This is a genomic window from Lacinutrix sp. MEBiC02404 (assembly GCF_053601575.1).
In genome coordinates, this window is sequence record NZ_JBSHNV010000153.1 from 115344 (window position 1) to 230686 (window position 115343).

A 115343-nucleotide genomic window follows, 5' to 3' on the forward strand; every position below is an offset into this window, starting at 1 on the left:
TAAAAGACTTAAAATGCCATTAAATGACAAAATGAAGTTTGTCCAAAAAATGGTTTTCATGAGTTCTAGACCAATCGTTTTAGCACAAGATGTTACCGATTCGGCAGTACGTAGATTGGTTTTTGATGCTGGAGATTATGTCGATGATTTAATGACACTTTGCGAAGCAGACATTACCACTAAGAATCCGAATAAATTTAAGAGATATCATAATAACTTTAAGATCGTTCGTGAAAAAATTGTAGAAGTAGAAGAAAGAGATAGCGTACGTAATTTTCAACCTCCAATTTCTGGAGAAGAAATAATGAAAACCTTCAACTTAAAGCCTTCCAAAGAAATCGGGATAATTAAAGAAGCGATAAAAGAAGCTATTTTAGAAGGCGTAATTCCTAATGAATTTGATGCCGCATTTCAACTAATGCTAAAAGAAGGAGAACGTTTAGGACTAAAAAAAGTAGACAGTTAGCAGTGTTCAGTGTTCAGTGTTCAGTGTTCAGTGTTCAATAAGTAAAACGAAAAAAAATGGATTTAGTTAGAACCAATTCTGAAAATAACGATTTTGTTTACTTAGTAAAACAACTGGATGCGTATTTAAAAATAACAGACGGAGAAGAACATGCCTTTTATAACCAATTCAATAGTATTGCCGTTTTAAAAAATGTCATCATAGCGTATAATAAGGAAAAAGCTGTTGGCTGCGGGGCCTTTAAAGAGTTTAATAAAAGTACTGTAGAAATCAAACGCATGTTTACTAGTACCGAAACTAGAAGCTTAGGTATTGCCTCTAAAATTTTAGAAGATTTAGAAAATTGGGCAAAGCAATTAGGATATAAAAAATGTGTACTAGAAACTGGTATTCGACAAATGGAAGCGGTACATTTTTATAAAAAAAACAACTATAAAATAATCACAAACTATGGCCAATATGCGACTATGGAAAATAGCTTGTGTTTTGAAAAAGAATTAATTTAGCAATGAAAAAGGATAACAAAAAAGTAATCTATTGGCTATTTACTGGCTGTTTATTAATCTTCATTATGGTGGTTGTTGGTGGCATTACCAGATTAACCGATTCTGGTTTATCCATTTCAAACTACAAACTAATCACAGGAACCATTCCTCCTATTGGAGAAGCCGCATGGCAAGAAGCATTTGCCCTTTACCAACAATATCCAGAATTTCAAAAGTTACATTCTCATTTCACATTAGAAGATTTTAAAAGCATTTACTTCTGGGAATGGCTGCATAGAGTCATTGGGAGATTAATAGGTATGGTTTTTATTATTCCTTTTTTATACTTTTTAGCAACCAAACAACTCACAAAAAAAACAATAAAAAAATGCATGGTACTTCTTGTTCTTGGCGGTTTTCAAGGTTTTTTAGGTTGGTATATGGTTAAAAGTGGACTAGTAGATAAACCAGATGTGAGTCATTTTAGATTAGCTGCGCATTTAACCACGGCCTTTTTAACTTTTGCCGCAACTTTATGGGTGGCATTAGATTTAATTTTCCCAGATAGAAAAGCAATCGATAAAAAGTTTAGAAACCTTATTCTTGTTGGCTATATCGTATTAATTTTTCAAATTATTTATGGTGCTTTCGTGGCTGGTTTAAAGGCAGGATTATTACATAATCATTGGCCCTTAATGAACGAAGGAAAATTTATGCACGAAACCGTTTATATACTTAATCCATTTTATAAAAATCTTATTGAAAACCCAAGTGGTATTCAGTTTATACACAGAACAACTGCTTACTTAGTGGTTCTTTTCATATGCATTATTTGGTTTCAAGCAAAAAAGAAAATAACTACTAGATATCAAAAAATAGGGATCCATTCGTTAATAATCTTGGTCGGATTTCAATTTTTATTAGGTGTACTAACCATTATATATCAAGTCCCTTTAATATTAGGTGTTGCACATCAAATTGGTGCTTTTTTCTTATTAACAGCCATGACATTTACATTGCACCGTTTCAGCAAATAAAATAAAAACAACCTAAAATACTTGAACGACATAAATTACTTATCCTCCGAATTTAGTTTTGAGATTTTGGAATTTAGTTTTTGGTTTTTGGGCTTTGGAAATCGTACCTTTGCAAAATAATATTTTACCATGATTTACAGATTTAGAGTAGTACTTGATAATGACACAGAAGAAGATATTTTTCGTGATTTAGAAATTCGCGAAACCGATACTTTAGAAGACCTACATAACATCATCACCCAATCTTTTGGTTTTGACGGATTAGAAATGGCTTCGTTTTATATAAGTAATGATACTTGGGAACAAGGAGAGGAAATCTCTATGTTTGATGTTAGCGAAGGTGCAAATGAAGTTCGTTTAATGAACGAAACGGTTATTAATGATGTTACGCATGAAATGGCCACCAAACTAATTTATGTGTACGACTTTTTAAGCATGTGGACTTTTTACGTAGAGCTTGCTGAAATTGTAGAGGAAGCTGAAGGTCAAGATTACCCAAACCTCATGTTTGTTCATGGACAAATCCCAGATGAAGCGCCAATTAAAAACTTTGAAAGTGAAGACGAAGATGAATTTGATGAGTTTGACGATGGTTATGACGTTAATGATTATGACAACCTAGACTTTGAAGAAAACTGGAACTAAATAAGGTTCTTTATATCATTTTAAGCACTCTAATTTAAATAATTAGGGTGCTTTTTCATTTTAACCTGTAACAATTTTTCGCTTATCTCGTCTTACTTATAACTAATCAAACCTGTATACTTTGGAATCTATTCTTACGATTAATAACCTTACCAAAAAATTTGGCTATCTCACCGCTGTAAAAAACCTTTCGTTTACTATAAAAAAAGGAAATGTTTATGGTATTCTAGGACCCAACGGAAGCGGAAAATCGACAACATTAGGCATCGTTTTAAATGTGGTAAACAAAACGCAAGGAGACTTTAAATGGTTCGATGGCACAGTATCTACACATGATGCATTGAAAAAAGTTGGAGCCATAATTGAGCGCCCAAATTTTTATCCGTACATGACCGCTTCGCAAAACCTAAAACTGGTTTGTAAAATCAAAGGAGTAGCTTATAGTAAAATTGAAGAGAAATTAGCTATTGTTGGTTTAGAAGATAGAAAAGATCACAAGTTTAATACCTATTCATTAGGTATGAAACAACGTCTTGCTATTGCTTCCGCTTTATTAAATGATCCTGAAATATTAATTCTAGATGAGCCTACTAACGGATTAGATCCGCAAGGAATTCATCAAATACGTAAAATAATACAAGATATTGCCGCAAAAGGAACAACTATTCTATTAGCTTCTCACCTACTCGACGAAGTAGAAAAAGTGTGCACACATGTTGTGGTTCTTCGTAAAGGAGAAAAATTATATTCTGGTCGCGTAGACGAAATGATTTCTAGTCATGGTTTTTTTGAATTAAAAGCAGAAAAACAGGAGGATTTAATAAAACTATTAGAAAGCAATACTACTTTTAAAAATATAAAAGTGGAAAACGGTTTAATTACAGCTTTTTTAAATGCACCAATGGATGCTTCCGATTTTAACAAACTTATGTTTGAAAAAGGCATCGTATTATCTCATTTGGTACAACGTAAAGAAAGTCTTGAAGAACAATTTCTTCAGCTTACAGACAATAACTAATACATCCATATATGCTGAACTTGCTTCAGCACCAAAACCAAACCCATGTTACGACTATTAAATCTTGAATTACAAAAACTGCTACTAAACAGAGCTAGTAAAGTACTTATATTTGTTTCTTTTATATTACCATTTACGGTATTAATTCTATCTTCTATAAAAATAAACTTCTTTGGTTTTTTCACATTAGAATTGGGCGAATTAGGAATCTTTAACTTTCCTATAATTTGGCATATCACAACATTTTTTGCATCGCAGTTTAAATTCTTTTTCGCTATTGTTGTAGTTAGCATGATTGGTAATGAGTATAGCAATAAAACGATAAAGCAAAACTTAATTGATGGTTTAAGTAAAAAGGAATTTATACTTTCAAAATTCTATACCATTGTATTCTTTTCCTTAGTAGCAACTATTTTAATAGCAGTAGCTTCCTTTTGTATTGGTATGTACTACTCTAGTTATACAGAAGCTAGTATCATATTTAGAGAAACTAATTTCTTAGTCGCTTATTTTGTGAAGCTTGTCGGTTTTTTTACGTTATGCTTATTCTTTGGTATGCTTGTAAAACGCTCTGCTTTTGCTTTAGCTTTCCTATTTATTCTATACATTTTAGAATATATCGTTTTAGGTTTAATTACTTGGCAAAGCAACTATGAATTGGCCGAAAAAATTCAGAATTTCTTCCCATTAAAATCAATGTACAAGTTGATAGATCAGCCTTTTCAACGTGTTATGATGACAAAATTTCCAGACAAGATGGATCTTACGTATAACTACGCAGTCCATTGGTATGAAATTGTTATTGTACTTTGTTGGACTGGGTTATTCTTATTTTTATCCTACATAATTTTAAAAAATAGGGATTTATAAATAACACATCGCACTCATTTTAACACGTACCTCTTAATATTCAAATAAAAATATAATATCTTTGATAGCTATTGCTATAAAAGAATGAAAAACATATTATATCTACTTTTTCTTATTGTTACTGTGTCTTACTCACAAAACCAAGCATCTAATTGGTATTTTGGGGACAATGCCGGGATTACTTTTGACAGCAATACGGGAGCTGTATCTGCCTTAACAGATGGACTATTAAGTACAGACGAAGGTTGCACAAGTATTTCGGATATCGATGGTAATCTTTTGTTTTATACCGATGGTATTAAAGTATACAATCGCAACCATCAAATAATGCTAAATGGTAATAACCTATTTGGAAACCCTTCTAGTACACAATCTGCTATTATAATACCAAAACCAGAAGATCCAAATATCTATTATATTTTCACGCAAGGGACCACTTACCTAAGCCAACAGGACTTTGGTTTTAATTATTCGGAAGTGGACATGACTCTAGACGGTGGTCTTGGTGGAATAACGGTTTTAAAGAATCAGCGGTTACTACATAAGGCTTCTGAAAAACTAAGTGCGGTACTTAAAGATTGTGCATCTGGTGAAATCTGGGTGATTACCTTTGCTGATGCTGATGCAATCACAAATAGTGGAGCAGTAGATAACAACAATAATACTTTTTATGCATTCAAGGTAAGTTCTGCAGGTGTGGATACTACACCAATTACGTTTACAGATACGACTCGAAGTCTTGTAGAAAGAAGAGGTTATTTAAAGGTATCTCCAGATGGTAGTAGACTTGTATCTTCCAATATTAGCAGCGGTTTATTTATATATGATTTTGATTTAAATACAGGTTTAGTTTCCAATCCGCAACAAATAACAATAAACCCTACCAATCTTAATGGCGCAATTTACTCGTATGGAATTGAGTTTTCTTCTAATAGTAAAGTACTATATATAAGCACCTACAATGATTTAAGTCAAACCAGCAGTTCTAGACCTTCCGATCAACAAAGTGCAGTATTACAATACGATATAACAACTGGAGACATTAATGAAATTAATGCTAGTCAAATCAATATAGATATTAGCCAAGGTTATAGAAGTGCCTTACAACTAGGTCCAGATAGTAAGATTTATAAAACCGAAAGTAGCACCTATTTTGTAGGTTTACCTAATTTAAGCACCATAGAATCTCCCAACATTTTAGGTGTAGATTGTAATTACACACAAAATGCTATAAACTTAAATGGCAGATTAGCTAGACAAGGCTTACCTCCTTTTATTTCCTCTTATTTTACTGAAAAAATAGATATTATAGGGAACACGTCACAAACCATCCAATTACCTTTATGTACTGGAGACATTTATACTTTAGAAGCAGAAGATGTTGTTGGAGCAACTTATTCTTGGACTGTTGATGGGGTAGCAATAGCAACACCAGTACCTCCATATCAATTAACCATAAACGCAGATGGGAATTATGAAGTGGAAATACAAATACCAGGTAATGACTGTGAATCTAAAGAAGGACAAGCTATTGTAAAGTATTATGATATTCCTGTAGCAAACCAACCAGCAGATATTTTAGTTTGTGATGACAACAATAATGACCATTGGGCATTTAATTTTTCTTCGCAAAATGCTGCCGTAATAGACACACAAGACGCGAGTATTTATAGCGTACATTATTTCGAAAATCAATTAGATGCCGATAATAATGAAAACGAAATAATTGGGTCGTATGATAATCAAGATAACCCACAAATTATCTATACTAGAATTCATAATGATAATAATCCGAATTGCTACGATACCTCTTCTTTCAAAATACATATTTACAATACACCAATTGCAAATTTTGTAGACAACTTTACGACTTGTGATGATAATGCGGATGGCGATGACACCAACGGACAAATAGATATTTTACTTACCGATTTTAACACCGAAGTTTTAGACACTCAAAACGCAGCAGATTATACAATAACCTACCATAACTCTCAAGCAAATGCAGATGCCGGAATCCCTGTTTTACCTAACACCTATTATACACAAACTCCAAATCGAGAAACTATTTTTGTTAGAATAGAAAATAATTTAAATGCAACATGTTATGATACTACCTTTTTTGATGTTATTGTAAATCCGTTACCAAACCGTTTTGACAGTAGCTTATTTCAATGTGATGAAGATGGTGCTATAGATGGTATTACGGTATTTAATCTTACCGAAGCAGAAGATGCTTTAACGGGAAGTGCAACCAATGTTTCGGTTAAATTCTATACCGAACTAGCAGATGCTGAAGCTGGTGTAAATGAAGTCGATGGGACAAACTATCCCAATACTACTAATCCGCAAATCGTTTTTGCTCTTATTACAAATAACACTTCAGAATGTACAGCAATTGCAGAACTTTCATTAGAAGTAAGTACTACGCAAATTCAAAATTATAATGCTCCAGTAGCTTGTGATGAATTAGATTCAGAAGATGGCATAAATGCTTTTAATTTAGACGATTTCACAACAGATATTCAAGCTATAAACGGCATCACGTTTCCTATAAAATACTATGAAACATATAATGATGCACTTTTAGAAGAAAATGAATTAACTTCTCCATACGTCAATACAAATCCGTACACACAAATTATTTACGGAAGAGCAGAAGATGACAATACATGTTATGGTATTAGTGAAATAACGGTAACAGTGAACAGGCGTCCGCAACTTGTAGAAGATGAAACGGCTTTTTATTGTTTAAATTTTCACCCAGAAACAATACCCTTAGAAAGTGGAGTCATTGGTAATCCTGCCGATTATACTTATGCGTGGTCTAATGGAGAAACTACAAACGAAATTCAAATTAATGAAGTAGGAACCTATACCGTAACAGTTACTAATGTAGAGGGTTGCAAAAAAACGAGAACAATTACTGTAGAAGCCTCTAGTAATGCAACTATTGATTCTATCGATATTGTAGATGCTTCTTCTAATAATACAATAATCGTTAATGCTTCTGGTGAAGGAGTATATGAATACGCCCTTTTTAATGACGCAGGTATGCACACCTATTATCAAACAAGTCCTATTTTTACCAATGTAGCTCCCGGAGGTATTTATACGGTTTCTGTTAGAGATTTAAAAAATAGCTGTGGTATTACAGAAAAAACAATTTCTGTAATTGGTTTCCCTAAGTTCTTTACACCTAATAATGACGGTATTAATGATTTTTGGCAAGTATATGGCGTTTCTAATATTTTTCAACCAAATACAAAAATTAAAATCTTTGATCGTTATGGCAAATTGTTAAAACAAATTAGCCCAATTGGTCTAGGTTGGGACGGTACATTTAATGGCAAAATTTTACAAAACGATGATTATTGGTTTGCAGTAACCCTTCAAGATGGAAGAGAATACTTTAATCATTTCACTCTAAAAAGATAACTCACTTTTGAAAACAAATAGAAAACTACTTCTTATACTTATAGCAAATTTCTTTGTGCAATTTACTTTCGCACAACTACCAACAGATTGTATCGATGCCATTATTGTATGTGGTAACTCCAATGTGAATTTAGACGCTAACGGAATTGGTACACAAGAATTATCTGGCTCTAACACCTGCGGAAGTCAAGAAAATAATAGTTTATGGTTGCAAGTTACCGTAGTTAATAATGGCACACTTGGATTTACATTAAGACCAAACAGTGGAAATATTGTAGTGGATTATGACTTTTTTGTATTTGGCCCAAATGTCACTTGTGGTGCTATTGGTTCTGCTATTCGATGCTCTACTACAAATCCGCAAGCTGCAAATCAAGGCAATAATTTAACGGGGATGAACGGTACAGAAACAGATACAGCTGAAGGTCCTGGAGCAACTGGAAATAGTTTTGTAAAATGGTTAGATGTAATTGCTGGAGAAACGTATTTTATTGTTATCGATAGACCTGCAGGAACAAGCCCTTTTACTTTAGAATGGACCGGAACTGCAGAATTTGCAGAACCACCAACCAATGATGCTGGAAGTGCCGATGCCTTAAACATGGAAGATTGTGATTTAATTACTCCTTTTGATGATGGCTTTACAACATTTAACTTAGAAAACAATACCGCTTCTATTACAGGTACGCAAACAAATATTTTTATTACTTATCATGATTCTGAAAGTGACGCAAACCTAAATATTAACGCATTATCTAGCCCGTATACAAACACCGCAAATCCCAAAACTATTTATGCTAGACTAACCAATACAACCAATGGTTGTTTTGATATTGCTCCCTTTGAATTAACCGTAAAAATAGGCCCCGATTTTAAAACTCCTACAGATCTACTTACTTGTGATAACTATGATGATGGAAACGCCACAGATGGTTTCACCTTTTTTGATTTAGCATCTAAAACGGCAGAGATTCTTGATGGTCAAGATGCTTCACTAGTAAACATAACCTATCATGAAACGAATACACAAGCTTTAAATAACACAAATGCGTTGGCTAGTCCGTATTACACCACAGACACCACCCTTTTTGTAAGAATTGAAAGTGCTTCTGAACCAGATTGCAAAAATATTACAACTTTAGATTTAAGCACATTATCTATACCTCCTAGTATTAACAGTTCTCTTTTTCAATGTGATGAAGATGGGACTATAGATGGTTTAACGGTTTTTAATCTTTTTCAAGCAAAAGACGCCTTAACTGGTGGAGATACAAATGCTCCGGTGAAATTTTATACTTCCGCGGCAGATGCAGAAAATAGCGTGAATGAAATAGATGGTAATATTTACACTAATACTACAAATCCAGAGACTGTATATGCGCAAATTATTAATAGCACCACAACATGTTTTTCTGTGGCAACACTTACGTTGGAAGTAAGCACTACTCAAATTCTAGATTATAACGCTCCAGCTGTTTGTGATGCTTTAGATTCCGAAGACGGCATACACACTTTTAATCTCGATGATTTCACAACAGATATTCAAACTATAAATAGCATTACCCTACCAATTACCTATTATAAAACATATAATGATGCACTTTTAGAACAAAACGAACTAACATCACCCTACACAAATACAATTCCTTATACACAAACTATTTTTGCAAGAGCAGAAGACAATAATGCTTGTTATGGCATTAGCGAAGTTTCTTTAATAATACATGAGTTACCTGCTGTTTTAGAAGACGAAACCCTATTGTATTGTTTAAACTTTTATCCGCAAACCATAACCTTAAAAAGTGGCGTTATTGGCAATCCCAACAACTATACTTATGCATGGTCTAATGGAGAAACAACAAACGAGATTCAAGTAAATGAAATTGGAAGTTATACCGTAACCATTACGAATGCAGAAAGCTGTGATAAATCAAGAATACTAACTGTAGAAGCATCCAATATTGCGACTATAGATGCAGTTGAAGTTATAGACGGAAGCATCCGCAATACCATAACCGTTTTAACTTCTGGTGAAGGAATTTATGAATATGCATTATATGATGCGGATGGCGTTTTGTATCTTCCGTATCAATCGAGTAACATTTTAGAAAATGTATATCCAGGAATGTACACTATTGCTGTAATGGATATTAAAAATAATTGTGGTATTGTAGAACAACCTGTTTCTGTAATTGGCTTTCCCCAATACTTTACACCTAATAATGATGGGATTCATGATACTTGGCAAGTGCTAGGAATTTCTAACCTGATACAACCAAACACCAAAATTAAAATTTTTAATCGTTATGGTAAACTTATAAAGCAAATTAGCCCTTCAAGTACTGGTTGGGACGGCACATTTAATGGAGAATATTTACCAAGTGAAGATTATTGGTTTGCCATTACATTGCAGGACGGAAGAGAATATTTTAACCATTTTTCATTAATACGCTAAAATGAATCGCGTACATGTGCATAGCAGACTATGAAAACGTGCAACCATACTTTAATTTTACTCGTACTTCTATGGACCTTTCTTCCTCTAGCCGCGCAAGATATAACGTTATACCAGCAATACAATGGTCGTATTAATTACACCGCTATTGGTAATACTTTAAACCCTGCAGAAAACAATATAGTTAGAGAATTTTGCGAAACACTACCTAATTCTTCCGCAGTATTAAACCTACCAAATACAGAAAATATTGTAGCAGCCTATTTGTATTGGGCTGGTTCTGGAGTTGGTGATCTAGATGTTTCCTTAAACGATATACCGGTTCTAGCAGAAGAGGTTTACCGTGTTGCATATGAAGATCCTTTTAACGGAACACTCCCCTATTTTTCCTGCTTTACAGACATTACGAGTATCGTTAATAACCTAGGTAACACTACCTACACCTTAAGTGATTTAGATATTTCTGAAACACTAGCAAACAACGATGGTTATTGCAGTAACAGAACTAATTTTGCTGGCTGGAGTATGTATGTTATTTACGAAGAATCTAGCTTACCAATAAACCAAGTGAGTCTTTTTCAAGGCCTAGAAATTATTAACCGCGTAGTACAAGAAAAAACAATTGTTATAGATAATATTAATGTTTTAGATAATGATGGCGCTAAAATTGGATTTCTTGCTTGGGAAGGAGATAGCAACCTCAACTATGGAGAAACCTTGCAAATAAATGGGAATCTAATTTCTAACGCTCCGTTAAACCCTGCAGATAATGCTTTTAATGGTACCAATTCTTTTACTAATTCTAACACATTTTATAATGGCGATTTAGATGTTTATAATATTCAAGATAATATTGCTATTGGTGACACCTCTGTAGAAATAAAACTTACAACGGGAGCTACAGACGACTTTGGAATTTTTAGAGCCGATTTAATAATTTTAAACAATATAATAACCGTTTTAAATAGTCAATTACCAGACGCTACTATAACGATTAACAATTATTATATGCCTTGCTATAGCAAAACCATAGACCTAGATTATACCGTCTTTAATATAAATAGCACAGAAGTATTACCAGAAAATACACCAATTGCATTTTATGCCGACAACCAAATTATTGCACAAAGCATCACACAAAATGAAATAGCAATAGACGCTTTTGAAAACGGAAATATCTTACTTACCATACCAGACAATATTCCAGACCACTTTACCTTAACGCTTGCGGTAGATGATATTGGGGATGGTAACGGCGTTGTTATTGAGCTAAACGAAACCAATAACATAACAACAGAAAACCTACAACGTATTCCATTACCAGAAAGCATAGAATTAGCAGCTATTTTAAATTGTGATATTGGTTTTAATACCGCTATTTTTAATCTAACAAACCCATTAGACAGCATTACATATACAGATATTTCTACTATCCATTTTTATGAAAATTTGGAGGATCTTATAAATAATGATAATTATATAATGCACCCCGAAGATTACCAAAGCACTGCAAGTCCGCAAACGATTTATATAAAAGATACAACCGAGGAATGCTATACCATCTATCAATTTAATCTACAAACAGAAAACTGTCCTCCTACCATTCCGCAAGGGTTTTCTCCAAATAATGACACGGTTAATGATTGGTTTAACATTCAAGATTTATATGATATTTTTGAGCAACATGAACTTCAAATTTACAATAGATATGGTACGCTAATTTTTGTTGGAGATAATTCCACAAGATGGGAAGGCAAAGCCAATCGAGGTATTAATAATCAAGGTGAAATACTTCCTGTTGGCACCTATTTTTATGTACTAAATCTAAATGACAGTAACTATAAAATTATTACCGGTTGGGTTTATTTAAATAAATAGCGCATTCAACACCTTGTATTTCGTCGATTTTATTTGCATTTCACCTAAATTTCACTTACTTTTGGGGTCTAGAAATAAAGCCCTAATAAATTGAAAAAGAGTTCAATAAAAACAATCCATAAGCTAAAGCTACTATTCACATGCCTTTTAGTAAGCAGCTGCTTTTTGCAAAACTCGTTTTCGCAACAAATTTCAATAGACAACACACAAACACCCCAGCAACTTATAGAGAATAATCTAATTCAAGGTTGTGTAGAAGTTTCCAATATAGTTTCTAATGTAAACGGAAGCATCAATGGACTAACTAGTTATGGTTATTTTGAAAAAGGAACTTCCAATTTCCCTTTTGAAAACGGGATTCTATTATCTACAGGGAATTCGGTTTCCGCTGGTAATTCCACCAATGCCAATAACATGCATGATGGAGATGAAAATTGGGGAGCAGATCCAGATATAGAAACGGCTCTTGGTATTTCAAACACCGTAAATGCAACATCTATTGAATTCGATTTTGTGTCGGTTACCAACCAAATTCAGTTCAATTATATTTTAGCTTCCGAAGAATATTATGCAACATATCCTTGTGAATACTCGGATGGCTTTGCATTCCTTTTAAGAGAAGTTGGCACAACTACATATACCAATATTGCAGTGGTACCAGGAACTAACATACCGGTAAACACAAGTACCATACACGACGAAATTGTTGGTCATTGTGCTGCCGAAAACGAAATGTATTTTGACGGCTATAACGTTGGCGACACGAATTTTAATGGACGAACTACGGTGCTTTCTGCTACAGCAACTATTCTACCAAATGTACAATATCATATAAAGTTAGTAATTGCAGATCAAGACGATCAAAATTATGATTCTGCTGTTTTTATTGAAGGAAATAGTTTTAATGCTACGGTAGATTTAGGCCCAGATATTACAACATGTGCCGATTCCGTTTCCCTAAATGCCGACACAGAAAACCCTTTAGCGACCTATGAATGGTTTTTAAATAGCACTTTAATCCCTAACGAAACACCACCGCATATAAAAAACGTAACACAGTCTGGTTTATATCAAGTTGTAGTAACGATGCCAATTGGTAGTACCATTTGTGAGATCACAGATGAAATCCTTGTCACATTAAGTTCAGAACAATCTGCTGGAAATATTGAAGATTACGAAATCTGTGACGATATTAGTAATGATGAAGAAGAGACCTTCGATCTTTCTACAATGGATGCCGAAGTTTTAGCATCTGTTCCAATGTCTAATTACAATATAAGTTACCACTATACAAATTCTAACGCACAAGCCGGAAACAATGCAATTACTGCTCCTATTATAAACGGAACGAATCCACAACTAATTCATGTAAGAATTGAAGATACAGATAATGGTTGTTTAGCATTTTCTACTTTTAATTTAATAGTAAATCCTTTACCAACAATTATAGATCCAACACAACTAGATGTTTGCGATGATGCTACTTCAGATGGTTTTACAACGATAGATTTATCGGTGAAAAACGATGAAATTACTGGCGGAAACACGGGATATATTGTAAACTATCATTACTCGCAAATAGACGCGGATACTGCAGCAAATCCAATTGCGATGCCGTATCCAAATACCAGCACAACAGAGCAACTTTTTGTAAGTGTTGTCGATACTTCTACTGGTTGTGTGAGCACAACAACACTAGTTATTAATGTTTTAGAAAATCCAGATATTAACACAGACACGCAGCAAATTAACGCTTGTGAACCAGATGATGATGGTTTAGCTTCTTTTGATTTATCTACCATAATCCCTGATGTATTAGAAGGCTTAACAGATGTTACCATAACATTTCATGTAACGTATGCAGATGCACAAACGGGAGATAACCCAATTATAGATTATCAAAATTTTAATAATACAATACCAAATACACAAATTGTATTTATTAGAGTGGTAAGCAACAATACCGGTTGTGCTTCTATATCTACAGTAGAGTTACATGCAAACTTATTACAATCTGGAACTGCTATTAGAGATTTTAGTAAATGTGACGATGCTTCTAATGATGGTATTGTTGAATTTAATTTAGATACTGTTGGCAATATAATTGCAAATAATATAGAAGACGCTACTGTTACTTTTTATGAAACAGAAAACGACCAAACCAATGATCAAAACGAAATTGACAAGTCGGTACTTTACACAATAACAGAGAGTCCGCATACTTTATATGTTACCATTGAAACACCTGAATGTATTTACTTTTCAAACATTAATTTAATTATTGATCCAGCAACCATTATTCAACCATTAGACACGGTGGATTATTGCGATACAGATGATGATGGATATACCGCTATTTCTTTAGAAGATTTTAACGATTATGTAAGTGATGGCATCGCAAATGCTGCTGTAAAATATTTTTTAACAGAAGAAAATGCAGATAATAATGAAAACGCATTACCTCCTTTTTACACAAACACAACAAATCCGCAAATAGTATATACACGAGTTAGAAATACTGCCACAGGCTGTTATGATGTTGCCGAGTTAGAAATACAAGTGATTCCTGCTCCTACAGTTATGCAACCCAACGATATTGTTATTTGTGATGATGATTATGATGCTTTGTACCTAGTAAATCTAGAGGATAAAATAGCGGAAATAATAACCAGCACTTCTAATTTAACGATCACTTTTCACACTTCAATAAATGATGCAAATACAAATAACAATGCAATAACCAACACAACTGCATACAACGCAAATACGCAAACCATTTATACACGGGTAGAAAGTGATATCACCACTTGTTTCGCTCTTGTTATTTTTGAAATAACGGTAAACACACAACCTGTCTTTACTACAATTACTAATTTTAGACATTGTGAAACAGATGGCGATCAAACAGGAGATTTTATTTTTAATGAAAAAGATGCGGAAATCTTAAATGGACAACCTGGGAAACAGGTTTTATATTTTGAAACCGCACAAGACGCAATAGACAGAACAAACATAATAGATAAAAACGCAGTGTATCAAAACACCGAAAATCCACAAGAAATATTTATTCGTGTAGAAAATTACTCAGACCACGATTGTTTTGACACCACTTCTTTTGAAATTGAAGTAGGATTGATTCCTGAATTCACGGCTCCAGTGGATTTTATAGTTTGTGATGATATTGCCAATGATGGAATAGAAACCTTTGATTTTTCTGAAAAGGTAGCTGAAATGTCTGCTTCTAGCACCGAAAATTTAACCATTACATTTTACCTTTCTTTTGATGATGCAGAAAATGAAGAGAATAGCCTTCCGCTGATCTATCAAAACACAGATAATCCGCAACAAATTTATACAAGAATAGAAAACGGAACCTATTGTCATGGTATTTCACAATTCGGATTAAATATTATACAAGTACCAAATGTAAACCCTACAGGTCCATTAAGAAAATGCGATACGGATACCGACGGACTTACAAATTTTGATTTAACAGCTGTAGAAATTGATGTTTTAGGAGTAAGACAAAATGATATTGCAATAACATACCATCCCTCTTTTAACGATGTAGAAGCACATACCAATATAATAAACAACCCAAGCAACTATACTAATACTACCAATCCGCAAACCGCATATATTAAAATTACAAGCACCATTTCATTATGTTATGTCGCTGTACCAATAGAGCTAATTGTAGACGTGCCGCCAACAATAAATACAATTTCAAATGTAGAAACTTGTGATAATGAAGACAACACCTTTAATCTTTCCGAAACAACAGAAAGCTTAATAGATGATACTACTAACGTTGCTGTCACTTTTTATAGTACTCTTAATGATGCTGAAAATGCACAAAATCCGTTAAACACAAATTACACCTATCTTTCTAATAATGATACGATTTATGTAAGAGCAGAAAACACGAATTCAAACTGCCACGCTACCTCTTCTTTTGTTCTACAAGTAAATAGTAGTCCGATAGCTAATACGTTAACCGATTTAGAAGCCTGTGATGATGACTATGACGAAATACAACAGTTTAATTTAGAAGAACAAACTGCCATCGTTTTAGGCAGTCAAAATCCAAATGATTTTACAGTTACTTATTTTGAATTAGAAGACGAAGCAAATACTAACGAAAATGCTATTTCAGATTTAAACTTTGCTGCCTTTGATGGACAAACCTTTTACATACGTTTAGAAAACAAGACTACCTTATGTTATACGGTAACAAACTTTAATACTATTGTACACAGAAAACCTATTCTAGAAATTGAAGACCAAACCATCTGTTTAGAAAGTCTTCCACTAATAGTTAGCGCAAACACTGGATTTACTAATGATACATATGCTTGGTCTACAAACGCTACAACTTCAGAAATTGAAATAACAGCAATAGGAAGTTATTCGGTAACGGTTACTACAGCTTTTGGTTGTACCACTTTTGCAACTTTTAATGTAATAGAATCCGAACAAGCAACTATTGAGTTTACCGAGCAAGTAGATTTTTCAGATCCTAATAATATTACGGTTACCATTAGTGGTATTGGAGATTACTTCTACATTCTAGATAATGGTCCTGCACAAGAATCTAACTTTTTTAATAATGTAACACTTGGACCACATGTTATTACCGTTTTAGATGCCAATGGTTGTGCGTCTACTACTAAAGAAATTATAATTATAGATACGCCACTATTCATGACACCAAATAACGATGGCTATAATGATACTTGGCACATTACTGGTGTTAATCAACTTACAGGAACCATTGTCTATGTTTTTGATAGATACGGAAAACTATTGAAAACACTTTCTCATACTTCTCCAGGTTGGGACGGAACCTACAGAGGACAAAACATGCCAACAAGTGATTATTGGTTTCTTGCAGAAGTAATACAAGACGGTAAAAAGTTTGAACTTAAAGGAAACTTTACGCTAAAGCGATAAATACAAATCCCAATTTCTTTAACATATCATTTTCCTTATAAAACGTAACACTTCTTTATATTTGCAATCCAATTATATGTAATGAAGAATTGCTTTACGGTTTTGTTATCTCTTTTTACTTGTTTGCTATTCTCGCAAAACATACAAGTAGATCATACTACCTACACGCCACAACAACTTATTGAAGACATTTTAATTAATAGTGAATGTATTAGTAATGTTGTTGTTACTAATGTAGAAGGTGGTAATTTTAATGGAACAGACCAAAGTTATGGTTATTTTGATGCTTCCGGAACCACCTTTCCTATAGCAAATGGTTTGGTTTTAAGCACCGGAAGATTATCTAATGTTCCGGGTCCTAATAGTAGTTTAAGCGATGATGATGCCCCAGGTTGGTCTGGAGATAATGATCTAGAAACTGCTTTAAACGAAAACAATACTATAAACGCAACCATTTTAGAATTTGATTTTCAATCGCTTAGTAACCAAATAAGCTTTCGTTATTTATTTGCTTCCGAAGAATACCAAGAAGGAAATAATAATACCTGTCAGTACTCCGATTTGTTTGGCTTTTTAATTCGTCCAACAACTTCTACAAACTACACCAATATAGCATTAGTTCCAGGAACCAACACGCCTGTAAAAGTAACCACAGTGCATTCTGGTATTCCAGGTGCTTGCAACCCAATTAATGAAACTTTCTTTGGTGGTTGGAACAACGCTTCTGCTCCAATAAATTTCAACGGACAAACCACTGTACTAACCGCTACAGCAACCATTACTCCTAATGTTACCTATCATGTAAAACTAGTAATTGCAGATGAGCAAAATTATAGATATGACTCTGCTGTTTTTTTAGAAGCTGGAAGTTTTACTTCGGATATTGATCTTGGTATAGATAGACTTTTTGCTACTAGAAACTCTTTATGTGAAAACGAAACTTTAGATCTAGATGCTACCCAAACTGGAGCTACAGGCTATACTTGGTTTAAAAATAGTTTACCAATTGCAGGGGCAACTAGTCCAACCTATACCATTCTAGATGCTGGTACATATAGCATTACTATTACCTATCCTACTACCTGCGTAACGTCTGGAGAAATCACTGTAGAATATGGAACAAAACCAATTGTAAACGACGCCACATTAATAGCTTGTGATTTAAATCAAGACGGAATTACAACCTACAACCTATTCGATGCGCAACAAGATATCGTCACCGTTGGTGGAGATTTTGTCACTAATTACTATCTATATGCTGTAGATGCAGAAGATGAAATAGATGAAATACTAAGTGCAACAGTTTTCGAAAACACGATGGTGTTACAAACCGTTTTTGCGCGTGTACAAAATCAGTTTGGTTGTTTCGCTGTCGCAGAATTGCTTTTAGATATTTCAAATAACGTCGTTACTATTGCTCCTTTTGAAGCATGTGATAATTTTCCTGTAGATGGTTTTACGGAATTTGATTTAAACCTACTGCGTTCCCAAATAGAGACACAAGTTCCTGCCGGATCTACCATTACATTTTTTCCTTCGGAAGCAGACTTACTAGCAGCAACAAATAGCATCAACGGCAACTATACCAATACGATTCAAAATACAGAAACCATTTATGTGCTTATCACCAACGGAAGCAGTTGTTTTGCAGTTAGTACAGTAATGCTATCGATGAAATACACACCGATTCTTTTAGCAGACGAAACTACAAACTACTGTTTAAATACGTACCCAAACACTATTCCATTAGAAGCTGGTTTACTCCTTGGTGCTCCTGGAGATTTCACCTATCAATGGCTATTCAATACTGTACCTACACCTTTTACAAGCGAGACCATAAACATTAATGAAGTTGGTACCTATACTGTAATAGTAACGCATCCAGATGGCTGTTCCGCTACTAGAGATATCGTTGTAGAACCTAAAGATACAGCCTTTGTAGAATCCGTTTCTGTTTCTGGTGTTGCGCCAAACAATACGATTACTATTACCGTTTCAGGAATTGGAGATTACGAATTCACATTAGATGATGATAATGGCAACTACCAAGACAGTCCTATTTTTACTAATATTTCCGCAGGAGAACACATAGCGTACATACGAGATAAAAATGGTTGCGGTACCGTCGAAGAAATTATTTACGTTTTAGGTTTCCCTTCGTATTTCACACCAAATGGGGACTATTATAACGAAACTTGGATGCCATTAGGTGTCGATTTAGATTTTAAAGCAACCATGATTATTCAAATTTTTGATAGGTATGGCAAACTTTTAAAACAAATAAAGCCGCAAAGTCAAGGTTTTAATGGTACATTTAACGGCGAAAATTTACCGTCGTCAGATTATTGGTTTGTCGTTCGTTTTTCTAACGGAAAAACCTACCGAGGACATTTCGCTTTAGTGCGTTAATTATTGTTTACAATAGCATCACATTGTCTATTATATTTTTTATTATTTTTACCATCCTTAAAATTATTTAATGAAAAAAACTATTACTCTATTCTGTTCTATTGCGCTTTTATTATTTACTACCACTAGTACATCTAGCAATACCAATCTTGTTAAAAACAGTAATACAACAGTAGAATGTCCTGCTGCTATTATCACTTCTTTCTCGCCTTCTTCAGGACCAGAAAACACCTTAATTACCATTACTGGAAGTAACTTTAACACAGCTAATGCTGTAACCTTTGGAGGAGTAAATACTACTTTTAATATTATTAGTGATACCGAAATAACCACTTTTATTCCTGCAGGAACTAGCGATTCTTCTACTATTTCCATTATAAGTACCGGAGGCTGCACAGGAACATCTGCGTCAAACTTCACGTTGTTAGCTTCAGAATGTACTACGGCAGAAATTTATATTTCCGAAATTTATGATGCAGTTTCTGGAGAATACGCCGTTATAGAATTGTATAACCCAACCAATGCTTCCGTAGTAATAGATGGTATCTATGAGATTTTGAGATATGGTGAAATTGGAAATACGGCGCCAAACAATATCTTTAATAATATCACAGGAACGATACCTCCTTTGAGTACTTTTATAATTCAAATGGGAAGTGGTACAGATTGTCCTTCATTAAGTGTAGATTTTAATATTCCCTCAGGAATTAATGACAATGATGAATTTGAACTTTTAAAAAATGGTGTCATCATAGATAATGTGCATGCTCCAGACGAAAGAGGATATAGTATTATTAGAAATGCAGATGCTACCATTCCCCAAACCACATATAATGCTAGTGATTGGTCTATCAGTTCTCAAGAAAATTGTTCCGATTTAGGTGTACATACTGCAGATGCAATTCCAGATAACACACCAAACATTACGCATCCTACTTCACAATCGATTTGTGAAAATGGGACAACTACTTTTACAGCTTCCGAAGATTCTGGAACATTTTCATACCAATGGAAAACACTTAACGCTTCCGGAAACTGGGTAAACGTAAACAATAACGCGAATTATTCAGGTGCTACAACGGGTACATTAACCCTTAATAGTGTTCCTGTAAGTTTTAATGATAACCAATATTATTGCGAAATCACTTCGCCTTCGTGTACACTGATAACCAATGCAGCGCAATTAGAAATTGGTATTATTGCTGTAGATACTTTAACCAATCAAACGGTTTGCGAAAGTTATACTTTACCTACCTTAACTAATGGTAATTATTTTACTGGAACTAACGGAACAGGAACTGCACTTACTACTGGCGATATTATTTCGACTTCACAAACTATTTACATTTATAATGTAACAGGTGCTTGTACCAACCAAAGTAGTTTTATAGTTACAATAACTCCTGCTCCAAGCGTGGATACTTTATCTAGTGTTTCTGTATGTACTTCATATACGCTTCCAACACTTACTAACGGAAACTATTTTACGGCAACCAATGGTTCTGGAACTGCTTTAAATGCAGGTGCTGTAATTTCAACGACACAAACCATTTATATTTATAATACTGTAGGAACATGTACTAACGAAAGCAGTTTTACCGTTACCATAAATGGCACACCAACAGTAGATACTCTAGCAAATCAAACGGCATGTGATAGCTATGCCTTACCAACTTTAACCAATGGTAATTACTTTACAGGAACCAACGGAACAGGAACCGCATTATCCGCTGGCGACGCTATTACTTCGTCACAAACAGTATATATTTATATAGAATTAGGTACTGCACCTAACAATTGTTCTAACGAATCTAGCTTTACCGTTACCATAAACCAAATGCCTTTAGTAGACACACTTAATAATGCCGAAGCATGTTCCCAATATGTGTTACCAACAATAACGAATGGTAATTATTTCACAGCAACTAATGGAACGGGAACAACACTTATTGCTGGTGATGTGATTACCACTTCACAAACGGTTTATATATACAATTCCGTAGCTACATGTACTAACGAAACTAGTTTTGATATTACCATTTTACCTGCTACAGATTTTACGCTTGAAGCAAATAACCTTACTGTAAATGAAGATGTATTAACAGTAACAATGAATGATACGACAATTAATTATATGTATGCAGTCGATAGTGGAGATTTTCAACTAGACGAAACTTTTACCAACCTCTCTAACGGAACACATACGCTTTATGTGGAAGATGCAAATGGTTGTGTTTCTAAATCTATTTCTTTTGAGGTTCTTGTTAATCTGGATGCCATAGTAATTCCTAACGGATTTTCTCCAAATGGAGACGGAATTAACGAATGGTTTAATATTCAAGGACTTTATGACACGTACACAAATCATAGCCTAGAAATTTATAACCGTTACGGATCACTTATTTTCAAAGGAAACAACGATAATAAATGGCACGGAAAAGCGAATAAAGGTCTTTTAAGTACAGATAAAACACTCCCTGTAGGAACCTACTTTTATGTATTACACCTTAACGATGCCAATGCTACAAAACAAAGATATATAGGTTGGGTATACCTTAATAAATAACGTATAGTTTAAGTATTCTTTATTAATCTAATATTTTATTATATATTTAGGAGCCTTATTTTTCAAATAAGGTTCCTTTTTTTTATAAGGTAACAATCACATAACGTAAGAAATTAAATATTAATTATTTTTGCGCCCTAATTATAGCTAATGAAACCTATTAAACTTTTACTTGTTTTTATTTGTACTTTTTTTATTTACAATGCAAGCAACGCCTTTAAAACAAGAAAACCCACAAAATTCAGGTTTTGATGATACATTTGATGGTAATAACTGACCAACTTCAGATTATTGGTTTGTTGCTACTTTTTCTAATGGAAAAATACACCAAGGACATTTTGCTTTAAAACATTAAAAAACAGTCACCTAACTTTAAATTAAGGTTCATAATTACTTAAAATAAAATTGATAGAATGAAAAAAGTTACATTACTTTTCTTATTAGCAGCATTGCATACTTTTGCACAAGTTCCAAACATAGCATGGAGTAAAAATTACGGTGGAACGCAGGCCGATTTAGGTAAAAAAATAATACAAACAACAGATTTAGGATATTTAGTTGCAGGAGATACCTATTCCAATGACGGAGATGTTACTTCAAATAATGGAGGTTATGATGTTTTTCTATTAAAATTAAATCCAGATGGAGATATCATATGGAAAAAAACGTATGGAGGTTCTCTTAATGATAATGTTAGTTGGGTAGATCAAACTTCAGATGGAGGCTATATTATATCTGCTACCTCGTACTCTAATGATTTTGATGTATCCGTTAATAAAGGTAGTGCAGATTATTGGATTTTTAAAATTGATAGTTTAGGTAATTTACAATGGGAAAAAACATTTGGAGGAACAGGTTATGATTTTTGTAGAAAAGTGGAAGAAACTTTTGATGGAAACTTTATAGTTACTGGTTATTCAAACTCTAATGATGGAGATGTAACAGGAGCTCATGGTAATTATGATTTTTGGGTATTAAAGTTAAACGCTTCAGGAAATATAATGTGGAAAAATGCTATTGGTGGCTCCGATATAGATATTTCTACTTCTATTGTTGAAACCACAGATAATGGTTATTTAGTTTCTGGAAAATCCGATTCTTCAGATGGAGATAGATTACCATTACAAGGTATTTCTAATGGTAGTTGGGTTGTTAAACTAGATATTAATGGAGTTATTACTTGGAAACAATCTTGGAATAACAACATATTTTCTACCGTTGAAGGAGTAAACGTAATTAACACAAATGATAATGGCTTTCTAGTAAGCTCCAGCCAATCTTCTACTAATGGTATCGTTAATGGAACTCTTACATCTTATTATCCAGATTCTTATATCACAAAATTAGATGTTAATGGTTCCATAGAGTGGCAAAAACCTTTTGGAGGCTTACATGACGAATTACTATTTTCTATGTCACAAGATGCAGATAATGGTTATACGTTAATACACTTTTCGAATTCTAATGACCAATATGTATCTAATCATAATGGAAATGCAGGTTTATCAGGTGATTCAAGTGATGCTTGGATAGTTAAAACAGATAGTTTGGGTAATATTATTTGGGAATCTTCCTTTGGAGGAACAAATAAAGATGGAGGATATAACATTGTTCAAACAAATGATGGAGGGCATGTTTTTACTGGCTTAAGTGAATCTACTAATGGAGACATTGCAAACCCTAAAGGTGACCAAGATTTATGGGTTTTAAAATTAGAAGCAATATGTCCTGCTCCAGTTGTAACTTCTTTTTTCCCTTCTAGTGGACCAGAAGACACATTAGTTTACATTAGCGGAAGTGATTTCACTACTGCAGCAACAGTAGCATTCGACGGAATAAGTACTACCTTCACTATCATTAACGATAATGAAATTGAAGCTTTTATTCCTGCTGGAATTTCAGCATCTTCTAATATAACTATTACTAGTACTGGTGGCTGTGTAGGAAACTCGGCAACAGACTTTACGTTATTAGCTTCCGAATGTACTACTGCAGATGTTTATATTTCTGAAATTTATGATGCGTTTTCGGGAAGTTATGCGGTTATTGAATTATATAATCCAACAAATACTCCTATTGTTTTAGATGGCGTTTATATTATTGAGCGTTTTGGTGATATTGGAAATGCTGCACCAAGCCAAACCTATAACGTACTAGGAACCATACCTCCTTTAGACACTTTTATTATTATATTAGGAAGTGGTTCTGATTGCCCTTCATTAACTGCTGATTTTAATGTTGGCACAGGAATTAACGAAAATGATGAATTTAAACTTTTTAAAAACGGTACCTTAATCGATATTGTTAATGCTCCTGCAGATAAAGGATATACCATTATTAGAAACCCCGATGCTGCCGTAACCCAAACTACTTATACTGCTAGTGATTGGTCTATAAATTCTAATGAAGATTGCTCCGATCTAGGTTCGCATACTGCAGATCCAATTCCGAATAATACGCCAACGATTACAAATCCAACTTCACAAACCATTTGTGAAAATGGCACTGCTACTTTTACAATTTCTATCTCTGGTACCGAAACATACACCTACCAATGGAAAGTTTTAAACAGTGCAGGAAACTGGGTAAACGTAGTCAATGATGCAAATTATTCTGGAGCTACAACAGATACATTAACTATTACCAATGCGCCTTTAACTTTTGATGCGAATCAATATTATTGCGAAGTCAATTCGACTAGTTGTGATTTAGTTACGAATGCGGCGCAATTACATGTTGGTAATGTGGAAGTCGATACACTGTCAAGCGAAACGGTTTGTACAAGTTATACCTTACCTACATTAACAAACGGAAACTATTATACTGCAACCAATGGTGGCGGAACGCAATTAAATGTTGGCGATATGATCACTACATCGCAAACTATTTTTATTTATAATATTTCTGGAACACCTCCTAATACCTGTGATAACGAAACGAGTTTCACCATTACAGTAAGCGGAACGCCTCCTGTAGATACCGTTTCTAGCGAAACCGTTTGTGCTAGTTACACTTTACCTTCTATTACTAACGGAAATTATTACACAGCAACCAATGGTGGCGGAACACAACTGAACATTGGAGATAACATTACAGCCACACAAACTATTTTTATTTACAACCAAGTTGGGACTGCTCCTAACACCTGTTCTAACGAATCCAATTTTACCATTACGGTAACCGGGAATCCTGCTGTAGATACCATATCTAGTGAAGCGGTTTGTACAAGTTATACCTTACCTACATTAACAAACGGAAACTATTATACCGCAACCAATGGTGGAGGAACGCAATTAAATGTTGGCGATATGATCACTACATCGCAAACTATTTATATTTATAATATATCTGGAACGCCTCCTAATACCTGTGATAACGAAACGAACTTCACCATTACAGTAAGTGGAACGCCTCCTGTAGATACCGTTTCTAACGAAACTGTTTGTGCAAGTTACACACTACCTTCTATTACCAACGGAAACTATTACACAGCAACCAATGGTGGCGGAACACAACTGAACATTGGCGATAACATTACAGCTACACAAACTATTTTTATTTACAACCAAGTTGGCACTGCTCCTGACACTTGTTCTAACGAATCTAATTTCACCATTACGGTAACCGGGAATCCTCCTGTAGATACTTTATCTGATCAAGCAGTTTGTACAAGTTACACCTTACCAATACTTACTAACGGAAACTATTTTACTGCAAGCAATGGTAGCGGAACACCACTTAATGCTGGTGATATGATCACTACATCGCAAACTATTTTTATTTATAATATATCCGGGACTGCTCCTAATACTTGTGATAATGAAACCACTTTTGATGTAACCATCTATCCAGCTACAGATTTCACACTGGATGCTTCTAATATTACCATTATTGAAAATACTTTAACGGTTAGTATGACAGACACGTCCATAAACTATATCTACGCAGTAGACACTGGAGCTACGCAAACAAATCCAACGTTTACAGATCTTGCAAATGGCATACACACCTTAGTGGTTCAAGATGAAAATGGTTGTGTAGTAAAATCTATTCCGTTTACAATCGATAGTATTCAAGAAATAAATATTCCTTTATTTTTCACACCCAATGGGGATACCTTTAATGATACCTGGTTAATAACAGATACTCAAAATACCATTAAAGAAATCCTAATTTTTAATAGATACGGTAAACTTCTAAAGCAAGTTTCGCCGAGTTCTAAATTTTGGGATGGAACATACCGAGGTTATAATTTAGAAACCAATGATTATTGGTACTTAATCACACTACATAGCGGAGAAGAACTTAAAGGGCATTTTACACTTAAAAGATAATCTATAAAGTTTTCGGAGTCTTACATTTTATATTAAAGTAACTTTAAGTAATTTAGCTGAATTACAGATGGAAACATTTGTCATTCCGTAAGCTTAAACTATGCTTTTCGACACAGGTAATACGGAATAATAACCTTTTTTTTGTTGCTGCGTTGTAGCTTAGCATGCCAATAACTTATGAAATTTAAAATAGAATCGGAATTCAAACCAACTGGAGATCAACCAAATGCCATAAAACAATTAGTGCATGGTTTAGACACCCATGAAAAATACCAAACCTTACTTGGTGTTACAGGTTCTGGTAAAACATTTACAGTTGCTAATGTTATTGAAGAAACACAAAGACCAACCTTAGTTCTTGCACATAACAAAACTTTAGCGGCACAATTATACAGTGAATTCAAACAGTTTTTTCCAGAAAATGCTGTAGAATATTTTGTGTCTTATTATGATTATTACCAACCCGAAGCCTACATACCAACTTCTGGTGTTTATATAGAAAAAGATTTATCTATTAACGAAGAAATAGAGAAAATGCGATTAAGTACCACTTCTTCCCTCCTTTCTGGTCGTCGTGATGTCATTGTTATTGCTTCCGTTTCGTGTTTATATGGTATTGGGAATCCGGTAGAGTTTCAAAAAAATGTCATTACATTAAAACGAGATCAGGTCATTTCTCGTACCAAATTATTACACCAATTAGTACAAAGTTTGTATTCGCGTACCGAAGCAGATTTTAATCATGGAAACTTCCGAATAAAAGGAGATACGGTAGATATATTTCCAAGTTATGCTGATGATGCTTTTCGCGTTCACTTCTTTGGCGATGAAATTGAGGAAATCGAATCTTTCGACATTCAAACCAATAAGGTTATTGAAAAATATGACGTACTGACTATCTATCCTGCAAATATGTTTGTTACTTCTCCAGACATTTTACAAGGAGCCATTAGAGGTATTCAAGACGATTTAGTAAAACAATACGATTATTTTAAAGAAATAGGAAAACACTTAGAAGCAAAACGACTTAAAGAACGTACCGAATTTGATCTAGAAATGATTCGGGAACTTGGTTATTGTTCTGGTATTGAAAACTATTCGCGTTACCTTGACGGAAGAGAGCCGGGAACGCGACCTTTCTGTTTGTTAGATTATTTTCCAGAAGATTATTTAATGGTTGTAGACGAAAGTCACGTAACTATTTCACAAGTTCATGCTATGTACGGAGGAGATAGAAGCAGAAAAGAGAACTTGGTAGAATATGGATTTAGACTTCCTGCTGCCATGGACAATAGACCTCTAAAATTTGAAGAGTTTGAAGCACTTCAAAATCAAGTCATTTATGTGAGTGCTACTCCTGCAGATTATGAGCTTGAAAAAACGGATGGTGTTTATGTAGAGCAAGTCATTAGACCTACTGGTTTATTAGATCCGATTATTGAAGTGCGACCAAGTTTAAATCAGATTGATGACTTAATTGAAGAAATACAGCAACGTATAGAAAAAGACGAACGTACTTTAGTAACGACGCTTACCAAACGTATGGCGGAAGAATTGACCAAATATTTAAGCAGAATTTCTATCCGAGTAAACTACATCCATAGTGATGTAGATACTTTAGAGCGAGTTCAAATCATGCAAGATTTACGTCGCGGTATTTATGATGTTTTGGTGGGTGTGAATTTATTACGTGAAGGTTTAGACTTACCAGAAGTTTCTTTAGTTGCGATCTTAGATGCAGATAAAGAAGGTTTTTTACGTTCGGCAAGGTCTTTAACCCAAACGGTTGGTCGTGCAGCACGTAACCTTAATGGAAAAGCAATAATGTATGCCGATAAAATTACCAAAAGCATGCAAAAAACGATTGATGAAACCGAATACAGACGTGCAAAACAAATCGCATATAACACCCAGCATAACTTAGTACCAAAAGCATTAAATAAGAGCTTGGATAGTGCATTATCGAAAAACTCGGTAAGTACCTATAGTTACGAACTAGAAGCTGCAAGAGCTGCAGAACCAGAAAGCGAATATCTAAGTAAAGGAGAACTGGAAAAGAAAATTCGTGAAAAACGAAAAGTGATGGAGCAAGCTGCCAAAGCATTAGACTTTTTAGTTGCTGCAAAACTACGTGATGAAATTAAAAGCTACCAAGGTAAACTGGAAGCACTGAAGGCCTAATTTATAACTAATGACCGACGACTGCAATAGTTTACTACACAGAGACTCACAAAGATCCACAAAGTTGCACGGAGAAATTACGAACAAAGACGAAAATGTTGCCTTACCTATTGATGACTGATGACTGATGACTGATGACTGAAACCTATGTCATTTCGAGCTTGTCGAGAAAACTTTTTTTACGGATATTCTTTTCAAAGAAATTTTTAGCTTAATTCAGAAGATTCCGCATTTTAGCGGAATAAGTCCCACTAACCAAATGGAATGCACCAAAAGGCTTTTCCATTTAGAACCTACCTTAATTATACTGTACCTTAAAAATATCGATCAATACATCTGGTGGCACCATCTTATTTGGAAAGCTCTCCATCAAGTACAATACCTTATTAATAGACTCATGGTTTAAACCCATTCGCAAACCAAAATTATGGAGTTTAATAATTTCTTTATCATTAATATCTCCATCAATACTCATTAGTAAAACCAACCTATGAAACTGTACAATGCGCTCGCTATGTGATTTTAAATGGGTATAATCGATAGGGTTTGCTATAAGATAATCAAAATCTTCACGAGAAATATGTAACTGCTTCGCTACACCTAATAAAAATTTATGTTCTATACTTTTTATCATCTTGTCGCATTTTGCAAATGCAATCATTTCCGACAAAAGGCATAGTTTTTCTACCCTATTTACCATTACTATGAGGAATTAATTAATTATTATAAAGTTAGATATAATCCCTCTTTTATAATCGTTGATATATTGTATCTTGTCGAAAAAAAAAGAGCAATTCATCGCTTTTATACTAGTTTCATAGAAACAAAATCTTATAGAACAACATACAACACCTTTGTTTTACATGTTTCAGACGATTTTCACTTCTAAAACTAACCAAAAAAATTAAAATTCTACTATGACTAATAATGACATATTTAAAAAACTAAGAGTAGCACATAAACTTCGTGATGAGGATATTATAAAAATTCTAGAATTAGTAGATTTTAGAATCGGAAAAAGTGAACTTAATGCTTTTTTCAGAAAAGAAGACCATCCAAAATATATGGAATGTGGCGATCAGATTTTACGAAATTTCCTTAACGGTTTAGTGATTCATTTACGTGGACCAATGCCAAAAAAAGGAGAGAAAAAAATAAGCGATACGCCAACAAAGAATAAGATACAAAAAAAGAGCAACGATTAGTTGCTCTTTTTTTTGGTCTATACTTACCAAAATTTAAAGAAAACGTATCTGTCATTTCCCATTTTAAGACAAAAAAAAGAGCAACCAAATGGTTGCTCTTTTCTATATATTTATGAAATACAGAAACTAGTTCTGCATCACATTGAAATTTATTTAGATAATACTTCTTGTACTTTATCTGCAGCTTCTTGAAACTCTGTAGCACTCATTACAGCTAATCCTGAATTATCAATTAATTTTTTCGCAATATCGGCATTAGTACCTTGTAAACGAACAATAATTGGCACTTCAATATTCCCCATGTTTTTGTACGCATCAATAACACCTTGAGCAACACGATCACAACGAACAATACCACCAAAAATATTAATTAAGATTGCTTTTACAGCTGGATCTCTTAAAATAAGTTCGAATGCAATTTCTACTCTTGCAGCATCTGCAGTACCACCAACATCTAAAAAGTTAGCCGGCTCACCACCTGCTTGCTTAATTAAATCCATTGTTGCCATTGCAAGTCCTGCACCATTTACCATACAACCAACGTTACCGTCAAGATCTACATAGTTAAGTCCATGTTCACCTGCTTCTACTTCAATTGCATTTTCTTCACGTAAATCACGTAAAGCAGCTAAATCTTTATGTCTATATAATGCGTTGTCATCTAAAGATACTTTAGCATCCACAGCCATTATTTTAGAATCACTTGTTTTTAAAACTGGGTTAATTTCAAATAAAGAAGAATCAGACGCTACGTAAGCTGTATATAATGCAGTTACAAATTTTGTCATTTCTTTAAAAGCAACACCAGATAAACCTAAGTTAAAAGCTATTTTTCTAGCTTGAAAACCCATTATTCCTAAAGCAGGATCTATTTCTTCATGAAATATTAAATGTGGTGTTTCTTCTGCAACCGTTTCAATATCCATTCCACCTTCTGTAGAATACATAATCATATTTTTACCTGTAGCTCTATTTAAAAGTACAGACATATAATACTCTTCTGTCTCAGAATCTCCAGGATAATAAACATCTTCACAAACTAAAACTTGGTGTACACGTTTACCTTCCGCAGAAGTTTGAGGTGTTACCAAATCCATTCCAATAATTTGTCCAGCAATTTCTTCTACTTCTTGTAAGCTCTTAGCAAGCTTAACTCCTCCACCTTTACCACGTCCACCAGCATGAACTTGTGCTTTAATCACGTGCCAACCAGTTCCTGTGTCTTCCGTCATTTTTTTTGCTGCAGCAACTGCTTCTTGAGCGGTTTGTGCAACGATTCCTCTTTGAATACGTACGCCAAAACTGCTTAATAATTCTTTTCCTTGATATTCGTGTAAATTCATCTTGTTTAAAGTAAAATTGTTAGTTCTCTTTCGCCAAAAGCTTCAAAGAATTTATAATGAAACAAAAGTAAATAATCACAAGAACTTACCCTAATATTTAATTATTAAAAAACGAACAAACTATAGAAATCTCATATTGTTAAATATTTAACAATATGTTTAAAATGTGTAATATTATGTTATTTTCATTTTTATAAGCCTAAAAAAAAATATATTTGAAAAAAAATCACACATGGAAAACAGCGAATTATTAAAGATAACAAAAGATTTCGGGAGTCCGATTTATGTTTATGACGCAGATAAAATAGCTTTTCAATATAAACGTTTAACTTCTGCTTTTAAAAAGGTGAAGCAGGTAAAACTGAACTATGCTGTTAAAGCGCTATCTAATATTTCCATTTTAAAATTAATGAAATCCTTAGGAGCCGGATTAGATACGGTTTCTATTCAAGAAGTAAAACTAGGACTTACCGCTGGTTTTACTCCAGATCAAATTATTTTTACTCCCAATGGTGTTTCCTTAGAAGAGATTGAAACAGCTGCAAAATTGGGTGTTCAAATTAATATAGACAACCTTTCTATTTTAGAACAATTTGGTACAAAGCATCCAAAAACACCGGTTTGCATTCGTATCAATCCGCATGTAATGGCTGGAGGAAACACGAATATTTCTGTAGGACATATAGATAGTAAATTCGGAATTTCCATCCATCAAATACCACATATCCTTCGTATTGTAGAAAACACAGGAATGCATATTAACGGGATTCACATGCATACCGGAAGTGATATTTTAGATATTGATGTGTTTTTATATGCAAGTGAGATTTTATTTGAAACCGCTAAACACTTTAAAACGTTAGACTTTATTGATTTTGGATCTGGTTTTAAAGTACCTTATAAAGCAGGAGACATTGAAACAAATATTGAAGAATTTGGAGAAAAACTTACCAAACGTTTTAATGATTTCTGCAAAGAATACGGAAAAGAATTAACGCTTGCTTTTGAGCCAGGGAAATTTTTGGTGAGTGAAGCTGGTCAGTTTTTAGCGAAAGTAAATGTGGTAAAACAAACAACCTCAACGGTTTTTGCGCAAATCGATTCTGGATTTAATCATTTAATACGACCAATGCTTTATGGGTCGCAACATGAAATTGAAAACATTTCAAACCCAAAAGGTAGAGAACGTTTTTATAGTGTTGTAGGTTATATTTGTGAAACAGATACTTTTGCGAATAACAGACGTATTTCTGAAATTAACGAAGGAGATATTATAGCTTTTAAAAACGCAGGAGCGTATTGCTATTCGATGGCTAGCAATTATAATTCGCGTTATCGTCCAGCAGAAGTACTTTGGCTAAATAACAAAGCGCACTTAATTAGAAAAAGAGAAACTTTTGATGATATACTGAAAAATCAGATTGAAATAGAAATAGGTACTTCTAGCAAAAAGAAGGAAAATATTTTAGTAAAATAAGACACTTCAATTATACAATATAAATCCGTTTTAAGACAGCACATTCTTAAAACGGATTTTTTTTTCGTAAGAAAAACCATTTATCTGCGTTTTTCCAGCAAAATCAAGGTATTTTTGAAATTAAAAATAAAATTTAATGGATTTCACTAACCCTTTAGTTTACGGCGTACCTTGTTTTTTAGGACTCATTTTATTAGAGTTAAGCTATAGCAAACACCGTAAAGAACCTCGTAATCAAGAATTATACGGATGGAAAGATTTAGGGGCAAGTGTAACTATGGGTGTTGGTTCTGCTATTATAGCGCCACTTACTAAAACCATTGCAGCCATTGTATTATTTAACTTTATTTACAACCTTTTTAACCCAATAGTAGCTGGTGTACACACCAATATTATGGGATACGAGTCTTTTGGATACGCTTGGTATATTTGGTTTATATGCCAGCTTTGCGACGATTTTAGTTATTATTGGTTTCACCGACAAAACCATAACGTACGCTTTCTTTGGGCCGCCCATATTGTGCATCATTCTTCTAATAATTTTAATTTAGGGACAGCTGTGAGAAACGGATGGTTTACTCTTTTTTACAAACCTTTATTTTACATGTGGATGCCCGCTATTGGCTTTCCGCCTGAAATGGTAGTCGTTTGTTTAGGTATAGAATCGCTTTGGCAATTTCAATTACATACCGTTTACGTTCCTAAATTAGGTATTATTGAAAAAGTATTTAACACGCATACTATGCATCAAGTACACCATGCACAAAACATAGAATATATGGATAAAAACCATGGTGGTTTTTTAAATATTTTTGATAAAATTTTTGGTACTTGGAAAGAGCTAGATGAGAATATTGAAATTAAATACGGCGTTACTCATGCGCCAAACTCCTATAATCCACTTGTTATTTTAACACATGAATACAAAGATATTTGGAACGATATGAAAAAATCTAAAAACTGGTCCCATAAATTCATGTATGCTTTTGCGGCTCCTGGTTGGAGTCATGATGGCAGTACACTTACCATAAAACAACTACGAAAACAAATGAAAATGCAAAACCTGAAAAGTTAACTTTTCAGGTTTTATGCCTTTTCTATAAAACGAAGTATTACTTTTTAATAAACTTTTTAGTAAGCACCGCGCTATCTGTTTCTACTTTTACAACATACATTCCTGCTTGCAAAACACTAACATCGATAGCTGTTGTATTATTTGTTGTACTTAGAACTTGTCGTCCATTAATATCATAAATACCAATAGTTTTAATAGGGTTTGGTGTTTTTAAATTTATATTTAAAACAGAATGCACCGGATTAGGAACAACGGATATCTCATTATATGCATTTTCGTTAATCCCTAATAAAGTGACTAAATATGCTTCATTAATAGTAGTAGTTTCGTCCACACTTGCAATTGGAATTACAATATGCACCGTATTAGATCTAAAAACTAAATTACCATTACCATTATCATAATAATAGTAAGACGTTTGTGTCGCGGTACCTGCGTTAGGTAAAAAAGGAGGAAGACCTAAATTAACTGTTTGAACTACTTTTAATCTAGTAACCGTCGAGCTATAAGCTCCAACACCAACATCATTCATGTTAAGCGTTCCATAAGCATCTACTGTCTTTACAATGTCACCAGTAAATTCGCCAGAAATATCTGGATTAGTGAAAGTACCTTCAACAAGATCGGTGTTATTGTAACCAAAACTTAATGGAAATGTACCAATAAGCGCATTATCGTCATTATAATTTAATTCTAAGTCGGGCGTTATTGCTCCGGTAATAAAAAGTTCACCAGCCACACTTTTAAATAAAATATCGTTATCACCTGAAGAAAACACATTTGTTGTTCCAGGAAACGTATTTGTTTGATCCGTGGTTGGTCCAGCATAGGTATCTGTAGAGTTACCCGCATCAGTTAAGCTTGTAAAATTCCAAGTAGCGCTTGCTCCCATTGGGCTTTGATCTACTGCACCATCTACAATAGCATAATTAGACATGTGCACACTATTAAAGGTTGCAATGTTTTGCGAAAAACCAAAACTAGTAGTTAAACAGACTAAGTAAAGTAATTTTTTTTTCATTTTTTAAAAGATTGATAATTAGCTTTTAAAAGTACAAAAAGGAAACAGACAATCTAAAATTCTACTACAAATGACAACTATTGACGTTCAACTACTTAAATAGCGCTTTCCTTTACATAGGGTCATTTTATTCAAAAAAAAAAAAACAAATTACAAACCAGGTGCATTAGAAGACATCTTTTACTAATTATTAATTTACTGTAAATCAATGATTAAGGCGTTTTATTTTGTATATTTATATTAATCAATAATACTACTAATTAAACTAAAATAAGTATTGCCTCACTTTTGCTGTAATTATTAATCAACCTATTTCTTTATGGAAACGGTTTATTAATTTAAATTTTAGTTTTATGAAAAAAATCATCCTATTCGGAATACTATTATTCGTAATAGTTTCCTGTAACAAACAGCGATACACGCAAAACTCTCCAGAAATTGACATTGTTAAAGCGGTTATAAATAATTATGACTACCAGAAATGGGATAGCTTAACGATGAAATATGCCGACACCGCGAAAGTATATTACAACACAAGAGATCAATTTTTTACTGCAAAAAGTTTACCGGAATATCATAAAAGGAATGATTCCAGTTTTTTAACTAGAGCTTTTGAAGAAAACAGAAGAGAGTTTGAAATGGTTACGGATGATAGTGGAAAAAACTGGGTGAATTTTTGGGGAATCTGGGAAGGCAATCTTTTAGAGAACAATAAAAAAATTGAAATGCCGGTTCATATTACTTATCAATTTATTGATAAAAAAATAGTTCTTGAATATGGATATTGGGATGCCAGCCAACTAGTATTAGCCCTTCAGCGCTTGGAAGACATGAAGAAAACAGATACTATTTTTATTCAATAATAAAAAACGGGATTAATTTTTAATTATTCTTTTAGTTTCTATTTCGCCATTTTCAGTTTCAAAAACAAAAAAGTATATTCCAGGTTCTAGATTGCTCACATTTAAATTAGTAGTATTACTAGAAGCAATTTTATGGGAAAGCTTCCTTTGCCCTTTCACATTATAAACCGTAAGTTTTAGGTTTAAAAGATCCTTCGTTTTATCTATAGTTAGGGAATGAATAACAGGATTAGGAAACAACTTTATTTTAGAAGCTATATGCTTATTTGTACTTAATAAAGCGCTTCCGTAAATTGCTTGATCCCCATTATTAGTAGTAATAGTTAATGTATAGGTATTATCTATAAGTTGCACTATATTATATGTAAATGCACCGGATTGATTCGCAAAATAAAAATTAGAAAAATAAAGACTTTCAAAACTACTATTTTCTTGCATATCACATACAATCAACGTTTGATATAATTCTGAAAATGTAAAAGTAGATAAAGCATCATCAAAGATTAGATTTCCACTAAGAAGGTTGCATACGTTAGTCTCAAAATCAAAACCTGTAAAAAAAGCTAATGAAACCGATGCAACTTCGGTATTAGATGGCGGATAATTATTTTGACCATTAACAATTACATTTTGTAAATACCACACATTTTCACCTAACCGCGAATCTTGGCCTTTACTATGTAGTGCAAATAAAAATATAATGATTACTAAAAAATATTTCTTAAAATCACACTTTGGAAAACCTTTCATATGGAGCCTTTTTATCTATAAAGGTAGTTTTTTTGTGGAAAACAAAAACTAATTTTTAATCGTACTTTGTTTTGGTAACGGATTAGTTCCATATTTATCAAACAGATACACTAAAGAAGTCATGGTTGCTGCACCAAGTTCTAGTTCGCGTTTATTAACGGCATCGAAGGTATCATTTGCCGCATGATGATGATCAAAGTAACGTTGTGAATCTGGACGTAATCCTGCTAATACATTACTATCATTTTTTAAAGGACCAACATCTGCACCACTTCCACCTTTTTCAAAATAATGAATAAGGTATGGTTTAAACAAAGGTTTCCAACTTAATACTTGGTCAAAATTAGCATCGCTACAATCAAAACTAAATCCTCTTGGTGTAAATCCGCCAGAATCACTTTCTAAAGCAAACACATGGTTTTCTCCTTTTCGCTTTGCTTCTTCTGCATATTTATTTCCGCCACGCAATCCGTTTTCTTCATTCATAAATAAAACGACACGAATACTTCTTTTAGGTTTAATACCTGATGCTTTTAAAAGTCTTAAAACATCCATTGACTGTACCACTCCTGCTCCATCATCATGCGATCCATCTCCCAAATCCCAAGAATCTAAATGACCTCCAACTACAAAATATTCTTTAGGAAACTCACTTCCTGTAATTTCACCAATGACATTATGCGATAATACATCTCTAAATTGCGAACAGCTTTGTTTAAAATAAAATTCTAAGTCTTTATCTAATTTTAATGCGGTACTTAAAAGCTCTGCATCATTAGTACTTATTGCAGCTGCAGGAATACGTTTTTCTAAAGGAAGATCGTCATAAGTCATACTTCCTGTGTGTGGAAAATCGTCTAAACGTAAATTCATAGAACGAACAATGACACCAACAGCACCAAACTTCTCTGCTTCTACTGCGCCACTATACCGTTGATTTACACAACCACCATAGGCATTGAAAGTACTAATTAAATCTTCTTGCATTGGCCTGTTAAAGAATATAATTTTTCCTTTTATTACTGCTTCACCAAGTCCCTGTAATTCTTCAAAATTTTGTACTTCAATGATTTTTGCTTTTAAACCTAAAGGGTTTGTGGCTACAGAGCCACCAAGCGCACAAATATTAACACTGGTTGTCGTTTTCTTTTGTGAAGACTCTATATATGCGTATTCTTTTGCACCACGAACCCATTTTGGAACCATTACTTCTTGCAACCAAACTTTATCTAAGCCTAGCTTTTCTAATTCTTCTTTTCCCCATTTTACAGCAAATTCTGCTTGTATAGATCCTGATAAACGTCCTCCTATTTGATTGGATAAGTAATCTAGCCATTCGTAACTTTTACCATTCGTTAAGGATTGTTTATATATTTCTTTAAGGATTTCTTCGTCGGTTTGCGAATAGCTAGTAATCGTACTTAAGGCTAAAAGTAATAGAAGGATTTTTTTCATGGGTAATTATTTTAGGGATGCCATTTTAAGTTTGAAAGATACTACTTCTAAAAAGTAGGAATCCTTAAATAAAATATAAAACATTAATTTATATGTTATTCCTCAGTATTCATTATCCAAGTTAATGCTTGTTCTTTTTTAGCTCTAAAAATGGTATTATGTTTTTCATTGGGCGCATCTTCATATTTCCAAATTAATGTACTAGGCGAATTACTTTGCAAGGTTTTAGCTAGGTTATTGGTATGTATGGAAATATCTTCTACTCCCGATCCAGCAAACCAAAGTTTCTTTTTTTTATTCGGAAAAGCATTTAAGAATGTCGAAGCATTTTGTTCTAGATAATGATTATTCCACCAAAGAGAAGGATCCATTGCAATATAGAAATCGAATGCATTTGGTTTTAAGAGGAAAGTTTCCATAACAAAAAGGCCCGCTAGCGATTCGCCAATAATACCTTTTTGAGAAGTAGTTCTGTATTTACTATTTATCTGAAGCATTAATTCTTCGGTTATAAATGCTCTAAAGTTTTTTGCTCCATCGGTTAACGGACAAAATTGTGCATCATATTCCGTTTCCGAAAAACCTGTGAGGTCTCTTCCTCTTTCTGTATTTTCAATTCCGACAAGAATTACCGGCGGTATATTTTTCCTTTCCACTAACTTAGCAATGGAATTCGCTATATGCGGAAAATCTTCTTTTATTCCGCCATCAGGCATATATAAAACAGGAAAAGAATCGGTACCATTTATATAATTTGGTGGAACCCACACATTAATTACGCGCGTTTCATTTACAAATTTGGACTTTATAGTAAAGTTATCATGATTTGGAATAACGTCATGAATGGTTATGGTTTGCCAACAACTAGAAGTTAGTAAAGCTACAAAAAGTAGAAAGTAAATAGATTTATTCATCGTTTGTTTGTTAGTATTCCTTTTAAAGTACAATTAATTTAACTGTTCATTAATCGATTTATGCAATGCGCAATATCTTTTCCATTTTACGTCCTCTTGCCAATTCCTCTACTAGTTTATCCAAATATCGGACTTCTTTGGTTAGCTGATTTTCTATTTCTTCAATTCTATACCCACAAATCACCCCTTTAATTAGTTGGGCATTTGGGTTTAATTTTGCACTTTTAAAAAATATTTCAAAAGTCACTTTTTTAGCTATTAGTTCTTCTAGTTCTTGTTCATCATAACCCGTTAACCAATGAATAACTTGATGTAATTCGTCTTTACTTCTACCTTTTTTCTCCACTTTGGTAATGTAATGCGGATACACGGAAGCGAATGTCATTTTTGCAATACGTGCATCATGGTGGCTTGTTGTGGACATCGTTTATTTTATTTTTTGATTCTTATGGTTTTCAAAGTGCTTTCCGTTTTACCGGTATTTAGAATAGCAACTTTCCTTTTCATTCTTGCTTTGCTTTATTCCATTTTTATAGCCGTAGAATAAATTTTACTTAAGCCATTTTGATTTCCTTGAATATAGCTTTTAAAATCTAAAACATCCTTAAACTTTCTAGATTCCAGATTTCTTCTTTTACTGGTAAAATATAAGATTCCGTTTTCCGCATCATAAAAAGGACAGTATTCCATATACTTTGTATTAATAGGAGTCCCCATATTTTTTGCTTTTTCCCATTTTCCATTTGCATCTTTTCTAGAAATGTACAAATCCCCACTTCCTTGTCCGCCTTCTTCCTTATACTTTGTATATATTATAAATTCTTCTTCTCTAGAGATAAAAGCATTAAACTCATAACCACTACTGTTTATGTTTTCATTCAAAAGAATTGGTGCTTCATAGCCATCGCCATTCCATTTAGAAAAATAAATATCATCTTTTCCTAATCCATTAGGAGATTCCATCGTAAAATACAAATTATTATTTTTACTCACGGAAGGATAAAACTCATTAAAACCGGAATTAATTGGCTTTCCTATATTTTTAGGTGCCGACCACTTGTCTTTAGTATTATTTCTATCCACATACCAAATATCGAAATCTTTCTTTTCATTAGAAGTATGGTCTAAAGGTCTATCTGAAACAAAAAATAGTCGATTTCCTTTGGGAGACAAAAAAGGTTCTAAATACATAAAGGAATCATTAAAAGACACTAATTCTGGTTCCGACCATTCCTTTTTCTCTTTTTTGACGACTACTATTTGTGAAATTTGTGCATCTGGACTTTGTATGGTAAAAAAAGCTTCCTTACCAGTATTAGAAATACAAAAATCGCGTACGTTATAAAATTCACCTAATTTTTTATCAAACGGAATAATCGCATTATCCTTTTGGCCAAATACCACAGTAGAACTTAAAACTAATACTATTATCCATCTCATTTATATCTTATTATTTTTCTAAATTTACTCTATTCAAATAACCTTTAAAATTCGTGCTAATAAATACTTTAAAACCCAGCTTATTTATGTAAAAAGCTTTTGTGACATCTTTATCAAGCATTGGTAATTTTGGAATGATAGTAGTTAGCATAATTTTTAAGATTCTTGATCTTTTTTATGTTCTAGAATATCTGCTGGCTGACAATCTAATGCTTCACAAACCGCATTTAAAGTACTAAACCGAATTGCTTTTACTTTTCCCGTTTTTAGTTTAGACAAGTTTGCTAAGGAGATATTTACGATTTCAGATAATTCGTTAAGTGACATTTTACGTTTTGCCATCATCACATCCATATTTACAATAATTGCCATATGTTATACTGTTTCTTCTAGTTCTTCTTGATTTGCTACTCCTTTTGAAAAAATAATAGCAATCACATAAATTACAGCTGCCATTAAAATAAAGGCTTGACTGTCTGCCCAAAACTGGTTTAGCATATCGATATTATAACCACGATGTTGCAAATTTTTAGCAACCTGCCTTGCTAAATAACTTAATAAGCCTATGGAAAATGTATAGTAACTAATTTGTGATATTTGCTTAGAAACAAAACTATTGAACGGCTTAGATAAATCAATTTTGGTTACGAGTACAATTAGTAAATAGAATAGATATGCTTTAAGAATCGAGATGATTAGGATAAAACTATACATACTATAAAAAGCTCTTTTACTGCTTGCGTACATTTCGCTTAAGTCTAATTTCTGATATAATTTTGAAACGAATTCCGGGTTATACAGACTAAAAATAAAGTTGACTACCAAGCCTCCTGCTTCAATACACAGACCAACAAAGATGACCCAAGCAACAATTTTTAAACCTTTAAATACGACGTTATTTGTTTCTGACATGATTAGAATAGCTATAAATATATTACAAATATAGATAAACATTTATTGATAAACGATAAATATTTTATTTTTAATGATATATTTCAAAAACAACAAAGGGCAACAAATTATTTTTATCAACTCATTACCCTAAAAAAAAGCACATAATTCTTCCTCTCAAAAAAAGGATGAAATCCATAGGAAACTATTCCTTATTCAACTGCTCCTTATACCATTCAATATTTGCCTTCACATCATCATCCAATTCTGGTTCTTTAATATCCGTATATTCTTTTAATGTATCATACATTATTTTTGCGACTATCAGTCTTGCTGTTGGTTTATCATCTGCTGGAATATTAAACCAAGGCGCATGTGGTTTTGATGTTCTATTTAAAGCATCTTGATAACATTCTTGGTATGCTCCCCAAAGTTTACGCTCTTTTAAATCACCTGGAGAGAATTTCCAGTTTTTAGATGGTTTATCTAAACGACGTAGTAAACGGTTTTTCTGTTCCTCTAAAGATAAGTTTAAAAAGAATTTAAAAATAATAGTTCCAGTTTCTGCAATGTGCTTTTCAAAATTATTTATTTGTTGAAAACGTGCATTCCAAAAAGCCTCATCTATATCTTTTACGGAATTTATATGCGGCAAATGCTCTCCCATAATATAGCCAGGGTGCACTCTGGTTACTAATACGTTTTCATAATGCGTTCTATTAAACACACCAAACTTACCGCGAGCAGGAAGTGCAATATAATGTCTCCAGATAAAATCATGTTTTAATTCTAATTCTGTTGGTACTTTAAAACTATGAACCACCACTCCTCTTGCATTAAAATCTTTAAATACTTCACGAATTAAACTGTCTTTTCCGGCAGTATCCATTCCTTGTAAGCAAACCAAAACAGCATATTTACCATGTGCATAAAGCGTGTCTTGTAGTTCACCTAGTTTTCGTCTTACTTTTCTTAACTCGTCTTTTACATCTTCTTCTTCTGCTTCTAAATTAAAGGTTGTAGTTAGTTTAGAAATTTCTATTTGAGATTGTATTTTAAAGTCGTTTATTTTAATGTCTTTCAATTTCCAAGGCTTTTATAAGTTCTGTTTAAAGATATTAATATTTTTGGTTAATAGAAATTCTATTAATAAATAGCTGCTATTAATTTGCCTAAACTTTTCTAGTCGAGCTCATTATAAATATTGTAATTTTATCGTCTCACTAATTCATCTTCATGAAATCTTTTTACCTATTCATATTTACACTAGTACTATTTCCTTTTATAACTTTTTCGCAACAAGTAGATTCGATACCTACGACTATAAAAAATGGAATTACAAAACCTAGCATTGTGTCTTCCCATCCTTTTGGTATCTTTTTTTCAAGACTACAAGGAAATTTTAAAACACATGCCACAAAAAAAGCGGTTGTTAATATTAGCTTAGAAAGTGCAAATGTTTGGGGGCCGCCAGTAACCACATACGTTCCAAATGATGAAGCGACAAGAAATGAAGCTAGAAAATACGATTGGGATTTGGCTCAATATCATTTTGATGTAGAAGATTTAGATGCCGAAACTTTTCAATTACAAATAGATGGCGTTATAAAAAGCATTAAAGCAAATGTTGCTTTTAATTTAAGTGACAACAAAGAATTAGTAGTTGCCTTACGAGTTGCCATGCTAACGAATGGAGAATATCCCCTTTCTTTTTTTACTAGTGATAAATTTATTGAAGATTTTCACAGTAAAATTGCAGGAGGAGAAGATCCTTTTGACAGAAAGGTTTTTAAATTAAATGACGCCGGAATTAAATATACAGACAGAAATGGCAACACTGCAGAACTTGAAAAAAATGATGTTTTTTTAAGCGGAATAGAAACTTATTATTATTATTATCCGGAATGGTTGATAAATAAAAACAAAAGTTTCTTTATGAATTTGGGTTCTCACCTTGGTACAAATCTATCCAAATATAATACGTCTATAGATTTAGGTGTTTCTGTTAATGCCGTTAAAAAGATTGCATTTAAAAACGAAAACTACGCACAAATAGGTGCTAGTTTAGGTTCCCTAAGAAAGAATGCCATTAATTTAAAAAAAGACAATGTACAATTTGGAACCAATAATTATGTAGCCTTTTTAGAAAGTGCTTTAGAGTATAATTTTATATCTAAAAAGGGATCGACACATTCTATAGGTTTAGATTTTTACATACAAACTAGCTTAAATAAAAAGAAGGAGCTAGATTATATAATACCTATTCGCCATCCAGATGCGCATGATGCTTGGGGAACTGGTACTACCAATTTATATAAAAACAATAATTATTGGACTTTACTATATTCTTTTACAAGAAAGGTTACCACCACTATTTATCTACAACAAGATCTTACGGTAAACAACAATCCAGATATACAAACTGGTGTTAGCGTTAGTTTCAAAATATAAGGCCACCTCATTTTTCCTTTTTAAAATACATCCATATTTTCTATTTGACCATTAATTGTTTCTATTAGAAATTGGCATTTTAGTCTTATCAAAGTCATTGCTTAGCTTCATAAACTTAATGAATATGAATAAAGCAGTAATACTGCAAGGAAGCGCAAGAAGTTTTGGCGACACCTATAAAATAGTGAATCATCTTGCCTCCAAATGCAACTATGCGGTTATAGATTTAAAAACCAAAGTTATTAGCCAATATGATTATGAATATAAAAATGCGGGTGACGATTTTATGGATGTCATAACAGAAGTTATTACAAATTATGACACTATTATTTTTGCTACTCCGGTTTATTGGTATACTATGAGTGGTATAATGAAAGCTTTTTTTGATCGTATTTCGGATGTTATTAGAACAGAAAAAGATTTAGGCAGACAACTACGAGGTAAACATATGGCAATGATAAGTACTAGTAATAGTCCGAATTTAGTAAAAGGTTTTAATATGCCTTTTGTAGAATCTGCAAACTATTTAGGAATGCATTATTTAGGAGACATTCATACTTGGGTTGCTGATGATCATATTCCTAATGCGGTAAAAAATAGTATTAATACCTTTGATGAAAAACTAAAAAAGACACTAAATAATTAGTGTCTTTTTTTATATGTTAAAGTGATTTTATGACCCGTACTATTTGCTGTTTTTCATGGTTCCAGTTTATTAAAAGATATAATGTAATTAATTTTACGCATCTCTTTCTAAATCTTCAATATGTAATAAATATTAGAAGCTCCTTTTAAAAACAAAACAAACACCGATTAAAAGTTGCTTTATCACGTTTAATTGTAAAGTTTGATTATTTTTACTCCCGTAACTTAAATGATCCTACTTATGAAAAAACAATACCTACTCTTTCTTCTACCTATTATCTTTTTAAATACTATTACTGCTAAAATTTCTAAATCAGGAAACGGAGATACAAATCTAGGAATTGTTACTAAAAATATAGATGCTGGAATTAAAGCTTATAATATAATAGACTTAAAGTATCATGCGGATCTATCCAAACAAGCTATTGAAAATGTCATAGAAGCTCTAGAAGCTACAGACTGCACTAGTGCTTTAGACTTATCCATAAGTATTTCTACGTATTTAGATACTGCTTTATTAGCTGATGACTTGGCTTCTGGAAGAACTTATTTGTATATGGCTGAAGAATTAATTGTTAAAACATTTTATGAATATGAACTTTGTAATACGCTAACAAATGAGAACAATGAATTGACACAAAACAGTAACAATCAGCTATCCGACTTAGAGCAACAACAAGCGAAATTAAAACAGCAACAAGCGGAATTAGAACAACAAGCAAATGAAATAAAAAGAAAACTTGCAGAACAACAAGTTAAAAAATCTTTATTAGAAAAAGAACAATTTATAACATTGCAAGACAAAACAATAGTAGAAAACATTAAAAACTATAACGATTTATTAAAAACGTGTGATTGCAATACTACAGTTAATAATAGCACTGAAAATAAAATAACATTATCCTCCAAAACGATAGAAGAACTTAAAGCATATTATTTAAATAAAATAATACGTATTACCGAAAATCATCTTCAACTTTTAAATACTTGTAAAAAGTAAAAACCTCAATATAATATTGAGGTTTTTATATAATCTATATAAATTATACTTCCAAAAAAGGACTCTAGACGTATCCTTGTAGATAAAAAAGGGAACAATACCACGTTATTTTTACAATAAAAAATGTACTATAACATGACGTATTTCTTAATCCATGTTAAAATTCTTCCGTTTAGAATATGCAATAATTCACTATACCATGTAATATTTTTGAATTGTTTGCTTTTAATAATTTAGAGCTACTTACTCGCAAACATTTTCACATCTTGTTCGCTTACTTCTTTTTCACCAAGAATAATTAAACGTTCTACAACATTACGTAGTTCTCGTATGTTTCCGGTCCAATCGTATTCTTGCAATAATTTTATCGCTTTCGCTGAAAAATTCTTTTTTGCTGTGCCTTGCTCGTCTGCAATTTTTTTAGAAAAATATTCAATCAGTAACGGAATATCATCTCGTCTATCATTTAACGAAGGAACTTTTATAAGTATTACTGCTAGTCTGTGGTAAAGATCTTCACGAAATCGACCTTCTTCTATTTCTTTTTTTAAGTCTTTATTGGTTGCTGCTACTACTCTAACATTTACTTTAATGTCTTTATCACTACCAACACGTTGTATTCTACTTTCTTGCAATGCACGAAGCACTTTTGCTTGGGCAGAAAGACTCATATCACCTATCTCATCTAAAAATATAGTTCCTGAATTTGCTGCTTCAAATTTCCCAGCTCTATCTTTATTTGCACTTGTAAAAGCTCCTTTTACATGTCCAAAAAGTTCACTTTCTATAAGTTCGCTTGGTATTGCCGCACAGTTTACTTCTATCATAGGTCCTTTAGAACGTGCACTTTTTTGATGTAACCAATGCGCTACTAATTCTTTTCCCGTTCCGTTAGGACCAGTAATTAAAACACGCGCATCTGTTTGTGCTACCTTTTCAATAATTTCTTTTATATGCGAAATGGCTTCACTTTTACCAATCATTTCGTAGTTCTTGCTTACTTTCTTTTTAAGCATTTTGTTTTCTACAACAAGCTCTTTTCTATCTAAAGCAATACGAACGGTATTTAATAAACGATTTAAATCTGGCGGTTTTGAAATATAATCAAAAGCACCAAGACGCATGGTATTTACAGCGGTATCTAAATCGCCATGACCAGAAATCATCACCATTGTGGTTTCTGGTTTTAATTTTTTAACCGCTTCTAATACTTCTACACCATCCATTTTTGGCATTTTTATATCACAAAGCACTAAGTCATAATCTTCTTTCCTAATTTTTTCGATTCCAACTAAACCGTCTTCTGCTTCTTCTACTTCATACGTATCGTTTTCTTCGGAAAGTATTTTTACCAATACTCTTCGGATTGCTGCTTCATCTTCGATTACTAATATTTTCGGCATCTTTATCTCTTTTTTATTTCTGAATAATATGAATATCTCTTTGTGGAAAAGGTATACTTATGTTGTTTTCTCTAAATAATCTATCTATTTCAAAACGAATATCACTTTTTGGTATTCTTGCATTAAAACTATCGTTGATAGTAAACGCTATTCTAAAATTTAGAGAACTATCTCCAAAATCTGTAAATAACACAGCTGGCCCTGGATATTTTAAAACATCTTTATGACCTTTAGCTGCTTCAATAAGTAATTTTTTCACTAATTGCACATCACTACCATACGCCACACCAACATCTACACTCTCACGTGTTGTGGTTCCGTTTTGCGTCCAATTATACAAACTATTGGTTAAATATAAATGATTTGGTATGACTAGTACTTTATTATCGATAGTAACAGCTCTTGTGGTACGTAATTTAATTTCTTCTACGCGCCCTATTTTCCCATCTAATTCAATAATATCACCAACATGAACAGATTGATCTACCAAAATAAAAACACCGGAAATTATATCCTGAAAAAGCGTTTGTAATGCTAAACCAATACCAATTAATAATGCTGCAGATGCTGCAAAAATCCCTGTAACATTAACACCAACGGTATGTAAAGTCACCAAAACAATAATGACATAACTAAACCAAGTTGCATAAGAAAAAACAGCTTTGAATTTTAATTTATCATCTTGAGGTAATTTTCTACTTATTAACTTTCTAAGAAGCCTTAAAAATACGGTTGCAAATAATATGACTAAAAGTAAAATTAAAATATTTTGCACACTAATCTCTACATCTTTAGAGATTTGAATAGATTTAGATAGTATGTTTTTTATCTCTTTCATATTAATATTTAATCCACTTCATAAGTTCCTTATAACTCGGCTTTTTACCATACATTAAAATACCAACTCTGTATATTTTCGCTGCAAACCATACGGTTAACATAAAGGTACCAACTAATATTAAAAAAGAAAGTGCTTGTTGCCAAATGGGTACACCAAAAGGAATACGCATTAACATAACTACTGGAGAGGTAAACGGTATAAACGAAAATATAGTAGAAACAGTACCATGAGGATCTTCAATTACTGTAAATATACCAATATATACGGCTAAAACTAAAGGCATTATAATAGGTAACATAAATTGTTGCGTATCCGTTTCGTTATCTACTGCTGCTCCAATTGCGGCATATAAAGAACTGTATAACAAATATCCACCTATAAAAAATAAGATGAATGCTATAATTAGATTTGCGATTGGCAAGTTATAAAAAGCAGTAATTGCATTTTGCATTTCCATAGCTACTTCTGGGTTATCCATAGCTTGTTGCATCATTTCACTCTGTGGTGTTTGCTGCATCAAGTCGATACCAAAAATGGCAGACACTACTGTCATTAAAATACTTCCTATTATAATCCAAATAACAAACTGTGTTATTCCTGCTAAAGAAGTTCCTATAATTTTACCAAGCATTAATTGAATTGGCTTTACGGAAGAGATTATAACTTCTATAATTCTACTTGTTTTTTCTTCAATAATACTTCGCATAATCATGTTACCGTAAATAATAATAAACATGAATAGTAAGTACCCTGCAGCCAAACCAAAACCTAATTTAAAATAACTATCTATTTTGGATGTTTTTTCGCCAATAAAACTTTCTTGAGCAATATTAACTTTGGTTCTTGATGCTGTTAATTTTGCTAAATCGATACCTTGTTCTTGTAATTTAACGTCTCTTAATCTGTTTTCTAATTTGCTTTCTAAACCAGAAATAACAGATAACGAAGGTGTTTCTTTAGAGTAAAACTTAATATGCTTTACTAATGCATCTATACTATCTTGTTTTGGTATATAAAGCAAGCCATAGGTTTCTGCTTCTTCTACAATTATTTTAGCATCATCTAGAGATACATTATCAAGCATATTATATTTTGTATGCTCTGCATTTTGAAAAATATCGGTAACTAATCCAGATTCGTCTAAAACAGAAATAGTTCGTGTTTTATTATTATTTAATTGGGATAAATAACCCACAACAGCAATTAGTGCTATCATAATGATAGGACTTAAAATAGTCATGACAATAAACGATTTGTTTTTAACTTTTGTTAAATACTCGCGTTTTATAATAAGTGGTAAATGGTTCATAAATTAATTATTCTTAACTGCTTGAATAAAAATATCGTTAGCGCTTGGTATGAGTTCTACAAAATGAGAAACCTCTCCTTTAGTGGTTAAATAACTTAATAGATCGTTTGCAGATTCGTTTTCGGAAAGCTTTATATTTAATTTTAACTCATCGTTTAAAGATCTAAAATCAGTAAGCGATGCATCAAACTTTTGCGAAATAGTTTCAGCAAGTGCTACTTTATCTGCTGCGTTTATACCAATCTCAAAGGTATTGGTTTTATACTGTCTTTTTATATCTGTTAATTTTCCATCTAGTATTTTATTAGACTGATGTATTAGCGCAATATGATCACACAACTCTTCTACAGATTCCATTCTATGCGTAGAAAATATAACGGTTGCTCCATTATCTCTTAAACGTAAAATTTCGTCTTTAATTAAATTCGCGTTTATTGGATCGAATCCTGAAAAAGGCTCGTCGAAAATCAATAATTTAGGTTCGTGTAAAACAGTAACTACAAACTGAATTTTTTGAGCCATTCCTTTAGAAAGCTCTTGAATTTTTTTGTTCCACCAATCACCAATCTCTAAACGATCAAACCAATATTTTAATCTGATTTTAGCTTCACCTTTACTCAAACCTTTTAATTGTGCTAAATACAATACTTGTTCGCCAACTTTCATCGATTTATATAAACCACGTTCTTCTGGTAAATAGCCAATATTTTGCACATGATGTGATTGCAAAGGTTCTCCGTCCAATAAAACATGACCAGAATCTGGCATGGTTATTTGGTTTATTACACGTATTAAGGTTGTTTTCCCTGCTCCGTTTGGTCCTAATAAACCAAAAATACTTCCTTTAGGAACGGAAATAGACACTTTATTTAATGCGGTAAAATCTCCAAAGTTTTTAGAAACTGCGTGTGCTTCTAAGAGGTTTTTCATAATATGTATTTAGAAATACCAAACAAATGTTTTGGTACGATATAAGTGTTGTAAAGATAGAAAATGTTACAAAAGAAATAGCATGCATTAAATTAAAATTAAAGATAGCTACTAACGTATAAACTATTCACCTAATCATAGTACGATTTGTTAAAACAAGAACTATTAAAAAACAAAACCCACCCTTTTACTTAAAGTGAAAGGATGGGAAAAAATTGCTATGAAAAAGAAAAATTACCACTAAAATTAATTAGTGATAAACCAAATATACTATTTTTTGCTAAATAAATGTTAATAGAAATAGATTTGTTACTCTTTATCAAAAAAAAATCCACTTAAAAAGTGGATTTTTTATATATACTATTGCTTTTTTTTTTTAAGAAAACATATCTTTTACTTTTTCAAAAAAAGATTTATCTGTACTTTCTGGTTTAGGCGAAAAATGTTCGTCTTCTCGCATAGACTCAAAAAATTCTTTTTGTTCTTTGTTTAATGTTTTTGGTGTCCAAACATTTACATGGACTAATAAATCACCTTTACCATACCCATTAATATTTGGTATTCCTTTTCCGCGTAAGCGTAAAATTTTACCAGACTGCACTCCTGCTTCTACTTTAATTCGCACTTTTCCTGTTACCGTATCTATTTCTTTAGAGGTACCAAGAACTGCGTCGGGAAGACTGATATACATATCATAATGTAAATTATCACCTTCACGCTGCAAGGATTCATGATCTTGTTCTTCAATAGCAACTAGCATATCTCCAGCAATTCCATTTCCTGGTGCTTCGTTACCTTTTCCTGTTACTTTAAGCTGCATACCATCTACAACTCCTGCAGGAATTTTAATAGAAACCGTTTCCTCCTTAATGATTAAACCATGCGCATCTGCCTCTGCTGGTTTTTTATCTATAGTTTGTCCTGCTCCGCCACATGTTGTACATGTTGCTGCTGTTTGCATTCTTCCTAAAATAGTATTGGTAATTCTAGTAATTTGTCCAGAACCGTTACAAGTAGAACAGGTTCTGTAGGTAGTACCTTCTGCTTGAACTTTACGTTTTACTTTAATTTTCTTTTCTACGCCATTCGCAATTTCTTCTAGCGTAAGTTTAACGCGAATTCTAAGGTTACTTCCTTTTACTCTGCGTTGTTGACCGCCACCAAAACCACCACCAGAGAAACCACCGCCGCCGCCAAAGCCACCAAAAATATCACCGAACTGACTGAATATGTCATCCATATTCATGCCACCTCCACCACCTCCAAAACCACCAGAGCCATCAAATGCTTGATGTCCAAATTGGTCATAGCGTGCTTTTTTGTCAGCATTACTTAAAATCTCGTAAGCTTCTGCAGCTTCCTTAAATTTAGATTCTGCTTCCGTATCATCTGGATTTTTATCTGGATGAAATTTTAAAGCCATTTTTCTGTAGGCCTTTTTTATTTCTGCAGCTGTTGCGCTTTTACTTATACCTAATATTTCGTAATAATCTCTCTTTGCCATATAATATTTGAGTTTTCAGTTTTCCATACCCGTTTTCATCGATAATACTCTAAGAATACTGTACCTTTTTACTGAACACTTTATTTATTTTAATTTTCAGTTTCTTTATGCTGCGCTACGCCGTAAAGGAATATAACAGCATAAGAAAAACCGTTTTACTGTCCTATTACCACTTTAGGAAAACGTATTACTTTCTCTCCTAGTTTGTATCCTTTTTCAACTACATCTATAATTTTTCCTTTTAAATCGTCTGTTGGCGCAGGAATTTGTGTAATTGCTTCATGATGGTCTGCATTAAAGACATCACCTTGTCTAACAGATAAAGCGGCTAAACCTTTATGCTCTAACGTAGATAGTAATTTTTGATAAATTAGATTCACTCCTTTACGCAGTTCTTCAGCTTCTTTGTCGTCTTCAATATGACTTAAAGCGCGTTCAAAATCGTCTAAAACCGGTAAAAGTGACACCATAACATCTTGACTTGCTGTTTTAAACAACTCAATTCGTTCTTTAGATGTACGTTTTTTATAATTTTCAAACTCCGCAAAAAGACGTAAAAACTTATCTTTTTCTTGTTTTAATTCTGCTTGTAGTTGTTCTTCCACAGTTAACTCTTGCGTTTCTACTGTTGATTGTTCTACTTGCTCTTCTATACCTTCTTCTTTATTTTTCTTGCTCATTTTTGTACCTAGATTTTAAATACCTTTTTACAGATGGCAAAAGTACTGCCATTATTATAAAAATGTCAAAATGTCATTGACTTTTTTTTATGCTTTTTCTTATTTAACTAAATTAACAATTTGTATTTTTGTCACTTAACACTATAAACAAAATAATAATTATGAAAAAACAAGTTTTAAATATTTTTACTGTTATTGCCTTATGTACAGCAGTTATTGGTTGTAAAAAAGCAAAAGAAGCTAACACAAGTGACGCTGAAGCTGCTGCTGTTAGCGAAAGTGCAACGGCAAAGTATGTTGCAAATGTATCTGAATCTACCATTGAGTGGAAAGGTTTTAAACCTGGAGGAACACATAACGGTACTATAAACGTTGAAAGTGGAATATTTCATGTAGATAATGGTACTTTACAAAGTGGTACTTTTTTAATTGATATGAAATCTATCAATTCTACAGATGTTGAAGGTGATAAAAAAAAGAGTTTAGATGCGCATTTAATGGGAACTGTTGCAGGTAAAGAAGGTGACTTTTTTGATGTAAACAAATTTCCAACAGGAGCTTTTGAAATTACAGGAACGCAAGCTGCTGAAGGTGGAAAAACAATGCTTTCTGGTAACTTAGCTTTAAAAGGAAACAAACACAATGTTACATTTCCTGTTACTATTACTAACGAAGGAGATATCATGACCATTTCTAGTGAAGCATTTACTATTGACAGAACACAATGGGGAATTAACTATGGTTCTAAATCTGTTTTTGACAACCTTGGAGACAAGTTTATTAATGATGATATGGAATTAAAGATTACTATTAAAGCTAAAAAAGCTTAAGTCATAATTACTTTTATAAAAAATAAGGCCATACTTTTACGTGTGGCTTTATTTTTGTTTTGCACCCTATAAAACAATAACTACCAGCGATTTACTTAATTAAAATCGAGTAAATTAGCTTTTTATCGAATAATTAAAATTTATTAATCTTTTACTTTACATTTTATAATTAGAAGCTATATTTTCACCAGTATTTTTTTTTGAAGAAAGCCTTAAATATTTAGAGAGACCAATGAAATTTATATTTACATTTTTAGTTACATTCACATGTATAGCTGCAAGCTATAGCCAAGCGTCTAATACCTTAAGTTTTGAAAATTTTGAAACCGACTTTTTCTCTTATAATCCAGAGCAAAAAAAAACGGTAACAGATGATCACTTTAGCTTTGCAGAATATGTAATTTCTGAAACTAAAAAATCTTTAAATAATGATGTAAGTAATTATAATGTAATTCATTATTGGAACATACTAACCGCATTAGATATGCTTAAAGAAGATAAATCTAAATTAATTTTAGGTTTTCAAAAATTAGTAGAATTAGAAGGTAGCTGTAAATATATTGTTAATTATAAAAAGAAAATTTCTTTTTATAAAACCATAACGGCAATGTATGACCACTACTACTTGCAGTGTAAAAAAAGCGACAGTCTACTAGGCACGAACTAATTACAATAATTTAGTTGCTCTTAACATGTGCCTTTTTCCGGGAGGACCTGGTAAGCGTTTTAAATCAAACCCTACACTTCTTAATGCTCTTTTAACAGTTCCTTTAGCAGCATATGTTACCAAAACTCCATTTTTCTTTAGTGCATTAAACATACTTTTAAAGATCTCTTCGGTCCATAATTCTGGTTGTACTCCTGCTCCAAAAGCATCAAAATAGATAATATTAAAAGCCTCTTTTTCGTTTATTTCTGAAAAATCTTTTTGCTCTTTAATCAGATGGAAATTACTGGTGATTTGCGCTTCGGTTTCCCAAGGAACTTCATGTAGTTTATTAAAAGCAACTTCCTTTTTTGAAGCATCTAATTGCGTAACATAATTCAATTGTTGTAACTCTTCCAATGAAATAGGAAAAGCTTCCACTCCTTTATACTGAATTTTAAGGTTTCGTTTTTCGGCTTCCAACAATGTCATAAAGGCATTCAATCCAGTACCAAAACCTATTTCTAGTATCGATATACTTTCCGCATTATTTTCATCTACATAATGATGTAAACCATTTTTAAGATACACGTGTTCTGCTTCTTGAATTGCTCCATGTGTAGAATGATAATGTTCATTCCATTCTGGAATATGAATGGTTGTAGAACCGTCTTCTGTAATTATTATTTTACGTTTCAAAACGAACTATTTAATTAATAGTTTTTTTATTCTTGGTATTGGTCCTGTACATTCGGTTTGGTGACAAGAAATACAAAGACCAACAGCATTATTAAACCGATCTTCAATAGGTGTCTTAGAATCTGTATTGAAAACCTCTTTTTCTGCGGAAACAAAAAGTGTAGAAAATGCTTGAAACCTTTCGCTTCTAGATTTAAAATCGGAAAGTTCTGCAGTATGAATCTTTAAAAAATCTAACGGAAATTCTGTTGGAATTTCACCAGCAATAATTTCTTTTTTAATCTTTAAATTATGCGCATACATTTCGTTCATGAGTATTGCCATTTCTGACGACTCATACATATCGTAAACCTTTTTTTCTTTTTTTTCGACTTGTTTTTCTTTCGTATTACAATTGAATAAAAAAGCGAAACAAAAAAACCAAAGCACATGTTTCATCTATAATTGTTCTTCTACAAGTAAAACGCCATCTGCTTCAAAAGAATATGTTTTTTTGGATTCTGTAATTTGTGCAATTTCTTCAGCAGATTTTCCTGCATCTTCTGCATAATGACGAAGTTCTTCAACAGGCACTTCGTTTACGTATGCTTTACCATTTATAATTACTTCTTGTCCTGCAATATTTTTAGGCATGAAGAAACCATAGTCTTTAAACTTAACCATAACTTGTTCTCCATTCTCTAAATCTAATTTCATCCAGCAACCTTTAGCTTGACAAACATCCGCCACTTTTGCAATCATTTTAGAGTTTATACTATCTCCAACTTTCATTGTTTTATAGTGTTCCGCCATAGAAGTTGCCGTAATAGCATCTGCTGCAATAATTTCTTCTCCAAAAGATTTATATGCTACTTCTTTAACTTCTTCTATTGTAGCATCCCCTTTTTTCGCATCGTTTTTACATGCCACAAAAACAGTTAAAAGCATTGTAATTAATATATATTTCTTCATTTTTAATTCTATTTTAATATTAATATTTCGGCATAAAGATAGTACTTTTTAAAAAATAATTAATCTTTTTTATACCACTATTATTCTGTATTTTTGTGTCTTAATACATGTTTTTTAGCATGAATAAACAATTGCAAACAAAATGGATATAGTAAAAGTAGAAAAATCAAGAATAGATAGCGTTGATTTTGAAAATTTAGCTTTTGGTCGCGAATTTTCGGATCATATGTTTGAGTGTGATTTTGTAAATGGCGAATGGCAAACTCCAAAAATAAAACCTTACCAAGCATTAACACTGGACCCTTCGGCTCGCGTGTTTCATTATGGTCAAGCCGTTTTTGAAGGAATGAAAGCGTTTAAAGATGATAATAATAAAGTTTGGTTATTTAGACCTTTAGAAAACTTTAAACGTATTAATGAGTCGGCAAAACGATTAGCAATGCCAGAATTTCCGGAAGCATATTTTACGGAAGGACTAAGTACTTTAATTAGTTTAGACCAAGATTGGACTAAAAAGGGAGATGGTAATGCGTTATATATAAGACCTTTTATTATTGCTACAGAGCCTGCTATTTCAGCTGCGCCTGCTAGCGAATATAAGTTTATGATTATTTGCTCTCCAGTTAAAGCGTATTATACTGGTTTAGTTCGCGTTTTAATAGCCGAACAATTTAGTCGTTCTGCAGATGGAGGTGTTGGTTATGCAAAAGCTGCTGGTAATTATGCCGCACAGTTTTACCCTACAGCTTTAGCTCAAGATCAAGGATACCAACAAATTATTTGGACCGATGCTAGTACACATAAATACCTGGAAGAAGCAGGTACCATGAATGTGTTTTTTAGAATAAACGACAAGCTAATAACAGCACCTACAAGTGATCGTATTTTAGATGGAATTACTAGAAAGAGTATTATTCAATTAGCAGAAGACAATAATGTAGAAGTAGATATTAGACCTATTTCGGTGGAAGAATTAAAAACAGCATCAAAAGACGGATCTTTAAAAGAAATTTTTGGAACTGGAACTGCTGCAGTAATTAGTCCGATTTCAGCATTTGAACATGCTAAAGAAGTATATGAATTACCGGAATTGAATGCCGATTCTTATTCTACTGTTTTCAAAAGAAAACTATTAGACATACAATATAACAAAGCAGAAGACAACCATAATTGGCGAGTAGCTGTAAAATAAAAAAGTAAAAAAAGCAACCCGGTGGGTTGCTTTTTTTTATTTACTTATCTAATATTTCAGAAATATTGGGTTTAAAATAATTTGGTCCTTTAAGCACTTTACCATCTTCCCGGTAAATTGGTTGTCCGTCTTCTCCAAGCTTACTCATATTACTTCGTTGAATTTCGTTAAAGACCTCCTCTATTTTATCTTGCATACCATGTTCTATAATAGTACCACAAAGAATATACAACATATCTCCTAAAGCATCTGCAACCTCTACCAAATCATTATTATTAGCAGCTTCTAGGTATTCTTCGTTTTCCTCTTGCATTAAATTAAAACGAAGTGTATTCTTATCTTTTCCTAAATCTGCTTTTGGTGCTTCTCTATGTCCAATTTTAAAAGCAGTATGAAATGCTTTTACAGCTTCAATCTTATTTTTCATATAAATATATTTGTTTATCAATTTCCGTGAAAACGGAAACCTTATCGTTATTAATTTCACTAATTTTGCATAAAAATAGATATATGTTTAGTACTGGTCAAATCGTTTTCGGAATTTTATTTGCAATCGCATTTATTATCGTAATTACGTACACGTACCGAAAAGACCTAAAACTACACCAACGTCATTACAAAGGAAGCATTTGGGTTTTAGTTGCTTTTATCTGTTTTATCCTTTTTATTGTTTCTATTAAGCACTTCTTAAAGTAATTCAACTGCAATTATTGTTGTTTGTCTGAATTTTATATACTTCAAAAAAAATATCCTTAACTTTTTAGAATACCTGTAACTAGGTATTTTTTCGCATGTCTATATTTGAGATATTTGCAACTAACCAAACCAAAACTATGGGAAATTTAAATTCGGTGCGCTTATTATGTTTTTTCATTTTTTTAATGAATTGCAAAGACAATAACCTGAAGCAAGAAAATTACAGTTTTGATTTGTGCAAGAATCCTTGCGCAATTTTAAACCAAGGCTATGATTACAATACCATCGACGGAACAGCAAAATACATAATTCCATATCCTAGTGGATCCAAGTTAACCGAGGTAGATAATAAAAATAATATTATAACCTATAACATTACTGGTAGCGGAGATTTTACAAAACCAAAATTTCAACAGTTTAGCAAAAATAGTTTATCCAAAACACCTGGCGCAGGATTAACCATTATAGTGGAGTTTGAAAATTTTGACTGTAACGCAAGTAGCATTACAAAAAGAAAGAAAAAAACGATAATAAAAGGATCTCCAATAACTCTTGATTGTGGAATTTTGGAGTAATTTCATGAGAGCTTCATTTATAAAATTAGTCTGTATTTTTTGTTGTTCTACTATTTGCTTAGCACAAAAGGATTCTGCCTATTTTTATTTTGATGCTACCACGCCTATTGCGTTACTAGAGTCCAAACTTAAAAATTCTAAAAATACCACAGATGCTACATTCTATAAATTAATATACCATAGTCGTTTAAGAGATAGTGATTCTATGTTTTTTTATATAAATCTGCTAGAAAAGAATAAAAAACTTACCAAATTTCAACAATGCAGAGTCTTATATTTTGAGGGGTTTTATAATAAAATAACGAGTAACGATTCTTTATTTTTTAAAAAAAGTTATCAAACACTTCAATTAGCAAAAAAAACTCAAGATACTTTAACCACGTTGTCTAGCCTTTCAGCGCTTAGCCAGACTTATGACTATAATAATGACAACTATTATAATCTAGAATATTTAAATGATTTAGAACAAAAAGCAAAAGAGTATAATAATACTACGTATAAAATAATTCATCGTTTTTTATTAGCGACGTACTATTATTATAGAGATGAAAATAATGAAGCACTACGTAATTATAAAATGCTTTTAGGCTATAACTACAAAAAAAGAGATAGTGCTTATTTACTTTATACCTATAATAATTTAGGGGCATTGTTTGAAGACAATTTATTACAATCGGATTCTGCCATATATTATTTTAATAAGAAAATAGACTTCTTTAAAAAATCACCAAGTCATGCATCAAAAGAAAGTTATTTTAACACGTATTTTAATATTGGTGTTTCGTACGAAAGATTAAATAAACTGGATGAAGCTGAAAAATTTTATTTGAAAGCGGATAGTGTATCTACTCGAGAAAACATCCTTAAGAATAGTAAAAAAATCAATGAAAATCTATCGGATTTATTTGCCAAACAGAAAAAGTACCATAACGCATATAATAGTCTAAAATTATCACTTGAACTTTCGGATAGCTTAAATACCAAAGATCATAAAGAAGCTATCGCCAATATTAAAGAACAATACGATAACCAAAAACTACGTGCAGACAACCTAGAAAGCGAAGTAAAAAGAAAACAAAATCAAAACCTGCTTATTGCATCTTTATTCCTCCTAGTTTTTGGTGGGTTTTCTGCATTCTTAATTCAGAAAAACACCAAACGCAAACAACTACTTGCCGAACAAGAAAAAGAGCTGCAAACACAAAAATTAGCAACGGTACTTAAAGAACAAGAACTTACAAGTATTGACGCTATGATTGCTGGTCAAGAAAAAGAAAGACAACGGATTGCTAATGATTTACATGATGATCTTGGTGGACTCATGGCTACCGTAAAACTGCATTTTAACTCCTTAAAAGAAAATAACTCCACAGAAATATTTGACAAAACAAATTCGTTATTAGACGAAGCATATACCAAAATACGAAATATAGCACATGCAAAAAATTCTGGCGTTATTGCTAAACAAGGACTTCTAAAAGCGGTTAAAGAAATGGCTAACAAAGTTTCGGGAGCTAATAAAACACAAATAGAAGTAATAGATCACGGACTAGAAAACCGTTTAGAAAACAGTTTAGAGCTAACTATTTTTAGAATCATACAAGAACTTGTTGCCAACACTATAAAACATGCAAAAGCCACACACGTAACCATTCACCTTACTAACCATGATAATAGTTTAAACATTATGGTAGAAGATAATGGCGTTGGTTTTGACACAAAAACCATTTTTAAAAAAGGAATGGGAATTCATAGTATAGATAAGCGCATAGAACATCTAGAAGGTAGCATGACCATAGAATCTGAAATTCATCAAGGCACAACAATAATAATAGATTTACCGATATGAGAAGATCCTATATTTTAGATGGTTATCTATAAATTAGAGGAGTTTGATTTTTGAATTAAAAATAGAAAATAATGATACGATTAGCCATAGCAGAAGATCATCAATCCTTAATTGATGGATTACAACTACTCTTAAAATACGAAGAAGACATTTCTATAATTGGTACTGCAAATGATGGCGAACAGCTACTTAAAATAGTAAGATTAAAACAGCCAAACGTTATTATTACAGATATAAGAATGCCAAAATTAGATGGAATTGCCGCTACAAAAGTGATAATGAAAGAGTTTCCAACTACAAAAGTATTAGCGTTTTCTATGTTTGATCAATTGGATGCTATAAAGCAAATGCTAGATGCCGGAGCCAAAGGTTATATCTTAAAAAACTCTTCGCTAACCGAAGTCTTACAAGCAATTAAAACAGTATATAAAGGAGAAACGTACTTCGATAAAAACATAGATACCAATGCGCTTGGCACCGATAAAAACAATTCTAAAAAAGGACTTTTAACCAAAAGACAAATTGAAATACTAGAACTTGTTGCACAAGGTAAAACCTCACGAGAGATTGCCGAACAATTATTTATTGGTATTCATACGGTAGATACACACCGAAAAAATATGATCCGTATTCTTGGTCTTCAAGGTAAAGGGGAATTGATGCGTTATGCATTAGAGAAAAAGTATAAATTCTAGTACATTTAAAATACCCATTACTAGGTATTTTTTTCATGATATGTTTCTCCTAGTTTTGTTATAATCCTTTAAAAGGAACTAAGATTTTAAAAACATTCTTTTGCTAACAATCAGATTATCACTATCTTATAGTCGCTATTAATTAATAAAAAATATCATGAAACAACTCTTACTTTATTTTACACTTACTGTTTTAACAATTCAAAGTACTTTTTCTCAAGTACCTGCAAACGATCTTATTCAAAATGCTACATTGGTAGATCAATCTCCTCACGTAGAAAGAAACGTAAGAATAGACCAAGCAAGTGTTGGAGATGGCGGACAAAACGGCTGTGAACTTGGTGTTAATTACCAACAAATATATTATAAGTTTACTGCAACTAATACAAACATAATTTCTATAACAATAGAAGACTCACGTGAAGGTTATACTTTGGGTAATGCTTTTGCTATTGTTTATTCTGCTTCAGATTTAAATGCCACCAGTGACAGCCAACTAACAAATATTTCTCCATGCACTTATGCTGGTGAAACAACCTTTACTCCTACAGTTGGAACTAATTATTATGTTATCATACACAGAACCAATGGAGAATCAAACTATACATCCATAACTATAGACATCCCGCAAGCGGTAACTCCAAGTGAAAAAACAGCACTTCAAGATTTATATAATAACACAAATGGTGCAACTTGGACAAATCAAAACAACTGGAATACTACAAATCCAGAATCTTCATGGCATGGCGTTACAGTGAAAAATGGTCATGTTTCTAAACTTTTATTAAATGCAAATAATTTAAACGGAACTATTCCAGCTTCCATTTTAAATTTACCATACTTAGAAGAAATAAATTTTAGCAATAATGGAATAAGCGGAACTTTCCCAGATATAGGAACAATAACAACAATCAATTCCGTAAATATTTCTAATAATGACTTTTCATTTTCAGATTTAGAAACCAATTACGCAAGTAATAACACTATAGCCTCCTTTATATATCAAACACAAAACAAAAGAGATACTGAAGATTCTTTTGATGGTATAACAGGAAACAGTTACACATTAACCATGAACCCAATAAGCGGTACAAATGTACAATACCAATGGTATAAAAAACGTTTCAACTATTTTAATGCAAGTGATGATGCAATACCAGGAGCAACCGGTAATACTTATTCTATAACCAATTTACAAGACCAAAATTTTGATGTGTATTTTTGTAGAGCAACCAGCGCCAGTGTTCCTTATTTAGTAATTGAGCGAAATAGTATCGAAATTAAAGGCGAAGTATCGCAATTACAAAAAGATGCTTTAATTGCTATTTATATTTCTACTAACGGAGGTAGCTGGAATGACAACACCAATTGGTTAAGTGCAGAACCTGTTTCAGATTGGTATGGTGTAACCGTTACTGGTAATAAAGTTTCGAAACTAGAATTTTCAAATAATAATTTAACAGGAACATTACCTCCAGAAATTGGTGATTTAACTGGTTTAGAGTATTTATCTTTTTATTCTGGAAATAGCATTAATGGAACATTACCTCCAGAAGTTGGAAACTTAACCGAGTTACGCGTTTTAAGCTTTGAATACAATAATTTCACAGGACCCATTCCTGCCTCTTACGCTAACCTAACGGAGTTAAGAGGTTTTTGGTTTAATAACAACCAGCTTTCGGGTGAGGTGCCAGATTTTATAGCAACCAATTATCCTAATATGGTGTATTTTGATATTAGCTATAATAATTTTCAAGGTATATTACCAGATTTCACTGCATTACAATACTTAAAATATATAAATATTAATAACAACCATTTTTATGCTTCCGATTTCTCCGATCAATTTAATGATTACATCACACAAGCGAATTGGAATAGTAGCTGGTATTACTCCCCACAAACCACTTTAGATACTCCTGGAAGCCAAAATCTAAACACAGGTAATGACATCACCTTATCTGTTAGTGAAACAGCAGGGAGGTTTTCTAGTAGAACTTCTAGTTCCCCAGTATTTCAATGGTATAAAGACAACCTTATTATTTCTGGAGCAGATACAAATCCGTACATAATTACAAATGCACAACCTTCCGATTCTGGAAGCTACCATTGTGTAATAACCGATAATGATATTCCTAATTTTGAAATTATTAGAGCACCTATACTTGTAGATGTAGCTTTAAGTATTAATGAAAACGAATTAAAAAAGGTACAGATATATCCTATTCCTACAAAATCTATGCTTTACATTTCAAGTAATCGCATTGTGAATTTTATTGAAATTTTCGATCTATTAGGAAAAAAAATTAAGCATATAGAGAAACCTTCCAATAAAATAGATCTTTCTAATTTTTCTCCTGGTGTATATATTTTAAAATTACAAACAGAAAACAAAACCGTTTCAAAACGAATCATTAAAAATTAATTAAATTATTAGCTCTAAAACATAACGCTTACTAATTCTTGTTTTCAAAAATCCCCACTATTGGGGATTTTTTTGTGTTAAGTCCTTTTCTACATTAGGACTCTATTAATCAACAAAAACTTAAGTCATGAAAACATGTACAAAAACATTCAAAAACGCCTTAATCTTATGCTTTACACTTGTTTCTACAAGTTTATTAGCACAAACCATTATCACTATTGATAATAATTCTGGTTCTACAACCACACACCAAACTATTCAAGCTGCACATGATGCTGCTTCAGCTGGAGACATTATTTATGTACAGCCTTCTGGCACATCATATGGTGCTGTTACCATAGATAAAGAATTAACTATAGTTGGTAGATCACATAGTGAACCTAGTAAAGTTTCGCAATTAGCATCAGTTATCATTCGCTCTTCCGCAGTAACGCTTAAAGGTTTAAAAATAGCTTCGTTGAATCCACAAGGTTCTGGCGCACCAATCGCACCTCCTTTTATTGGTTTAGATATTGACGAGTGCTATGTAACTAATCTAACCCTTGGTGAAGGTAATGCTGCCCCAATAGTGGTTATAGACGATATTAAAATAAGAGGTAGTCTTTTAACAGGAAATAATTACATATATGAAGATGCTACCAATGTACTTTTTTCTAATAATATTTTCACTTACAGTAGTCCTCTAAGTATTTATAACACAACAAGTCTTGTTGTTGCCAATAATATTTTTAAGTTTACTTCTAGTTTAAGCCTTACTAACAGCAATGTAAGCGGGACAGCCATATTATATAACAATATGTTTATTTCTAATTATGGTGCAGAAGCAAACGTTTATTTTAATACTGGAGATTTTAACCTATCTAACAACCTTACCTATAATTATGCTGACACTTTCAATATTATATTTACAAATGGTAGTGGAGGAACATATTTAGATTCTAATACATTAACAGATATAAATCCTCTGTTTACAAACATTGATAATTCTGTAAATGGCAGTCTTGCAGGTTCTGGATCTTATAACCCAGCCTCCCGTTTAGAAGAAGATCTAACCTTACAATCAGGATCCCCTGCACTTATTGGTGGAGGTGGTGGTTCTGAAATGGGCTTACATAACAATGGCTTTTTATATAACATGCTTGGTAACCCAAAAGGCATACCAACACTAGACGTAATTAGTTATGATGGTGCTGTACCTAAAAACGGCAATATTAATGTAACTATTAACGCAAAAGCGCATTAATTATGAAAGCGCAACACAAAAACATGCGCTTGCCAATTAATTATCTATTAGGATGTATACTATTATTCTTTTTTAGTTTTGCCACAGTAACCTCGCAAAACATACAACAATTAGAATATTATTTTGGTACAGATCCTGGATTAGGTAATGGTACTTTGGTAACTGCAAACGCAAATACAGGCGAACTTACACAAGCTTTAAATTTATCAATAACTGGTTTAAATGAAGGCTTTCATAAGCTAACCGTTAGAGCTCAAGATAATTTGGGTACTTGGGGATTATACCAAGATGTTACTTTTTATATTTCAGAAGAAATTAATACAAGTGATCCTATTTCTAATTTAGCAGGAGCAGAATATTGGTTTAATACAGATCCTGGACAAGGAAATGGAAATCCGTTAACCATTTCTGGAAGTCCAAGTGATACTACTCAGAATTTTGCTATTCCTTTAGAAACTTTAGATACTGGTTTTCATACTATTGGAATACGAACTCAAAATCTAGATGGAACATGGAGTTTATACGACAAGAAAGTATTTTATGTTTCGGAAGAAATTGCAGGAGGTGATCCTGTTTCTAACATTGCAGGAGCAGAATATTGGTTTAATGCCGATCCCGGACAAGGAAACGGAAATCCGCTTACCATATCCGGAAGTCCTAGTGATACTTCACAAAACTTTGTAATTCCTTTAGGAACACTAGATGTTGGATTTCATACCATAGGTTTACGAACACAAAATCTGGATGGAACATGGAGTTTGTACGATAAGAAAATATTTTATGTTTCGGAAGAAATTGACGGAAGCGATCCTGTTTCTAACATTGCAGGAGCAGAATATTGGTTTGATGCAGATCCCGGACAAGGAAATGGCAATCCTTTGACTATTTCTGGTAGTCCGAATGAAACATCGCAAAACTTTGTAATTCCTTTAGGAATACTGGATGCTGGTTTTCATAAATTAGGATTACGAACTCAAAATCTAGATGGAACTTGGGGTATATACGAAAAGAAAATATTTTATGTATTTAAAGCCGAAGACAATCAACCACCTGCTGCTTTAGCGGAAGCTGAATTTTTATACGATGCCGAATTAGGCTTTGGTACAGGAACTGCCGCTGCTTTAACACCTACCGGAAACACAGATGAATATCTCGTAGAAATCCCGACAAATCTAGTTACCTGCGATTTACATGATATTTGGTTAAGCGTAAAAAATGCAGATGGTAATTATTCGCTGTACAAAATTACATTAGATGTAGATGTTTATGACGACTTACCTCCTACCATAGTCGTATTTCCAAATATCATTGCAGAACTAGATGCAAATGGTCAAGTTTCTATAGACATCGATGATGTGAACAATGGTACTTTTGATGATTGCGAATTAGTTTCGGTGGTATTAAACCAAACCCAATTTGATTATACTTGTGTAAATCTTGGCGCAAATACGGTAACTATTACTGCTACAGATGCCGAAAACAAAGTAAGTACACAAGATGTAACCATAACTGTTATAGATTCTATTGATCCTGTTGCTGTTACCCAAAATATTACGGTGCAATTAGATGCTAATGGAGATGCTAGTATTACCGCTTCGGAAATAGAAAATGGTTCTATAGATAATTGTACTATTGCCACAACCACTTTAGATATTACAAGTTTCAATTGTGCCAATCTAGGCGCGAATACAGTTACGTTTACCGTAGAAGATACTTCTGGTAACAGCAACAATACTTCAGCTATTGTAACCGTGGAAGATGCAATAAATCCTTCAGCAAGCATTCAAAATATTACAGTGCAGTTGGATGCTAATGGTACTGCTACTATTTCACCAAATATGGTGAATAATAATTCTACAGATAACTGTACTATCGCTAATTCTAGTTTAGATATTACTGCTTTTACTTGTGATGATATTGGAGATAACACCGTTACATTAACCGTTACAGACCAAAGTAACAATACCGATACCGAAACTGCTATAGTTATGGTTGAAGATGCTATGAGTCCTTCAGTTATTACCCAAAATATAACTGTTCAGTTAGACGCTAATGGTACTGCGAGTATTTTAGAATCAGAAATAGAAAATGGTTCTACAGATAATTGCACCATAGCAAGTAGCAGTTTAGACATAACTAGCTTTTATTGTACAGATCTTGGAGCGAATACAGTCACGCTTTCTGTTACAGATCAAAGTAATAATACAGGAACAGCAACTGCAATCATAATGGTTGAAGATGCAATAAATCCTTCAGCAAGCACCCAAAATATTACGGTACAATTAGATGCTAATGGGAATGCTAGTATTACTCCAAATATGGTAGATAATAATTCCATAGATAATTGTTCTATTGCAAGTTATAGTTTAGATATTACCTCTTTTACTTGTGATGATATTGGAGATAACACCGTTACTTTAACAGTTACTGACGCGAGTAATAATAGCGATACCGAAACGGCAGTTGTCACTGTCGTAGACACCTTAAATCCGACTGTAAGTGGTCAAGATATCACAGTCGATTTAGAAGGAAATCCCTCTATAACTATAACCGTAGATGATGTGGATGATGGCTCTTCAGACAATTGTACTTTTTCTTTAAGTATAGATATAGATACTTTTACAATGCCTGGAGATTATCCTGTAGCATTAACAATTACAGATAATTTTGGTAATGCAACGGCCGTAACAATTACGGTAACAGTTCTTGACTCTTCTTTAGGTATTGAAGAAGAAAGTCTAACAAAAAATCAAATTAAGGTTTTTCCAGTTCCAACGGAAGGCTTTATAAATATTTCTACAAATATGCAAATAGATGAAATGGTAATATTTGATTTAAATGGTAAAAAAATCATGCAAAATCAAGGAGCTGTTTCTAAAATGGATGTTTCCAAAATAGAAGTTGGTATGTATTTAATCCGATTTAAAGTAGAAGACAAATATTACACTAAACGTATCATTAAAAACTAATTAGAATAGCACGTGTTTTTTAGGGAAAATTAATACTCCTTCTAATTAATAAAATCCCCTTTATTGGGGATTTTATTCCTTCCAATAATTCCATAAATTAAAAAAAACAAATACTTTTAAAATGTTTCAAATAATATCAATACTTTTTATTCTGCTTATTTTCAATTTCATTTTACTAAAATTTAGCATTAATAAATAGCTGTTAATCAGCACCTTTTAAAACTGAAAAATATTTGATTATATTTGGTACTATATCAAATAAACAAATAATGAAAACTTTTAAATACGTTCTCTTTTTACTACTGATTTTAATTGTCGGTTTTTCAGTTTATGTAGCTGTACAACCAAATAGTTATGATGTAAAACGAACCAAATTAATTAAAGCTCCAGTAGCTATGGTTTTCCACCAAATTAACGACTTTAAAAACTGGGAAAATTGGGGGCCGTGGAAAGCAGAAGATCCTGACATGACCATTACCTATCCTGAAAAAACCGCTGGAATTGGAGGGAACTATTCCTGGGAAGGTACAGAAGGACCGGGCTATATGGAAACAGTAGCCGTAACACCAAATAAATCTATAGATCAAAAAATATCTTTTGCCGGCATGGAACCCAATGATGTGTATTGGATTTTTAATGAAGTTGAAAATGGCACAGAAGTAACTTGGGGAATGAAACATGACAAAATGAACTTTATGTTTAAAGCGTTTGCTGTAGCGCAAGGAGGAATGGAAAAAAACCTAGGAATTATGTTTAATAAAGGACTTAATAAACTAGATAATATAGTAACCGAAGAATTTAAAAAAATACCGAAAGTTGATTATAGATTAGATGACGTTGTTGAAGTCGCTATTCCTGCTCAAAAATTTATAGGGTATAAACAGAATACTACTACCGATTTGTCTCCAGAAGAAATGACCAATCTATTTACCGAATTCATGCCAAAAGCTGGTGCTTATGCCATGCGTAAATTAACTTCCGAAGATTTTATTCCTGGTACCTATTACACCAAATGGGACGAAGAAACTAAAGAAGCAGAATTCTATATTGGTTTATTATTAAAAAAAGAATTAGCTCCGGCACAAGGAATGACTTCTTTTAATGTGCCAGAAGGAAATGCAGTTAAAATTGCAAAATATGGTAATTATGGTTCTGGTGATTATGAAGCACACACTGCCATTGGAAAATATATGCAGGACAATAAATTAGAAATGAACGGAACCTCTGTTTGGGAACTTTATGTTAATGATCCTACAACGGTAAAACCAGAAGATATTCAAACAGATATTTACTATCCTATAAAATAATTCATTCATCCTATTAATTTAAAATAGAAAAGCAGCTCAATTTGAGCTGCTTTTCTATTTTAAATTAATTTTCTGGTTGTTAAACCACGTCCTTTAGACAAACAATTTTTCTAATATGTATTGCTGGATATATTCTTTGACTGTCAAGAATTACGCGATGTTTTGCAGTTAAAGTTATTTCCCCACAGTTTTTAGTACTAGAAGTAGCAACAGTAAAGGGCTCGTCACTTATTGATGCTGTTCCACTTGCTACAGTAAAACTAGAAGCATCTGTTAAACTAGTATGTAAATGGAACTCTTCTAAATGCGTTTCTTCCACAGAAAAACTTCCCGAAATAGGACTTCCTTTTACAAAATGAGAACATTCACCATAATTAATGATATCCAAAGTTAAACCTGGAATCGTGTTATCCATTTGAATTACTTGGCTATCTGGAGTAGAACCATCTAAATGCTCTAATGTAATTCTTAACAAATCATTATTTCCTGGGTAGAACCTTGCAACAATATTATTTTCATTGTTAGTGGCATCCCCATAATAGGTATATTCATTAGCTGCGTTCGCTATAGATTCTGAATTATCATCTAATTTAAATGATTTGTTTAGATAATTACTTTCTCCCGTAGTAAGATTATCTATTCTAATTTTATATTTCTGCCCAGCAAATGCATTTGTTTTGGCTTCTACCATTATTAATCTAGCAAAAGCACAATTATCATAAGGCACTGGAGTATCATAATAATCAAAGAAAATTCCTGGTTTTGTTAAACCATCATTACCAATATCTTCCACTCTAACACCACCAATAACGGTTAGTTTTGGACCAATACCATGCCATGCATCCCTAGGTTTTAATTGAATGTAAGACTCTACAATATTTCCCCAATTAGAGCAATTCCTATCTGTTGGTGGCACATTCCATGACAATACAGCCCGTACTTTTAGAACATTTGGTGTATTACAATTTCTTTTTAAATCTTGAAAATTATAAGGTAAAACTACCGAATAAAACAAGCCTTCACTTGGCATATCATCAATGTCATATACAGCAACAGAAGAGGTTCCCGCGTGAACCCATTCACAATTTTCTTCGGTTTGCACCCAGAAAGACACGTACTCTTTACTTCCGCTACTACAAAGACTTCCGCTATAACCCGAAGATTTTTTCACTTTAACCGTTCCTACTAAAGCTTCTCTATTATAATCTGCTCCAACACAAACTAACTCTTCGTAGTTTGTATTACAATTAAGAGTATTTAAATGAATTAAACTGTCAGATAATGAGATATTGTTCATTTCGAATAAATTTGAAATATCACTAACATTGTTTGTAAACGCAGTATTTTGAATCTTATCCAACAACTTATAACCAAACCGGTATGGTTCAATTTTATCTTTTGCATATAAATTTACAAGAGCATTAAATGGTAAGTCTTTAGGAATAATAGTGTGTTTTGCTTTTTGTAATGCTGAAATGTGTTCCGGCTTATCAAAGGCAATCGTATTTAAGGACAAATTTGGATTTAAGATTGCAGCATGTAACAATTCATCAATCTCTAAAACTGGAAAGTTTGGAATAAAAAATTGTAATGGTGCTATTTGAATTCTAGCATCTTTTTTATCACTCCAAACATAAGTTCCTTTTGTTAAGTTTGGATCGTTTGGCTCTGGAATTGTATTCCAAGCAAGAACAGCTCTTACTAATGGTAAGTTTGGTATTGTACAATATTTCTTTTTCGGATTAATATTCAACCTAACCACATAGCTCATTGGCTTTTCATTTTCTCCTTGACAATCTTTTTTTGTTGGAATGTCATGCACATTTAAACCTACAACTCCCATATCTTCCCAACCAGCACCATCTTGATAGTCTAAATAAAATCGCACATATTCATGTGATCCATTAGCACATAAATCCCCAGAATATCCTGTTGCTCTTTTAATATTTACAGTTGCTGTTAATTGCTTCTTTACCGCGTTATAACCAACACAACCTAAAGATTCAAAAGTGGTATTTAGCTGTTGTTTAAAAGCACTTAGCGGTGTTTTTAGTTTTAATTTTGAAAGCGTTTTACTTCCAGAGGTTAAATAAGGTCTAAATTCTTGTCTTGCAACCAATAGTTGCTTTTCGCTTAATTTTTCCATGATTTTTTAATTTAAGATATACCTACTCTATTCTTAGGCTTTTCGGATTACGCCTTTAGGCTAAACCAGTGTATTAAGGAGAATGAATTAACGGAATTCAAATTTTAATAATCAAAAACTAAAAAGGTTAACATGTTTTAAAAATTAATTCTATCGTAATCTATTAGGTAGTATATTTGTTAAATGAAGAATTTATTACTCGTATTTGTTGGTGGCGGTTTTGGTAGTGTATTACGTTATATTATTGGAAAGTATTTAAATAATACAGAAAACGGAATTCCGTACGGAACTTTTTTAGCAAACATTTTAGGTAGTTTACTAATTGGCTTAATTCTAGGATATGCAATTAAAAATAATAGTTTATCTTCTAACCAAACCGTATTATTAGCTACAGGATTTTGTGGTGGTTTTACAACTTTTTCAACCTTTGCTTATGAAAATCATCTGTTTTTAAAATCTGGAGATTTCACTAGTTTCGCTATTTATACCATTGCTAGTTTTGTTTTAGGATTTTTAGCTGTTTTTTCAGGAATGTATTTAGCGAAGTAAAACGGGATTGAAGTTGGAAGACGGAAGATTATAGATTTAAGATGAGCACTGATTACTGAACACTAAAACCACACCAACTCCTCTCTTTAGCTAAAGAGAGGTGATTCCGTTTTAACGGAATCGGAGAGTTTGACCTAAAATGCGAAGCCATTTTCACCTACTGCCACGCAATACTTAAAACTACTTCACAAAAGCCTTCACTCCTGCTTCTATACTTTCATCTACATAATTATTTCTAGGTACAATTGGACAAGAAAACTTTTCATTATACGCGCAAAACGGATTGTATGCCTGATTAAAATCAAGCGTTAAAGTATCTCCTTCCGGAATTCGCAAATCAATATATCGTCCGCCACCATAGGTAGTATCGCCATTCGTATTATCTATAAACGGAAGAAATAAATAATCCTCAAAACCTTTTTTTTGCATTAAATCTTGTCCTTGATAAATATCCAAACGATAGTTTTTTCCGTTTAGTTGAAAAGATAAAACCCCATAAACACGTTCTTTAGAAACACGATCTGTAGTTGTTTTCATTTTAAACCATTCCGAATCTGGTGTTCTTTCCAATGTGGCAGTTACCACAAACTTAGCATCAAACTTAAAAAAGTCTAATGTTCTAAAAGCCTTTCTGTCTTTACTTTTTAAAGGCGATTTAGAAGCGTCTTTGAAATCGGCATTCTGTTCTCGTTGCCAATCGGTATCTCCTAATAAAGGCTGTTTTTCTTGAGCACAACTTAAAGCGGATATAAATATAAATAGATAGAATAAATTTTTCATGGTATTATTTTTCGGCTTAAAAATACAACTTCTAATTATTTTGTTTAGCTTTGAATCATCAAATTATAAATAAAATGAATTTAGTCATTACTAATTATAAGCAATATACCTCTTGTAGAAATGCAGGCTGGGCTACTTATATATTATGATGATATAAATATCAATTAATACAATATTAAAAGTCCAACTTCGTAGTTGGACTTTTTTATTTTAGGTCTAATAACGAAGTACCCTTTTTGCTAATGAAATAAACCAAGAAACCATTAAAACCAACCAATATGAAAAAACTATTCCATAACTACATAAATACTTTTAGAGGTCTCTCTACAGAAGTTTGGTGGCTCGCACTGATTACTTTAATTAATAGAGCAGGAACCATGGTTATTCCTTTTCTATCCTTATATCTTATAGAAGATTTACACTTTACGTATAAAGATGTAGGATGGATTATGTCTGCTTTTGGTTTAGGTTCTGTCGCTGGATCTTGGTTGGGAGGAAAATTAACAGACAAAATTGGTTATTATAAAGTAATGGTTAGAAGTTTATTGCTCACAGGAATACTATTTGTAGCGCTTCAGTTTTTAAATACTTTTGCCTCTTTATGTGTTGGTATTTTTCTAGTCATGCTAGTTGCAGATATGTTTAGACCTGCAATGTTTGTTGCTTTAAGCGCATATAGTAAACCAGAAAATAAAACTAGAAGTGTAACGTTAATTCGTCTTGCCATAAACTTAGGTTTCTCTGCAGGACCAGCTGTTGGCGGACTTATTATAACAAAAATGAATTATAGTGGTTTATTTTGGGTAGATGGTATTACTTGTATTTTAGCAACAATAGTACTTATTCTTGTATTAAACCCTAAAAAAGCTAAAGTACTGGATAATATTATTGTAGAAAATCCAGATTCTGCATATAATGACAAACCTTTCTTAATTTTTCTAGTAGCTATGTTTTTGTTTGGTTTTATTTTTCTACAATACTTTTCTACCATGCCAATTTATTACAGAGAAACGCACATGCTTACCGAATTGCAAATAGGCTTGCTTTTAGGTGCAAACGGCTTTTTTATTTTTCTACTAGAAATGCCTTTAATTAAATGGCTCGAGAACTCGAAATATACGAAATCTGGTTTAATGCTTTTTGGTGTAACATTAACTGCGTTAAGCTTTTTGGTTTTAAATCTAACCACTTGGTCTGGAATATTAATTATTGGAATGTTCTTAATGACCGTTGGCGAAATGATTGCTTTTCCGTTTTCAAATGCCTTTGCAATGCAACGTGCTAAAAAAGGAAATCAAGGAGAATACATGGCCTTATATTCTATAGCATTTTCTATAGCACATATTTTTGGACATAACGCAGGAATGCGATCTGTGGATGGATTTGGTTTTAATAAAACCTGGTATATTATGGCTGCACTAGGAAGTGTTTGTGCTTTTTTATTCCTGTTTTTAAAGATCTACATGAAGAATAAAAATAGTGCGCAATAAAATAAAACAAGCTATTAATAAGATTTATATACTACTTCCCGAATTTAAATCTTATTAATAGCATTATTCTTCACTACATGCGAAAGGATAATTTGGGTTTTGCTTTCGCCATACACAATAAGTTGGTCGATAAATGTTTCTAAATGTTTTTGATTTTTTAAAATCACTTCCATTACAATATTTTCATCGCCTGTAATTCTGTAGCAATTAATAACCTCATCAAAGGTTTTTACTTTTTCAAGAAACGGCTTTAGTTTTCCCATAAAAGCACGCAAAGTAATAAGTGCTTTTAGCTGATAACCAACCTCAAAAGGAGAAATTAAGGTGATATGATTTTGAATAATCCCCAAATCTTCCATCTTCTTAATACGCTCGGAAACTGCTGGAGAAGTGATACCAACTTGCCTACCAATTGCCGCATTAGATTGTCGCGAATTTTCCTGCAAACACTTCAAAATATTCCAGTTAAGATTATCTAAGCTCATTTTTAAAGTATTAGGTCAAAACATTTTAATTTCTAAAGCAAATATACATCTTTACTTTAAAAACGAAAGTATTTAATACTTTCTTGTGACTAAATTTGATGGTAATCGAAAAAATATCATGTTAGCGCATATTCCATCACATCTTTCAGACTTACCTATATACAAGCAGGCCTTGCATATTTTTCTGTTGTCTAGAAGTATATCTACGTATCTAAATCAAGATTTAGCATACTTAAAAGAAGATGGTTCTGAAGATGCAAATATTTATTTTTCTGGGGATATTGTGAGACATTCTCTTTCTCTTGCTCCAGAAATTATTAATGCCGAAATGGAACGCTTTTCCGATAAAAAGCACAAACATATTGCTTCTGTAAGACAACTTACCAATAGACTATATAGCCATTGTAAGCGCTTAGAAAAATGCAATAGTAATGGTAAGGAGTATATTCCTATTTTAAGAAGAGAACTTAAAGTTTTTAAAAAACTACAAAATAGCTGGATGCTTACTTTGTAATTATTTTGCCGATACTATTTGCGAATTATACATAATAGTATCCTTCAGTTGCTCAAATTTTGGATGCATTTTTTCTGCTAAAAGCACATATTGACATTTTGCTAAACTTTCTGTAACACGCAAAACATCGTTATGGTAATTGTTTCGTATTAAAAATTCTGCATCATCTAAAGCTAATATTTTAAGTTGCCCTAAATGCAAACTATTCATAAAATACAGCTTATTTAAACGTTTTGGTGTTGCTACTAAAACATCTACACCATAATAAATTTCCTCGCGCTGTTGATCTAAAGTTTGCTCATCATAAGCTGCATAGACTCTTAAATCCATATACCTCATATACTTCTCAAACTCCTCTTTTAAATCTAATGCTGCTTGCTTGTCTTTTACAATAACCAATGCTCTAGGAGAGTCTTCAAAAGCTTCTGCTTTTAACTTATGAATGATGGCAATGATTAAAGCTGTCGTTTTACCTGAACCTTTTGGTGCTAATCCATATACATTTGCTCCCCCTTTTATCTTTGGTAATATTTCTTTCTGAAAAGGTAAAGGCGCTTCATAATTTAAGGTTTCTAAAGCTTCTTTTAGTACTGGGTTTAATTTTTTAAAGGACATGCTAAGTAAATTTGTAAGTTGTAAAGCGTAGTAACTCGCCTTAATTTTGCACAAAGGTACGTATTAATGACACATTTTGCAGTCTGCTTTCTCTTTGATTTCTCCAACTAAATAACCTTCTTCATTTATTACAAAGTCACAACAGTCTACAAACCCTTGCGCTATCATTTTACGAGCCCGTTGTATTTGTGACTTCACCGTAGATAATGGCACATGTAGTTGTTCGGCTATTTGCGCTTGTTTTAGTCCTTTTATGTCACTTAAAAACAAGGGATCTCTATACTTTTTAGGTAAGCTTTTAATAATACCTTGCAAACAATCTGCTTCTGTATGTTCTAACTTTTGTTCTTCAAAAATAAAATCTTCTTCTGTGGTTTCATATACTAATTTTTTATTTCTAAAGTAATCTAAAACCGTATGTCTGGCTATTGTAAACAACCAAGACTTCATCTTTTCTTCGTTTTTTAATGTATTTAGCTTTGTGTGTACTTTTATAAAGGTTTCCTGTACTAAATCTTCAGCAATAACGGCATCCTTCACTTTACTTAAAATAAAGAATTTAATATCGTCTGCATGCAATTGCCAAATGTCTTGAGTTTTCATAAGGATATTCTATAAATAACGCTAATCACAGTATAAATTTACTACAATTAGCGTTGTTAATTTCTTCTATTAGTAATAGCTTAACAGTTGCAATTCGTACATGTGCAATTAGCGCAAGTACAATTTTGACAATTTCCTTTGGAGCAACTATCACAGTTGCAAGTACATTCTGTGTTTTTCATGACCTCTATTTTTTAAGTTCATATAGTAGACGAGACAATTTATAAAAAGATGCATGTTTCAACCATTATTTTTTCTGAAAAACCCTAGAGTCGACATCTAAAACTCCTGTTTTTATAATTTTAACTTCTTTAATCAGCGGATGCCTTGGGTTTACCAAAATATTTTTGCTCATTGGTAAAATGGCAGAAGGAACTTCTATTGCTAGACTTTTATTCGCTTTAAGCCAATCTGTCCCATATTGCATAGAATAATTAGAAGGCGGATTTTCACGCCAACTTTCTTCTAGTTCGATTTCTTTTTGCTTCGGAGAAATTAGAAGGTCCGGAATTTCCGCTTCTAAATAACCAAAATCGTTGGTTAAAAATTTAAAATCTATATGCACTAAAATTTCTAAAACAGCCAAGGATAAGCTTTCGGAAAAATAAACCATGGGATACCCTTTTTTATTCCATCTTCCACCATATAATCGTGCTCCTTCTCCAGATACATCTTCTAGATATTGCTTTTTTGCTATTCTGTAAATTTTCAAAAGAATGGTTTTAAGAATAAACACCAAATTCAATACGACCAAGCGTATCTTTAATTAGACTAGTACCAAAACTGGTATCTAGAAAATTTATAGGTTTTTGGTAGTTTAAAACCCGTATTTCACTGTGTAACCATGAAGTAAATGCTTCTAGAGTACCAAGCACTTCGATACCTCTAGAAATCACTTCTGCTATCTCTAAAATTTGTTCTGTAGGATATACATTTAATAACTCTTCATCACTTTTTCGTTGGATGGTACGATGGGAAACATGAATTAATGCACTCATTTTTTCCATAGAAATACCAAGTAGACTGCTTATAGTATGTACTACAGATTTCGGTAAACCTTTACGAGTAATCTCTATGAGATCAAAATCATTAGAAATGGTTTGCCCAACCTGTAAACTACCACCTAAAACACTAATGATTCTATCATATTTGTTTTGCAAATTATAAAAGGCCTCTGGCTCGTTTGCCAAATCTTTTATTGCATTTTCAAGTTTGTAATTTCTCATAACTATGACATTTTACACAAATATACGTATTTTTGTCGTGATTTAATGTTTTTTACTATTTTAACACAACCTAAAGCAAACAAATACAAAGCTTTGCGTTTTTATATTTTTGAAATCCTAAACTAAATTTTGTTTAACAAACTCCAAAAACAACACTACTTTACTTGTATCGTTGCGCGATGAGAGATTGGAAAATTACAGGAATTAGCAATAAAACATAACGCATTTGCTTGCTCATGAAGGCTTTCTGCCTTTTCCACCATTTCCTGTTTACTAACTACAACTACAGGATTTAATTGCATGGAAACAAACTGTCCTTTTCCTTTATTATCCACTTCTAAAACACCTTCTGCTTGATCTTCATAAGCAACTACTTCTATTCCGTTTTGCGAACACACATAAAAATAAGACATCATATGGCAAGAAGAAACAGCACTTAACAGCATATCTTCTGGATTATAAAGTGCATCATCTCCTCTAAAAATTTTTGCAGAAGACACTTTTAAAGGTTCTGATTTTCCTTTTATACTTACTGTGTGATTTCTATTGTAGCTTCTAGCATCTAATGTACTTTCTCCTTTACTAGAAGACCATTGCGTTTTGGCCTTGAAAATATGTTTAAATGCCATGTTCTTTGTTTTTTTATTTAAACGAATAAACCACTTTTCAAAAAACATGAAAAGTGGTTTGTTCTATTTTTTTTTTAGAGATCCCGAAACGAGTTCGGGATAAGTGATTCGCACGCTTTTCATGAAAAATGAAAAGCGGCTCTCTACTTACATGTTACGTCTATATTGTCCGCCTACTTCAAACAACGACTCCGTAATCTCTCCTAAACTACATACTTTACAAACATCCATCAAGGCTTCAAAGATATTCTCATTGTTAATCGCTTTATGTTGTAAATCTTTTAACAATGCTTCTGTATCATTTGCTTTATGAAGGCTTTCTAAAGTTTTAATTTGAAATTGCTTCTCTTCTTCCGTTGCACGAATAACTTCTTTAGGAATAACGGTTGGAGATCCTTTAGAACTCAAGAAGGTATTTACACCTATAATTGGGAACTTCCCGTTATGTTTTAATGTTTCGTAATATAAACTCTCTTCTTGAATTTTAGAACGTTGGTACATAGTTTCCATAGCACCTAAAACACCACCTCTTTCTGTAATTCTATCAAATTCTAACAACACAGCTTCTTCTACTAAATCGGTTAATTCTTCAATAATGAAAGATCCTTGAATTGGATTTTCATTTTTAGCTAAACCTAATTCTTTATTAATAATTAGTTGAATTGCCATGGCACGTCTAACCGATTCTTCCGTTGGTGTTGTAATCGCTTCATCATACGCATTGGTATGTAACGAGTTACAGTTATCATAAATAGCATACAATGCTTGAAGCGTGGTACGAATATCATTAAAGTCAATTTCCTGCGCGTGTAAGCTTCGTCCGGAAGTTTGAATATGGTATTTCAACATTTGCGCTCTTGCATTTGCACCATATTTATGCTTCATTGCTTTCGCCCAAATTTTTCTTGCTACACGACCAATTACTGCATATTCTGGATCAATTCCGTTAGAGAAAAAGAACGATAGATTTGGACCAAATTTATTGATGTCCATGCCACGACTTAAATAATATTCCACGTACGTGAAACCATTAGATAAAGTCAACGCTAATTGTGTAATTGGGTTTGCTCCTGCTTCTGCAATATGATATCCAGAAATAGAAACCGAATAAAAGTTACGCACATTATTCTCGATAAAATACTCTTGCACATCTCCCATTAAACGCAATGCGAATTCGGTAGAGAAAATACAAGTATTTTGCGCTTGATCTTCTTTTAAAATATCTGCTTGAACGGTTCCTCTAACCTGAGCAATCGTATTCTTTTTAATCTCGGCATACACATCTGCTGGTAATACTTGATCTCCGGTAACACCTAATAGCATCAACCCTAAACCATTATTTCCTTCTGGTAACTCGCCATTATAAAAAGGACGCGTTTTATCTTTATAAATTTTAGCAATTTTAGCTTCCACTTCTTTTTCAAGACCATTCTCTTTAATATAAAACTCACATTGTTGATCAATGGCAGCATTCATAAAAAAGCCTAGTAACATTGGAGCAGGACCGTTAATAGTCATACTTACAGAGGTCATTACATTTGCTAAATCGAAACCAGAATACAGTTTTTTAGCATCATCTAAGCAGCAAATAGAAACTCCTGCATTACCAATTTTACCGTAAATATCCGGACGCAAATCTGGATCGTTTCCGTAAAGCGTCACACTATCAAAAGCGGTAGACAAACGTTTTGCTGGCAAACCTGCACTTACATAATGAAAACGTGTATTCGTTCTTTCTGGTCCACCTTCCCCTGCAAACATACGTGCTGGATCTTCTCCTGTACGTTTAAAAGGATATAACCCGGAAGTATATGGGAATTCTCCTGGTACGTTTTCTTGCAAACTCCATTTTAATAAATCTCCCCAAGCTTGATACTTTGGAAGCGCTATTCTTGGAATTTGTAAATGCGATAATGACTCGGTATGCGTTTCTATTTTAATTTCTTTATCTCTTACTTTGAAGCTATAAATCGGGTTTTTATATTTGTTTACTTTTTCGTCCCAACCGGTAATTACTTCCCAGTTGTACGGATCTAAGTTTAGTTTTACTCTATCAAATTCGCCAACTAATAATCTAACAAAATCTTTATTGTCTTCCGTAGAAGTAATCGATTCTGAAGCAATTCCTGCTTTATCTAAAACTGGTGTGGCATCTAAAACAGATTCTAATGTTTTATAAATTCCGTATAATTTCTGAGCAACTTCCTCTTGTGTTCTTGCTGTTTTATCATACGCACGATTACTCTCTGCAATTTCAGATAAGTAACGCGTTCTAGAAGGAGGAATAACGAAAATCTTCTCGCTCATCTCGTCAGAAATATGGAACGTCGATTTTAAATCGGAAGCTGTTTTTTCTACCAACTTATCCATAATCGCTTTGTACAGCGTATTCATCCCCGGATCATTAAATTGCGAAGCGATGGTACCATAAACAGGTAAATCATCTTGATGCACATCCCAAAGATTATTATTACGCATATATTGTTTTTTCACATCGCGTAACGCATCTAAAGAACCACGTTTATCAAATTTATTGATGGCAACTAAATCGGCAAAATCCAACATGTCGATTTTCTCCAATTGCGTTGCAGCACCAAATTCTGGAGTCATTACATATAATGCAACATCGGAATGCTCCATGATCTCGGTATCTGATTGTCCGATTCCTGAAGTTTCTAAAATAATCAAATCATATTCCGCAGCTTTTAAAACTTGTACTGCTTCATTTACATATTTTGACAATGCTAAATTAGATTGACGAGTAGCCAAACTTCGCATATATACTCTTGGCGAATTAATGGCATTCATTCTAATTCGATCTCCTAAAAGCGCTCCTCCTGTTTTACGTTTGGAAGGATCGACGGAAACTAAACCAACTGTTTTTTCTGGAAAATCCACTAAAAAACGACGAACCAATTCATCGACTAAAGAGGATTTTCCAGACCCTCCAGTTCCTGTAATTCCTAAAACCGGTGTTTTAGAATTCTTATTTTTTTTATGAATTTTATCTAAAGTATCTTTTGCAACTTCTGGAAAGTTTTCAGCAGAAGAAATCACTCTAGCAATTGCTCTTGCATTTTTAGATGGTAAAATATCTAATTCCCCATTTAAAACATCACCAATAGCGAAGTCAGATTGCTCTACCAAATCGTTAATCATACCTTGTAATCCCATCGCACGACCGTCATCTGGCGAGTAAATACGTGCAATACCATAATCCATTAATTCTTTAATTTCAGACGGAAGGATTACACCACCACCACCACCAAAAATCTTGATGTGTTCTGCACCTCTTTCTTTTAAAAGATCGTACATATATTTAAAATACTCGTTATGTCCACCTTGGTAAGAAGTTAAACAAATAGCATTTGCATCTTCTTGAATGGCTGTATTTACAACCTCATCTACACTTCTATCGTGACCTAAATGGATCACTTCTACTCCTGTAGATTGAATAATACGACGCATAATATTTATGGATGCATCATGACCGTCAAATAATGCTGCTGCCGTAACTATTCTTACTTTATATTTTGGTTTGTATGGTGTTGCTTGTGTCATCTTATGGTTTCTATTGCTTTTTATTTAAAAGATGTTACACGCATTTCTATCTTTCTATACTTTCAAAAAAAAGAAATGCATGTTTCATTCTTAAAATATAATCTATTTTAGGCTTGCAATTTACGGAATATTCAAAAATATCGCTCTATAATCTGTAATTATCTAAAAGTTAAAAACAAAAAGCCAACCTGAAATTTTTAGAGTAATTTAGTATAACTATTTCGTTATTAGATTTTTACTTTTACGGAAATAAAAATATAAAAAATTCTCGCTTTCGCGGAAAACAAACATGAAAAAACTAACCATACTTATAAACTGCAAGGACCAGTCTGGAATCATTGCAACTGTCACTAATTTTATTGCGAATAATAAAGGAAATATTGTTTACATAGATCAGCACGTGGATAGAGAGCAAGATATTTTCTTTATGCGTTTAGAAGGGGAATTTGAAGCAGCCTCTTTTAATACGGAAGCTTTCAAGGAAAATTTCAAGTCTAATTTGGCCGAACAATTTAAAATGAAATGGCGAATATATTCCGCAGAAAACAAACCAAAAATGGCATTATTTGTTTCTAAATATGATCATTGTTTGTATGATATTTTAGGCCGTTATAATTCTGGAGAGCTAGATGTAGATATTCCTTTTATTATAAGTAACCACAATACTTTAAAGCCTATTGCAGATAGCTTTAATATTCCGTTTTATCATATTCCGGTAACCAAAGACACCAAAGCAGAAGCCGAAGAACAGCAATTAAAACTATGTAAAGAATTTGGCATCCACTTTATTGTACTTGCTCGTTATATGCAAATAGTGTCTAGCAAAATAATTAGTCAGTATAACAATAAGGTTATAAATATTCATCATTCGTTTTTACCCGCTTTTGTTGGCGCAAAACCGTATCATTCGGCCTATAAACGAGGTGTTAAAATTATTGGAGCAACCAGTCATTATGTTACTGAGGAATTAGATGCCGGACCAATTATAGAGCAAGATGTCGCTCGTGTTTCCCACACACATGCTATTGAAGACTTAATAGCAAAAGGACGTGATTTAGAAAAAATAGTTTTAGCCAATGCTATTAAACTTCATATTAAAAGAAAGGTAATGGTATATAATAATAAAACGGTTATTTTCTCGTAGTTACTATTTGCGTGAGCGGTTGCAGTGACATCCTTTTTGTTTTTCGCAAAAAGATATAACGGAAAACGCGGTTTTTATTGACATTTTGGTTTCTAGTAAAAATCTTAAGTTACTTTACAATTAGTTTCATTAGTTATTTTGAATGCGTAATTTTAATTTCATATCAAAACAAAATTTCACTAAAAATACGCCATAAGAATAAGTATCTTTACATCCAAAAAATATAAATTATGAAAAAAATATTAGCCTTAGTTATTATTTTAAATTTTACTGCATGCGCAGAATTACAACAAGTAATAGACCAATTACCTGAAGAGGTTGGTTCTCTTTCTGAATCTGAAATTGGCTCTGGTTTGCGAGAAGCGTTAGAACTTGGTATTGACAAACAAGTAACCAAATTAACCCAGAAAGACGGTTTTTTTAAAAATGAATTGGTAAAAATAGTTCTACCTGAAGAATTACAAAAAGTAGACAAAGCACTACGTGATATTGGACTAAGTAGTTTAGCTGATGAAGGGTTAAAAGTATTAAACAGAGCTGCAGAAGACGCGGTAAGTGAAGCGACTCCTATTTTTGTTAATGCGGTTAAAGACATTACTTTTGCTGATGCAAAAAACATTCTACTTGGTAAAAATGATGCTGCGACACAATACTTAACAAGCAAAACGCAAACCGCTTTATATGCTAAATTTAATCCTGTTATTAAAAACTCTTTTAGTAAAGTTGGTGCAGATCAGGTTTGGGCGAATTTAATTAACAAGTATAACGCGATTCCTTTTACAAGTAATGTAAATCCAGACTTAACAGATTATGTTACTGGTGAAGCTTTAAATGGCGTTTATAAAATGATTGCCGTAGAAGAACAAGAAATAAGAAGTAAATCTTCTTCTAGAACTACCGATTTATTACGTAAAGTTTTTGCTTTGCAGGATTAGTCTCATCTTACATCCTTCCTAAAGAGAAGAACTTTTAGACTACTCGATTAATTAAACATAAAAAGCCTTTGAAGAAATAATTCTTGAAAGGCTTTTTATTTATTAGTTGTTTGTCGCAACGACACTTCCTTTCGTATTCAATAACTTCAACCAACAAATGAAACTTATAAACTACTAATACTTTCTTCAAAAAGTAAACCGCCTTTATACATTCCTTTCAAAACAGGATGAATTTCATTACCTAATTTTGTTAAACTATATTCTACTCTTGGAGGAACTTCAGGAAATGCTGTTCTATTGATTAATCCATCTACTTCTAATTCTTTTAGCTGTTTGGTAATCATTCGTTCGCTAATATCTGGCATTAATCTCACCAACTCACTATATCTTTTATCTCCTTGAAAAAGATGTAAAATTATAGTTCCTTTCCTTTTTCCTTTAATCGTATTTATAAATGTATCTATTGGACAATAACTTTTTTTCATTTTTTTTTATTCTTAAACGCCTTATAAACAGACAAAACAGCACAAAATGTTCGTATGCGCAAAAAATGTAAGCTCTTGCATATCAGCACATTTTTAACGAAATTTAATGTAAAATTAAGTAAAACAAATAAAAGAACAACTATGAATACGCAAACAACATACAAAGCTTTTAGAGTAGAAGATAATGATGGCAACTATGTTTCTTCCATTAAAGACATGCCTTTTTCTGATTTACCCGAAGGAGAAATACGCATAAAAGTACACTATAGTTCTTTAAACTACAAAGACGCTTTGTCTGCTTCAGGAAATAAAGGAGTAACTAGAAATTACCCGCACACGCCAGGTATTGATGCCGTTGGAACCGTTGTTTCTTCTAAATCGTCTAAATTTAAAGTTTCAGACCAAGTTATTGTTACCAGTTATGATTTAGGAATGAATACGGATGGAGGTTTTGCGCAATACGTGCAAGCACCTGCAGATTGGGCAGTTAAGCTACCAGAAAATCTTTCTATGAAAGAAGCGATGACTATTGGTACAGCCGGATTAACAGCTGGAATGTCTGTATTAAGATTAAGTGAACTTGTAAGACCAGAAGATGGACCAATAGTTGTCTCGGGCGCTACAGGTGGTGTAGGTTCTATGAGTCTCCTGATTTTAAAAAAACTAGGATATAAAACAGTTGCCATTACAGGGAAAGAATCTGAAATTGATTTTTTGAAAAATCTAGGAGCAGATGAAGTTATTATGCGGGAAGATTTCGAGAACATGGATAAAAAACCACTTTTAAAACCACTTTATGCTGGTGGTATAGATACGGTTGGAGGAACAATTCTTCAAAATATTATTAAAGCTACTTTCCCAATGGGAATTGTGACTTGCTGCGGAAATGTTGCATCTCCAAAACTAGATTTAACCGTATTTCCTTTTATATTAAGAGGAGTCACATTAATAGGAATAGATTCTCAAAATTACCCAATGAAATATAGAGAAAAAGTATGGGAGAAATTAGCTAACGAATGGAAAACGGATAGATTAACAGATGCAGCTACAGAAATATCTTTAGGTGATTTAAACGAAAAAATGGCGCTCATGCTAAAAGGAAAATTAAAAGGAAGAACAATAGTCAATTTGAATATATAAAGTACGCCAAGCCTATTATTTTCTACAAGCAAATTAGATTTTTAAAGTTGGATTTAAAAGAATCCTTTTTTTTTTGTTAAATTTAATAATACACGTTTAAATTAAATATAAATAATGTATATTTAATTGATTAATAGCACATTACTACAATGAACAACAATGAATTAATAAAAAAGCATCAAAGCAAACTCGATAAGAAATACAAAAACCTTATCGAGCAAGCTTACAATTTAAGGCAAACAGATCACGCATTAAGTGATATTTCTGAATACAGAGCCATTAAACTTCTAGGTAAATTAAACAAGTTAAAATACCTATCTAGAGATACAGCACATTCTGTAATTTCTTAATTTACCTTTTATTTAACCTTTGCTTAAAATCCAAACGCGAAGAAAACTCGTACTTTATATAAAGAACAAGTTATGAGCGCACAATTTTGCAAGGTTGGAAAAATAAAACCAAATTTAAACAAGTTATTAAGCCTAGGATCTACGGATAAAAAAGCAATACAGTTTGTGGAAGTAGTATACAAGAAAAAGTATACTAAAGACTTACATGTAGCTTCTTAAAATAACTAAAAGACTTAATAAGTCTAGAACCATACCATGAAAACATTTCGCCATCTACTAATTGTATTTTGGCATTAGTATAGTACGCTCCTAATTCTTCTATATGTTTTTCTTTAAAAGGATACGGCTCACTAGACAAAAAGACCACATCTACTTCTTTATTTTGCTGCATTTCAATTTCCGGATACCTTCCTAAATCTGCATAAACATTTTCAAATTTATTTAATTGTAATAAATAATCAATGAAGGTATTTTTACCAGCAACCATAAAAGGATTCTTCCAGATGAAATACGCTACCTTTAAAGTCGGTTTTGCTTGAATATCGTTTTGAAAATCTTTTAAATTATTTTGAATTTTCTCTGAAACATTTAAGGCTTCCTCCTTCTTACTGAAGATTTCGCCATATTGCTGAATCATTTCTATACAATGGGAAATGGTTTCAATTTCGGAAACATGCACCATACAAATTTCACTACAAGCAGCAACAATCTCCTTTGTATTTTCCTCTTTATTGCATAGAATAATATCTGGTCGTAGTGCTTTTATCTTTTCTAGATGGATTTGCTTTGTACCACCAACAATCGTTTTTGTTTTTAGTAAATGCTTTGGATGTACACAAAATTTAGTAATACCAACAATAGAAGATTCTAAACCTAAATCGTATAATAATTCGGTTTGAGAAGGCACTAAGGAGACAATTCGTTTTGGAACGGATTTAAAATGTAATTGTCTTCCTATTTGATCTTTTAGTTGCATTTAAAAAGACTGCTTCGTTCTTTGCAATGCCAGTAATGCTTCCATTTGCGATTGCAGTTCTTTTGCACTTTTTGCAGCTGCATCTGCAAAATCTAGTTCTTTGGAAGCGTAAATAATTCCTCTAGAAGAATTTATTAGTAAACCAACTTGTTCATTCATTCCATATTTACAAACATCTTGTAAATTTCCACCTTGTGCACCAACGCCTGGAACTAGTAAAAAACTATTTGGAACAATCTTTCTAATTTCCGCAAAATACTCCGCTTTAGTAGCACCGACTACATACATTAGGTTTTCCGAATTTTTCCAGTTTTTAGAGGTTTCTAAAACCTGTTTGTATAATTCTTTCCCTTCTACTTGCTTGGTTTGAAAATCGAAAGCACCTTCATTAGACGTTAAAGCCAACATAATAGTATGCTTATTTTCAAAAGCTAGAAATGGCTCTACGGAATCTTTTCCCATATATGGAGCAACCGTTACACTATCAAAAGCTAAATCTTCAAAAAAAGCTTTGGCATACATCGTACTTGTATTACCAATATCACCACGTTTTGCATCTGCAATCGTAAAGATTTCCGGATGCTTTTCGTTTAAATAATGGATAGTCTTTTCTAAAGCTCTCCATCCTTTTAATCCGTACGCTTCATAAAAAGCGGTATTTGGTTTATACGCCACACATACATGATGTGTTGCATCTATAATCGCTTGATTAAACGCGAATATTGGATCTTCTTCTTTTAAAAGATGTTGCGGAATTTTATTCACATCGACATCTAATCCTATACATAGAAAGGATTTCTTTTTTTGGATCTGATTTACAAGTTCTTTTGTGTTCATCGATAATATTTTGTCATTCTGCGCTACGACGCAGAATCTATTTTTATTATTAGTGGATTCCGCATCCAGTGCGGAATGACAAATCATTTTTATTTGTCATTAAAAAAGCCTCAAAAAAGAGGCTTATAATTAAAGGTGTTCGTCACTCGCTTTTAACTTCTCTGTGTTATCTGCTAGTTGTAATTCGTCTATAATTTTTTGAATATCGCCATTTACAATATTTTGTAAATCGTAAAGTGTTAATCCAATTCGGTGATCTGTTACACGACCTTGTGAATAATTGTACGTTCTAATTTTAGCACTTCTATCTCCAGAAGTTACCATGGTACCACGTAAAGCGGCATCTTCTTCATTTTTCTTAGCCAACTCCATATCATACAAACGAGAACGCAATACTTTAAATGCTTTCTCTTTATTTTTATGTTGTGATTTCTGGTCTTGACACTGTGCTACCAATCCGGTTGGAACGTGCGTTAAACGCACTGCAGAATACGTTGTATTTACTGATTGTCCTCCTGGTCCTGAAGAACAGAAAAAATCGATACGCACATCTTTTGGGTTTATTTCTACATCAAACTCTTCGGCTTCTGGAAATACCATAACCGTTGCTGCACTAGTATGTACACGACCTTGTGTTTCGGTTTGTGGTACACGTTGTACACGATGTACACCAGCTTCAAATTTTAAAGTTCCGTACACATCATTACCGGTAACTTCAAATTGAATTTCTTTAAAACCGCCATTGGTACCTTCACTATAATCTACAGTATCTACTTTCCATCCTCTACCTTCGCAGTATTTGGTATACATTCTGAATAAATCTCCAGCAAAAATACTAGCTTCATCTCCACCAGTTCCTGCACGCAGTTCTACCACCGCATTTTTAGAATCTTGCGGATCTTTAGGAATTAAAAGAACACGAATCTCATCGTCTAACTTAGGAATACCTTCTTTGGCTTCGTCATATTGCATTTTAGCCATTTCTACCATTTCGGCATCACTACCATCTGCAATAATCGCTTCTGCTTCTGCTAAATTATCTGTAAACTCTATATATTGCTCACGTTTATCCATTAAAAGGCGTAAGTCTTTGTATTCTTTATTTAACTCTACATAACGCTTTTGATCGGTAATAATATCTGGTTGAATGATTAAATCACTAACCTCATCAAAACGTTGTTTTACTATTTGTAATTTATCTAACATCTATCTTCTAAAAAATTGTATGCCAAAAATACGATAATTTATGGATTTTATATAGTGTATAGACTAGCAATATTGTTATGAAAATAATTAGTGCACTTTTGCGTTTTAATAGTACTCATGAAACTGCTAAAAGGAATACTTGCATATTACAAACCACTATTTCTGTGGTCTTTTTCTATAAACCTTCTTGTTTTAATAGTCAGCCAAAGCTTTGCACTCACTATTTTAACCAAGTTGTTTGTAGTTATTTTATTTTGGTTATTACTAAAAGATGCTAGCGTTAGAAGAAGAATTGGCTTTTATAAAATGGTTGGCGTTTCTAACCTAAAACTACTCAGTATTTTATTTTTAATAGATTGTTCTGTATCTCTTGCTTTTATATTCTTGATAAAAGGTTTTGCTTGATATATTGTTAAACCTTTCTAAATGTATTTAGTAATACCAGAAAAAACGCTTTAATTAGGAGACATGAAATCGCTAAAACTTATTTTTATTTTTTACAAACCGTTCCTTCTCTGGTCGTTTATAATTAATGTTTTAGCAGGAAGCAATATTGCTGTTCTTGTATTGCTAAAGCTACTTCTTACCATATTTCTATGGTATTATATTCGAGAAACAAAAGCAAAAACCAATTTAGTGTTTTATAAAAATGCTGGTATTTCTACTTTTAAATTATATGCTTCTATATTTATTATGGATGTTATTCTATCTGTTCCTTTTCTTCTAATAGCAAAAACAATACTATGATTTTAGAGATAGATAATGTAGAGCTTTCCTTTTCCAATAAGTTAGTGTTAAACGGAATTTATCTGAAAGCAGAAACAGGAAAAGTTACTGCTATTCTTGGCAGTAATGGTTGCGGAAAAAGTTGTTTACTACAAATAATATTTGGTGCATTACAACCTAAATATAAACTAGTAAGAATAGATAGCAAACCGATTACAAAACCTTTGTACTTAACTAAAAGCGTTAGTTTATTACCACAATACAATTTTGTTCCGAAAGGCTTAAAACTGAAAACCATTTTTAAAATTTTAGAGGTATCTTGGGAAACTTTCACGACTACTTTTGAAGGTTTTTCAAAATACAAAAACAGTAAGATCCATTTGCTTTCTGGCGGAGAACGTCGTTTAGTAGAAACCTATTTAATACTAAAAGGGAAAAGTAAAATTATTTTATTAGATGAGCCTTTTTCTCATATTGCCCCGCTTTATATAGAGAAACTAAAAACGCTGATTACCGAAGAAAAACAGCATAAAATTATCATCATCACCGATCATATGTACAAAGACATTATCGATACGGCAGATGCTATCTACTTACTTAAAAATGGGTATACAAAACAGATTATAGATTTAAAAGATTTAGAGTTCTTCAACTACTTAAGTGCAAATAGTATACACTAAAAATCTACAACCACACCAATACCTAGAATTTGCTTCCATTGTACTCTGGCTCCTTCTTCTACATATGCTTCCTCTTCATTTTCTTCACTAATAGCCATCAGATTTTTCACATCATTATCATACTTTAAATGCGAACCTAGATTCGCTCTAATGTAATTATTTACTTTAAAATCTAAGTTCACTTGCCAGTCTACATCTATGTTTCCGAAGCCATTAAGGTAATCGGTATAAAAGTTGACTGCATGTTTCATATAAATATTGGTAGCTATTTCTGTTTCGTAGGCATTTGTAATTAGTATTCCGAACTCATTTCGTACTTGCTCCCCATTTTTAATCACATTTTCATTTTCATCTAAAATAGCTGGTTTAACACCAAATGCTCCTGCGTTTGCTAACTCTTGATCTAAAACAAAAGTAGATTTAGTAGTTGCTGGAGAAAAGTAAACAGAAAGTTTTTCTATGTTTTTACCATATTCAATACCTACGCCATAAAACAAATAACCTGGCGCCATAATTTTAGAGATTACATTTGTGGTATTTGGATACGTATACCCATTTGTAAACTGCGTTTTAAAATTAAATCTAGAAGTAAAAAACCAATTAGTTAAACTATCGCTTCTATAGCCAACACTAGAATTAACCTCAATAATATCTTCCGTTTTTCTTAACTCTTGTTCTTGTTGTTTATTAATTCCGTAGCGGATATTAATATTATTATTCCAAAAAAAGTGTTTGAATTTATAGTTTGCTTGGCTAACAATACCTAATAATGCGGAAATAGAGTTACTTCCTCCAGAATTCCAATTAACAAAAGCGACCTCACTTACATCTAGAGTAGCAATGTTTTTGTTTTTCCATTTAGGAAAACTTTCTCTAAAGGTAGTATCTACAGCCGTAGAATCAGATTGTGCAAAAGTAAATTGAATAGCAAAAACGAGTAGTAGGAATAAAACTTTTTTCATGGGTAAATTTTAATAGCATACGAATTTAAATACTTCAACAAAGTATTTAATCTTTTTAACAGTTTTTAACAAGAAAACGGTAGAAAGCTCGTTTTTATTGTTAGTCGTCTAATCCCACATATTCCTCACTATAATCATCAATAGCATATCGTACCATAAAAAATAAAGCAAAAAGATAAAAAGATATTCCTGGAATAAATAATAGGTTAATATTAAAATAATAAGCTAGTACCATAAAAAAATCGGAAAGCGCAAAACCAAAAACAAAAGACATATAATACATAGCCTTTGTAGTATTGGCTGTGAAATTATAGTTTCCGGCAAAAACACATGCTAGAATAAGCACAATACCATAGAAATAGAGTATTATTTGTTGCAAGCCGTCATGCAGTTTATATGTTATAAACGTGAGTAATTGATCTAAGAAAAAAAAGTTTAAAAAAATTATTACCACAAAAAAAGCAATAAGAAATTTATTCACTTTTTTTAATTGTAATCTTTTCAATCCGCTAATTAATAACACTAAATAACCAGCAATTGAAAACAATGAAGTTAGCTTATTATAGATTCTATCATCATAAAAAAGCATAAAAAAGGCAGAAATTAAAAAGCTCACAAAAATGAATAAGATAGCCTTGTTTTTATACCCTTTAAAATAAAGGAATAATAAAAAATAAACAAATACGCTTATAAATCTTAATATTCTGTTTTCCGAAAAGGTGTATTCAGAAATAACATATATATTAATTACTAATAAGAGTAGCGAAATAATAAGCAGTGCTTTTTTTTCAAAACTCATTAAGATCTTGCTTTTAATAAGACGCTAATATCGATAAATGCATTAATACTCAAAAACGCCATATTCACTTTTAATAGTTAGCTTTTTATTTTCTGAAGCTTCTACGCTACCAATAATTTTAGCATCCACATTAAAGGATTTTGAAATAGCGATAATATCTTCGGCTATTTCTGGAGTTACATATAATTCCATTCTATGACCACAATTAAATACTTGGTACATTTCTTTCCAATCTGTTTTAGATTGTTCTTGAATAAGTTTAAATAATGGTGGCACCGTAAACATATTGTCTTTTACAATATGTAGATTATCTATAAAGTGAAGTATTTTAGTTTGTGCCCCTCCAGAACAATGTACCATACCGTGTAAACGATCACTATTGTATTTGGACAAGATGGCACTAATAATTGGCGCATAGGTTCTTGTTGGTGATAATACTAGTTTTCCTGCATCAATTGGAGAATCTTGTACAGCATCTGTTAATTTAATATTTCCAGAGTACACTAATTCTTCTGGTACGGAAGCATCAAAACTTTCCGGATATTTTTCTGCTAAATATTTAGAGAATACATCATGTCTTGCAGAAGTTAAGCCATTGCTTCCCATTCCTCCATTATATTCTTTCTCATAAGTGGCTTGACCAAAACTTTCTAAACCAACAATAACATCACCAGGTTTAATGTTTGCATTATCTACAACATCTGTACGTTTCATTCTTGCTGTTACTGTGGAATCTACAATAATAGTTCGCACTAAATCACCAACATCTGCAGTTTCGCCTCCTGTAGAATGAATAGTAACACCAAAGGTTTTTAAGTCTTGAATAAGCTCTTCGGTACCATTAATGATTGCCGAAAGCACTTCGCCTGTAATTAGGTTTTTATTTCTTCCAATGGTAGAGGAAAGCATGATATTGTCTGTTGCTCCAACACAAAGCAAATCGTCAATATTCATGATAAGTGCATCTTGTGCAATACCTTTCCAAACAGAAATATCTCCTGTTTCTTTCCAGTACATATAGGCTAGAGATGATTTTGTTCCTGCACCATCTGCATGCATAATTAAACAATAGTCATCATCATTCGTTAAATAATCTGGAACAATTTTACAGAATGCTTTTGGAAATAAACCTTTATCTATATTTTTAATAGCGTTATGCACATCTTCTTTAGAAGCAGAAACTCCTCTTTGTGCATATCTTTTACTTACATCTTGGCTCATGAGTCTATTTTGAGCAACAAAAATAGGAATTGTATTTTAGTTAATTATGAATTATTGGATTAGAATTAATAATTGTTGGTTCATTACTTGGTATTTTTTTCTTTTTATTAGAATTACCAAAGTAATAATTTATTCCAAAAGCAATTCTCCAATACACATCGTTTGCATCTCCAAACACTTTTCCATCCAATTCATCTGAAAAAGTATGGTTATAATCTGTAAACAGTTTTATACCAAAATCTTCCATAATGATATATTCTAGACCAAGACCTCCTTGTATTTTCATTCCAGTTGCTGCAAAATAGTTAGACGCATTAAGTCCTGCGCCTGCAAAAATAAAAGGTGTAAAGAAGTGATCTGGCATTATGGTACTTTCTACATTAAGATCAAAAGACATGTACCCATTATTACTAATATTTTTATGTGCAAGATTGAATTTGTTGTAGGTAAAATTCACATTAATATAAGGATTAATATATCTTTTATAACCTACTTGACCATAAAACTCGAATAACGGATCTTGGTAATCCCCATTAATTACGGCCGTACCCAAAGCGGCAGTAAAAACATTATCTGCTCTATATTTATAAAAAAAAGTATGTGATTTATCTTTTGTTTGTTTACTCGCTTCCTTTTGGGTTTGTGAACGTATTTGAGCAGTACAAAAACACAGAAATAAAACTAGAGAAACTTGTTTGAAATTTGAAATCATTTTAGCTGATTTTTTTATAAATATGGATTTAATTTAAAACAATAAAGACAAATGAAGCAAGTTCATTTGTCTTTATTAAAAATACTTAAAAACTTAAATCAACACATAATAACTCGCAGAGTTACCTACTAACTATAACTAGTTACTATTTATGTTGCACTACTTGTTTTGTCTGTACTAAATCTTTTTTGAAATCTTGTGTCTTTTTTTCTTTACTAGCCTGCGAGAATATAAAAGTCGCAACCATGAGCATAAGGACACTTAAGAAAAGCCTCTTCATTTTAAATTGATTATTGATTAATAGCTCTGCTAAAGTAAAGAAAACAAAGCTACTAAACTCCTATTAACCAAAGTATTCGTTGACATGTGAATTATATTAGACAAAATACAAAGTATTAACTTTTGCTCCATAAAAAAGGTCACTTTTATGAAAGCGACCTTTAAATGAAGGAAGAATTATGTCTAGTTGGTAAATAGTAATTCTCTATATTTTGTTAGTGGCCAAAGCTCATCATCGACCAATAACTCGAGCTTATCACAATGGTATCTAATATCATCGAAGAGCGGCTTTACTTTAAAGCAATATGCCTCTGCTTTTTTCTCTATATCTGCCAGATTATTCGCTTTTTTACGTTCGTTAGTCATTTTAGTAACATTAGAATTTAAAGATTCTAAATGACCAGAGATTTCTTCGATTAAAACCATTTGTTCTTTCGCTAATTTTTTAAAATCAGCACCATAAATTTCTTTAAGTCCTCTCACGTTTTCTATTAAAACGTTTTGATATTTCACAGCAGTTGGCACGACATGATTTCTTGCGATATCACCTAGCACACGACTTTCTATTTGTAAACGCATGGTGTATTGCTCTACCTCTATTTCGTAACGCGCTTCTACTTCTACTTTATTCATAATACCCAAATCACCATACAGATCGATCGCTTTTTTGGAGATTTTAGCTTTTAATGCTTCCGGAGTGGTTTTATTATTGCTCAATCCACGTTTTTTAGCTTCTTTTTCCCAAGCTTCACCATACCCATTTCCTTCGAATAAAATATTTTTAGATTTCTTGATATATTCTCTTAATATATTAAAGACAGCTTCGTCCTTTTTTAAACTTTTCTTTTCAATTAATGCATCTACTTCTCCCTTAAACTCTATTAATTGTTTTGCTACAATAGCGTTTAAAACGGTCATTGGATTTGCACAATTCGCTGTAGATCCTACTGCTCTAAATTCGAATTTATTTCCGGTAAACGCAAAAGGAGAAGTTCTGTTTCTATCTGTATTATCCAATAAAACATCTGGAATTTTACCAACTACATTCAATTTTAAATCTGTTTTTTCTTCAGGAGACAATTTACCATTAGTAACGTTTTCTAGCTCGCTTAATGTTTTGGTTAATTGTTCTCCTATAAATACGGAAATAATTGCAGGAGGCGCTTCATTTGCACCCAAACGATGATCATTACTGGCCGATGCTATTGCAGCACGAAGAAGTTCTTCATTATCATAAACCGCTTTAATAGTATTTATAAAAAAGGTTAAGAATTGCAGATTACTCATTGGCGTTTTCCCCGGACTCAAAAGATTAACTCCGGTATCTGTGGCCAAACTCCAATTATTATGTTTCCCAGAACCGTTTACTCCAGCAAATGGTTTTTCATGAAAAAGCACTTTAAAGTTATGTCGCGCAGCAATTTTATCCATCACATCCATTAATAAGGAATTATGATCTACTGCAAGATTCGCTTCGTCATAAACTGGCGCCAATTCAAATTGATTAGGTGCCACTTCATTATGTCTTGTTTTAACAGGAATACCAAGTAGCATACATTCGGTTTCTAAGTCCCGCATATATGCCATTGCACGATTTGGTATGGTACCAAAATAGTGATCATCTAATTGTTGTCCTTTTGCAGGAGAATGCCCTAATAACGTACGACCAGTTAACACTATATCTGGACGAGAATTGGCTAAAGCAAGATCGATTAAGAAATACTCTTGTTCCCAACCTAAAGACGCGTTTACTTTCTTCACATTTTTATCAAAATATTTACAAACCGCAACTGCTGCTTGATCAACAGCTTGTAACGCACGAAGTAAAGGTGTTTTATAATCTAGAGCTTCTCCGGTATACGAAACAAAAACAGTAGGTACACAAAGTGTTGTACCATAAATAAATGCTGGCGAAGTTGGATCCCAAGCCGTATAACCGCGAGCTTCAAAAGTATTACGTATTCCGCCATTAGGAAAACTAGAAGCATCAGGTTCTTGCTGTACTAGTTGTCCGCCTTCAAATTTCTCTATTGCTCTACCATTTCCAACAGGCTCAAAAAACGCATCGTGCTTTTCTGCGGTAGCTCCTGTTAGGGGCTGAAACCAATGTGTGTAATGTGTAACTCCTTTAGATATTGCCCACTCTTTCATACCTGTAGAGATATGATCTGCAATTACTCTATCTATTTTTGAACCATTTTTAATAGCATCTTGCACACTTTTAAGTGCTTCTTTAGTTAAATATTGTCGCATGGTGTCTTCATTAAAAACATTAGCACCAAAAATGGAAGAACGACGTTCCTTTTCTTCAATATAAACTGGCTTTCTATTATAGGTTTCTTTTACTGCAAAAAATCTTAAAGTGGACATAAAAATGTTTTTAATTTATTTTACGAATTTACAATTATTAGCTTCAAAAAAAGAAATACCCTAAAAAAAATAGGGTTATTAACCATAATTTAATAAAACTCACGATAAGTGATCTATTTTTTCATAGGTAATAATGAAAATTACCTATATTTACCAACATCATATTAATATAATTTGAAGTATTATGGCAAAAATTAAATTAGAATACATTTGGTTAGATGGGTATTTCCCAACTCAAAATATGAGAAGTAAAACCAAAGTAGAAGAGCATGAAGACTTTCAAGGAACAATTGAAGAATTAGGAATGTGGTCTTTTGATGGTTCCTCTACTAAACAAGCATCTGGAGGTGCTTCTGATTGCTTATTAAAACCAGTTGCAATTTATCCAGATCCTACACGAAGAAATGGTTATTTAGTAATGACAGAGGTATTAAATGCAGATGGTACGCCGCACGTTTCTAATGGTAGAGCTACCATTGAAGATGAAGATAATGATTTCTGGTTTGGTTTTGAGCAAGAGTATTTTATAATGGATACTAAAACACAATTACCGTTAGGATTCCCTATTGGTGGTTATCCTGCACCACAAGGAATGTATTACTGTTCTGTTGGAGGTTTACATACACATGGTAGAAAACTAGTAGAAGAGCATGCAGATTTATGTATTGATGCAGGTTTAAATTTCGAAGGAATTAATCAAGAGGTTGCTTCTGGGCAATGGGAATATCAATTGTTTGCAAAAGGAGCGAAACAAGCAGGAGATGAAATTTGGGTTTCTCGTTATTTACTAGATAGATTAACAGAGCAATATGGTTATTATATTGAATACCATCCAAAACCATTAGGTAGAGATATGGATTGGAATGGATCTGGAATGCATGCCAATTTCTCTAATACTGTTTTAAGAACATGTGGTAGTAAAGAAACATACGAAAAAATATGTGAAGCATTCAGACCTGTTGTAAAAGAACATATGGCTGTTTATGGTGAGTTTAACGACCAACGTTTAACAGGAGATCATGAAACTGCATCTATTGACGATTTCTCTTATGGCGTATCGGATAGAGGAGCTTCTATTAGAATTCCTATTATCACAGTAGAAAAAGGCTGGAAAGGATGGTTAGAAGACAGAAGACCTGCTTCTAATGGAGATCCATATAAAATTGCTGGTAGAATTATTAAGACTGTGAAGTCTGCTAATATTAGTTAATAAAATTTACATTATTTCAATTATCCATTAAAAAGGCTGTCTTATTAGATAGCCTTTTTTTTTATCCTCTAAATACGCTCACTATAAAAAAGTATTTAGATAAATCTGCAAATATCCCTTAATACTATTTCCTCTATTTAATTACCTATTAAAAAGACTATTGTATTAAATCGCTTCTTTTTATCCTCTAAATACTAAGACAATAAAAATACCGTAAAGCATTACTAAACCAAATCCTTTAATTTTATTAATCTCATGCCTTTTAGGTAAAAGTGCTAAAATCAATACGCTAGCAGCAAAGATTAACATCCAAAATATATCGCGAGATAATATCAAAGGCTCTGTCACAGGAATGGTTTTTATCATAGAAGTTAAACCCAGTACAGAACCAATATTAAAAATATTAGAACCAATTAAGTTACCCAAAGAAATTGCTTTTTCCTGTTTAGCTGCTGCTATTACAGAAGCTGCAAGTTCTGGAACACTTGTTCCTATAGCAATCATAGTTACACCAATCACCGCTTCGCTAACCCCAAGTTGTGTCGCAATTTCTGTAGCTCCTTTTACCAACCACTCACTACCAAAGTACAAAGCTAAAGCACCTATAAGCAACCAAATAATCATTTTAAAATTAGAAACAATTGCTAAAGTATCATCTACTTCTTCGGAAGCATCTTCATTTTTTTGACTTTTAATTAAATAGATTATAAATACAATTAAAGCTGCAAAAAGTATCGCTCCTTCTATAGCTGTTAATTGATTATCATTCCAAAGAAAATAATAAAGCGCAATAGAGAATAGCATCATTACTGGCCAATTTACTTTATAAAAAGACTTATCTACACCAATAGCGCCAACTATTGCAGTAATACCAAGTACCAAACCAATATTTGCAATATTAGAACCTACCACATTATTTATTGCTATTGCTGGTGAGCCAGACAAAGCGGCGTTTAAACTTACTAGTAATTCTGGAGCAGAAGTAGCAAAAGAAACCACTGTCATACCAATTACAATTTTAGATATGTTTAATTTAAAAGATAAAGCAACCGAAGCCCTAACTAGAAACTCTCCTCCTATTACTAATAAAACAAAGCCTAAAATTAAAAAAGCAATACTCATAATTATTTTTTTTTACGAAGATAGTATTTCTTCCAAATGAAAAAACAAAACTTAAAACTTAGTTGAATAACTATATTTACAGTTGTATAACTATAAAAATAGTTATACATTTGAGACAGTAAACTAGATTCCCATTTTCATGGGAACAAAAATATATTTTCGATGCAAAAGCTAACGAATAAAGAAGAGGAAATTATGCACATATTATGGAAGCTAGAAAAGGCTTTTGTAAAAGATGTATTACAGGAAATTGAAGAAGAAAAACCGCACTATAATACCCTTTCTACTATTATTAGACATTTAGAGGAGAAAGATTATGTTAGTTATAATGCCTTCGGAAAAACGCACCAATACTTTCCTATTATAACCAAAGAAGCCTATAAGAAGAAATTTATGAATACGGCCATAGACAACTATTTTAACAGCTCTTATAAAAATGTAGTTTCCTTTTTTGCTAAAGAAGAGAAAATAAGTGTTGCTGAGTTAAAAGAGATTATTTCTATCATTGAACAAAAAAAATAAGTATGGAGTATTTTTTAAAAGCATCTGCTATTACAGCACTATTCTATTTATGCTACAAAGTTTTTTTGCACCGTGAAACTTTTTTTGAAAGTAACCGATGGTTTTTATTAATAGGCTTACTAGCTACTATTTGTTTGCCTTTATTAATAATTCCGATTTACATAGAAAGTCCAAATACCACAATAGACCTCTCTAAATTTACAGAAAACATAAATATTACAACCACTACAAGTTTCGACTATACCTTCCTGGGATTAGCAAGTATTTATGTGCTTGGCGTTAGTTTCTTTTTCTTAAAACTAATTATAGAGTTTGTATCCTTGTTTCGTGTATTGCGTAAAAATAAATCCACCAAAAAAAATGGCTTCCTATATATAGAAACCGAAGAGTCCATTTCTCCTTTCTCTTTTTTCCACTTTATTGTGTATAATAAGAAACCGTTTAGCCCTACATAATTAGAACATATCATTAATCACGAAAAAGTGCATGCAAAGCAATTCCATTCTATAGACATTCTTTGCATACAATTAGCGACTGTTGTGTTTTGGTTTAATCCGTTTATCTGGCTTTATAAAAAAGAAGTACAGCAAAATTTAGAGTTTATTGCCGACAAACATGCGCAACGTAATTCGACCAATAAAAAGAGTTATGAATATGTTTTACTTAAAACAAGCATTGCTAACCAGTCATTAGCATTAGCAAACAACTTTTACACTTCATTAATTAAAAAACGAATCGTTATGTTACACAAATCAAAATCTAGAAAATTAAATGCATTAAAATATGTATTAGTATTACCATTATTAACGCTTTTCTTAATGAGTTTTAATACGAAAGAAATTTACTTGAATACCAATACTTCTAATTTCAAACAAACGATTGGAGCTATGGAAACGGTTATAATTACTAAGAATTTTTCGGATGTGGCATTAGACAAAGTAATTTCCGAATTTAAACCGAAAGATGTCACTCTTAATTTTAAGAAAATTGAAAGAAACGATCGAAATGAAATTATAGCGATTGCAATAGAAGCGAGTTCTAAAAAGATGAAAACTAATTTTAGCTCTAATTCGAATAACGCTATTAAACCAATTAAAATAATCTACAATAGCCAAGACTATAGTATTTCTATTAGCACCATAGAAGCGAATGAAACAGTTGTTACAGAAGACGGCACTACTGCTATTGTACCATCGGAATCGGACAATAATCCTTTTATTTTATCGGAAGAAGAACAGAATGCTAAGGTTGAAGTTATTACAGAAGACAGCAATAACAAAGACACTAAAGTTGTTATTAGAAGAAAAGCTACTACTATTGATTTAAATACGGAAGCTTCAGAAAATAAAGAGAAAGTAAAATTTACCTCGAAAGATAAGGATGGAAATATAGTAAATGAAGAAATTATTCCAGGTCAAAATGGTCAAACTTGGGTTGTTGAAAAAGGAGGCGCAAATGACGTACAGATTGTTAAAGCAAAGACAAAAGACAACAAACTATTTATTTCTACAGACTCAGAAAACAGTCCTTTAATATTTATAGACGAAAAAGAGTCTACCAAAGAGGAAATGGAAAATCTAGATCCAAACAATATAGCATCTATTAATGTTCTTAAAGGAGATAAACATATAAGAATCTATGGCGAAAAAGCTAAAAATGGTGTCCTATTAATTGTTACCAAAAAATAATATTTCAATTAAAAACAAGCATAAAAAAAATCGCAAACTAATGTTTGCGATTTTTTTTATGGGATTATGTTTTACTGAATCACCATTTTCTTTGTGGTAGTTTTACCTTCCGAAGTAATTTTAAAAAGATACATACCACTCGCAAGGTTTACATTTAAAACCGAATTACCAGTAATGCTGTAAGTTTCTATTTTTCTTCCTTCTAAAGAAAACACATCTACTGTAGCTTTATTTAAAAGACCATTAATGTAAATCGCATTTTTGGCTGGATTAGGATATACTTGAAGCTGTAGTTTATTATTTTCAGCAATACTTAATTCTTGATCCCAAACGTCTCCTGTCCCTACTTTATTTCCCCAAATATATTCTACCATATCTGGTTGATCTATAAAAGGGTTTCTATTAAACTGCCAAGTATAGACTACGTTGTTTCTATTCATTTCATAATCGTCTGGCGGATCATTTCTATGCCATTCTAATAAGGTTGCTAAATCTCCTAACTGTCCTTCTGTGCCGTCGCCATTGGGATAACCATTCACAACTTCCAGTCCGTTATATCTAACTGCCATGTACAAAACACTTCTAGCAACATCGCCATAAAAACTTCCCGCTGTATTTGTTGGCCCATTATATCCTCCTAAATTTGGATCTCCGTAATGCTTATTATTACGTGAACTATTCTCTGGTCCGTCTGCTGCTCTTAAAGCATGTGCATCTGAATTTCCGTGACGCAAGGAATCTGCTGTAGTATTCCAGAAAACTTCCTTTCCATCTGCAATATCATCCGCATCTATATCATAAAAGCCACCACGAGATCTAGGAAAAGTATGTTCTCTATTCCATTTCCCTGTGCTACTACCAATAGTATGATTATCTAATTTAGAACGACTTATTTCTTTATATACTAACCAAACCTCATTACTTTGTGCTGGGTTCTGATCTGCTTCTTTTAAAATATCAACAATATCTGCATACGTTTGCGCTCTTACTACACCTTCTTCTGCTACAATATCTTGTATCGCTTGACGTAATGCATCTTCTGTTAAGCCATCTAAACTATCATAATAACCATCCGGTTGCGTACTTGTTACATTTCCTATAAACGGGTTAAATTGAGTTGCAGGTGCTCCAAAATTTGCTGTTGTAAAATCATCATCCAGCACACGAAGCTTTACAAAGTTATTATTTATAATATTGGGCCAATTTACATTTCCGAATTTTATAATTGGTTCTTCATCCCCTTCATCTATTATATCATTTATAAGTGTAATTGATGTTGTAACCGAATTCATTCCGTTAAGAATGGTAACTGTAGTATTTCCAGAAAAATCAGAAGCGTCAAATCCATCATTATCTAAAGTAAAACTAAAAGTTACATCTTCTGTCACATTCTCTTCCGTAGAAAAAACAATATCAAAAGTATCCCCTTCATTATATTCTGTTGCATTTGTAGAAAGACTTACTGCTTTAAAAGGTATTCCTGCGCCATCATTTACAGCTCTTGGTGTTGGTGTTGCAGTTATGTACGAGCCATCTTCCAGACGTTGTATAGAGTTTGTATTATTAGAAGAACCTTCACTTATCTGTTCTGTTACTCCTAAAAGCGCCATTAAATCAACATCATCTGAATCGCTAGTATCGTACACCAATGCATCGATTAAATTGGTTTGAGTTGCTTGTGTTCCGTCGGGAAAATCAGATGCGCTTCCTAAATAAATGGCAACTGCATCTGCACCATTCTGAATCGTACTTACAGATATCAATATTTGAGGAAAAGGTTCTACGGAATCACTACCAATTAAAAGTAAACCATTTGGATCTGTTTGAAAACCATCTAGATCTATAGTAAAATAACTAGAATCATTTCCTGAAGCTGAGCCATTAAATAAAACGAGCACATAACCATCTAGAGGAAAATTGGGTGTGTCTGATTTAAGTTCGATAAATTCTTTATCATCCGTACTTGGCGTATCGCAATCTAGTTCATTGATAACAATTTGACTGAAGGAGAATTGATATATTACTAAACATATCAATAGCATGTAGTGTTTTTTCATTAGGGGGAATTTTGTGTAAAAATACGTATCCGTTTGGGTTTAAGCCGATTTTAACCTCGCGAAATGCAGAACTTTAACACTTATAGAAAAAAATCTACACAAAAAATATCGAGCTATTATATGTTTTATGAAACTATAAAAAAGATGAAAACGGATAAAAACAATCTGTTTTCGTAAAAAAAGCCCTTGGTTTTATTAAACCTTATAAAAAAGCACCTTGAAACACTACATATTATAACAACAATCAACACTTATAATTACATATTACAACATAAAATAAGGAATAATCATTACAAATTATAATAAAAATCATCTTTTTAGTTATAATACTATACGCAAATTCATTGATATTCTATAAAACGTTTGGAACATGGTTTGAAAATCATATATATTGAAAAAACATAAAAAAAACGAAACGCTTTATTAACAACTAAACCCTTAAAATTATGATGACACTTGTAACCACTTTAATTGAATTTATTATTTCTATACTTTAGTATATTACCCGATAGTAAGACTTAGTCTAGAATAAGTTTTACTATTTTATAAAAAAAGAATATTTGGCTACTTCTATTTAAAGCAATAATTTTGTTATTCAAAATATATCATTTTTAACAATGAAAAAGAAAGTGTTTAAAATATTAGCAAAGCTTAATAGAACCATTTTACCTAGTTTCACGAAACAGCGATTGGATTTAAGCAAAGCCTCAAAACTACAAATGGCTATTTTTGGTTGGAAAGTGTACGTAACTAAAAATGCATTAGATTAATTTTTCACTAATTACATCTCTTCCTTCTTCTCTTATACGCGGCGCTTCTAACGAAGATAAAGACTTCTTATCGACTAATATTCAGACAAGTAATAATCAGGTGTATTCTCCTAAAAAGCAACCTTTACTGTATCTATTATCCTTCTATATTTTTACAACGAAAAAAAAGTAAATAAAACTTTGAGTTTGCTTTGTGTTTCTATTAAAAAGAAATATATTTGCACCCACAAAAATGGCCTCGTGGCGCAACTGAATAGCGCACTTGATTACGGCTCAAGAGGTTACTGGTTTGAATCCAGTCGAGGTCACTTTAAAGAATGAGAATTCTAACTAAAACCACTCAATCACTATGATTTGAGTGGTTTTCTGGTTTTTAAGCATTCATTTAATTTGATATTAATTGAACTTAAATGTCTGCTCTTTGAATAGCAGACCTTCAAAGTGTCTGCTTAGCAGACACTTTGAAGAATAATAGTTTTGAAAGAGTACAGTTGATTTGACTTTCGTCCTAACGATGTTTAATATCTAAAGACGACAACTATGCGTACAAAACACACATTTTCAACAATCTTCTGGTTACAAACCACAAGAGCAATTAACAATGAAGCACTACTCTACATTAGAATTACTGTAGATGGTAAAAGAGTCAACCTTAGTTTAAAAAAGCGAGTTCCACTATCTCTATGGGATGCTAAAAAGAAAAAAGCGAAAGGCTCTTCTGCACAAGCAAGACAAATTAATATTTACATGGATGAAGTTAGAACAAAGCTCTTCCAAATTTATCAAGACCTAAAATTCAAAGGAGAGCTTATCACGGCACAGCTAATTAAATCATTTTATACTGGAGATGGACAGCAAAGTAAATCTTTGAAAAATATTTTTGATTATCACAGTGAAAAAATCGCCAACACGCTAGCAGTTGGTTCCATTAGAAATTTTGGTATTACTGAGAATTACGTTTTTAAGTTCCTGGAGAAGAAAAAAAACACAACAGACATTTACCTCAACCAACTCAATTTTGAATTCCTAAGTCATTTTGAATTATTCCTTTGTGATATATGGCCAGTAGGCCATCAAAAAGCATTAAGCAATAATACGAGGATGAAACACATACAACGCTTACGAAAGGTGATAACACTCGCCTATCATTTAGAATGGATAGACAGAGATCCTTTTGTAAGATGGAAAATGAATTATGACAAAACCAACAGAGAATTTCTTACCGAAGTCGAATTAAAAAACCTGGAAGAAAAAGTTTTTATTTCAAAACGTCTAGACCGCGTTCGTGATTTATTCGTCTTTAGTTGTTATACCGGCATAAGCTATGTAGACATTATGAATTTAACTCCTAATCATTTAGTATTAGGAATGGATGGAGGAAATTGGATAAGAACCAAAAGACAAAAAACGAATACCGTTGTTAAGGTACCACTATTAGGACAAGCATTAGATATTGTAAACAAGTACAAAGACCATCCAAGTACAGCGATAAACGATTCTTTATTACCAGTATTATCCAATGAGAAACTAAATGTATTCCTCAAAGAAGTCGCTAATTTTGTGGGCATCCAGAAAAACCTAACCTTTCACATGGCACGCCACACATTTGCCACTACAGTTACATTGTCCAACGGAGTTCCTATCGAAACAGTTTCCAAACTTTTAGGACATACAAAAATAGCAACAACACAAATTTATGCTCGAGTATTAGAAAACAAAATCAGCACAGATATGAATGCATTAAAAGATATTTTATCAAAGAAAGAAAAGAAATTAAAAAAAAGAGGATAACACATTTGAATTTTATTTGTTTGATTTTTTTACTATTTTGTAGAAAATTTTCTACAATTTAATTAAATTTATATCAAAAACGTAGTCGATGAAGTACATAGCCCCAATCATCAAGAATTACAAAAAACAAATAACACAATTCGAAAAGTCTAATTTAAGAAACCAAAAAGAGTTAAATGAAGGCCTAAATCTCTCCAGAGACACACTGACTCAATTAAGACGGCGACTAAAAGCTCCAGATTGTCTCATTAGTCAGGACGAGGAAATTCAATTCTTTAAAGTGGATAAACCATTTATTAATGGGCATATTAAATTCTTTTCAAAAGTTAGACGTTTTATTTCAGAAAGACCTACGGCGAGTATATCCATGCAAATGGATTACCTCAGAGATAGGATTGACAAACTCGAGAAACATAAAATGCGGAATTTAGAGTTTTTTCAATATATCAGGCATTGTAATACATCATTAGACCACATCTATTTTGTACGTGGAAATGACAAGCTTGATTTCCCTGTAGATACCTTTCATTATTATACAGATCCGGAATTCTCAACCACTCACGACAATCTAGCAGCGCAAGTAATTAGCTACGACTTGCTTTCTAATTATTACCAGCGAAAAATGAAATTGCTAAAAAAGCAAAATGAGAATATAACTATCGAAGAAATAAGTCCAGCAATCCTCAACGGACTTTCCTGGACCGCATCAAAAACAGATTTAATAGAATTACTATATGCATTACATAGTTCTGGAGCCATAAGAAACGGACAAGCAGAATTGAGTAAAATGGCAGAAGTTTGCGCGACCTTATTTGATCTTAAACTCAATAATTTCTATAAAACCTATGCCGAAATCAAGAATCGCGAAAAAGACACCACAAAATTTTTAGACCAATTAAAAAGAAGTCTTGAAAAACGCATAGACCTTGATAATGCTAAATAAGCTCAATAAATATGCCCATAAAATAACAGTCTTAAAATGTTAAAATTCTTCGGTACTACCGAACATATACCGAAGAAAACAATATAAATAATAGCAGCTTTGTAGAACGAAAGTCAAATCGATAGCTTCATGAACACCTATTTATTAAAAAAGAAAAGTTTGTGAACTAAATTAACGTAAGTACTATCATTGAGAATGAGAACTTGATATGATAGTGCTTTAAGTTATCCCGCACTGGATGCGGGACCTCATTATTAATACTAAAAACTCGTTTTACAATGGCAACAGAAATTATTACAACAGACGACCTCCACGATTTTAAAATGCAATTATTCGGAGAACTAAAAAAACTACTTACCGCAAATCCACAAGCAACACCAAAAAAATACCTCAAATCTGCAGAGGTCATGGAAATGCTTCAAGTGAGTCCAGGAACATTACAAAACTTTAGAATCAACGGTACACTACCCTACACAAAAATTGGAGGCATTATACTCTACGAGTATGAAGAAATATTAAAAGTACTCAAAGAAAATCGTGTCGCTTCATAAGATATGTTTTGGCAGAAGTTAATTATATTAAGCACCTCAACGCAGTATTTAGTCAGTTTTCAAAAGACAGCAGACTTAATCCAACACACATAAGTTTGTATTTAGCATTTTTCCAAATATGGAATTACAATCGCTTTTGCGACGGTTTCCATGTCAACCGGGAAGAGGTCATGCGTTTATCCAAGATAGGTTCTAAATCTACCTATCACAGATGCACCAAAGAATTACACCATTACAAATACCTCATCTATGAACCATCACATAATCCATTCAAAGGATCTGTGATTAAGATGCTCATCTTTAGTTCCCGTGAAAGCGGGAATCTCAAGAAGAAAAGTCAAAGTAATTTGGAATCAACTATCCCAAATGCAAGACAAGTAGTAGTACAACCGTTGGACTTATCCGCCCCAAATCAAGGACAAGCATTGGTACCTTTTAATAAACAGTATAAACAAATAGAAAACAGGTATAAACTGGAGCTTCCAAAAAATGAATTAGAAGTTATAGCCTTTTTCAAAAAAATAAAGGCACCGGAACTGGAAGCACAAAAATTCTATAACCATTACCAGGCTAACGGTTGGAAAATAGGCGGCAAAATTAAAATGGAAGATTGGCACGCTTCGTCCAAAAACTGGATACTAAAAGCTGCAGAACTAAAAACAGAAAAACAGCAGTCCCAAAATCGAGACAACCATCGCTCTGCCGAAAGCGGGAATCTCCATACAATCAGAAATAAAAATTATGACCAACCGCTTTAATTCCCGCAAAGGCGGGAATCTTTTAAATGAATCTCAAGATGACAAAAACTACTAGCACATATAATTTAAAAAACCCGAGTATCATTTACGAAGGTGCTACGCAATTTGAGTTAGGAAGTTTCAACGGCAAAGAAATCAACTATGATTTCCCTAAAATCCTCACCTACCTAGATGTAAAAGGAAAATTACTATTTGGCAAGAACTTCAAAATCTACGAAGACGACCACGAGCTCTTACTCAAACTAGCAAGCTATTTTATCCAGGATCATGAATACTGCAAGAAACTAGACATCGACACCAATAAAGGCATCCTTTTATCTGGCCCTGTTGGTTGCGGAAAAACAACTTTAATGCGATTATTACCCCATCTAGTGCCACACAAGAAATCCTACACCCTTATTCCTAGTAGGAATATCGTGTTTGGCTTCAATGGCATTGGCTTTAAAATGATTGAAGATTATAGTGATCACAATGCATATTGTTTTGACGACTTAGGCGTAGAACATATTGGCAGACATTATGGTAAAGATTGTAATGTAATGGGAGAAATACTCATATCAAGATATGAGATATTTAAACAAAAAAACATCCTAACACATATTACAACCAACCTTAATGCCGAAGAACTTCAAGAGAAATATGGCGAACGTGTTAGATCTAGGATGCGGGAATCTTTTAACTTAGTGAGCTTTACTTCAAATAGTGTGGATAAAAGGAAATGATGTTCATTATTAATTAGTGTTCATTGTCACTGAACAATGGTTTTTAATGAACACACAATACTCTTTAACGTTTAGTTATTAATAAAAAGTACTACTTACCTAGCTTATTGGCAATAAAACAGGTAAAACCGAATTAAAATTTACGAACGTAACATTACGAGTATCCTAAAAGAACCACTTTAAAATCTCACTTTTTTGCCCAACACCACTAATCATTAGTCGCTGTATGGCCCTACTAGATGCAACATAAAATAATGCCTTTTCAGTTTTAATAATCTGTTCTTGTTCTCCAACAGTTAGGCTATTAAAATTAAATGGTTGTTTTGGTAGTGTACGATCATTAACATCAACTAAAAACACCTGTTTAAATTCTAGACCTTTCATTCCATGAAAAGTTGTCAATCTTATTCCTTCTGTTTTACTATTTAATAATTGCTTAGTAGTATATAAAATATTGCATTTATGTAAATAATTTCTAAAATCATTTACAGCTTCTTTTGTTCTTGCTGCTATTACAATATCATTATAATGATATCCTTCAATAATTAGCTTCTCAATATCTTTTGTAACAGCCTCTAACTCTTCATCTTTTGTTTTATAATTATTATATTCGGGGTTTACTCCATGAAATAAGGAAAGATAACCCGATTTATCTTCTAGCTCACCATCAAAATTATCGTATGCTTCATCATTAACAATAGAGATTGCTAATCTTTTTATTTCTTCTGTAGTCCTATAATTTATTCGTAGACGTTTACTTCTGTTTCCCCTAATATTTATACCCGCTTTAGAAAAGTTGATTCTCTTATTATAAATATTTTGTAAAGGATCCCCAACTAAAAATAAATCATTAGCCGATTCTGGTGTTAATGATCTAATAAAATTTAATTCAACATTTGAAAAATCTTGCAGCTCATCAACTATAACATGTGAAAAAACAGTTTGATTCGTAGCTCGAAGATAAGTGCTTAACAAATTATATATTTCTTCTTTATAGTAAAGATTGCTTAGTTTTTTTCTATCAAAAAAAGCTTGCATCAAAGGCCAAACTTCCAATCTTTGTCTTTTAGATATTGCTTTACCTCTTCCAATTCTACTGCATCTTAAATACTCTTTTTGGGATTGAATATTTTCCACCAAAATAACACCTTCGAATTCTGCTTGTAAAAACGCTTCATCAAAAGGTGATAATATTTCTTCAATGATTTGTTCCCATATTTCATGAGGTTTTTTTACAGAACTCATCCCAAAAACCTTGTCAATAGATTTAAGCAACTTAAATCTTTGAGCCAGTCGAAATGCCAATGCATCAATATTTTCAATTTTATAAGTATTTTCTACTATTCCTAAATCACTAGCCAAAGCCCTTAGATTCTCACTTAACTCTTTAGTAAATGTTGTAAATAAAATAGGGTTCTTATCTGTTTTATGAGCTGCCAAGTATTTTAAACGATGTAATGCTGCTATAGTTTTACCTGTTCCAGCTGCACCTGACAGTTTTATTGGGCCTTTAAAATTACCATAAACAAAAGCAGATTGCGATGGATGTAAATAATACTTCCATTTTTGTAAAGAACCTTGTAGTGCTTCATTAAATATCTCATCATCAGTTAACTCAATAAATGAACGGGAATTATTTTTACTCGCAATAGAATCATCGGTATTTAACCCTTCTCTAATATCTGATATTAAGACATCGATATTAGCTCCATCAAGTAAATAAAATAAATTTTCAAATACATCAATAGGTAAATAATCTTCGAGTTTCTCTAATCCTTCAACGTTTTCTATTTTTAAAACAGAAGGCATTAACACCTCTGGAACACCTATTTTCAGTAAGTCTTTAGAGTCGTATAAATTCATAAATAAATCTATCGCATCCGATTCTTTTTCAATAGGCTCTACAATCGTTTCATCTAAACTAAAAACCTGATAAGCTTGTGTTTGATCATTCCAATCTATAACTTTATTCTTGGCCCAATCCATAGCTTCATCATGATTGTCAATCCATATCAATAAATATAATTCTCCAGCTTTGACCTCTTTTATTACCGCTCTATATTTCTGATCGATACGAGCTGTGCGTAAACTTTTATCTTTAAAAGTACTAATAGATTCCAAATTTAAAGAAGCACTTTTAGAGTTTTCTCTAAACTTACTAATGAAGTCTGTCACTTTACTTTGCGTGCCTTTATTTATTTTTAAGAAAGCATCCCAGAATTTGTCGTATATAAATAGTTTCATAATGTAATATTGTTTATTTCATCTATTGAATAAATAGAAAATCCTCCTTTTTCAAATATTTTAGTGCTTTCGGCAGAATTTGGGTTAATTGCTATTTTAGCTGAAGATAAAACGAGTTCTGCGTCAGCCAATATATTTCCATCGTCATCAACCCAAGAGTCTAAGAATTCGCTATTAGCAATAGTGATAATCCCTTTTTCAATGGCTTCTTTAATAATTCGGTGTAAATAAGACTCATATAATGATTCTAGATCTAGAAATAAATCTATTTCATCTACCTCAACAATAATTGTTTTATTGTTTTTAGAAGCAACAAAACTACCAGATTGAAACAAATTAAATATATGCCAAAATTTCTCCCATTCTTGTTTATCTATAATAGAGGTGTTTTTTACAACAACTTGATTAAAAATATCTTTCTTTCTAATATTCACCCAACTTTTCCAATCAATAAAAGGATAAGAAACTTCAACTTCTAACGGAATTAATCCGTCAAAATCTTTAATTCTATTATTTTTTATATAACTGTCAAAACTTAATTCTTTAGATAACAATAAATCCAAACTGGAGGGATCAAATGACGGCTCTAACAATTTAGTGGTCCAAGACCCTAAATAGGTATACCAAGATTTCTCAAACAAACTTATCTGAGGAGTTTCTAACTGTTGCCATAACCTTTGAAAATTGCTATTTGGTAAAGCATAATTTATTCTCTCATCGTCAATAACTGTTGAAATTAATTTATTGTAATTCGATAAATAATTCGCATTAAAAATGGTTGCCAATTCATCTGCAACTCCATTGTCCCCTTCAATTATTTTTTGAAAAACATCTAAATCTTTCCATGTGAGTGTCCAAGTTCTAAACTCAGGTTGTAGTGCTATTGATTTACGAATATTTACATCTCTCTCAAAAACATTATGCTCTAAAGAAGCATGGTATTGATAACCATCTAAATAAATTGCTATTTTAGGAACTTGATATTTGTAGTCTTTGCCTTTATATAAATAACTACCGCATACAATTAAAAAATCGGTACGCGTACTATAAGCAATTCCATCCTTTGGACCCAAATTAATCTGTGGCCTAATCCAGTAATGTGCTTCTATATCTCCTTGATTAATTCTTAATTCATAATAAACGGTGCCGTCCTGCTTTTTACTTAAAAATTCGGCTTTATCAGACTGTTCAGCAAAAACCTTCAATAGCTTTATAAAACGCTCTTCAAGTTCAGACTCCTCAATTTTCCCCGAATTAGTTAAAGAAGTTAAACCAAGATCATTTTTAATCCATTCTTCAGTCTTCTCATAAATTTTACCAAACCAACTCTCAGCTCTCGCCCTACTTAAGTCCGACCTATTGTACTGGTTACCGTAGGAATAAATACACTTATAACAACCATCATGACCATCTAATTGACAAGAGCAATCACGAATAGCTTCATAACTTTCTTTCAAAAATAAAGAAAATTCAGAATGATCAAACAATTGTTTTAGATACCCCGTACCACCTGGAATAGTATCGTATAATAATAAAAAGCGATCAAATTTATCCGTTTTTTGGTTAAATTCTCGATAGGACTGTATGCGTATGTGCCCAGGATTACCTTTAAAATATTTCTTTAAACCAAGTTCTAATCCTGCCTGAAACATACGAATATCTTCCTCACTATTAAACTCTTGAATTGGCAGAACGATTTTAAGAACCTCTGTTTTCATTTCACGGAAGAAATAAATTTCTTCAAAAACATCGATAATTCCAGGTTGATATTTTACATCTCGATGTTTGCAATATCCAAAATGATAATCCTTTGCTTCTCTTAGCAAATGGGTTGCCGAGGCAGACTTACCACAGTGTTTACAAGTAACAAATCCTTTTGTTAAGGCTTCTGTATCATTAACTTTTATTCTACGAGCATCATTCCCTTCAGTCCTACCGTAATTCACCGAAGTAATAGTTACATTTTTCACATATTCTATTCCAAATGGAATATCTTTTAAAACCCAAGCACCCTCTGAAGATTTAGAATCCAATAATACATGTTGAAGCACTTGGTATTGGTGTGAATCTCGATCATCACTAGAATCAGTTAAGGTAGCACGTGATGAATTACTAAACGACTTTACACTTGTCATTTTGGCAAAAGTATGAACATTAGAAGCAGAAGCCCACGATGGATCACCACATTTTGGACAATTACCTTTGGATGCCAAACTATTATTCTCTAAGTGATCGCATTTAGAACAAAATCGTTTTACATGAAAATTATTCTGATCACTCCAATCAAAGGTATTCACTCCTGTAATTTCAAATCGAAAACCTTGTGTATAGAAAAAGTTTTCCGGAGCCAATTCTTTAATAGCCTGCGTTGCAGGACGCACCAATTCAAAATCCTTGTCTAACCCAATGCTTGTACTTCCCTCAACCTTAGAGCTAAGAACATGAGCATTTAACCGCACGCCTGTTTCTGGAAAAGCATAATTTGGTAAAACTCCAACATTTGTTAAGTGTTCAAGTATATTTCGTGCAGCAATAGATTTCTTAATCCCATTTAGATTTCGTTTTTCTCGAGTATATTCCTCGAAAACCGGATCTCCTTTTGCAATATTCAATGTCTTAATTTCCTTATTTAAATCTATTCTTCGCTTGTCAATTTCGAACAATTCATTCTTGATACGGATAAACACATTAAGTAATTCATCATAAAAACTCCCCGAATCTAAAGTCAATTCTATTTCCACAAAAACATTTTCACCAATTTCATTATCGTATTGCTTTAAAAACTCATGAACTAATAAAAATCTGTTTTTTTCAATAAATAGATTTAAACGATTTATAAAAAAATCTTCACCCGTTAAATCTCTTGCATTTAATTTTAAATCGCGTATAAAAGTAGGTATCGTATTTTCAATAGAATTCTCAGTTGTCAAACAATCAAAACAATAAGCTGTAAAGTGACGTTTTAATATATCTTTAGCTTCCAAATAACAACCAGGAGTATTAACATCTCCTTGCATCATTTCTAATGGATCTGCATAATAATACAAATCATGATTTTGGTTTTTTGCAAAATTTACAATCAAAGCAGCTCCAGAACTACGCCCAGCACGACCAACTCGTTGCAAGAAATTAGAGGGTAATGGTGGAATACTATTATTGTAGGCTGTGTTCAAACTACCAATATCAATACCCATCTCTAAGGTACTAGTTGCAATCAAAGTATTGGCATCATTAAATCGTTCTCGATTCTTAAAATCTATTTCTAATTTCTCTCTTACCTTTCTTTCTAATAATCCAGTATGTTCTCGAGCATAAACTCTAGGGAAACGATTACGGTTATAAACCGCTTTATAATAATTTTTATTTGTTTTTGATTCAAGCTCATATGCACCGGTACATCGATAATTTAAACAACTACCATGACTTGAAAATATCTCATCATCATGCGAATAAATAACACCTTCACATTCGTTGCAACGGTATTCCTTTACGTTTTTATTTACAAAAACAGCTTTGGGTGAAATAGCATAATTTTCATGATCTCCTGCCTTTTGGTAATTTAAAATACCTACTTTAACCAAAGACTTTGTCCATTCTTCATAAAATTCATTAACAAAATCTATCGTTAAAGAGGTTTGGGTAAATGATTTTCTAAAATAAGCATGAAACCAGTTAGTCGTTTTAGCTTTTGTGGTGTCTAATAAATTTCTTTTCGATTGCTGGTTAGTTAATATTTTAGGAAAACGTGTGAATTCTCCAAAATGCGGATTTAAAAAGTGACGGCTGTCTTTTTGCCAATTTAAATCCCATAAGTTTAATCTATCCGTTCTAAATTTTGACAAAAATGCATGATCTATTGCACCACGACTTCGAATACGATGCAATATAAGATTGGTAAACCTTACAAAAACATCTTGATTAATAGAATTACTAACATCATTTTCAGAAACCCAATCAGAAACCTCATCCCAAACTTGTTGCAATAGCTTCGGGTCAAAGTATACAGAAGAAGCTCCTGTTTTTTCCAAAGTACGACCTATACGAGAGCTAAAACCAAATTCAGAATACAATTCCCATTGAACACGAGAATCAAACTCTTTAAGAAAATGCTTGGAATAAATTCCATTTGTCAAAAAATCTTTTGGAGAAGCTTTACCAATATAATCCTTTGGAAAAAAGCGATATAAATAACCATTTAAGGAATCATTTCCAGTTTCGTCGCCATGTGCTTTCCAATACGTAATAAATTCATTTGCTAATTCATCCAAACGCACTGGACGATTTAACGTATTAATTACTTTTTGCACCGATGCTCTAAATGTAAATCTGTAATTACGCCCTTCTATAAAACCAGCTTGATGTGCAGCATCTTGCACAGAATTAGTAAAAGCTAATACTTTTCTAAATTTATCTGTAGCAGGATCTAGGTCGGTTGCCAAGGTCTGACTAACCGCAATAGAACTTAATGTTGGTATTTTTGTTCCAATAATAGCAACGCTATTAGAGGTATTACAACAAGGACAGATATGCTCTATTCTATTTTCTCTTAATTTTCGTACTGCTTGTATACCAAACCCCTCTTCTTCTTTCCCTAAGATATCTAATCGAATAGGGTTAATATTCTCCTCCAGAAAATCATCTGGCACGTAACCAATAGCTTGAAAATCTTCAGGTGTCATTTCTTTTTTTGGAAGTAGGAAGTAAACATTTTTGTTTTTCGAAAAGTACTTTTCATAAACTTCATTAATATCTTTACTAAAAGCATCTCTATTCTCTGGTTTTACACCCAACCAACCAGAACTATTGCACTCCCTGCAATACCATGGAGGCAAAGCTGCAATTTCTTGATTAGCATCTACCTGATCTCTAAATGAAAACTGAGCAGGGTTTTCTAAGGTATATTGTACACCACTTAATTCACGTATCCATAGTTGTACTTGTAAATACATAAATGGTGAACGCGGATTATCAATATCTTTAGCCGAAGCAATTAAAGTCAATAAAGATTCTAAAACGCGCTCTTTTGGATTGTACTCATATTTCTCATCCCACTGCGCTAGTTTACGGTAAGATTCATTTAATATGGATAAATCTCTAATAATTTCTTCTACAGTCTTAGTACCTTTCCCTTTATTAATGGCTAAGATTAAATCTTTTACAATTTTTAATTGAATGAGACCTCCAGCCAATTGCTTTTTATCTTGTTGCCAAACGTCTAGGTGGCTTTGAATATAATCATCATAATCTTCACTTTCATGAAATACTAATGCCCTCAGTCTACTAGGTAATGGTATAAAATCATTTAAAAAATCATCTTCTCCAAAAAAATCTTCAGCTGTAATTCTGTTTTCTGTAATCAAAGCTTCAGGAGTAATTTCTTCTCCAAAAATCTTAGTGGCATAGTCGGCCAAAAGTTGAGGAGCATCTATTCCTGAACCCATAGTTGCAGAAGTTCCTACAGCACATAATTGACCAGGAGTCATTTTTAATTTCAACTTCATACGCCTAATCAAATTGGCTACATCTGTACCTTGTG

The 115343-nt window shown here is 32.6% G+C and carries 94 protein-coding genes and 1 tRNA gene (2 of these 95 cut by a window edge); 52 read left to right on the forward strand and 43 right to left on the reverse strand.

Features of this window, described 5'->3' with window-relative positions:
• From ACVCXO_RS06985 to uvrB, 14 genes are all read left to right on the forward strand, one after another.
• Positions 1–466: the 3' portion of a CCA tRNA nucleotidyltransferase gene (locus ACVCXO_RS06985; RefSeq protein WP_452228874.1), read on the forward strand. The gene continues 953 nt to the left of window position 1, outside the view; 466 of the gene's 1419 nt are visible here — the last part of the coding sequence; its start codon lies off the left edge, out of view; the stop codon is at positions 464–466.
• 56 nt (positions 467–522) lie between these two features.
• Positions 523–972, forward strand: coding sequence for a GNAT family N-acetyltransferase (locus ACVCXO_RS06990; RefSeq protein WP_452228875.1), 450 nt, complete (start codon positions 523–525; stop codon positions 970–972).
• A 2-nt stretch (positions 973–974) separates the two neighbouring features.
• A complete protein-coding gene (locus ACVCXO_RS06995) occupies positions 975–1988 on the forward strand; it encodes a COX15/CtaA family protein (protein ID WP_452228876.1) in 1014 nt (337 codons plus the stop codon).
• A gap of 129 nt (positions 1989–2117) precedes the next feature.
• The gene (locus tag ACVCXO_RS07000) at positions 2118–2633 is read left to right on the forward strand and encodes an IS1096 element passenger TnpR family protein (protein ID WP_452228877.1); all 516 of its coding nucleotides are present in this window, start codon (positions 2118–2120) and stop codon (positions 2631–2633) included.
• A gap of 121 nt (positions 2634–2754) precedes the next feature.
• Positions 2755–3651, forward strand: coding sequence for an ABC transporter ATP-binding protein (locus tag ACVCXO_RS07005; protein ID WP_452228878.1), 897 nt, complete (start codon positions 2755–2757; stop codon positions 3649–3651).
• A 45-nt stretch (positions 3652–3696) separates the two neighbouring features.
• A complete protein-coding gene (locus ACVCXO_RS07010) occupies positions 3697–4521 on the forward strand; it encodes an ABC transporter permease (RefSeq protein ID WP_452228879.1) in 825 nt (274 codons plus the stop codon).
• Between the two features lie 84 nt (positions 4522–4605).
• The gene (locus ACVCXO_RS07015; RefSeq protein WP_452228880.1) at positions 4606–7959 is read left to right on the forward strand and encodes a T9SS type B sorting domain-containing protein; all 3354 of its coding nucleotides are present in this window, start codon (positions 4606–4608) and stop codon (positions 7957–7959) included.
• 7 nt (positions 7960–7966) lie between these two features.
• The gene (locus tag ACVCXO_RS07020; protein ID WP_452228881.1) at positions 7967–10414 is read left to right on the forward strand and encodes a T9SS type B sorting domain-containing protein; all 2448 of its coding nucleotides are present in this window, start codon (positions 7967–7969) and stop codon (positions 10412–10414) included.
• A gap of 30 nt (positions 10415–10444) precedes the next feature.
• Positions 10445–12292, forward strand: a complete 1848-nt coding sequence (locus tag ACVCXO_RS07025) for a T9SS type B sorting domain-containing protein (protein ID WP_452228882.1) — start codon at positions 10445–10447, stop codon at positions 12290–12292.
• Positions 12293–12457: 165 nt separating this feature from the next.
• Entirely contained in the window at positions 12458–17245 is a 4788-nt protein-coding gene (locus ACVCXO_RS07030; protein ID WP_452228883.1) for a choice-of-anchor L domain-containing protein, read from the forward strand.
• An 81-nt stretch (positions 17246–17326) separates the two neighbouring features.
• Positions 17327–19654: a choice-of-anchor L domain-containing protein gene (locus ACVCXO_RS07035; protein ID WP_452228884.1), complete on the forward strand. Its 2328-nt coding sequence runs from the start codon at positions 17327–17329 to the stop codon at positions 19652–19654.
• A gap of 70 nt (positions 19655–19724) precedes the next feature.
• Positions 19725–22220 carry a T9SS type B sorting domain-containing protein gene (locus ACVCXO_RS07040; RefSeq protein ID WP_452228885.1) on the forward strand — a complete coding sequence of 832 codons (2496 nt, stop codon included), beginning with the start codon at positions 19725–19727 and terminating at the stop codon, positions 22218–22220.
• A gap of 413 nt (positions 22221–22633) precedes the next feature.
• Positions 22634–26554, forward strand: coding sequence for a T9SS type B sorting domain-containing protein (locus ACVCXO_RS07045; RefSeq protein WP_452228886.1), 3921 nt, complete (start codon positions 22634–22636; stop codon positions 26552–26554).
• 177 nt (positions 26555–26731) lie between these two features.
• On the forward strand, positions 26732–28735 hold the full coding sequence (gene uvrB / locus ACVCXO_RS07050) for an excinuclease ABC subunit UvrB (RefSeq protein ID WP_452228887.1): 2004 nt from the start codon (positions 26732–26734) through the stop codon (positions 28733–28735).
• Between the two features lie 298 nt (positions 28736–29033).
• Here uvrB and ACVCXO_RS07055 read toward each other — a convergent pair whose 3' ends face one another.
• Positions 29034–29435, reverse strand: coding sequence for a TerB family tellurite resistance protein (locus ACVCXO_RS07055; RefSeq protein ID WP_452228888.1), 402 nt, complete (start codon positions 29433–29435; stop codon positions 29034–29036).
• A gap of 217 nt (positions 29436–29652) precedes the next feature.
• Between ACVCXO_RS07055 and ACVCXO_RS07060 the strand changes: the two genes are divergently transcribed.
• On the forward strand, positions 29653–29940 hold the full coding sequence (locus tag ACVCXO_RS07060) for a DUF1456 family protein (protein WP_452228889.1): 288 nt from the start codon (positions 29653–29655) through the stop codon (positions 29938–29940).
• A 149-nt stretch (positions 29941–30089) separates the two neighbouring features.
• On the opposite strand, the gene sucC is transcribed toward ACVCXO_RS07060, so the two are convergent.
• Positions 30090–31283, reverse strand: coding sequence for an ADP-forming succinate--CoA ligase subunit beta (gene sucC, locus ACVCXO_RS07065; RefSeq protein ID WP_452228890.1), 1194 nt, complete (start codon positions 31281–31283; stop codon positions 30090–30092).
• A 232-nt stretch (positions 31284–31515) separates the two neighbouring features.
• Here sucC and lysA point away from each other — a divergent pair, with 232 nt between their 5' ends.
• Both lysA and ACVCXO_RS07075 read left to right on the forward strand, forming a co-directional pair.
• A complete protein-coding gene (gene lysA, locus ACVCXO_RS07070; protein WP_452228891.1) occupies positions 31516–32760 on the forward strand; it encodes a diaminopimelate decarboxylase in 1245 nt (414 codons plus the stop codon).
• A gap of 136 nt (positions 32761–32896) precedes the next feature.
• Positions 32897–33835, forward strand: coding sequence for a sterol desaturase family protein (locus ACVCXO_RS07075; protein WP_452228892.1), 939 nt, complete (start codon positions 32897–32899; stop codon positions 33833–33835).
• 37 nt (positions 33836–33872) lie between these two features.
• Here the strand turns inward: ACVCXO_RS07075 and ACVCXO_RS07080 are convergent, their stop codons facing one another.
• On the reverse strand, positions 33873–34856 hold the full coding sequence (locus tag ACVCXO_RS07080; RefSeq protein WP_452228893.1) for a T9SS type A sorting domain-containing protein: 984 nt from the start codon (positions 34854–34856) through the stop codon (positions 33873–33875).
• A gap of 353 nt (positions 34857–35209) precedes the next feature.
• Here ACVCXO_RS07080 and ACVCXO_RS07085 point away from each other — a divergent pair, with 353 nt between their 5' ends.
• Positions 35210–35719 (forward strand): nuclear transport factor 2 family protein, encoded by a 510-nt coding sequence (locus tag ACVCXO_RS07085; RefSeq protein WP_452228894.1) that lies wholly within the window; start codon positions 35210–35212, stop codon positions 35717–35719.
• 12 nt (positions 35720–35731) lie between these two features.
• Here ACVCXO_RS07085 and ACVCXO_RS07090 read toward each other — a convergent pair whose 3' ends face one another.
• From ACVCXO_RS07090 to ACVCXO_RS07125, 8 genes are all read right to left on the reverse strand, one after another.
• The gene (locus ACVCXO_RS07090) at positions 35732–36469 is read right to left on the reverse strand and encodes a T9SS type A sorting domain-containing protein (RefSeq protein ID WP_452228895.1); all 738 of its coding nucleotides are present in this window, start codon (positions 36467–36469) and stop codon (positions 35732–35734) included.
• Between the two features lie 48 nt (positions 36470–36517).
• Complete coding sequence (locus ACVCXO_RS07095; protein ID WP_452228896.1) at positions 36518–37924, reverse strand: M20/M25/M40 family metallo-hydrolase; 1407 nt, start codon at positions 37922–37924, stop codon at positions 36518–36520.
• A 95-nt stretch (positions 37925–38019) separates the two neighbouring features.
• Positions 38020–38838, reverse strand: a complete 819-nt coding sequence (locus ACVCXO_RS07100; RefSeq protein WP_452228897.1) for an alpha/beta hydrolase — start codon at positions 38836–38838, stop codon at positions 38020–38022.
• A gap of 58 nt (positions 38839–38896) precedes the next feature.
• Positions 38897–39262 carry a DUF2200 domain-containing protein gene (locus tag ACVCXO_RS07105; RefSeq protein ID WP_452228898.1) on the reverse strand — a complete coding sequence of 122 codons (366 nt, stop codon included), beginning with the start codon at positions 39260–39262 and terminating at the stop codon, positions 38897–38899.
• Between the two features lie 95 nt (positions 39263–39357).
• Positions 39358–40278, reverse strand: coding sequence for a hypothetical protein (locus ACVCXO_RS07110; RefSeq protein ID WP_452228899.1), 921 nt, complete (start codon positions 40276–40278; stop codon positions 39358–39360).
• A gap of 156 nt (positions 40279–40434) precedes the next feature.
• Positions 40435–40650: a helix-turn-helix domain-containing protein gene (locus ACVCXO_RS07115; RefSeq protein ID WP_452228900.1), complete on the reverse strand. Its 216-nt coding sequence runs from the start codon at positions 40648–40650 to the stop codon at positions 40435–40437.
• 3 nt (positions 40651–40653) lie between these two features.
• The gene (locus tag ACVCXO_RS07120) at positions 40654–41190 is read right to left on the reverse strand and encodes a DUF2975 domain-containing protein (protein WP_452228901.1); all 537 of its coding nucleotides are present in this window, start codon (positions 41188–41190) and stop codon (positions 40654–40656) included.
• A gap of 184 nt (positions 41191–41374) precedes the next feature.
• Entirely contained in the window at positions 41375–42253 is an 879-nt protein-coding gene (locus tag ACVCXO_RS07125) for a PPK2 family polyphosphate kinase (RefSeq protein WP_452228902.1), read from the reverse strand.
• 152 nt (positions 42254–42405) lie between these two features.
• On the opposite strand from ACVCXO_RS07125, the gene ACVCXO_RS07130 reads away from it, so the two are divergent.
• The 3 genes from ACVCXO_RS07130 to ACVCXO_RS07140 all read left to right on the forward strand — a co-directional run bounded on the left by ACVCXO_RS07130 (position 42406) and on the right by ACVCXO_RS07140 (position 45265).
• Complete coding sequence (locus ACVCXO_RS07130; protein ID WP_452228903.1) at positions 42406–43620, forward strand: hypothetical protein; 1215 nt, start codon at positions 42406–42408, stop codon at positions 43618–43620.
• Positions 43621–43744: 124 nt separating this feature from the next.
• Complete coding sequence (locus ACVCXO_RS07135; protein WP_452228904.1) at positions 43745–44266, forward strand: flavodoxin family protein; 522 nt, start codon at positions 43745–43747, stop codon at positions 44264–44266.
• A 240-nt stretch (positions 44267–44506) separates the two neighbouring features.
• Complete coding sequence (locus ACVCXO_RS07140) at positions 44507–45265, forward strand: hypothetical protein (protein WP_452228905.1); 759 nt, start codon at positions 44507–44509, stop codon at positions 45263–45265.
• Positions 45266–45504: 239 nt separating this feature from the next.
• Here ACVCXO_RS07140 and ACVCXO_RS07145 read toward each other — a convergent pair whose 3' ends face one another.
• From ACVCXO_RS07145 to ACVCXO_RS07170, 6 genes are all read right to left on the reverse strand, one after another.
• Positions 45505–46668 carry a sigma-54-dependent transcriptional regulator gene (locus ACVCXO_RS07145; RefSeq protein WP_452228906.1) on the reverse strand — a complete coding sequence of 388 codons (1164 nt, stop codon included), beginning with the start codon at positions 46666–46668 and terminating at the stop codon, positions 45505–45507.
• Between the two features lie 13 nt (positions 46669–46681).
• Entirely contained in the window at positions 46682–47506 is an 825-nt protein-coding gene (locus ACVCXO_RS07150) for a mechanosensitive ion channel family protein (RefSeq protein ID WP_452228907.1), read from the reverse strand.
• 1 nt (position 47507) lies between these two features.
• Positions 47508–48818 (reverse strand): ABC transporter permease, encoded by a 1311-nt coding sequence (locus tag ACVCXO_RS07155; RefSeq protein WP_452228908.1) that lies wholly within the window; start codon positions 48816–48818, stop codon positions 47508–47510.
• Between the two features lie 3 nt (positions 48819–48821).
• Positions 48822–49748 carry an ABC transporter ATP-binding protein gene (locus ACVCXO_RS07160; RefSeq protein WP_452228909.1) on the reverse strand — a complete coding sequence of 309 codons (927 nt, stop codon included), beginning with the start codon at positions 49746–49748 and terminating at the stop codon, positions 48822–48824.
• 376 nt (positions 49749–50124) lie between these two features.
• Positions 50125–51252 carry a molecular chaperone DnaJ gene (dnaJ, locus tag ACVCXO_RS07165; protein ID WP_452228910.1) on the reverse strand — a complete coding sequence of 376 codons (1128 nt, stop codon included), beginning with the start codon at positions 51250–51252 and terminating at the stop codon, positions 50125–50127.
• 155 nt (positions 51253–51407) lie between these two features.
• Entirely contained in the window at positions 51408–51932 is a 525-nt protein-coding gene (locus ACVCXO_RS07170; protein WP_452228911.1) for a nucleotide exchange factor GrpE, read from the reverse strand.
• A 161-nt stretch (positions 51933–52093) separates the two neighbouring features.
• Between ACVCXO_RS07170 and ACVCXO_RS07175 the strand changes: the two genes are divergently transcribed.
• Entirely contained in the window at positions 52094–52762 is a 669-nt protein-coding gene (locus ACVCXO_RS07175) for a YceI family protein (RefSeq protein WP_452228912.1), read from the forward strand.
• Between the two features lie 232 nt (positions 52763–52994).
• Entirely contained in the window at positions 52995–53429 is a 435-nt protein-coding gene (locus tag ACVCXO_RS07180; protein WP_452228913.1) for a hypothetical protein, read from the forward strand.
• Here ACVCXO_RS07180 and mnmD read toward each other — a convergent pair whose 3' ends face one another.
• The 3 genes from mnmD to ACVCXO_RS07195 form a co-directional block, all read right to left on the reverse strand.
• On the reverse strand, positions 53430–54107 hold the full coding sequence (gene mnmD, locus ACVCXO_RS07185) for a tRNA (5-methylaminomethyl-2-thiouridine)(34)-methyltransferase MnmD (RefSeq protein ID WP_452228914.1): 678 nt from the start codon (positions 54105–54107) through the stop codon (positions 53430–53432).
• A gap of 6 nt (positions 54108–54113) precedes the next feature.
• A complete protein-coding gene (locus ACVCXO_RS07190; RefSeq protein ID WP_452228915.1) occupies positions 54114–54449 on the reverse strand; it encodes a hypothetical protein in 336 nt (111 codons plus the stop codon).
• A gap of 96 nt (positions 54450–54545) precedes the next feature.
• On the reverse strand, positions 54546–55058 hold the full coding sequence (locus tag ACVCXO_RS07195) for a DUF4920 domain-containing protein (RefSeq protein ID WP_452228916.1): 513 nt from the start codon (positions 55056–55058) through the stop codon (positions 54546–54548).
• A gap of 142 nt (positions 55059–55200) precedes the next feature.
• On the opposite strand from ACVCXO_RS07195, the gene ACVCXO_RS07200 reads away from it, so the two are divergent.
• Entirely contained in the window at positions 55201–56250 is a 1050-nt protein-coding gene (locus ACVCXO_RS07200) for a branched-chain amino acid aminotransferase (RefSeq protein WP_452228917.1), read from the forward strand.
• Between the two features lie 40 nt (positions 56251–56290).
• Here ACVCXO_RS07200 and ACVCXO_RS07205 read toward each other — a convergent pair whose 3' ends face one another.
• Complete coding sequence (locus tag ACVCXO_RS07205) at positions 56291–56677, reverse strand: pyrophosphohydrolase domain-containing protein (protein WP_452228918.1); 387 nt, start codon at positions 56675–56677, stop codon at positions 56291–56293.
• A 454-nt stretch (positions 56678–57131) separates the two neighbouring features.
• Here ACVCXO_RS07205 and ACVCXO_RS07210 point away from each other — a divergent pair, with 454 nt between their 5' ends.
• The 7 genes from ACVCXO_RS07210 (at position 57132) to ACVCXO_RS07240 (ending at position 68009) form a co-directional block, all read left to right on the forward strand.
• The gene (locus ACVCXO_RS07210; RefSeq protein ID WP_452228919.1) at positions 57132–57521 is read left to right on the forward strand and encodes a hypothetical protein; all 390 of its coding nucleotides are present in this window, start codon (positions 57132–57134) and stop codon (positions 57519–57521) included.
• A 4-nt stretch (positions 57522–57525) separates the two neighbouring features.
• On the forward strand, positions 57526–59370 hold the full coding sequence (locus ACVCXO_RS07215; RefSeq protein WP_452228920.1) for a tetratricopeptide repeat-containing sensor histidine kinase: 1845 nt from the start codon (positions 57526–57528) through the stop codon (positions 59368–59370).
• Between the two features lie 71 nt (positions 59371–59441).
• Positions 59442–60065: a response regulator transcription factor gene (locus ACVCXO_RS07220; protein WP_452228921.1), complete on the forward strand. Its 624-nt coding sequence runs from the start codon at positions 59442–59444 to the stop codon at positions 60063–60065.
• A gap of 157 nt (positions 60066–60222) precedes the next feature.
• Positions 60223–62490, forward strand: coding sequence for a T9SS type A sorting domain-containing protein (locus ACVCXO_RS07225; protein WP_452228922.1), 2268 nt, complete (start codon positions 60223–60225; stop codon positions 62488–62490).
• Positions 62491–62617: 127 nt separating this feature from the next.
• Complete coding sequence (locus ACVCXO_RS07230) at positions 62618–63733, forward strand: hypothetical protein (protein WP_452228923.1); 1116 nt, start codon at positions 62618–62620, stop codon at positions 63731–63733.
• 2 nt (positions 63734–63735) lie between these two features.
• A complete protein-coding gene (locus tag ACVCXO_RS07235) occupies positions 63736–66702 on the forward strand; it encodes a T9SS type A sorting domain-containing protein (protein WP_452228924.1) in 2967 nt (988 codons plus the stop codon).
• A 269-nt stretch (positions 66703–66971) separates the two neighbouring features.
• A complete protein-coding gene (locus tag ACVCXO_RS07240) occupies positions 66972–68009 on the forward strand; it encodes an SRPBCC family protein (RefSeq protein WP_452228925.1) in 1038 nt (345 codons plus the stop codon).
• 79 nt (positions 68010–68088) lie between these two features.
• Here ACVCXO_RS07240 and ACVCXO_RS07245 read toward each other — a convergent pair whose 3' ends face one another.
• Positions 68089–70155 carry a hypothetical protein gene (locus ACVCXO_RS07245; protein ID WP_452228926.1) on the reverse strand — a complete coding sequence of 689 codons (2067 nt, stop codon included), beginning with the start codon at positions 70153–70155 and terminating at the stop codon, positions 68089–68091.
• A 183-nt stretch (positions 70156–70338) separates the two neighbouring features.
• Here ACVCXO_RS07245 and crcB point away from each other — a divergent pair, with 183 nt between their 5' ends.
• Complete coding sequence (gene crcB, locus ACVCXO_RS07250) at positions 70339–70704, forward strand: fluoride efflux transporter CrcB (protein WP_452228927.1); 366 nt, start codon at positions 70339–70341, stop codon at positions 70702–70704.
• Between the two features lie 180 nt (positions 70705–70884).
• Here crcB and ACVCXO_RS07255 read toward each other — a convergent pair whose 3' ends face one another.
• A complete protein-coding gene (locus ACVCXO_RS07255) occupies positions 70885–71484 on the reverse strand; it encodes a DUF1684 domain-containing protein (protein WP_452228928.1) in 600 nt (199 codons plus the stop codon).
• Between the two features lie 278 nt (positions 71485–71762).
• Between ACVCXO_RS07255 and ACVCXO_RS07260 the strand changes: the two genes are divergently transcribed.
• Positions 71763–72974: an MDR family MFS transporter gene (locus tag ACVCXO_RS07260; RefSeq protein ID WP_452228929.1), complete on the forward strand. Its 1212-nt coding sequence runs from the start codon at positions 71763–71765 to the stop codon at positions 72972–72974.
• Between the two features lie 44 nt (positions 72975–73018).
• Here ACVCXO_RS07260 and ACVCXO_RS07265 read toward each other — a convergent pair whose 3' ends face one another.
• On the reverse strand, positions 73019–73459 hold the full coding sequence (locus ACVCXO_RS07265; RefSeq protein ID WP_452228930.1) for an Lrp/AsnC family transcriptional regulator: 441 nt from the start codon (positions 73457–73459) through the stop codon (positions 73019–73021).
• 118 nt (positions 73460–73577) lie between these two features.
• Here ACVCXO_RS07265 and ACVCXO_RS07270 point away from each other — a divergent pair, with 118 nt between their 5' ends.
• On the forward strand, positions 73578–73973 hold the full coding sequence (locus ACVCXO_RS07270) for a hypothetical protein (RefSeq protein ID WP_452228991.1): 396 nt from the start codon (positions 73578–73580) through the stop codon (positions 73971–73973).
• On the opposite strand, the gene ACVCXO_RS07275 is transcribed toward ACVCXO_RS07270, so the two are convergent.
• The 6 genes from ACVCXO_RS07275 to ACVCXO_RS07300 form a co-directional block, all read right to left on the reverse strand.
• Positions 73974–74588 carry a DEAD/DEAH box helicase gene (locus ACVCXO_RS07275; RefSeq protein ID WP_452228931.1) on the reverse strand — a complete coding sequence of 205 codons (615 nt, stop codon included), beginning with the start codon at positions 74586–74588 and terminating at the stop codon, positions 73974–73976. It lies immediately after the preceding gene.
• Positions 74589–74651: 63 nt separating this feature from the next.
• Positions 74652–75191: a sigma-70 family RNA polymerase sigma factor gene (locus tag ACVCXO_RS07280; protein ID WP_452228932.1), complete on the reverse strand. Its 540-nt coding sequence runs from the start codon at positions 75189–75191 to the stop codon at positions 74652–74654.
• Between the two features lie 247 nt (positions 75192–75438).
• Positions 75439–75903 carry an RES family NAD+ phosphorylase gene (locus ACVCXO_RS07285; protein WP_452228933.1) on the reverse strand — a complete coding sequence of 155 codons (465 nt, stop codon included), beginning with the start codon at positions 75901–75903 and terminating at the stop codon, positions 75439–75441.
• Positions 75904–75913: 10 nt separating this feature from the next.
• Complete coding sequence (gene parS / locus ACVCXO_RS07290; protein ID WP_452228934.1) at positions 75914–76417, reverse strand: type II RES/Xre toxin-antitoxin system antitoxin; 504 nt, start codon at positions 76415–76417, stop codon at positions 75914–75916.
• 155 nt (positions 76418–76572) lie between these two features.
• Entirely contained in the window at positions 76573–77046 is a 474-nt protein-coding gene (locus ACVCXO_RS07295) for an OsmC family protein (RefSeq protein ID WP_452228935.1), read from the reverse strand.
• 147 nt (positions 77047–77193) lie between these two features.
• On the reverse strand, positions 77194–80607 hold the full coding sequence (locus ACVCXO_RS07300) for a methylmalonyl-CoA mutase family protein (RefSeq protein WP_452228936.1): 3414 nt from the start codon (positions 80605–80607) through the stop codon (positions 77194–77196).
• A gap of 289 nt (positions 80608–80896) precedes the next feature.
• Between ACVCXO_RS07300 and purU the strand changes: the two genes are divergently transcribed.
• On the forward strand, positions 80897–81751 hold the full coding sequence (purU, locus tag ACVCXO_RS07305; protein ID WP_452228937.1) for a formyltetrahydrofolate deformylase: 855 nt from the start codon (positions 80897–80899) through the stop codon (positions 81749–81751).
• 230 nt (positions 81752–81981) lie between these two features.
• The gene (locus tag ACVCXO_RS07310) at positions 81982–82686 is read left to right on the forward strand and encodes a DUF4197 domain-containing protein (protein WP_452228938.1); all 705 of its coding nucleotides are present in this window, start codon (positions 81982–81984) and stop codon (positions 82684–82686) included.
• Between the two features lie 164 nt (positions 82687–82850).
• Here the strand turns inward: ACVCXO_RS07310 and ACVCXO_RS07315 are convergent, their stop codons facing one another.
• The gene (locus ACVCXO_RS07315) at positions 82851–83171 is read right to left on the reverse strand and encodes a winged helix-turn-helix transcriptional regulator (RefSeq protein WP_452228939.1); all 321 of its coding nucleotides are present in this window, start codon (positions 83169–83171) and stop codon (positions 82851–82853) included.
• Between the two features lie 141 nt (positions 83172–83312).
• On the opposite strand from ACVCXO_RS07315, the gene ACVCXO_RS07320 reads away from it, so the two are divergent.
• The 3 genes from ACVCXO_RS07320 to ACVCXO_RS07330 all read left to right on the forward strand — a co-directional run bounded on the left by ACVCXO_RS07320 (position 83313) and on the right by ACVCXO_RS07330 (position 84880).
• Entirely contained in the window at positions 83313–84311 is a 999-nt protein-coding gene (locus tag ACVCXO_RS07320; RefSeq protein WP_452228940.1) for a YhdH/YhfP family quinone oxidoreductase, read from the forward strand.
• A 149-nt stretch (positions 84312–84460) separates the two neighbouring features.
• Positions 84461–84661, forward strand: a complete 201-nt coding sequence (locus ACVCXO_RS07325; RefSeq protein WP_452228941.1) for a Lacal_2735 family protein — start codon at positions 84461–84463, stop codon at positions 84659–84661.
• A 72-nt stretch (positions 84662–84733) separates the two neighbouring features.
• Positions 84734–84880: a hypothetical protein gene (locus ACVCXO_RS07330; protein WP_452228942.1), complete on the forward strand. Its 147-nt coding sequence runs from the start codon at positions 84734–84736 to the stop codon at positions 84878–84880.
• Here the strand turns inward: ACVCXO_RS07330 and ACVCXO_RS07335 are convergent.
• The 3 genes from ACVCXO_RS07335 to prfA all read right to left on the reverse strand — a co-directional run bounded on the left by ACVCXO_RS07335 (position 84855) and on the right by prfA (position 87680).
• Positions 84855–85637, reverse strand: coding sequence for an ABC transporter substrate-binding protein (locus tag ACVCXO_RS07335; protein WP_452228943.1), 783 nt, complete (start codon positions 85635–85637; stop codon positions 84855–84857). The two genes, ACVCXO_RS07330 and ACVCXO_RS07335, sit on opposite strands and share 26 nt — an antisense overlap.
• Positions 85638–86474: an orotidine-5'-phosphate decarboxylase gene (gene pyrF / locus ACVCXO_RS07340; RefSeq protein ID WP_452228944.1), complete on the reverse strand. Its 837-nt coding sequence runs from the start codon at positions 86472–86474 to the stop codon at positions 85638–85640.
• A gap of 129 nt (positions 86475–86603) precedes the next feature.
• Positions 86604–87680, reverse strand: a complete 1077-nt coding sequence (gene prfA, locus ACVCXO_RS07345) for a peptide chain release factor 1 (RefSeq protein WP_055445507.1) — start codon at positions 87678–87680, stop codon at positions 86604–86606.
• A gap of 117 nt (positions 87681–87797) precedes the next feature.
• On the opposite strand from prfA, the gene ACVCXO_RS07350 reads away from it, so the two are divergent.
• Both ACVCXO_RS07350 and ACVCXO_RS07355 read left to right on the forward strand, forming a co-directional pair.
• The gene (locus ACVCXO_RS07350) at positions 87798–88085 is read left to right on the forward strand and encodes a hypothetical protein (RefSeq protein WP_452228945.1); all 288 of its coding nucleotides are present in this window, start codon (positions 87798–87800) and stop codon (positions 88083–88085) included.
• Positions 88086–88423: 338 nt separating this feature from the next.
• Positions 88424–89086, forward strand: a complete 663-nt coding sequence (locus ACVCXO_RS07355; RefSeq protein WP_452228946.1) for an ATP-binding cassette domain-containing protein — start codon at positions 88424–88426, stop codon at positions 89084–89086.
• On the opposite strand, the gene ACVCXO_RS07360 is transcribed toward ACVCXO_RS07355, so the two are convergent.
• The 5 genes from ACVCXO_RS07360 to ACVCXO_RS07380 all read right to left on the reverse strand — a co-directional run bounded on the left by ACVCXO_RS07360 (position 89083) and on the right by ACVCXO_RS07380 (position 95429).
• Positions 89083–90048 carry a DUF3078 domain-containing protein gene (locus ACVCXO_RS07360; RefSeq protein WP_452228947.1) on the reverse strand — a complete coding sequence of 322 codons (966 nt, stop codon included), beginning with the start codon at positions 90046–90048 and terminating at the stop codon, positions 89083–89085. The two genes, ACVCXO_RS07355 and ACVCXO_RS07360, sit on opposite strands and share 4 nt — an antisense overlap.
• A 100-nt stretch (positions 90049–90148) precedes the next feature.
• Positions 90149–90847 carry a hypothetical protein gene (locus tag ACVCXO_RS07365; RefSeq protein WP_452228948.1) on the reverse strand — a complete coding sequence of 233 codons (699 nt, stop codon included), beginning with the start codon at positions 90845–90847 and terminating at the stop codon, positions 90149–90151.
• Positions 90848–90889: 42 nt separating this feature from the next.
• Positions 90890–92068 carry an AIR synthase related protein gene (locus tag ACVCXO_RS07370; protein ID WP_452228949.1) on the reverse strand — a complete coding sequence of 393 codons (1179 nt, stop codon included), beginning with the start codon at positions 92066–92068 and terminating at the stop codon, positions 90890–90892.
• Between the two features lie 40 nt (positions 92069–92108).
• Complete coding sequence (locus ACVCXO_RS07375; protein WP_452228950.1) at positions 92109–92780, reverse strand: Curli production assembly/transport component CsgG; 672 nt, start codon at positions 92778–92780, stop codon at positions 92109–92111.
• A 462-nt stretch (positions 92781–93242) separates the two neighbouring features.
• Positions 93243–95429 carry a glutamine synthetase III family protein gene (locus ACVCXO_RS07380; RefSeq protein ID WP_452228951.1) on the reverse strand — a complete coding sequence of 729 codons (2187 nt, stop codon included), beginning with the start codon at positions 95427–95429 and terminating at the stop codon, positions 93243–93245.
• A gap of 184 nt (positions 95430–95613) precedes the next feature.
• On the opposite strand from ACVCXO_RS07380, the gene ACVCXO_RS07385 reads away from it, so the two are divergent.
• Complete coding sequence (locus ACVCXO_RS07385; RefSeq protein WP_452228952.1) at positions 95614–96639, forward strand: glutamine synthetase beta-grasp domain-containing protein; 1026 nt, start codon at positions 95614–95616, stop codon at positions 96637–96639.
• 180 nt (positions 96640–96819) lie between these two features.
• On the opposite strand, the gene ACVCXO_RS07390 is transcribed toward ACVCXO_RS07385, so the two are convergent.
• On the reverse strand, positions 96820–97761 hold the full coding sequence (locus ACVCXO_RS07390) for a calcium/sodium antiporter (protein WP_452228953.1): 942 nt from the start codon (positions 97759–97761) through the stop codon (positions 96820–96822).
• 162 nt (positions 97762–97923) lie between these two features.
• On the opposite strand from ACVCXO_RS07390, the gene ACVCXO_RS07395 reads away from it, so the two are divergent.
• The 3 genes from ACVCXO_RS07395 to ACVCXO_RS07405 are packed head-to-tail and all read left to right on the forward strand — an operon-like array spanning position 97924 to position 99971.
• Positions 97924–98283 carry a BlaI/MecI/CopY family transcriptional regulator gene (locus ACVCXO_RS07395; RefSeq protein ID WP_452228954.1) on the forward strand — a complete coding sequence of 120 codons (360 nt, stop codon included), beginning with the start codon at positions 97924–97926 and terminating at the stop codon, positions 98281–98283.
• 2 nt (positions 98284–98285) lie between these two features.
• Entirely contained in the window at positions 98286–98738 is a 453-nt protein-coding gene (locus ACVCXO_RS07400; RefSeq protein ID WP_452228955.1) for a hypothetical protein, read from the forward strand.
• A gap of 12 nt (positions 98739–98750) precedes the next feature.
• Positions 98751–99971 (forward strand): M56 family metallopeptidase, encoded by a 1221-nt coding sequence (locus ACVCXO_RS07405; RefSeq protein WP_452228992.1) that lies wholly within the window; start codon positions 98751–98753, stop codon positions 99969–99971.
• Between the two features lie 71 nt (positions 99972–100042).
• Here the strand turns inward: ACVCXO_RS07405 and ACVCXO_RS07410 are convergent, their stop codons facing one another.
• Positions 100043–102028: an endonuclease gene (locus ACVCXO_RS07410; protein ID WP_452228956.1), complete on the reverse strand. Its 1986-nt coding sequence runs from the start codon at positions 102026–102028 to the stop codon at positions 100043–100045.
• 617 nt (positions 102029–102645) lie between these two features.
• On the opposite strand from ACVCXO_RS07410, the gene ACVCXO_RS07415 reads away from it, so the two are divergent.
• From ACVCXO_RS07415 to ACVCXO_RS07445, 7 genes are all read left to right on the forward strand, one after another.
• The gene (locus tag ACVCXO_RS07415) at positions 102646–102798 is read left to right on the forward strand and encodes an SsrA-binding protein (RefSeq protein WP_452228957.1); all 153 of its coding nucleotides are present in this window, start codon (positions 102646–102648) and stop codon (positions 102796–102798) included.
• A 234-nt stretch (positions 102799–103032) separates the two neighbouring features.
• Positions 103033–103106, forward strand: a tRNA-Arg gene (locus ACVCXO_RS07420).
• Positions 103107–103338: 232 nt separating this feature from the next.
• A complete protein-coding gene (locus tag ACVCXO_RS07425) occupies positions 103339–104589 on the forward strand; it encodes a site-specific integrase (protein WP_452228958.1) in 1251 nt (416 codons plus the stop codon).
• Between the two features lie 88 nt (positions 104590–104677).
• The gene (locus ACVCXO_RS07430; RefSeq protein WP_452228959.1) at positions 104678–105532 is read left to right on the forward strand and encodes an RteC domain-containing protein; all 855 of its coding nucleotides are present in this window, start codon (positions 104678–104680) and stop codon (positions 105530–105532) included.
• 278 nt (positions 105533–105810) lie between these two features.
• The gene (locus tag ACVCXO_RS07435; RefSeq protein ID WP_452228960.1) at positions 105811–106083 is read left to right on the forward strand and encodes a helix-turn-helix domain-containing protein; all 273 of its coding nucleotides are present in this window, start codon (positions 105811–105813) and stop codon (positions 106081–106083) included.
• An 8-nt stretch (positions 106084–106091) separates the two neighbouring features.
• A complete protein-coding gene (locus ACVCXO_RS07440) occupies positions 106092–106841 on the forward strand; it encodes a hypothetical protein (protein WP_452228961.1) in 750 nt (249 codons plus the stop codon).
• Between the two features lie 38 nt (positions 106842–106879).
• Positions 106880–107563, forward strand: coding sequence for an ATPase (locus tag ACVCXO_RS07445; protein ID WP_452228962.1), 684 nt, complete (start codon positions 106880–106882; stop codon positions 107561–107563).
• Between the two features lie 165 nt (positions 107564–107728).
• Here the strand turns inward: ACVCXO_RS07445 and ACVCXO_RS07450 are convergent, their stop codons facing one another.
• Both ACVCXO_RS07450 and ACVCXO_RS07455 read right to left on the reverse strand, forming a co-directional pair.
• The gene (locus ACVCXO_RS07450) at positions 107729–109807 is read right to left on the reverse strand and encodes a 3'-5' exonuclease (protein WP_452228963.1); all 2079 of its coding nucleotides are present in this window, start codon (positions 109805–109807) and stop codon (positions 107729–107731) included.
• Positions 109804–115343, reverse strand: the 3' portion of a protein-coding gene (locus ACVCXO_RS07455; RefSeq protein WP_452228964.1) for a DEAD/DEAH box helicase. 736 nt of this gene lie beyond the right edge of the window; the window shows 5540 of its 6276 coding nt (coding positions 737–6276); the start codon falls outside the window, past its right edge; it ends in the stop codon at positions 109804–109806. Before ACVCXO_RS07455 ends, ACVCXO_RS07450 begins: the two co-directional genes overlap by 4 nt.

Coding starts and splice junctions, on each gene's coding strand:
- ACVCXO_RS06990 (WP_452228875.1), top strand. CDS start 523: ATGGATTTAGTTAGAACCAATTCTGAAAATAACGATTTTGTTTACTTA.
- ACVCXO_RS06995 (WP_452228876.1), top strand. CDS start 975: ATGAAAAAGGATAACAAAAAAGTAATCTATTGGCTATTTACTGGCTGT.
- ACVCXO_RS07000 (WP_452228877.1), top strand. CDS start 2,118: ATGATTTACAGATTTAGAGTAGTACTTGATAATGACACAGAAGAAGAT.
- ACVCXO_RS07010 (WP_452228879.1), top strand. CDS start 3,697: ATGTTACGACTATTAAATCTTGAATTACAAAAACTGCTACTAAACAGA.
- ACVCXO_RS07015 (WP_452228880.1), top strand. CDS start 4,606: ATGAAAAACATATTATATCTACTTTTTCTTATTGTTACTGTGTCTTAC.
- ACVCXO_RS07025 (WP_452228882.1), top strand. CDS start 10,445: ATGAAAACGTGCAACCATACTTTAATTTTACTCGTACTTCTATGGACC.
- ACVCXO_RS07035 (WP_452228884.1), top strand. CDS start 17,327: ATGAAGAATTGCTTTACGGTTTTGTTATCTCTTTTTACTTGTTTGCTA.
- ACVCXO_RS07040 (WP_452228885.1), top strand. CDS start 19,725: ATGAAAAAAACTATTACTCTATTCTGTTCTATTGCGCTTTTATTATTT.
- ACVCXO_RS07045 (WP_452228886.1), top strand. CDS start 22,634: ATGAAAAAAGTTACATTACTTTTCTTATTAGCAGCATTGCATACTTTT.
- uvrB (WP_452228887.1), top strand. CDS start 26,732: ATGAAATTTAAAATAGAATCGGAATTCAAACCAACTGGAGATCAACCA.
- ACVCXO_RS07055 (WP_452228888.1), bottom strand. CDS start 29,435: ATGGTAAATAGGGTAGAAAAACTATGCCTTTTGTCGGAAATGATTGCA.
- ACVCXO_RS07060 (WP_452228889.1), top strand. CDS start 29,653: ATGACTAATAATGACATATTTAAAAAACTAAGAGTAGCACATAAACTT.
- sucC (WP_452228890.1), bottom strand. CDS start 31,283: ATGAATTTACACGAATATCAAGGAAAAGAATTATTAAGCAGTTTTGGC.
- lysA (WP_452228891.1), top strand. CDS start 31,516: ATGGAAAACAGCGAATTATTAAAGATAACAAAAGATTTCGGGAGTCCG.
- ACVCXO_RS07075 (WP_452228892.1), top strand. CDS start 32,897: ATGGATTTCACTAACCCTTTAGTTTACGGCGTACCTTGTTTTTTAGGA.
- ACVCXO_RS07080 (WP_452228893.1), bottom strand. CDS start 34,856: ATGAAAAAAAAATTACTTTACTTAGTCTGTTTAACTACTAGTTTTGGT.
- ACVCXO_RS07085 (WP_452228894.1), top strand. CDS start 35,210: ATGAAAAAAATCATCCTATTCGGAATACTATTATTCGTAATAGTTTCC.
- ACVCXO_RS07090 (WP_452228895.1), bottom strand. CDS start 36,469: ATGAAAGGTTTTCCAAAGTGTGATTTTAAGAAATATTTTTTAGTAATC.
- ACVCXO_RS07095 (WP_452228896.1), bottom strand. CDS start 37,924: ATGAAAAAAATCCTTCTATTACTTTTAGCCTTAAGTACGATTACTAGC.
- ACVCXO_RS07100 (WP_452228897.1), bottom strand. CDS start 38,838: ATGAATAAATCTATTTACTTTCTACTTTTTGTAGCTTTACTAACTTCT.
- ACVCXO_RS07105 (WP_452228898.1), bottom strand. CDS start 39,262: ATGTCCACAACAAGCCACCATGATGCACGTATTGCAAAAATGACATTC.
- ACVCXO_RS07110 (WP_452228899.1), bottom strand. CDS start 40,278: ATGAGATGGATAATAGTATTAGTTTTAAGTTCTACTGTGGTATTTGGC.
- ACVCXO_RS07115 (WP_452228900.1), bottom strand. CDS start 40,650: ATGGCAATTATTGTAAATATGGATGTGATGATGGCAAAACGTAAAATG.
- ACVCXO_RS07120 (WP_452228901.1), bottom strand. CDS start 41,190: ATGTCAGAAACAAATAACGTCGTATTTAAAGGTTTAAAAATTGTTGCT.
- ACVCXO_RS07130 (WP_452228903.1), top strand. CDS start 42,406: ATGAAATCTTTTTACCTATTCATATTTACACTAGTACTATTTCCTTTT.
- ACVCXO_RS07135 (WP_452228904.1), top strand. CDS start 43,745: ATGAATAAAGCAGTAATACTGCAAGGAAGCGCAAGAAGTTTTGGCGAC.
- ACVCXO_RS07140 (WP_452228905.1), top strand. CDS start 44,507: ATGAAAAAACAATACCTACTCTTTCTTCTACCTATTATCTTTTTAAAT.
- ACVCXO_RS07145 (WP_452228906.1), bottom strand. CDS start 46,668: ATGCCGAAAATATTAGTAATCGAAGATGAAGCAGCAATCCGAAGAGTA.
- ACVCXO_RS07150 (WP_452228907.1), bottom strand. CDS start 47,506: ATGAAAGAGATAAAAAACATACTATCTAAATCTATTCAAATCTCTAAA.
- ACVCXO_RS07155 (WP_452228908.1), bottom strand. CDS start 48,818: ATGAACCATTTACCACTTATTATAAAACGCGAGTATTTAACAAAAGTT.
- ACVCXO_RS07160 (WP_452228909.1), bottom strand. CDS start 49,748: ATGAAAAACCTCTTAGAAGCACACGCAGTTTCTAAAAACTTTGGAGAT.
- dnaJ (WP_452228910.1), bottom strand. CDS start 51,252: ATGGCAAAGAGAGATTATTACGAAATATTAGGTATAAGTAAAAGCGCA.
- ACVCXO_RS07170 (WP_452228911.1), bottom strand. CDS start 51,932: ATGAGCAAGAAAAATAAAGAAGAAGGTATAGAAGAGCAAGTAGAACAA.
- ACVCXO_RS07175 (WP_452228912.1), top strand. CDS start 52,094: ATGAAAAAACAAGTTTTAAATATTTTTACTGTTATTGCCTTATGTACA.
- ACVCXO_RS07180 (WP_452228913.1), top strand. CDS start 52,995: ATGAAATTTATATTTACATTTTTAGTTACATTCACATGTATAGCTGCA.
- ACVCXO_RS07190 (WP_452228915.1), bottom strand. CDS start 54,449: ATGTATGAGTCGTCAGAAATGGCAATACTCATGAACGAAATGTATGCG.
- ACVCXO_RS07195 (WP_452228916.1), bottom strand. CDS start 55,058: ATGAAGAAATATATATTAATTACAATGCTTTTAACTGTTTTTGTGGCA.
- ACVCXO_RS07200 (WP_452228917.1), top strand. CDS start 55,201: ATGGATATAGTAAAAGTAGAAAAATCAAGAATAGATAGCGTTGATTTT.
- ACVCXO_RS07205 (WP_452228918.1), bottom strand. CDS start 56,677: ATGAAAAATAAGATTGAAGCTGTAAAAGCATTTCATACTGCTTTTAAA.
- ACVCXO_RS07210 (WP_452228919.1), top strand. CDS start 57,132: ATGAATTGCAAAGACAATAACCTGAAGCAAGAAAATTACAGTTTTGAT.
- ACVCXO_RS07215 (WP_452228920.1), top strand. CDS start 57,526: ATGAGAGCTTCATTTATAAAATTAGTCTGTATTTTTTGTTGTTCTACT.
- ACVCXO_RS07220 (WP_452228921.1), top strand. CDS start 59,442: ATGATACGATTAGCCATAGCAGAAGATCATCAATCCTTAATTGATGGA.
- ACVCXO_RS07225 (WP_452228922.1), top strand. CDS start 60,223: ATGAAACAACTCTTACTTTATTTTACACTTACTGTTTTAACAATTCAA.
- ACVCXO_RS07230 (WP_452228923.1), top strand. CDS start 62,618: ATGAAAACATGTACAAAAACATTCAAAAACGCCTTAATCTTATGCTTT.
- ACVCXO_RS07235 (WP_452228924.1), top strand. CDS start 63,736: ATGAAAGCGCAACACAAAAACATGCGCTTGCCAATTAATTATCTATTA.
- ACVCXO_RS07240 (WP_452228925.1), top strand. CDS start 66,972: ATGAAAACTTTTAAATACGTTCTCTTTTTACTACTGATTTTAATTGTC.
- ACVCXO_RS07245 (WP_452228926.1), bottom strand. CDS start 70,155: ATGGAAAAATTAAGCGAAAAGCAACTATTGGTTGCAAGACAAGAATTT.
- crcB (WP_452228927.1), top strand. CDS start 70,339: ATGAAGAATTTATTACTCGTATTTGTTGGTGGCGGTTTTGGTAGTGTA.
- ACVCXO_RS07255 (WP_452228928.1), bottom strand. CDS start 71,484: ATGAAAAATTTATTCTATCTATTTATATTTATATCCGCTTTAAGTTGT.
- ACVCXO_RS07260 (WP_452228929.1), top strand. CDS start 71,763: ATGAAAAAACTATTCCATAACTACATAAATACTTTTAGAGGTCTCTCT.
- ACVCXO_RS07265 (WP_452228930.1), bottom strand. CDS start 73,459: ATGAGCTTAGATAATCTTAACTGGAATATTTTGAAGTGTTTGCAGGAA.
- ACVCXO_RS07270 (WP_452228991.1), top strand. CDS start 73,578: ATGTTAGCGCATATTCCATCACATCTTTCAGACTTACCTATATACAAG.
- ACVCXO_RS07275 (WP_452228931.1), bottom strand. CDS start 74,588: ATGTCCTTTAAAAAATTAAACCCAGTACTAAAAGAAGCTTTAGAAACC.
- ACVCXO_RS07280 (WP_452228932.1), bottom strand. CDS start 75,191: ATGAAAACTCAAGACATTTGGCAATTGCATGCAGACGATATTAAATTC.
- parS (WP_452228934.1), bottom strand. CDS start 76,417: ATGAGAAATTACAAACTTGAAAATGCAATAAAAGATTTGGCAAACGAG.
- ACVCXO_RS07295 (WP_452228935.1), bottom strand. CDS start 77,046: ATGGCATTTAAACATATTTTCAAGGCCAAAACGCAATGGTCTTCTAGT.
- ACVCXO_RS07300 (WP_452228936.1), bottom strand. CDS start 80,607: ATGACACAAGCAACACCATACAAACCAAAATATAAAGTAAGAATAGTT.
- purU (WP_452228937.1), top strand. CDS start 80,897: ATGAAAAAACTAACCATACTTATAAACTGCAAGGACCAGTCTGGAATC.
- ACVCXO_RS07310 (WP_452228938.1), top strand. CDS start 81,982: ATGAAAAAAATATTAGCCTTAGTTATTATTTTAAATTTTACTGCATGC.
- ACVCXO_RS07315 (WP_452228939.1), bottom strand. CDS start 83,171: ATGAAAAAAAGTTATTGTCCAATAGATACATTTATAAATACGATTAAA.
- ACVCXO_RS07320 (WP_452228940.1), top strand. CDS start 83,313: ATGAATACGCAAACAACATACAAAGCTTTTAGAGTAGAAGATAATGAT.
- ACVCXO_RS07325 (WP_452228941.1), top strand. CDS start 84,461: ATGAACAACAATGAATTAATAAAAAAGCATCAAAGCAAACTCGATAAG.
- ACVCXO_RS07330 (WP_452228942.1), top strand. CDS start 84,734: ATGAGCGCACAATTTTGCAAGGTTGGAAAAATAAAACCAAATTTAAAC.
- ACVCXO_RS07335 (WP_452228943.1), bottom strand. CDS start 85,637: ATGCAACTAAAAGATCAAATAGGAAGACAATTACATTTTAAATCCGTT.
- pyrF (WP_452228944.1), bottom strand. CDS start 86,474: ATGAACACAAAAGAACTTGTAAATCAGATCCAAAAAAAGAAATCCTTT.
- prfA (WP_055445507.1), bottom strand. CDS start 87,680: ATGTTAGATAAATTACAAATAGTAAAACAACGTTTTGATGAGGTTAGT.
- ACVCXO_RS07350 (WP_452228945.1), top strand. CDS start 87,798: ATGAAACTGCTAAAAGGAATACTTGCATATTACAAACCACTATTTCTG.
- ACVCXO_RS07355 (WP_452228946.1), top strand. CDS start 88,424: ATGATTTTAGAGATAGATAATGTAGAGCTTTCCTTTTCCAATAAGTTA.
- ACVCXO_RS07360 (WP_452228947.1), bottom strand. CDS start 90,048: ATGAAAAAAGTTTTATTCCTACTACTCGTTTTTGCTATTCAATTTACT.
- ACVCXO_RS07365 (WP_452228948.1), bottom strand. CDS start 90,847: ATGAGTTTTGAAAAAAAAGCACTGCTTATTATTTCGCTACTCTTATTA.
- ACVCXO_RS07370 (WP_452228949.1), bottom strand. CDS start 92,068: ATGAGCCAAGATGTAAGTAAAAGATATGCACAAAGAGGAGTTTCTGCT.
- ACVCXO_RS07375 (WP_452228950.1), bottom strand. CDS start 92,780: ATGATTTCAAATTTCAAACAAGTTTCTCTAGTTTTATTTCTGTGTTTT.
- ACVCXO_RS07380 (WP_452228951.1), bottom strand. CDS start 95,429: ATGTCCACTTTAAGATTTTTTGCAGTAAAAGAAACCTATAATAGAAAG.
- ACVCXO_RS07385 (WP_452228952.1), top strand. CDS start 95,614: ATGGCAAAAATTAAATTAGAATACATTTGGTTAGATGGGTATTTCCCA.
- ACVCXO_RS07390 (WP_452228953.1), bottom strand. CDS start 97,761: ATGAGTATTGCTTTTTTAATTTTAGGCTTTGTTTTATTAGTAATAGGA.
- ACVCXO_RS07395 (WP_452228954.1), top strand. CDS start 97,924: ATGCAAAAGCTAACGAATAAAGAAGAGGAAATTATGCACATATTATGG.
- ACVCXO_RS07400 (WP_452228955.1), top strand. CDS start 98,286: ATGGAGTATTTTTTAAAAGCATCTGCTATTACAGCACTATTCTATTTA.
- ACVCXO_RS07410 (WP_452228956.1), bottom strand. CDS start 102,028: ATGAAAAAACACTACATGCTATTGATATGTTTAGTAATATATCAATTC.
- ACVCXO_RS07415 (WP_452228957.1), top strand. CDS start 102,646: ATGAAAAAGAAAGTGTTTAAAATATTAGCAAAGCTTAATAGAACCATT.
- ACVCXO_RS07425 (WP_452228958.1), top strand. CDS start 103,339: ATGCGTACAAAACACACATTTTCAACAATCTTCTGGTTACAAACCACA.
- ACVCXO_RS07430 (WP_452228959.1), top strand. CDS start 104,678: ATGAAGTACATAGCCCCAATCATCAAGAATTACAAAAAACAAATAACA.
- ACVCXO_RS07435 (WP_452228960.1), top strand. CDS start 105,811: ATGGCAACAGAAATTATTACAACAGACGACCTCCACGATTTTAAAATG.
- ACVCXO_RS07445 (WP_452228962.1), top strand. CDS start 106,880: ATGACAAAAACTACTAGCACATATAATTTAAAAAACCCGAGTATCATT.
- ACVCXO_RS07450 (WP_452228963.1), bottom strand. CDS start 109,807: ATGAAACTATTTATATACGACAAATTCTGGGATGCTTTCTTAAAAATA.